General features: G+C 60.2%; 90 protein-coding genes and 2 riboswitches. Of the genes, 46 read left to right on the top strand and 44 right to left on the bottom strand.

What is annotated here, in order from left to right; translation table 11 throughout:
• Window positions 1-150 precede the first annotated feature (150 nt).
• Window positions 151-1,239: an LLM class flavin-dependent oxidoreductase gene (locus ACZRN6_RS29855; RefSeq protein WP_464009526.1), complete on the bottom strand. Its 1,089-nt coding sequence runs from the start codon at window positions 1,237-1,239 to the stop codon at window positions 151-153.
• 410 nt (window positions 1,240-1,649) lie between these two features.
• Between ACZRN6_RS29855 and ACZRN6_RS29850 the strand changes: the two genes are divergently transcribed.
• Complete coding sequence (locus tag ACZRN6_RS29850; protein WP_322145678.1) at window positions 1,650-2,273, top strand: hypothetical protein; 624 nt, start codon at window positions 1,650-1,652, stop codon at window positions 2,271-2,273.
• On the opposite strand, the gene ACZRN6_RS29845 is transcribed toward ACZRN6_RS29850, so the two are convergent.
• The 3 genes from ACZRN6_RS29845 to rfaH form a co-directional block, all read right to left on the bottom strand.
• Window positions 2,225-2,572, bottom strand: coding sequence for a hypothetical protein (locus ACZRN6_RS29845; RefSeq protein ID WP_464009525.1), 348 nt, complete (start codon window positions 2,570-2,572; stop codon window positions 2,225-2,227). The two genes, ACZRN6_RS29850 and ACZRN6_RS29845, sit on opposite strands and share 49 nt — an antisense overlap.
• The gene (locus ACZRN6_RS29840; RefSeq protein ID WP_322145676.1) at window positions 2,569-2,877 is read right to left on the bottom strand and encodes a phosphomannomutase; all 309 of its coding nucleotides are present in this window, start codon (window positions 2,875-2,877) and stop codon (window positions 2,569-2,571) included. Before ACZRN6_RS29840 ends, ACZRN6_RS29845 begins: the two co-directional genes overlap by 4 nt.
• Before the next feature lie 108 nt (window positions 2,878-2,985).
• Window positions 2,986-3,507, bottom strand: coding sequence for a transcription/translation regulatory transformer protein RfaH (rfaH, locus tag ACZRN6_RS29835; RefSeq protein ID WP_322145675.1), 522 nt, complete (start codon window positions 3,505-3,507; stop codon window positions 2,986-2,988).
• A 231-nt stretch (window positions 3,508-3,738) separates the two neighbouring features.
• Between rfaH and ACZRN6_RS29830 the strand changes: the two genes are divergently transcribed.
• The 17 genes from ACZRN6_RS29830 (at window position 3,739) to ACZRN6_RS29750 (ending at window position 21,872) form a co-directional block, all read left to right on the top strand.
• Window positions 3,739-4,179 carry a low molecular weight protein-tyrosine-phosphatase gene (locus ACZRN6_RS29830; RefSeq protein ID WP_322148707.1) on the top strand — a complete coding sequence of 147 codons (441 nt, stop codon included), beginning with the start codon at window positions 3,739-3,741 and terminating at the stop codon, window positions 4,177-4,179.
• A gap of 45 nt (window positions 4,180-4,224) precedes the next feature.
• Complete coding sequence (locus ACZRN6_RS29825) at window positions 4,225-6,453, top strand: polysaccharide biosynthesis tyrosine autokinase (protein WP_322145674.1); 2,229 nt, start codon at window positions 4,225-4,227, stop codon at window positions 6,451-6,453.
• 128 nt (window positions 6,454-6,581) lie between these two features.
• Window positions 6,582-7,853 carry a DUF6369 family protein gene (locus ACZRN6_RS29820; protein WP_464009524.1) on the top strand — a complete coding sequence of 424 codons (1,272 nt, stop codon included), beginning with the start codon at window positions 6,582-6,584 and terminating at the stop codon, window positions 7,851-7,853.
• A complete protein-coding gene (locus ACZRN6_RS29815) occupies window positions 7,850-9,310 on the top strand; it encodes an oligosaccharide flippase family protein (protein ID WP_464009523.1) in 1,461 nt (486 codons plus the stop codon). The genes ACZRN6_RS29820 and ACZRN6_RS29815 overlap by 4 nt, the downstream gene beginning before the upstream one ends.
• Entirely contained in the window at window positions 9,307-10,458 is a 1,152-nt protein-coding gene (locus ACZRN6_RS29810) for a polysaccharide pyruvyl transferase family protein (RefSeq protein WP_322145671.1), read from the top strand. Before ACZRN6_RS29815 ends, ACZRN6_RS29810 begins: the two co-directional genes overlap by 4 nt.
• Before the next feature lie 15 nt (window positions 10,459-10,473).
• A complete protein-coding gene (locus tag ACZRN6_RS29805) occupies window positions 10,474-11,319 on the top strand; it encodes a polysaccharide lyase (RefSeq protein WP_464009522.1) in 846 nt (281 codons plus the stop codon).
• Window positions 11,320-11,862, top strand: coding sequence for an acyltransferase (locus ACZRN6_RS29800; RefSeq protein WP_322145669.1), 543 nt, complete (start codon window positions 11,320-11,322; stop codon window positions 11,860-11,862).
• A 53-nt stretch (window positions 11,863-11,915) separates the two neighbouring features.
• The gene (locus ACZRN6_RS29795; protein ID WP_464009528.1) at window positions 11,916-12,878 is read left to right on the top strand and encodes a glycosyltransferase family protein; all 963 of its coding nucleotides are present in this window, start codon (window positions 11,916-11,918) and stop codon (window positions 12,876-12,878) included.
• Between the two features lie 35 nt (window positions 12,879-12,913).
• Window positions 12,914-13,369: a polysaccharide biosynthesis protein gene (locus ACZRN6_RS29790; RefSeq protein ID WP_323570987.1), complete on the top strand. Its 456-nt coding sequence runs from the start codon at window positions 12,914-12,916 to the stop codon at window positions 13,367-13,369.
• A complete protein-coding gene (locus ACZRN6_RS29785) occupies window positions 13,370-13,846 on the top strand; it encodes a glycosyltransferase (RefSeq protein ID WP_322145667.1) in 477 nt (158 codons plus the stop codon). It begins immediately after the preceding gene.
• 54 nt (window positions 13,847-13,900) lie between these two features.
• Window positions 13,901-15,328, top strand: coding sequence for a mannose-1-phosphate guanylyltransferase/mannose-6-phosphate isomerase (locus tag ACZRN6_RS29780; RefSeq protein WP_464009521.1), 1,428 nt, complete (start codon window positions 13,901-13,903; stop codon window positions 15,326-15,328).
• Between the two features lie 12 nt (window positions 15,329-15,340).
• Window positions 15,341-16,684: a UDP-glucose dehydrogenase family protein gene (locus ACZRN6_RS29775; protein ID WP_322145666.1), complete on the top strand. Its 1,344-nt coding sequence runs from the start codon at window positions 15,341-15,343 to the stop codon at window positions 16,682-16,684.
• A 178-nt stretch (window positions 16,685-16,862) separates the two neighbouring features.
• A complete protein-coding gene (locus ACZRN6_RS29770) occupies window positions 16,863-17,147 on the top strand; it encodes a hypothetical protein (protein ID WP_322145665.1) in 285 nt (94 codons plus the stop codon).
• Window positions 17,148-17,234: 87 nt separating this feature from the next.
• Complete coding sequence (locus ACZRN6_RS29765) at window positions 17,235-18,347, top strand: polysaccharide export protein (RefSeq protein ID WP_464009520.1); 1,113 nt, start codon at window positions 17,235-17,237, stop codon at window positions 18,345-18,347.
• A 14-nt stretch (window positions 18,348-18,361) separates the two neighbouring features.
• Window positions 18,362-19,021 carry a YjbF family lipoprotein gene (locus ACZRN6_RS29760; protein ID WP_464009519.1) on the top strand — a complete coding sequence of 220 codons (660 nt, stop codon included), beginning with the start codon at window positions 18,362-18,364 and terminating at the stop codon, window positions 19,019-19,021.
• Window positions 19,018-19,785, top strand: coding sequence for a capsule biosynthesis GfcC family protein (locus tag ACZRN6_RS29755; protein WP_464009518.1), 768 nt, complete (start codon window positions 19,018-19,020; stop codon window positions 19,783-19,785). Before ACZRN6_RS29760 ends, ACZRN6_RS29755 begins: the two co-directional genes overlap by 4 nt.
• Window positions 19,782-21,872, top strand: a complete 2,091-nt coding sequence (locus tag ACZRN6_RS29750; protein WP_464009517.1) for a YjbH domain-containing protein — start codon at window positions 19,782-19,784, stop codon at window positions 21,870-21,872. Before ACZRN6_RS29755 ends, ACZRN6_RS29750 begins: the two co-directional genes overlap by 4 nt.
• A 286-nt stretch (window positions 21,873-22,158) precedes the next feature.
• Here ACZRN6_RS29750 and ACZRN6_RS29745 read toward each other — a convergent pair whose 3' ends face one another.
• From ACZRN6_RS29745 to ACZRN6_RS29725, 5 genes are all read right to left on the bottom strand, one after another.
• Entirely contained in the window at window positions 22,159-23,553 is a 1,395-nt protein-coding gene (locus tag ACZRN6_RS29745) for an undecaprenyl-phosphate glucose phosphotransferase (RefSeq protein ID WP_322145660.1), read from the bottom strand.
• 224 nt (window positions 23,554-23,777) lie between these two features.
• Complete coding sequence (locus ACZRN6_RS29740) at window positions 23,778-24,464, bottom strand: winged helix-turn-helix domain-containing protein (RefSeq protein WP_464009516.1); 687 nt, start codon at window positions 24,462-24,464, stop codon at window positions 23,778-23,780.
• A 32-nt stretch (window positions 24,465-24,496) separates the two neighbouring features.
• The gene (locus ACZRN6_RS29735; protein WP_464009515.1) at window positions 24,497-25,252 is read right to left on the bottom strand and encodes a hypothetical protein; all 756 of its coding nucleotides are present in this window, start codon (window positions 25,250-25,252) and stop codon (window positions 24,497-24,499) included.
• The gene (locus tag ACZRN6_RS29730) at window positions 25,245-25,973 is read right to left on the bottom strand and encodes a winged helix-turn-helix domain-containing protein (RefSeq protein ID WP_322145657.1); all 729 of its coding nucleotides are present in this window, start codon (window positions 25,971-25,973) and stop codon (window positions 25,245-25,247) included. The genes ACZRN6_RS29735 and ACZRN6_RS29730 overlap by 8 nt, the downstream gene beginning before the upstream one ends.
• A gap of 289 nt (window positions 25,974-26,262) precedes the next feature.
• Entirely contained in the window at window positions 26,263-27,114 is an 852-nt protein-coding gene (locus ACZRN6_RS29725; protein WP_464009514.1) for an AraC family transcriptional regulator, read from the bottom strand.
• 108 nt (window positions 27,115-27,222) lie between these two features.
• On the opposite strand from ACZRN6_RS29725, the gene ACZRN6_RS29720 reads away from it, so the two are divergent.
• The gene (locus ACZRN6_RS29720) at window positions 27,223-27,633 is read left to right on the top strand and encodes a hypothetical protein (RefSeq protein WP_464009513.1); all 411 of its coding nucleotides are present in this window, start codon (window positions 27,223-27,225) and stop codon (window positions 27,631-27,633) included.
• Here ACZRN6_RS29720 and ACZRN6_RS29715 read toward each other — a convergent pair.
• Window positions 27,627-27,851, bottom strand: a complete 225-nt coding sequence (locus ACZRN6_RS29715; RefSeq protein ID WP_464009512.1) for a hypothetical protein — start codon at window positions 27,849-27,851, stop codon at window positions 27,627-27,629. The genes ACZRN6_RS29720 and ACZRN6_RS29715 overlap by 7 nt on opposite strands.
• Before the next feature lie 90 nt (window positions 27,852-27,941).
• Between ACZRN6_RS29715 and glsB the strand changes: the two genes are divergently transcribed.
• Complete coding sequence (glsB, locus tag ACZRN6_RS29710) at window positions 27,942-28,850, top strand: glutaminase B (RefSeq protein ID WP_464009511.1); 909 nt, start codon at window positions 27,942-27,944, stop codon at window positions 28,848-28,850.
• A 43-nt stretch (window positions 28,851-28,893) separates the two neighbouring features.
• Here glsB and ACZRN6_RS29705 read toward each other — a convergent pair whose 3' ends face one another.
• The gene (locus ACZRN6_RS29705; protein ID WP_322145653.1) at window positions 28,894-29,241 is read right to left on the bottom strand and encodes a DUF6124 family protein; all 348 of its coding nucleotides are present in this window, start codon (window positions 29,239-29,241) and stop codon (window positions 28,894-28,896) included.
• A 367-nt stretch (window positions 29,242-29,608) separates the two neighbouring features.
• On the opposite strand from ACZRN6_RS29705, the gene ACZRN6_RS29700 reads away from it, so the two are divergent.
• Window positions 29,609-30,295, top strand: a complete 687-nt coding sequence (locus tag ACZRN6_RS29700; RefSeq protein ID WP_464009510.1) for a M24 family metallopeptidase — start codon at window positions 29,609-29,611, stop codon at window positions 30,293-30,295.
• A 62-nt stretch (window positions 30,296-30,357) separates the two neighbouring features.
• On the opposite strand, the gene ACZRN6_RS29695 is transcribed toward ACZRN6_RS29700, so the two are convergent.
• From ACZRN6_RS29695 to ACZRN6_RS29680, 4 genes are read right to left on the bottom strand one after another with little or no spacing between them, the layout of a single operon-like run.
• Entirely contained in the window at window positions 30,358-31,623 is a 1,266-nt protein-coding gene (locus ACZRN6_RS29695; protein WP_464009509.1) for an NAD(P)/FAD-dependent oxidoreductase, read from the bottom strand.
• Window positions 31,620-32,372, bottom strand: a complete 753-nt coding sequence (locus ACZRN6_RS29690; RefSeq protein ID WP_464009508.1) for an amino acid ABC transporter ATP-binding protein — start codon at window positions 32,370-32,372, stop codon at window positions 31,620-31,622. Before ACZRN6_RS29690 ends, ACZRN6_RS29695 begins: the two co-directional genes overlap by 4 nt.
• The gene (gene ehuD / locus ACZRN6_RS29685) at window positions 32,369-33,037 is read right to left on the bottom strand and encodes an ectoine/hydroxyectoine ABC transporter permease subunit EhuD (RefSeq protein ID WP_017475082.1); all 669 of its coding nucleotides are present in this window, start codon (window positions 33,035-33,037) and stop codon (window positions 32,369-32,371) included. The genes ACZRN6_RS29690 and ehuD overlap by 4 nt, the downstream gene beginning before the upstream one ends.
• Window positions 33,034-33,816, bottom strand: coding sequence for an ABC transporter substrate-binding protein (locus ACZRN6_RS29680; protein ID WP_464009507.1), 783 nt, complete (start codon window positions 33,814-33,816; stop codon window positions 33,034-33,036). The genes ehuD and ACZRN6_RS29680 overlap by 4 nt, the downstream gene beginning before the upstream one ends.
• Window positions 33,817-34,031: 215 nt before the next feature.
• Between ACZRN6_RS29680 and ACZRN6_RS29675 the strand changes: the two genes are divergently transcribed.
• Window positions 34,032-34,811 (top strand): IclR family transcriptional regulator, encoded by a 780-nt coding sequence (locus tag ACZRN6_RS29675; protein ID WP_322145648.1) that lies wholly within the window; start codon window positions 34,032-34,034, stop codon window positions 34,809-34,811.
• 145 nt (window positions 34,812-34,956) lie between these two features.
• Here ACZRN6_RS29675 and ACZRN6_RS29670 read toward each other — a convergent pair whose 3' ends face one another.
• Both ACZRN6_RS29670 and ACZRN6_RS29665 read right to left on the bottom strand, forming a co-directional pair.
• Window positions 34,957-36,201, bottom strand: coding sequence for a saccharopine dehydrogenase family protein (locus tag ACZRN6_RS29670; RefSeq protein ID WP_088422458.1), 1,245 nt, complete (start codon window positions 36,199-36,201; stop codon window positions 34,957-34,959).
• Window positions 36,202-36,230: 29 nt separating this feature from the next.
• Window positions 36,231-37,328, bottom strand: a complete 1,098-nt coding sequence (locus ACZRN6_RS29665; RefSeq protein ID WP_322145647.1) for a carboxynorspermidine decarboxylase — start codon at window positions 37,326-37,328, stop codon at window positions 36,231-36,233.
• Window positions 37,329-37,717: 389 nt separating this feature from the next.
• On the opposite strand from ACZRN6_RS29665, the gene ACZRN6_RS29660 reads away from it, so the two are divergent.
• Entirely contained in the window at window positions 37,718-38,350 is a 633-nt protein-coding gene (locus ACZRN6_RS29660; RefSeq protein ID WP_464009506.1) for a LysE family translocator, read from the top strand.
• A gap of 100 nt (window positions 38,351-38,450) precedes the next feature.
• On the opposite strand, the gene ACZRN6_RS29655 is transcribed toward ACZRN6_RS29660, so the two are convergent.
• Window positions 38,451-40,295, bottom strand: a complete 1,845-nt coding sequence (locus ACZRN6_RS29655) for a sigma-54-dependent Fis family transcriptional regulator (RefSeq protein ID WP_464009505.1) — start codon at window positions 40,293-40,295, stop codon at window positions 38,451-38,453.
• A gap of 332 nt (window positions 40,296-40,627) precedes the next feature.
• On the opposite strand from ACZRN6_RS29655, the gene ACZRN6_RS29650 reads away from it, so the two are divergent.
• Genes ACZRN6_RS29650 through ACZRN6_RS29625 form a run of 6 tightly spaced genes read left to right on the top strand, consistent with a single transcriptional unit; the run spans window position 40,628 to window position 46,554 of the window.
• Window positions 40,628-41,722 (top strand): ABC transporter ATP-binding protein, encoded by a 1,095-nt coding sequence (locus tag ACZRN6_RS29650; protein WP_464009504.1) that lies wholly within the window; start codon window positions 40,628-40,630, stop codon window positions 41,720-41,722.
• Window positions 41,722-42,819: an ABC transporter ATP-binding protein gene (locus tag ACZRN6_RS29645; protein ID WP_464009503.1), complete on the top strand. Its 1,098-nt coding sequence runs from the start codon at window positions 41,722-41,724 to the stop codon at window positions 42,817-42,819. The genes ACZRN6_RS29650 and ACZRN6_RS29645 overlap by 1 nt, the downstream gene beginning before the upstream one ends.
• Entirely contained in the window at window positions 42,816-43,682 is an 867-nt protein-coding gene (locus tag ACZRN6_RS29640; RefSeq protein ID WP_010173085.1) for a carbohydrate ABC transporter permease, read from the top strand. The genes ACZRN6_RS29645 and ACZRN6_RS29640 overlap by 4 nt, the downstream gene beginning before the upstream one ends.
• 10 nt (window positions 43,683-43,692) lie before the next feature.
• Window positions 43,693-44,493 (top strand): carbohydrate ABC transporter permease, encoded by an 801-nt coding sequence (locus ACZRN6_RS29635; RefSeq protein WP_008433050.1) that lies wholly within the window; start codon window positions 43,693-43,695, stop codon window positions 44,491-44,493.
• A gap of 10 nt (window positions 44,494-44,503) precedes the next feature.
• Entirely contained in the window at window positions 44,504-44,776 is a 273-nt protein-coding gene (locus ACZRN6_RS29630; RefSeq protein ID WP_010173082.1) for a DUF2160 domain-containing protein, read from the top strand.
• A 35-nt stretch (window positions 44,777-44,811) separates the two neighbouring features.
• A complete protein-coding gene (locus tag ACZRN6_RS29625; protein ID WP_464009502.1) occupies window positions 44,812-46,554 on the top strand; it encodes an ABC transporter substrate-binding protein in 1,743 nt (580 codons plus the stop codon).
• A gap of 172 nt (window positions 46,555-46,726) precedes the next feature.
• Here the strand turns inward: ACZRN6_RS29625 and ACZRN6_RS29620 are convergent, their stop codons facing one another.
• The 7 genes from ACZRN6_RS29620 to ACZRN6_RS29590 all read right to left on the bottom strand — a co-directional run bounded on the left by ACZRN6_RS29620 (window position 46,727) and on the right by ACZRN6_RS29590 (window position 54,248).
• Window positions 46,727-48,367, bottom strand: a complete 1,641-nt coding sequence (locus ACZRN6_RS29620) for a BatD family protein (protein ID WP_464009501.1) — start codon at window positions 48,365-48,367, stop codon at window positions 46,727-46,729.
• Entirely contained in the window at window positions 48,364-50,106 is a 1,743-nt protein-coding gene (locus tag ACZRN6_RS29615; protein ID WP_464009500.1) for a tetratricopeptide repeat protein, read from the bottom strand. The genes ACZRN6_RS29620 and ACZRN6_RS29615 overlap by 4 nt, the downstream gene beginning before the upstream one ends.
• Window positions 50,103-51,191: a vWA domain-containing protein gene (locus ACZRN6_RS29610; RefSeq protein WP_322145639.1), complete on the bottom strand. Its 1,089-nt coding sequence runs from the start codon at window positions 51,189-51,191 to the stop codon at window positions 50,103-50,105. Before ACZRN6_RS29610 ends, ACZRN6_RS29615 begins: the two co-directional genes overlap by 4 nt.
• Window positions 51,184-51,678, bottom strand: coding sequence for a DUF4381 domain-containing protein (locus ACZRN6_RS29605; protein WP_464009499.1), 495 nt, complete (start codon window positions 51,676-51,678; stop codon window positions 51,184-51,186). Before ACZRN6_RS29605 ends, ACZRN6_RS29610 begins: the two co-directional genes overlap by 8 nt.
• Complete coding sequence (locus tag ACZRN6_RS29600; RefSeq protein WP_322145637.1) at window positions 51,675-52,607, bottom strand: DUF58 domain-containing protein; 933 nt, start codon at window positions 52,605-52,607, stop codon at window positions 51,675-51,677. The genes ACZRN6_RS29605 and ACZRN6_RS29600 overlap by 4 nt, the downstream gene beginning before the upstream one ends.
• A gap of 5 nt (window positions 52,608-52,612) precedes the next feature.
• On the bottom strand, window positions 52,613-53,572 hold the full coding sequence (locus ACZRN6_RS29595) for an AAA family ATPase (protein WP_003218556.1): 960 nt from the start codon (window positions 53,570-53,572) through the stop codon (window positions 52,613-52,615).
• A gap of 319 nt (window positions 53,573-53,891) precedes the next feature.
• Window positions 53,892-54,248, bottom strand: coding sequence for a hypothetical protein (locus tag ACZRN6_RS29590; RefSeq protein ID WP_322145636.1), 357 nt, complete (start codon window positions 54,246-54,248; stop codon window positions 53,892-53,894).
• Window positions 54,249-54,717: 469 nt separating this feature from the next.
• Here ACZRN6_RS29590 and ACZRN6_RS29585 point away from each other — a divergent pair, with 469 nt between their 5' ends.
• Window positions 54,718-59,577, top strand: a complete 4,860-nt coding sequence (locus ACZRN6_RS29585; RefSeq protein WP_464009498.1) for an NAD-glutamate dehydrogenase — start codon at window positions 54,718-54,720, stop codon at window positions 59,575-59,577.
• 171 nt (window positions 59,578-59,748) lie between these two features.
• Here the strand turns inward: ACZRN6_RS29585 and ACZRN6_RS29580 are convergent, their stop codons facing one another.
• The 3 genes from ACZRN6_RS29580 to ACZRN6_RS29570 all read right to left on the bottom strand — a co-directional run bounded on the left by ACZRN6_RS29580 (window position 59,749) and on the right by ACZRN6_RS29570 (window position 62,604).
• Complete coding sequence (locus ACZRN6_RS29580; protein ID WP_322145634.1) at window positions 59,749-60,432, bottom strand: GntR family transcriptional regulator; 684 nt, start codon at window positions 60,430-60,432, stop codon at window positions 59,749-59,751.
• A 17-nt stretch (window positions 60,433-60,449) separates the two neighbouring features.
• Window positions 60,450-61,154: a FadR/GntR family transcriptional regulator gene (locus ACZRN6_RS29575; RefSeq protein ID WP_322145633.1), complete on the bottom strand. Its 705-nt coding sequence runs from the start codon at window positions 61,152-61,154 to the stop codon at window positions 60,450-60,452.
• 139 nt (window positions 61,155-61,293) lie between these two features.
• Window positions 61,294-62,604 carry a C4-dicarboxylate transporter DctA gene (locus tag ACZRN6_RS29570; protein WP_322145632.1) on the bottom strand — a complete coding sequence of 437 codons (1,311 nt, stop codon included), beginning with the start codon at window positions 62,602-62,604 and terminating at the stop codon, window positions 61,294-61,296.
• A 232-nt stretch (window positions 62,605-62,836) separates the two neighbouring features.
• On the opposite strand from ACZRN6_RS29570, the gene ACZRN6_RS29565 reads away from it, so the two are divergent.
• Window positions 62,837-63,466, top strand: coding sequence for a DNA-3-methyladenine glycosylase I (locus ACZRN6_RS29565; RefSeq protein WP_322145631.1), 630 nt, complete (start codon window positions 62,837-62,839; stop codon window positions 63,464-63,466).
• A 134-nt stretch (window positions 63,467-63,600) separates the two neighbouring features.
• Here the strand turns inward: ACZRN6_RS29565 and ACZRN6_RS29560 are convergent, their stop codons facing one another.
• Both ACZRN6_RS29560 and pdxR read right to left on the bottom strand, forming a co-directional pair.
• Window positions 63,601-64,002, bottom strand: a complete 402-nt coding sequence (locus ACZRN6_RS29560) for a cupin domain-containing protein (RefSeq protein WP_322145630.1) — start codon at window positions 64,000-64,002, stop codon at window positions 63,601-63,603.
• 84 nt (window positions 64,003-64,086) lie between these two features.
• Window positions 64,087-65,520, bottom strand: a complete 1,434-nt coding sequence (gene pdxR / locus ACZRN6_RS29555) for a MocR-like pyridoxine biosynthesis transcription factor PdxR (protein WP_322145629.1) — start codon at window positions 65,518-65,520, stop codon at window positions 64,087-64,089.
• 162 nt (window positions 65,521-65,682) lie between these two features.
• Between pdxR and ACZRN6_RS29550 the strand changes: the two genes are divergently transcribed.
• Window positions 65,683-66,126, top strand: a complete 444-nt coding sequence (locus tag ACZRN6_RS29550) for a carboxymuconolactone decarboxylase family protein (protein ID WP_322145628.1) — start codon at window positions 65,683-65,685, stop codon at window positions 66,124-66,126.
• Here ACZRN6_RS29550 and ACZRN6_RS29545 read toward each other — a convergent pair whose 3' ends face one another.
• The 3 genes from ACZRN6_RS29545 to ACZRN6_RS29535 all read right to left on the bottom strand — a co-directional run bounded on the left by ACZRN6_RS29545 (window position 66,127) and on the right by ACZRN6_RS29535 (window position 69,103).
• Window positions 66,127-66,894 (bottom strand): SDR family oxidoreductase, encoded by a 768-nt coding sequence (locus ACZRN6_RS29545; RefSeq protein WP_322145627.1) that lies wholly within the window; start codon window positions 66,892-66,894, stop codon window positions 66,127-66,129.
• 19 nt (window positions 66,895-66,913) lie between these two features.
• A complete protein-coding gene (locus ACZRN6_RS29540) occupies window positions 66,914-67,981 on the bottom strand; it encodes a phosphotransferase family protein (RefSeq protein WP_464009497.1) in 1,068 nt (355 codons plus the stop codon).
• A 171-nt stretch (window positions 67,982-68,152) separates the two neighbouring features.
• The gene (locus ACZRN6_RS29535; RefSeq protein WP_464009496.1) at window positions 68,153-69,103 is read right to left on the bottom strand and encodes a 2-hydroxyacid dehydrogenase; all 951 of its coding nucleotides are present in this window, start codon (window positions 69,101-69,103) and stop codon (window positions 68,153-68,155) included.
• A 384-nt stretch (window positions 69,104-69,487) separates the two neighbouring features.
• On the opposite strand from ACZRN6_RS29535, the gene ACZRN6_RS29530 reads away from it, so the two are divergent.
• The gene (locus ACZRN6_RS29530) at window positions 69,488-69,745 is read left to right on the top strand and encodes a hypothetical protein (protein ID WP_464009495.1); all 258 of its coding nucleotides are present in this window, start codon (window positions 69,488-69,490) and stop codon (window positions 69,743-69,745) included.
• A 15-nt stretch (window positions 69,746-69,760) separates the two neighbouring features.
• Here the strand turns inward: ACZRN6_RS29530 and ACZRN6_RS29525 are convergent, their stop codons facing one another.
• Both ACZRN6_RS29525 and ACZRN6_RS29520 read right to left on the bottom strand, forming a co-directional pair.
• Entirely contained in the window at window positions 69,761-70,297 is a 537-nt protein-coding gene (locus ACZRN6_RS29525; RefSeq protein ID WP_322145623.1) for a cysteine hydrolase family protein, read from the bottom strand.
• A 216-nt stretch (window positions 70,298-70,513) separates the two neighbouring features.
• On the bottom strand, window positions 70,514-71,110 hold the full coding sequence (locus ACZRN6_RS29520; RefSeq protein ID WP_322145622.1) for a TetR/AcrR family transcriptional regulator: 597 nt from the start codon (window positions 71,108-71,110) through the stop codon (window positions 70,514-70,516).
• Window positions 71,111-71,443: 333 nt separating this feature from the next.
• Here ACZRN6_RS29520 and ACZRN6_RS29515 point away from each other — a divergent pair, with 333 nt between their 5' ends.
• The 3 genes from ACZRN6_RS29515 (at window position 71,444) to ACZRN6_RS29505 (ending at window position 75,689) form a co-directional block, all read left to right on the top strand.
• Entirely contained in the window at window positions 71,444-72,721 is a 1,278-nt protein-coding gene (locus tag ACZRN6_RS29515; protein ID WP_322145621.1) for a serine/threonine transporter, read from the top strand.
• An 80-nt stretch (window positions 72,722-72,801) separates the two neighbouring features.
• A complete protein-coding gene (locus ACZRN6_RS29510; protein WP_322145620.1) occupies window positions 72,802-74,448 on the top strand; it encodes a SulP family inorganic anion transporter in 1,647 nt (548 codons plus the stop codon).
• Between the two features lie 188 nt (window positions 74,449-74,636).
• Window positions 74,637-75,689 carry an MBL fold metallo-hydrolase gene (locus ACZRN6_RS29505; RefSeq protein WP_464009494.1) on the top strand — a complete coding sequence of 351 codons (1,053 nt, stop codon included), beginning with the start codon at window positions 74,637-74,639 and terminating at the stop codon, window positions 75,687-75,689.
• A 78-nt stretch (window positions 75,690-75,767) separates the two neighbouring features.
• Here the strand turns inward: ACZRN6_RS29505 and ACZRN6_RS29500 are convergent, their stop codons facing one another.
• Window positions 75,768-76,262, bottom strand: coding sequence for a DUF934 domain-containing protein (locus ACZRN6_RS29500; protein WP_003210798.1), 495 nt, complete (start codon window positions 76,260-76,262; stop codon window positions 75,768-75,770).
• Window positions 76,246-77,904, bottom strand: coding sequence for a nitrite/sulfite reductase (locus ACZRN6_RS29495; protein WP_322145618.1), 1,659 nt, complete (start codon window positions 77,902-77,904; stop codon window positions 76,246-76,248). The genes ACZRN6_RS29500 and ACZRN6_RS29495 overlap by 17 nt, the downstream gene beginning before the upstream one ends.
• Before the next feature lie 421 nt (window positions 77,905-78,325).
• Here ACZRN6_RS29495 and ACZRN6_RS29490 point away from each other — a divergent pair, with 421 nt between their 5' ends.
• Window positions 78,326-79,405, top strand: coding sequence for an ABC transporter substrate-binding protein (locus ACZRN6_RS29490; protein WP_464009493.1), 1,080 nt, complete (start codon window positions 78,326-78,328; stop codon window positions 79,403-79,405).
• On the opposite strand, the gene ACZRN6_RS29485 is transcribed toward ACZRN6_RS29490, so the two are convergent.
• Both ACZRN6_RS29485 and metH read right to left on the bottom strand, forming a co-directional pair.
• Window positions 79,402-79,620, bottom strand: coding sequence for a DUF2970 domain-containing protein (locus ACZRN6_RS29485; protein WP_076014869.1), 219 nt, complete (start codon window positions 79,618-79,620; stop codon window positions 79,402-79,404). The genes ACZRN6_RS29490 and ACZRN6_RS29485 overlap by 4 nt on opposite strands.
• A gap of 47 nt (window positions 79,621-79,667) precedes the next feature.
• Window positions 79,668-83,378: a methionine synthase gene (metH, locus tag ACZRN6_RS29480; RefSeq protein WP_464009492.1), complete on the bottom strand. Its 3,711-nt coding sequence runs from the start codon at window positions 83,376-83,378 to the stop codon at window positions 79,668-79,670.
• A gap of 164 nt (window positions 83,379-83,542) precedes the next feature.
• On the opposite strand from metH, the gene ACZRN6_RS29475 reads away from it, so the two are divergent.
• From ACZRN6_RS29475 to nfuA, 3 genes are all read left to right on the top strand, one after another.
• Window positions 83,543-85,834, top strand: a complete 2,292-nt coding sequence (locus ACZRN6_RS29475) for a fatty acid cis/trans isomerase (protein ID WP_464009491.1) — start codon at window positions 83,543-83,545, stop codon at window positions 85,832-85,834.
• An 81-nt stretch (window positions 85,835-85,915) separates the two neighbouring features.
• Window positions 85,916-86,938 carry an acyltransferase family protein gene (locus ACZRN6_RS29470; protein WP_464009490.1) on the top strand — a complete coding sequence of 341 codons (1,023 nt, stop codon included), beginning with the start codon at window positions 85,916-85,918 and terminating at the stop codon, window positions 86,936-86,938.
• 59 nt (window positions 86,939-86,997) lie between these two features.
• Window positions 86,998-87,582 carry a Fe-S biogenesis protein NfuA gene (gene nfuA / locus ACZRN6_RS29465; protein ID WP_003210817.1) on the top strand — a complete coding sequence of 195 codons (585 nt, stop codon included), beginning with the start codon at window positions 86,998-87,000 and terminating at the stop codon, window positions 87,580-87,582.
• A 422-nt stretch (window positions 87,583-88,004) separates the two neighbouring features.
• On the opposite strand, the gene cobM is transcribed toward nfuA, so the two are convergent.
• The 5 genes from cobM to fabF form a co-directional block, all read right to left on the bottom strand.
• Window positions 88,005-88,751 carry a precorrin-4 C(11)-methyltransferase gene (cobM, locus tag ACZRN6_RS29460; RefSeq protein ID WP_464009489.1) on the bottom strand — a complete coding sequence of 249 codons (747 nt, stop codon included), beginning with the start codon at window positions 88,749-88,751 and terminating at the stop codon, window positions 88,005-88,007.
• Window positions 88,752-88,832: 81 nt separating this feature from the next.
• Window positions 88,833-89,225, bottom strand: coding sequence for a cobalamin biosynthesis protein (locus ACZRN6_RS29455; RefSeq protein WP_464009488.1), 393 nt, complete (start codon window positions 89,223-89,225; stop codon window positions 88,833-88,835).
• A complete protein-coding gene (locus tag ACZRN6_RS29450; RefSeq protein WP_322145611.1) occupies window positions 89,222-89,920 on the bottom strand; it encodes a CbtA family protein in 699 nt (232 codons plus the stop codon). The genes ACZRN6_RS29455 and ACZRN6_RS29450 overlap by 4 nt, the downstream gene beginning before the upstream one ends.
• An 11-nt stretch (window positions 89,921-89,931) precedes the next feature.
• Entirely contained in the window at window positions 89,932-90,120 is a 189-nt protein-coding gene (locus ACZRN6_RS29445) for a CbtB domain-containing protein (RefSeq protein WP_003217883.1), read from the bottom strand.
• 96 nt (window positions 90,121-90,216) lie between these two features.
• Window positions 90,217-90,433, bottom strand: a riboswitch (cobalamin riboswitch).
• 36 nt (window positions 90,434-90,469) lie between these two features.
• Complete coding sequence (gene fabF / locus ACZRN6_RS29440; protein ID WP_464009487.1) at window positions 90,470-91,738, bottom strand: beta-ketoacyl-ACP synthase II; 1,269 nt, start codon at window positions 91,736-91,738, stop codon at window positions 90,470-90,472.
• A 112-nt stretch (window positions 91,739-91,850) separates the two neighbouring features.
• On the opposite strand from fabF, the gene ACZRN6_RS29435 reads away from it, so the two are divergent.
• The 6 genes from ACZRN6_RS29435 to ACZRN6_RS29410 form a co-directional block, all read left to right on the top strand.
• Window positions 91,851-92,369, top strand: coding sequence for a winged helix-turn-helix transcriptional regulator (locus ACZRN6_RS29435; protein WP_322145609.1), 519 nt, complete (start codon window positions 91,851-91,853; stop codon window positions 92,367-92,369).
• Window positions 92,366-92,567: riboswitch (cobalamin riboswitch) on the top strand. (Overlaps the previous gene by 4 nt.)
• A 93-nt stretch (window positions 92,568-92,660) precedes the next feature.
• Complete coding sequence (cobW, locus tag ACZRN6_RS29430; protein ID WP_464009486.1) at window positions 92,661-93,722, top strand: cobalamin biosynthesis protein CobW; 1,062 nt, start codon at window positions 92,661-92,663, stop codon at window positions 93,720-93,722.
• Between the two features lie 3 nt (window positions 93,723-93,725).
• Entirely contained in the window at window positions 93,726-97,499 is a 3,774-nt protein-coding gene (gene cobN / locus ACZRN6_RS29425) for a cobaltochelatase subunit CobN (RefSeq protein ID WP_464009485.1), read from the top strand.
• Window positions 97,499-98,497, top strand: a complete 999-nt coding sequence (locus tag ACZRN6_RS29420; protein ID WP_322145606.1) for an ATP-binding protein — start codon at window positions 97,499-97,501, stop codon at window positions 98,495-98,497. The genes cobN and ACZRN6_RS29420 overlap by 1 nt, the downstream gene beginning before the upstream one ends.
• Window positions 98,498-98,550: 53 nt before the next feature.
• Window positions 98,551-99,153 carry a vWA domain-containing protein gene (locus tag ACZRN6_RS29415; protein WP_464009527.1) on the top strand — a complete coding sequence of 201 codons (603 nt, stop codon included), beginning with the start codon at window positions 98,551-98,553 and terminating at the stop codon, window positions 99,151-99,153.
• A gap of 112 nt (window positions 99,154-99,265) precedes the next feature.
• Window positions 99,266-100,093, top strand: an 828-nt coding sequence (locus tag ACZRN6_RS29410) for a type VI secretion system Vgr family protein (protein WP_464009484.1), incomplete at its 3' end; no start/stop codon positions are given.

The raw sequence follows: 100,093 nt of genomic DNA, 5'->3' as shown, positions 1-100,093 counted from the left end.
AAACCTTTTCCCACATAGTCTCGTCGTCCTGACTGAATCGGTTGGGGGATTTTAAACCAAGACCTTGAAAGGGGTGGCTGTAAGAGCGGAACCCTAAGCGGCCGTTACCTAAATAACGGATATACACACCATCCACCCCCAACCCCTCAATCAGGCCACTTTTTCAGCCGCCTGACCGTCCCGCTCCGCCACCAATCGCCGAGTCAGCGGAATCAGCCGCCTGCCATAGTCGATCGCATCATTCAGCGGATCAAACCCACGAATCAAAAAGGTCGTAATACCCAAGTCGTAATAGTCGAGCAATGCCTCAGCCACCTGATCAGCAGTGCCTACCAACGCCGTGGAGTTACCCTGAGCGCCCAGCAGCCCGGCAATCCCGGTCCACAGCCGCTTATCCAAACGCGAACCCTGAGCCGCCGCCGCCAATAGCCGACGCGACCCTTCATTCGGCGGTTCACGCCGCACAAACCCATTCTTCTCAGCCAGCGCCGTAGCCTGCTCCAGAATGCTGTCAGCACGCGCCCACGCCAGCTCCTCGGTCTCAGCCAGAATCGGCCGCAACGACAAACTGAAGCGAACCGTACGCCCATGCTTGGCCGCTTCAGCCCGCACCTGCGTGACCACTTCCTTCACCTGCTCGTAGGTCTCACCCCACAGCGCATACACATCCGCATGCTTGCCGGCCACCGCAATGGCCGCCGCCGAAGACCCACCAAAGTACAGCGGAATATGTGGCTGCTGCGGCGACTTCACCGTCGAAAACGCGCCCTCGTACCGGTAGTAGGTGCCGTGATGGTCGAAGGGCTTTTCACTGGTCCATTCCTGGCGCACCACGCTGAGGTATTCGTCGGTGCGCGCATAACGTTCGTCCTTGTCGATATGGCTGCCGTCAGCCCGCAGTTCACGGTCGTCGCCGCCGGTGATGATGTGCACGGCCGTGCGCCCGCCGTTGAACACATCCAGCGTGGCGAATTGCCGGGCGGCGAGGGTGGGTTGGACAAACCCGGGCCGATGGGCAATCAGGAACTGCAGCTTTTTCGTCACGCTGGCCGCATGAGCGGCGATCAGCGTGCTGTCCGGGCTGTTGGAGTGGAAGGCCACCAGGGCGCGGTCAAAGCCTGACTCTTCGTGGGCGCGGGCCACGGTTTCCACGTATTCGGGCTGCAAGGTCGGGCCGCTGCGAGGGTGGATCTCCGAAGCGTGGTGGCCGCCGATATAGCCGATAAATTCGATGCTCATGGTCAGTCCTTGTTGAGGGCAGGAATAAAGCCTCCACCGGGCAGGGGGTCGGTCTGTGGTCTTAAAAATAGGGCCGGCGCCCGGGCCTGTAAAATGCCGATTGGTTCTATCCTAATTATAAAAATACAGAATCATAATTTTAAGTAGTTATCAGAAATACGCATTTTAAAACGCATTAGGTTATTCCCAGATAGAATTTCACTGAGGTTTTTTATGTGAATAGCATGAAACCGCAGCGGCGCACTTGGCGGTGTTCTTGATGAGGAAGGAAGCCCGACCGATGGCCTGGACCAGGACATCGCCCCCGGCGAGTTTGTTACGCTGCTGGGCGCCCGCGGTTCGTCGTTGTGTTTTGCCCGGGTCTGAGGTCTCATTGGGGCCTGGAAAACTTGCGGGTAAGGAACAGCACTTTGATACGCGAAGAACTGGCGCAATATGGCGGCATCACCGTGATGATTCCGGCCGCAGTGGTGATCGCCGTCTGGCTCTGGTATTCCCGGCCCGAGGCGGTCAAATGGTGGCTGATGACCATCGCTTGCACCTATTCCATCGTGGCGTTCAGCAAGTTGCTCTTCAAGGGTTGGGGCGTGTCGCTTCAGCACTTTGATATCGCCGTGCTCAGTGGTCACGCCATGAACACCTCGCTGATGGTGCCGGTGGCAATGAGCCTGGTGGCGCGTCGGGTCAACCCCGATTGGCGCTGGCCAGCGGCTATCGGCGGGATGTTGCTCACGGGTTTGTTCAGCGCCTATTGCGTCGCCCCCTATATTCACCCGCTCAACGAGGCGTTGGCCGGGGGCTTCCTGGGTGGCATGGCGGCGCTGGCGTTTCTGTGGCGGCTTGAAGTGGTTGACGTGCAGGTTTCCCCATCCTTGATCGGTGGGGGGATGGTGATTCTGTTGTTGAGTGCGATGGTGCCCAAGTACAACGCCGAAAAACTGCTCAACCATGTGGCCGTGGCCGTTTCAGGCGCCGAGCAGGCCCATCAGGAGCCTTCCTGGCGAGCCTCTTCCATGCCGTTGAACGCCGAGTAAGTCGCCAGGTCCAGGGCCAGGTTACTCTCCACCAGCAGCTCCAGCAGTACGGTTTGGCAATTAAAGCGTCGGGCATGGCCGCGGCGCTGGGAGCGCTTCATTTGCTTGAACAGCGTATCGGTGATGTCCAATGGCGCGTTGCCGCGCAAATGATCCAGCCAGTGCGCCAGGGTTCGCGTGTTGCGCGCAAAGTGCTCTGCGGGTAACTGTTCGTCGGGCGCCAGGCCCACGAAACCTTCAAACGCGGTGGTGAGCCTTTTCAAGGCGTAGGCACGTTTCAGGTCCTCATAAATGCTCATGGCCGCTCCTCGGTGCAGGAGATGTTGGCAAGTAACTCGGCGGTCTTAATTTGCATGAAATGGCTGTCGCCGCGGCTTTCCACACACAGGCAAACGGACAGCGGGTTGCTCACCTGCAACTTGAAGCGCCAGTCGGCAAAGACCATTGACAGCCCGGTACAGGATTCGTCGCTGTCCAGAGAGTTGCTGGCATACAACACCTGCATGCGTTCAACGACCGTGGTTGAACTGTTCACCTTGACGTGGATATTTCCCGAAGAGGGAAACAGGCCGATACGCTCTACCAATAGCTTTGAACTTTTCATGGCCGTCCCTCGCTGTTTATTCCCGTATTACTTTATTCTGAAGCTGTGAAAAAGTATCCGGATGTTAGTTTTAGTCTGTTAAATAGCTGGGTGTTATTTTTTGTCTGTTTAAGTTTTATGCCAGGCGTTCGCTCGAACTCGGCTGATTTCTGCCAGTGGCAGGTTGATTCGTTGTTCGCGTTGCAGGAAGTTCATCAGCAATACCACACGTTCCTCACCGTCCATGGCCAAAAACACCGCCTCCAGTTCCGCAAACGGCCCTTGGTTGATGCGTACGCTCTCGCCCGGTTGCAGCAGCGAAGTCACGACCGCGTGGTGCTCCCGTACCTGCAGTTCGCCCACCAGGGCGTCGCTGATCGCCAGCGGGTGCGGGCCAAAGCCCACGATCCGTGCCACGCCGCGGGTCGAGCGCAGGGCGCTCCAGCTGTCCTGCAGGCTCATTTGAACAAACAGATAGCCGGGGAACAGCGATTCTTGCGTGGTCTTTCGCTGGCCCTTCATCAGCCGTTCGCGTTTGTAGGTAGACCGGAAACAGGTATAGCCCTGGCGCTGAAGATGCTCCTCGGCGCGCGCGTCCTGTCGGGATTTACAGTGGACCAAGTACCAGGCTGTGTGGGCACGTGCGCTCATGGAACTTCCTCGGTTTACATAAAGCGATCTCGGCGGTTATGTAATTTAAAGCCGGTAAAGGCTGCGCAGTCATGAATGTTATAAAAGGTCTGGTTAAACGTCGGCGTGTTATTTTTTGTCCGGCGATAATTTTGGGGGAAGTTAAAGTTCCATGGTAATAAATACTGCCGTGAAGTAATGAGCTTGAAGTTATTACTTTGTGGGGTAATGGATGACCCGGGGAAGAGTGCCTTGTTTAAAAGCGTGTTGATTGTCTGTATTGGCAATATTTGCCGCAGTCCCACCGCAGAAAGCCTTTTGCGTGGCGCGCTCAGTCGCTGCGAGATCAAGGTGAGTTCTGCGGGTATTGCCGCGTTGGTCGGCAAGCCGATTGAAGCCACTGCGCGTGCGGTACTTGAAGCCCATGGTCATCCGGCCGATGAGCACCAGGCCACCCAACTGGCGCCACAGGCGATCAGTGCAGCCGACCTCATCCTGGTGATGGAGCGGCAGCACATCAGTGCCGTCCTGCGCATGGCTCCCGAGGCACGAGGCAAGGTCTTGCTGCTGGGGAAATGGCAAGGCGAGCGAGAGATCAGCGACCCTTATCGCCAAGGGAAAGCTGCTTTTGTGCACGCTTATGCGTTGATCGAAGAAGCCGTAAACGCGTGGGCGCAGCGTCTCGTACGCTGATCGTCATTACTTTTTGAATCGATATAAAGGCTAAGAATCCGACTTATGCAGCAAGCGCCAGCAATCACCGCACAGGAAGACGAAAACGAGGAGATTGATCTCCTTGGTCTGTTTGGAACACTGATCGACCACAAGTGGTTGATCGCGGCGATTACCGGCGCCTTTATGGTTACGGGCGCCGCGTATGCGGTGTTGGCGACCCCGGTCTACCAGGCGAATGCCCTGTTGCAGGTTGAAGCGAAAAAGAACGACTTGCTGGGCTTTTCGGACATCGGCGGCATGCTGGGCAAGGAGTCGCCGTCGGCCACCGAGATTGAGCTGATCCAGTCCCGCTACGTGATTGGCAAAACCGTCGACAACCTGAAACTCGATGTTGTTGTACAGCCGATGTACTTCCCGGTGGTGGGTGAATTCCTGGCGCGCCGCTTCCAGAAGGCCAACCCCGGTGCAGTCGCCGAGCCCCTGCTGGGCCTGGACAGTTTCGCCTGGGGTGGCGAGTCGCTGAAAATATTCAAGCTGGACTTACCCGACGGGCAACTGGGCAAGAAGCTGACCCTGACCGTGGGTGAACACGCGCAGTTCACCTTGGTGGATGAAGATGACCAGGTGTTGGCGGCCGGCGAGGCGGGGCAACTGTTCGAGAAAAATGGCCTTGCGTTTCAGATTGAAGAACTGCACGCCAGGCCTGGCACGCGTTTTCGGGTGATGCGCAATGCGCGCCTGACCAGCATCCTCGACTACCAGGAGAACCTGGACGTGGTCGAGCGAGGTAAAGAGTCGGGCATGATCGGGCTCGCGCTGGAAAGCACCGACCCGGACCAGGCGATCAACATCCTCAATCAGATCGCGGCCATCTACGTGCGCCAAAACGTGGAGCGTACCTCGGCTGAGGCGGCGCAAAGCCTGGCGTTTCTCAAGGAACAATTGCCGCAGGTCAAAAAGGACCTGGAAAAAGCCGGCAAGGCCTTGAATGAATACCAGACCCGTAGCAAGTCAGTGGACATCACCCTCGAAACCAAAGCGATTCTCGACCAGATCGTGGGGCTCGATACCAGCATCTCCGAGTTGAAGCTGCAGCAGGCCGAGATGGACCGCAAGTTCACCCGCCAGCACCCCGCGTATCGCGCGTTGCTCACCCAGATCGGCGAGCTGACCAGCAAGCAACATAGCCTGGCGAGCCGGGTAGAGAGCCTGCCCTCCACTCAGCAGGAACTGTTGAGCCTCACCCGGGATGTCGAGGTGGGTACGGCCATTTATACCCAGTTGCTCAACAAGTCCCAGGAGCTGGATGTGATGCGCGCGGGCACCGTGGGCAACGTGCGCCTGATCGACACCGCAGACGTCAATTACCTCAAGCCGATCAAGCCGAAAAAGATCTTGATCGTGTTGATCGCCACGCTGCTGGGCGGTTTCCTGGCCGTGGCGCTGGTGCTGCTGCGCAAGGCGCTGAACCGGGGCCTGGAAAGCCCCGAGGCCATCGAGCAATTGGGGTTGCCGGTGTATGCATCGATTCCCTACAGCACGCTGCAAAAGGGTGAAGAAGACAAAATTTCCCGCGCCCGTGGGCGTACCGATGCCGGTTCTTCATTGCTGGCTATCAGTCACCCCACAGACCTGGCAGTGGAGGCCTTGCGCAGTTTGCGCACCAGCCTGCACTTCGCGATGCTCGAGGCGCCGAATAACCGGATCATGATCTCGGGCCCCAGCCCCGAGGTGGGTAAAACCTTCGTCTCGGTCAACCTGGCCGCGGTGATCGCGCAAACCGGGCAGCGCGTATTGTTGATCGACGTGGATATGCGCCGGGGCTACCTGCACAAGGTGTTGGGCGTGCCTGCCCAGGATGGGCTCTCGGACGTCCTCTCCAATCAGTGCACCCTCGAAACTGCCATTCACAAAACCGGCGTTGAAAACCTCGACTTCATCAGCCGTGGGCAGATACCGCCCAACCCCTCTGAGTTGTTGATGCACCGCAACCTGACCCAGCTGTTGTCGCAAGTCAGCGCACGTTATGACCTGGTGATTCTGGATACACCGCCGCTGTTGGCCGTAACCGACGCGGCGATCGTAGGAAGGCAGTCGGGCACCAACCTGATCGTGACGCGCTACGGCCTGAACCCGGCCAAAGAGATCGAACACACCCTGCGCCGGTTCGCCCAAAACGGCATCACGCTCAGGGGCGCGATCTTCAACGGCGTCGAAAAGAAAGCCTCCGCCCGCTATGGCTACGGCAACTATGGGTATTACCAGTACGAGTACCAGGCCGATCGAAGCTGATCCAAATCGTTGCGCCCCAGCGTCCTGCGCAGTAACCGCAGGCTAGACGCCACGTTTTCAGGAAATGAACGAAAAATCCTGGGGCGGTAGCGTGCCAAATTCAACATACGCATGAAGAATACCCAGCCATGTTTTACCTGTTATCCCTAATCGCGCTGTCGGCGGGTTTGCTGGCGGTCAAAAGTGCGAAGTACTCCATTGTGCTGTTCGGGGTGATGCTGTCGGTGATTCCTACCGGCAACTCCTACAGCGAAATAATTTCCCTCAAGGGAATCTACTTCTTTGACTTCTACATCGTGGGCGGGCTGGGTGCGTTGCTGATCCGCCAGGTGCTCACGCAGAAGAGCCAACTGACGGCGCCGGGCGGGCTGCTCTTCGGGTGCGGGCTGTATGTGGTGCTGCTCGCCTGCGGCCTGCTGGAGTCCTCGAACAAGTACCTGCTGAAGGATGTTCGGCCTTTTATCATGATCCTGTCGTTTATCGTGCTGACGAATATCGCGACCCTCGCCGCAAAAACCCTGAAGTTGCAAACGGTGCTGAAGCTGTTGATCGCGATGACGGCGTTCAACGTGCTGGACATCGCCTGGTTACGCTTGGGGCTGTACAAGTTTCAGGACGTCTACTACGAAGAAAACGCCTATCGGTATCTTGATGGGGGCACTTACGCAGCGGTGGCCTACCTGATCTATTACTTCATCGAACCACGCCTGTTTGAACAGCGAAAAAAGCTCGCACGCCTCTGTCTGGCGACCTCGCTCATCTGTTTGTTTATCGCCAACTCACGGTTCATCTTCGTGGCGGTGTTTGCGGCGATCATCATTCACCAATATCAAAAGCCTGCGCGCATGTTCGGGGCCGCCCTGGCAGGCGCCGTGGTGCTGATGGCGTTTATCGGCATCAGCAACATGATCGGTGCCGATCGAATCAATGACGGTTTGTCGTCTGAAGGCATGGCCGCGCAACTGGCAACGCGCTTCAGCCCCGCGCTGGAGCTGATCCGGGGCATGAACCCGGTGCATTACGTTGTGGGTCTGGGCGCGGGAACGCCGTTCGAAATTCCCTGGTTTGAATACCGCGGCCTGGATGACAAGAACTCAAATATCGACAGTGCTTACTTAACCTACTTCGTTAAATACGGGCTGATCGGGTTGTACCTGTTGTACGTATTCATCACCTCGATCACCCAGCACATGCACAGCCGGGTGGCGGTCTCTATCGGCGTGTTTTTGGGCGTGATGTTCGTTGTTTCGGCCACGCCTTATCAGCCGTATGCCATCGGCATCGCGTATGGCGCCATCGTCCTGCGGGTGTGTGCCGAACACGCCGCCCGGCAACGCAAAAAGATCCTCAGCACGCGCCAGCCGCTGATAACCACGCCCCTGCAGGTGAATGCCGGATGAACAGCACACTGTTGAAAAAATTCGTGTCGAGCACGGCATGGAGCTTCATCTCCGCCGTCGCCACGAAAGTGTCGGTGGTGATTACCGGGATATTGGTTGCGCGTGTATTGGGCGCGCAATCGTTTGGTGAGTACGGCCTGATCCAGAGCGCGATTGTGATGCTGGCCAACGTCGCCGCCCAGGCCACCACCACGGCGACGGCCAAACATATCGGGCAGTTCAAGGACCTGAGCGCCGAGAAAACCGGCAAGGGCATCGCCCTGACGCTGATTTTTTCGGTGTTGTTCAGTGCGCTGATCATCGGGACAGCGCTGTTTTTCCCGCATTTCTTCTCCAGCGTCATCCTGGGGACCGACAGCCTGAACGCAGCGTCGCTGATTGTGTTGAGCACCATCACGCTGATTATTTTGTCGGGCTGGACTCAAGGCTGCCTGACTGGCTGGGGACAGTACCGCTCGATTGCGACGATCAATGGAATCATCGCGATTGTCGCGATCCCGGCGACTTATTTCCTCACCGTTCAGTTCCGCTTGAACGGCGCGCTGTTGGGGTTGGCCGGTTCTCAATTGTTGATCGTATTTTTCAGCGCGCTGGCGTGCTGGAAAATACTCAAGGCCCGGGACACCAGGCTGAGTTTTAAGGGCGCAATCAGTGAAAAGCACGCGGTGCTGTCGGTGGGCCTGCCGGTGTTGTTGACGGGTTTGATGGTGGCCCCGATGAACTGGTTTGCGAACAAGCTGCTGGCCCAAACTGCCAACGGGCTTGCGGCGCTGGGCATGTACGCCGCGGCCATGCAATGGAACGCGATTTTCTCCCATGTTTCCGTGGTATTGGGCTCGGTGCTGGTGCCGATGCTGGCGGCGGCGCTGGGCGGCAGGAATCGCAAGTTGGACGCCTTGAACTTCTTGTCGGGCTGGTTAGTGGTGTTGGTGATTATCCAGCCGGTGATCATGTTTCCCGAGTTATTGGCGAAGCTCTACGGAAGTAGTTTCCTGGGGCGGGATTTTGAAGTCACGTTGACACTGGTGATTCTTGGATCACTGCTCAGTGCATTCAAGTCAGGCATTTCAAGAAAGATGATCGTGATGAACCTGGCCTGGTTCAGCGTGATGAGTAACGTGCTGTGGGGCCTGTTATTCATAGCGGGTGCTCTATGGCTCAGGGAGGAGGGCGCTGTCGGGATTGCCAAGGCATTTATCGGCTCCCAGTTCATCCATTTCCTGCTCGGCCTGCCGTACTTCGTCTACAAGAAAATACTCCCTCTGGAGTTGCTGGTTTCTCCCAGGATATTGGTCTTGTGGGCATCGCCTTTTGTCAGTTTTATCTCAAGTGCCTACGTTGAAAGTATGGTCTATCGATTGATGATACTGGCGTTGATATTTATCTACATTCTTGCAACGACGTTTGCCTTGAATGCCGTGTTTAACGACCCCGTGGAAAATGGAAGCCCAGCATGAATGTCAGCAAAGTATATATCCGGGGGGCATACGGTCCTGGTAATTTGGGTGATGACGTATTAATGCTATGCGTCATTAATATTCTGAAAAAACGCTTTAAAGAATCGGATATTGCGGTGGGGGTCGATCACCCGCAGATCGCCAGGAACTTCAACCCGCGCATCAAGTGGCTGCACATCAAAGAGCCGGTCAAGGCCGACCTGGTGGTGTTGGGCGGCGGAGGCCAGTTCTTCTCATTTATCCCGCCGGTTAAAGCGGCCACCGCCCGCCAGGGCATCGTGGCCAGGCTGTACAAGAGCATCAAGGCCCAGACGGACCTGACGTCCACGCTGCTGCGGTTGTATGTCGGCATGCGTGGTGGTGTCGACAAGATCTACTTCCACCGTCGTCTCGCGGCGTTCTGTATCGGCCTGGGCCCATTTGACGGCGGCGGCAAGCTGCTGGACCGCGCCGTCAGCGTGATCAATCGCTGTGACTATATTTCCGTGCGCGACGGTACCAGCCAGCAGCATTGCAACACGTTTGGAAAGGCCGACGTTGAGGTGTACACCGACCCCAGCCTGCTTTCCAATCTGTGGATCTCCAGCAAAGACCTGGAAGTCGGTAGCCTCAAAAAAGCCAAGTACCTGTCCTTCATCCTGCGCGACTGGCCTCACGACGCGAAGGGGCAGCAGTTCATCAAGGCGATGGTGCAGGCGGCTGACGAACTGGCCAAACGCGGCGAGCAGGTGCGCCTGGTGTCGCTCTACAAAGAACGTGACCAGCACCTGATCGACAAGTACGACCAGTTCCAATGGTTGTGCTGGGATGCGGCGGGCGACACGCCAGAAAGCTTCATGGCGAAACTGATCGTCGAGTCCGATGTGATTATCAGCGCCCGTGCACACGGGGTCCTCCTGCCGGCGTCCCTGGGGTTTCCGACCATCGCCATTGAAATCGAAAACAAGCTGAAAAAAGTCCATGAAATGCTGCCCCGCGGCACGCGGTTGGTCAGCACCCCGAACCCTGAGGTGATCATGAGCACCATCAGCGAATTCAGGCAATCCAAGGCGCAAATGGCCGAGCACCTCAAGCAAGAGATCTCGCAGCGAGCGTCCATTGCCCAACAAGCAGTCGACGACTTTTTGAAATGGGTCGATGAAAAATAAAGGCGGGCTATCGACGTGAAAAATTCAGCCTCGACACTGCTTGCTGTGGCGTTCTCAGTGCAGATGGCCGCGAGCGGCGCATCCGAGACAATTGACCGCTGCGAGCAACCGATCAAAAACATCTACCCGTCACTGCCGGATACTTCCCACAGGCTTAACGGTCCCCAGGCGCAGGACAGCATAAAGGGCAGCGCCAACCTGACCAACAAGGCCTACAGCCAGAAGATCAAGGACATCGCCGTGCGTTTTCCCGCCGGTTCCTACGACCCGGGTTCTATGGTGCGCCTGGGTTTGCCCTACGGCGGTATTGAATTCAAGTCGCCGCTTGCGCAACCGGGGCGCGATTGCCTGGTGCTGACGTATGAATTGAAATTCGACAAGAACTTCAACTTTGTAAAAGGCGGGAAACTGCCGGGCCTCTACGGGGGCACCGGCAATACGGGCGGGAAGATACCTAACGGCCATGACGGTTTTTCCACGCGCTATATCTGGAAAGAAAAGGGCGCGGGCGCGATTTATGCCTACCTGCCCACCAGTAAAACCTGGGGGACAGCAATAGGCCTGGGGGCCTGGAACTTTACCGTCGGGCAGTGGCACACCTTGGAACAACTCGTGAAGTTGAATACCCCGGGCATGGCCGATGGAGTGATTTCCATCTGGTACGACAAACAGTTGGTACACGCCGAAACCGGGCTGACGTTCAGGGACACCCCGGACATCACCATCGATGGTTTGCTGTTTTCGACATTCTTCGGGGGCAACAACCCGTCGTTCGCCACGCCGGTCAGTACCCATATCCGTTTTCGGAATTTTGTGATGAGTTCCCAGCGCGTGACAAATGCATCAGGGCAGGGCGACTAGATGAAACACCTGAAACTGAATATCAAGAAGGCCGCCTTGGCCCTGTTCAACACGCTGCTCTGCCTGGCGTTGTTTTTCAACCTGAGGCGTTTTCTGCTGCGGGCAACCGGCTGCCGGGTGGGCGCCAATACCACGGTTCACCGCAAGGTGGTGTTGTTCTCGTTTGGCAACTGCTCGATAGGCAAAAACTGCACGATCAATTACGACTGCTACCTGGATAACCGTGCGGGCATCCGCATCGGCGACAACGTCAATATTTCCCATAACACCCGGATTTATACCCTGGGCCACGATATTGATGACCCGATGAGTTGCCTGGTCGGCAAGCCCGTGGTGATTGAAGACAACGCCTGGATCTTCCCCAACGTGATGGTGATGCCCGGCGTCACTATCGGTGAAGGTGCGGTGGTTTATCCAGGCAGTGTGGTGACGCGCAACGTTGAAGCCTATTCGATCGTGGGCGGCAACCCGGCCAAACCTATTCGCTCTCGAAATAAAAACATTCTGTACCGCGCTGACTTTCCTGTCTGGTTTGCCTTGTAAAGCATCCCGTGTGCCCACCCTTATTTATGCAGGACTTTTAAGTGAAATCATTAATGATTGCATGGATTGGCTATCAACGACGCGCCGATACCATGAAGCAGTATTGGGCGTATGACATTCTGCATCTGCCCAACCAGTTCAAGAAGAAAGCGGCCCGGCCACTGGACTATTTGGTCAAGTCGTTCAAAACCCTCAAGACGCTGTTGGTCGGCGCGCCTGAAGTGCTGTGGGTGCAATTGCCGCCGAGCCCGGTCTTGCATATAGCGCTGGCCTACAAGTGTGTATTCAACCGGCGCCTGAAGATTATTGCCGATGCCCACAACAGCCTGTTGCGCAACCAATGGATAGGGTTTCCGGGCACCGTGTCCCTGTTGAATCGGATTGATGCGGTGGTCGTGCATAACTTCAAGGTCAAGGAAGAGTTGACGGGCCTGGGGGTCAAGGAGGCGAATATTTTTATCCTGGAAGACCTGCCGTGCGACTTTGCGGCGGCGCCCGCCAGTGAGCGCGAGAGGCCCTATGTGCTGTTTCCTTGTTCGTTTGATATCGATGAACCGATCGAGATCGTGATCAACGCCGCCCGGGAAATGCCGGGGGTCGACTTTCTGATCACCGGCAAGCATCAAGGCAAGCTCTGCGAGGACCTCGTAGCCTCACTGCCCGGGAACATCAAGCTCACCGGCTTTCTCAGCAAAGCGACGTTCGAGCAGTTGTTGTGCAACGCGAATGTGGTGCTCGGCCTCACCACCCGCGACAACGTGCAGTTGAGCGTGGCCAACGAAGCGGTCAGCGCCGGCCGGCCCATGGCCCTTTCGAACACCACGGTACTGCGCTCGTTGTTTTCCGAGGCGGCGGTGTTTGTGGAGACGCTGGACCCGCTGTCCATCAAGGCCGGCGTTTCGCAACTCATCGCCAATCAAGACACCTATAAAGAAAAGTCAGCCTTGCTCAAAGCCAAGCGAATTACCCGCTGGGAAGGGCAGGCGCAATTGTTAAGAACTGCCGCCGCTATTTAATGATGCCTATTCATTCTGACAGGAAGGGAACCGTCATGAGTCAATCAAGTGATGTTTTATTGATTTGTTCTGGAGGTGGACACTGGGTGCAAATGAGCAAGTTGCTGCCGGCCTTCGAGGGTCAAAAAGTTACCATCGCCACCGTCGATATCAGCATTGGCTCGCAGTACCCATTGCATAAGTTTGCGCCAGTCCCGGACTTTAACCGCAGTGAACCCTTGAAGATCATCAAGGGCTTTTGCCAGATCTTTGCGATCGTCTACCGCAGCAAGGCCAAATACGTGATTTCCACGGGCGCCGCTCCGGGCTTGCTGGGGTTGGTCGCGGGCAAACTCATGGGGAAAAAGACCCTGTGGATCGACAGCATCGCTAACCCCAAGAAGCTGTCTTTGTCTGGAAGAATCGCGGTTTATTTTGTCGATGAATTGCTCACCCAGTGGCCCACGCTGTCACAAAACAGCCGGGCCCAATACCAAGGGAGGATCGTATAAATGATATTTTGCAGCGTAGGCACTCAAGCACCGTTTGAAAGAATGCTCGGCTACTTGAATGAATGGAGCCACGCAAATCCTCAGGTTCCGATTGTGGCGCAGGTGGGCAATAACGAAAATGACCTGGGCCGTATTACCGCCTACAAGACCATTGCCGAGCCGCTGTTTTCCAAGAATTTCAATGCCTCAAAGGTGATTGTTTCCCATGCGGGCATGGGCAATATCATTCGCTCCCTTGAACTGGGCAAACCCATCGTTATCGTTCCGCGCGATAGCCGACGGGGCGAACATATCAATAATCACCAGTTCGATACCGCCGAGAACTTTTCAGACCTTCCGTCTGTATTTATCGCCCATGATAAAGACGGGTTTTTTTCGGCGATTGATTCGGCGCTCAACTACAGCAGTGCAGAAAGCCCGTTGGACTTTACCGAAAGAGATCGGTTGATCAGTTATGTAAAGTCATTTACCTCTTAAGCCCTGATTGCTTGTCAATAAGCTCTTATTGCCTTTAATCATCGAGTAATCGCTATGATCCCAGTTATATTGTCTGGCGGCTCAGGCACGCGCCTGTGGCCGCTTTCCAGAGCACTTAAACCAAAACAGTTTATTGCCCTGCACGGTGACTTGAGTTTGTTTCAGGCCACGTTGGAGCGAATCAAGAACTTGTATATCGAGGGCGAGAACGTCAGCCCTCCGATCATTGTGTGTAACGAAGAACACCGGTTCATCGTGGCCGAGCAAAGCCGATCGCTGGACCTGATCCCGCAGAAGATCCTCCTGGAGCCTACGGCCCGCAATACCGCCCCGGCGATTGCGGCCGCGACGCTGTCGGCGCTGGCGGATGGCGACGACCCGATCCTGCTGGTGCTGGCGGCAGACCATGTCATTGGTGATAGCGGCGCCTTCAATGCGGCGCTGACGGCGGCCAAGGTGCAGGTCAACCAAGGCAAGATCGTCACCTTCGGGGTGGTGCCCACCAAGCCGGAAACCGGCTACGGCTATATCCGTACCTCACTGGCGGCGGTCGACGGCGCCGCGCCCGTCGAGGCCTTTGTAGAGAAGCCAGACCTGGCAACGGCGCAAAGCTATTTGGCCCAGGGTAACTACTTCTGGAACAGCGGCATGTTCATGTTTCGCGCCTCGGTGATGAAGGCCGAGCTGGAACGCTTGAGCCCCGAGACCGTGGTGGCCGCCGAACTGTCGCTCTCCAACGCGGCGCATGACCAGGACTTCACCCGGCTCAGTCAGGTGGATTTTGTGAACGCACCCAACGTGTCGATTGATTACGCGGTGATGGAAAAAACCGCTATCGCCTCGGTGGTCATCCTCAATTCCCCATGGAGCGACCTGGGCGCCTGGGATTCGGTGTGGGAAGCGGGCGCCAAGGATGCCCACCAGAACTGCACCCGGGGCGACGTATTGCTGCAAGACGTCACCCACAGTTACGTGCACGCCAGCCATCGCCTGGTCACCGTGGCGGGCATCAGTGACGTGGTGGTGGTCGAGACCGCCGATGCGGTTTTGGTGACCACCAAGGACCATGCCCAAGACGTCAAGAAGATCGTCACCGAGCTGACTAAAAACCACCGGGTCGAAAGCGCCAGCCACCGCGAAGTCTATCGACCGTGGGGCAAATATGACTCGGTGGACCAGGGCTATCGGTACCAGGTGAAGCGGATCACGGTGAAGCCTGGGCACAAACTGTCGGTGCAGCTTCACCATCATCGGGCCGAGCACTGGATCGTGGTGTCCGGCACCGCAAATGTGCAAATCGCGGACAAGCAGGTGCTGCTGACCGAGAACCAGTCCACCTACATCCCGATTGGCGTGGTGCACTCCCTCGAAAACCCGGGACGCATCCCGCTGGAGCTGATTGAAGTCCAGTCGGGCTCCTACCTCGGCGAAGACGACATCATCCGCTTTGAAGACCGCTATGGCCGCCTTGAGCTTGTTTAAAGGAATAATGAAATGAATGTAACTGTATTTGGAATCGGCTATGTGGGCCTGGTGCAAGCGGCGGTGCTGGCTGACGCGGGGCATGAAGTCTGTTGCGTGGACATCGATGCGATCAAAGTCGAGAACCTCAAGAGCGGGATTATTCCGATCTATGAGCCGGGCTTGAGTGCACTGGTACAGAAGAACCATGATGCCGGGCGCTTGCATTTCACCACCGATGCCGCGCAAGGCGTGCGCCACGGTGAGGTGCAGTTTATCGCCGTGGGCACGCCGCCCGATGACGATGGCAGCGCTGACATCAAGTATGTGCTGTCCGTTGCCGCCACCATCGCGCTCAACATGACCGAGCCGAAGATCATCGTTAACAAGTCCACGGTTCCGGTGGGTACGGCGGACAAGGTCCGGGCGAAGGTGTGCGAAGTATTGGAATCGCGGGGGCTTGAGGTGGAGTTTCACGTTATCTCCAACCCCGAGTTCCTGAAGGAAGGTTCGGCGGTGGCAGACTGCACTCGCCCCGACCGAATCGTCATCGGCAGTGACAGCAGCTATGCCGTGGACCGTATGCGCGAACTGTATGAGCCCTTCAACCGCAACCACGAAAAAATCATCACGATGGACATCAGGAGTGCCGAGCTGACCAAGTACGCGGCCAACTGCCTGCTGGCCACCAAGATTTCCTTTATGAATGAAATGGCCAATTTCGCCGAACGACTGGGCGCAGACATTGAAGCGGTGCGTAAAGGCATCGGCTCTGACCCGCGCATCGGCTACGACTTTATTTACCCCGGTTGCGGCTACGGCGGCTCGTGTTTTCCCAAAGATGTGCAAGCCCTGGAGCGCACCGCCGCGTCGATCGGCTATCAGGCCACGTTGTTGTCAGCGGTTGAAGAAGTGAACAAGCGCCAGAAGCAGCATTTGTTCGGGCACATACACCATCACTTCGGCGGGCAGCTGGAGGGCAAGACCTTCGCCATCTGGGGCCTGGCCTTCAAGCCCAATACCGATGACATGCGGGAAGCGTCCAGCCGCGTATTGATCGAACAATTGCGCAGCGTGGGCGCCAGGGTTCAAGCCTTCGACCCGGAAGCGATGGCCGAAACCCAGCGTATCTACGGCATGAACGAAGACTTGCTGCTCATGGGCACCAAGGAAGCCGCGCTGCAGGGCGCCGATGCCTTGGTGATAGTGACCGAATGGCGCGAATTCAAAGCCCCGGACCTGGACTTGATAAAAGAAAAACTGAGTACGCCGGTTATCTTTGACGGCCGCAATATATTTGATCCACCCCGCATGAAAGCCCATGGCTTCGACTATTACGGTATCGGTCGCGGGTTGTCGGTGCGGCCCGTTGTTTAACCCTGACGATTATTAACATTGGTAGTTTGAAGTATCTACAAGTGAGATGATTTCGAGCAGGCTAAGTGCGTGATCCAGCAGGGTCTTGTGCAGTTTTCATTGCCTGTTTATCTGCGTTCCATCATTACTCCCTTATTTAGAAGTTCTATAAGGGGTAACTATCGAGAAGGAGTCTGATATGAGGAAACTACTGTTGGCCGGCGTGCTGGCTTTCACAAGTACCGCAGCATTGGCGGCGGCTGAAGTCGTCGGTGCGGCGGCGAGCGAGGCAACCGGCGCAGGCGAGTCCCTGTCGTTGGACACCCCGCTCGTGGGCGGTGTGACGCTGGGTGAAGGGGTGGGTGTAGGCACCGCTGTTGTCGGCGCTGCAGCCGCCGCGTCCAACTCGGGCGGCAGTTCCAACGGCGGTACTTCCGGCACCGGCGGTACCACGGGTACAGGTGGTACCACCGGTACCAACTAATCCCTCGTAGCGTTTGTTGTTCCTAGATCACTCAGTACTTTCTGGGTGATCTTTTTTAGACTCGCCCTCGACTAGCGTAGTGCCATTATGATTCGTAGGTTACCTGTTCTTCTGCTGGCAAGTATCAGCTTGCACGGCTGCATGTTTTCGCCTGGTCAACACATGGACACCGGTCAAATGTCCAGTGAGGGCTCGCTTGAAAGTACCCGGGTGGAGTTGATTCCCATCACCCCCAAATTGATTGCCATGGATGCTGCCACGCACGTTCGCGAGTCGGTGCCTCCGGCATTGCTGGCCTATGTGCCCGGTGGTTATCGCGTCGGTGCCAATGACCTGTTGTTTATCACGGTGTGGGATCACCCCGAGTTGACGGCGCCGTCCGGGCCGCAACAGCAGATTGACGCGAACGGGCGTCTGGTTCGCCCCGACGGCACGCTGTTTTATCCGTATATCGGTAATGTCCCGGTGGCCGGTAAAACCATCGAAGAGTTGCGTGCCTCTATCGCCGGGCGCTTGTCGCAATTTATTGAAAGCCCTCAGGTTGACGTCAGCGTCTTGCGCTTTGCCAGCCAGACGGTGGTAGTGACCGGTGCGGTGGTCAAGGCCGGCCAACAGCCGATTACCACCACGCCGTTGAGCGCAGTGGAGGCCATTGGCGCCGCCGGCATCGACCCGACCAATGCAGACCTGTCGGGCCTGACGCTGACACGCGACGGCCAGGAGTACCGGCTGGACCTTGACAGCCTCAACCGCCAGGGCTCGCAACTGCAGGGCATCTACCTCAAGGGCGGCGACCGGTTGTACTTGCCGTATAACGACCAGAAGCGCGTCTACCTCATGGGTGAAGTCAACCAGCCCCGGGCGCTGAGTTTCAAGGGCAAATCGATCAACCTGACGGATGCCCTGGGCACGGTGGGTGGCTTGAACCAGACCACCTCCAACGGCAATGCGGTCTACGTGATTCGCGGTGCGGACAACCTGGAAACCGAGCCGGCCAAGGTGTTCCAACTCGATGCCCAGTCGCCTTCCGCGCTGGTGCTGGCTACCCGCTTCGACTTGCAGCCCCAGGACATCGTGTACGTCGGGCCGGCCGGCGTGACGCGCTGGAACCGCCTGATCAGCCAGTTGCTGCCTACCGCCAGTGCCATTGGGATTGGTGCCCGATCGGCCAATGACCTCAGTGAAGTCAACAGCAGATAAGGCGCTATCTTGTCGTGAAAATTTTGCCTACCTGCGCCTGCCTATCGATGGCGCTCTTGTTGTGCGGGTGTAACCCGTTGATGAGGGCGTCCTGGTACACGCTCGAAACTTCCGTCTCCGGCCCCGCTTCCCTCAACGTGACGCGCGCCCAGGTCGATGCGGTGCCGTACCCGCAGATCCTGGTGACCACCGCCTCCAGTGAAGGGGTGATGGCCATGGCCCGCCGCCGGGGTGACCTGGAATTCTGGGTCGCTTCCGGTAAACAGGTGGTGATGATGCGCGATGGCTTGGTGGTGCGTACCGTCGGGCTGGGGGTTGCCCTCGATGGCACCCGCTTCAGTGGCGAGTCGCCGTTCAAGCGCGGCCTGCAACATCTACCCGCCGGCTATACCAGCACGCGCTGGATCGACGTCTACGCCGGCAACCGAATCGGTATCGCCGTGCACAGCCGTTTCAGCCCCCAGGGCACCGAGACCCTGCGCATTCTGGACAAGGATTACGCCTTGCTGCGTATCGACGAACAGGTGGATGTGCCCACCCTGGATTTTGGTGCCACCAACCATTATTGGGTCGACCCGCAGGACGGTTTTATCCTGCGCAGCGAGCAGTATCTGACGCCCCGGTTGTCCCTGAAAATCGTGCAGTTGCGCCCTGATCGGGGGGCTGTACGGTGAAGTATTCGAAGCTTTTATGCCTGGGCCTGCTGTTGATCGGCGCCGGTGCAGCCCAGGCGGCCGTCACGGTCAGTGGCGATGTACGCAGCCCTGGCGCTTTCGAGGTCAAGCCGGGTGCGCGTTTGCTGGACGCTATCCGGGTGTCCCAACCCAATGCCGAAAGTTACTGGCTGGGCGCCGCGTGGCTGCACCAGTCGTTGGTGGGTAAGCAGGCGCGCCTGAAGGCGGGCGTGTTGTTCGACCTCAAACTGCTGCAGCGGGGCGCCTTGCTGGATGACAAGCAAGCGCGCGCAGACTTGAGTGCGCGCCTGTATCAGCAGGTTGAGCGGTTGCCCGTCACCGGCCGCCAAGTGGCGGTGCTGGACCCGATCGCCGTGGAAGCGGGGTTCGCCCGCAACGCGTTGCTCGATGAGGGCGACCACCTTGTGTACCCCGCAAGGCCCACCACGGTGGACGTGCTCGGGGCGGTCGCGATGCCCTGCCAGGTGCCTTATCGCGCCCTGCGCGAAGTTCGGGATTACGTGCGCGACTGCACCCTGCTGGGCGACGCCGAGCGTGATGAGTTGTGGTTGATCCAGCCCGACGGCCAGGTGCGGCGAGTGGGCGTGGCGGCATGGAATCGGGAGGACGGCATCGTGGCCGCCCCCGGCAGCCGGATCCTGGTGCCGGTGCGCAGCGATGACCTTGAGACGCCCACCCCTGAGCTCAACCAACAACTGGCCGAATTTTTCGCCACTCAACCGTTGGCTGAGGTGAACCCTTGAATTTACGTTTTGCTGCTGTATTGCTCCTGCCCTGCGGACTGGTTCACGGTGAACCCCGCTACACCCAAAATGATTTTGGCGGCGTGGGCCTGCTACAGACGCCCACTGCACGCATGGCCCCTGCGGGCGAGTTAAGCGCCAATGCCAACCGCACCGATCCCTACTCGCGCTATAGCTTTTCCTTGCAGCCCTTCGATTGGCTGGAGGGTTCGTTTCGCTACACCGCCATCAGCAACCGCCGTTACGGCGCCGAGGCGTTGAGCGGCAGCCAGAGCTTCAAGGACAAGGCCATCGATTTCAAGGCACGGCTCTGGGAAGAAAGCCACTGGGCGCCGCAAGTGGCCTTTGGCGCCCGGGATATCGGCGGTACCGGGTTGTTTTCCAGCGAATATTTCGTGGCCAACAAGCGCTATGCCAACCTGGATTTCAGCCTCGGTATCGCGTGGGGTTACCTGGGTAATCGCGGCGACTTCGGTAACCCATTGTCGGTGTTTGGCAGCAAGTTCAACGACCGGCCCAAGAGCACTGCGGTGGTCGCCAGGGCAGGGGACGTGAACTCCAATGCCTACTTCAGGGGGCGGCCTTCGTTGTTTGGCGGGATTGCCTACCAAACGCCCTGGGAACCCCTGAGCCTGAAACTCGAATATGAGGGTAACGACTACAAGCACGAGCCGTTGGACAACCCGATCAAGCAGGATTCGCCGGTCAATATCGGTGTGGTCTACAAGCTGGCCGACAGCGTGGACTTAAGTGCCGCCTGGGAACGCGGCAATACCGCGATGTTCGGCATCACCCTGCACACCAACTTTGTCAGCCGCAAGGCACCGGTCAAGACCTACGACCCTCCCGCCGAACCCTTGCCGGCGCGCATCCCCACCACCCCGGCCGACCAGGTCAACTGGGCCAGTGTCTCCGATCGCTTGCAGCAGAATGCCGGCTACAAGGTGGAGCGCATTGCCCAGCGCGGTTCGGAGCTGATGGTGTATGGCGAGCAGCAACGCTACTTCTATTCAGCCAAGGCCGTGGGGCGCGCCAGCCGGATTCTCGACAACAGCGCCAATCAAGACATCGATTGGTTCACCCTGGTGAACAAGCGTTATGACATGCCCATCGAAGAAACCAGCGTGCCCCGTGAGACCTTCCGCGCGGTGGTGAACAACGACCAGCCGTTGACGGACCTGCACCGTGCCACCGAAGTCAACCCGGCGATTGCCCACCGGGAAACCACGCTCTACAGCGCCCCACTTGAACCGTTCAGCTATGGCCTCGGCCTGGGTTACAAACAGAACATCGGCGGCCCCGACGGCTTGCTGTATCAGTTCACCGCCGACGCCGACGCGCAATACCGTTTCACCCGCAATACCTGGTGGAGCGGATTGCTCAGCGCCAACCTGCTGAACAACTACGACAAATTCACCTACGACGCGCCAAGCGGGTTGCCGCGGGTGCGTACCGACCTGCGCCAATACATGACGACGTCTGATGTGACGATGCCAAACTTCCAGGTCAACCATGCGCAGCGCCTGGATCGCGACCTGTATGGCATGGTCTACGGCGGTTATTTGGAGTCGATGTATGCCGGGGTGGGGGGCGAGGTGTTGTTTCGTCCTGCAGGCAAACACTGGTCGGTGGGCGCGGACCTGAACTTCGTGCGCCAGCGGGATTTCAACCAGGGTTTGGGCCTGCGCGATTACCAGACCATCACCGGGCATGTCACCAGCTATACGCAATTGCCCTATGACACCCTGGCGGCGGTCAGCGTGGGGCGTTACCTGGCGCGGGACTGGGGCACCACCGTGGACATCTCGCGGCAGTTCAAGAACGGCGTCAAATTTGGTGGCTGGGTCACGCTGACCACCGCCTCCAAGGAAGAATATGGCGAGGGCAGCTTCGACAAGGGTATCTATATTTCGGTACCGTTCGACGAGCTGATGAGTACCTCGACAATGCGCCGGGCCAACGTCGTGTGGGCCCCACTGACCCGTGACGGCGGCGCCCGCCTGAACCGCGCCTACTCGCTGCAGACCATGACCGACGGGCGTGACAGCGAACTGTTCTACAACAACTTCGAGAAGATCACCGAGTGATGCTGCGGCACTCGCCAACACACTGACTGACTGCCCGGTGCGAAATGCGCCGGGCAGTGCGTGGGCCACAACAGTCACGCGCCAGGTGCAATGCCGGCGCGCATCACGGCCCTCACTTCTCACTTTCTAACCTCTACTCCCTATGGTGTGGGCCTGGATGCCCAGGCGCTGCTGTGGGCGCTGTTGTTGCGTGTGGCGAGGGGATGCTGGCGGGGAGGGAGTGCAGCGCCCCGCAGGGCGGCTGGTGCCCCGCGCCGCCGGTGTGGCGGCACGGGGAAGGGCGGGGTCAATAGATGTCTTTGGACAGCAGGGTAAATGGCGTCTTGAACAGGATCTTGATGTCCAGCCACAGCGACCAGTTGTTGATATAGCGCAGATCGATATCGACGCGTTGCTGCATCTTTTCCAGGGTTTCGGTTTCGCCACGGCAGCCGTTGACCTGCGCCAGGCCCGTGATGCCGGGCTTGATGCGATGCCGCGCCATGTACGCGCGAATCTTGCCCGAGTAATAGTCATTGTGCGCAACGGCATGCGGGCGTGGGCCAACCAGTGCCATATGCCCTTGCAGCACGTTGAACAGCTGTGGCAATTCATCAATGGAGGTACGGCGGATAAAGCGCCCCACGCGGGTTATGCGTGAGTCATTGCGGCTGGCCTGGCGTACCTCATGGTCGTCGTGCACGCGCATTGAGCGAAACTTCCAGACCTTGATCACCTCGCCATTCCAGCCGTGCCGGTCCTGCTTGAAAATCACCGGGCCGGGGGAGGTGAGCTTGATCAGCAGGGCGAACAGCAACAACAACGGACTGAGCAGCATGATCGCCAACAGCGCCAGGCTCTTGTCCAGCAAAGACTTGCTCAGTGCCGCGGTTGGGCGACTGGTCAGTGGGCTTTCGTTGAGGAAGATCGCGGGCAGGCCATCCACCTCGGCAACGCTGTGATTGAGCAGCAGCATGTTATTGAGGTCGGGCACCCAAATCACGTCCACGCTGATCTCAAGCAGGTTGAGGTACAGCGCCTCGATGTGCGTCGCTTCCTGCAGGGTGTGAGTGATATACAGCCGACGAATACCGTGCTGTTTGATCAGCGTCGGAAGATCGGGCAAGTCCCCGATAACCTGCGGTTGTGTGCTGTTTTGCGGCAAAGCAGTGCCGGGCCCTACAAGGCCAACCAGAGGGGAGCGTTTTTGCCTGGCAAGCGTGTTGGCCAAGTCGGTTGCAAGTTTTCCCGTACCAATAATCAGCGATTTCTGGCGCGCGTGAAGTTGCCGGTGGTAATACCTGGATAGACTGTGGATCGGAATGTAGCAAAGTGCTAGTAGTGGATAGCTGACGGCGGCCCAGAGTAGCAGGATCTCCAAGGGAAACAGCGAGCCGGCATTGCAGGCAACGCCAACCGCCGACAATATGCCCATGGTCAATAACCAGCCGCTGAATAACCGTCCCAGCCCAACAAAAAAATCATCTTTTTTGCTATAGACGTCACATAACATATAGGCCGGGATAGAGGCCAGTATTGTAATGGCTGCCAATATCCGGTAGTGAGATTCCAGTTGCCCGGTCTTGAACAGGACCAGTGAAAACAAAAGTACAACGACCAAACTCAAGGCGATAGCCCACTGCCCCCAAAAGGTGAGGCCCTTGGGTGTAAGGTGACGGTGCATTCTTCTGTTGTTAAGCATACTTCTGCTCCCTGTGGTATCCACTCACGTGCCGGCAGGTTAAAGCGAGGCGTGGTTTTAATGACTATCAAATGGCAGGCGCACGCGCAGGCGTGCGTAGTGATAGTAATGAATGGCAGGGAGCAACGGCTGACGACTTATAACGCGGGCATGTTGTTATAAAATGGCAGTTTGAAAAGGAATTTTAATAGGCAGGGTGATGTGTAATATTTATGAAATTATTATTATTCGACTGCGTTGCCGCGGTGGCTCAAGGGGCTTTTTATTTTTTGAGTCAGGCAATAGCCACGGTTGCGTACCGCCCTGAACAACCGCTCGCCATCGTTCACGCGTTTGAACTTGTCCTGTAACCGGCTGAGGCACATTTCGAGGCCGCGATAAAGTTCGGGCTCACGTCCGATATTGCGAATAAGTTCTTCCTTGCTGACGACGCGTTCTTCATGGTGCAGCATTTTTTTAATCAGTGCCGACTCTATGGTGGTCAACGAAATACGCAGCCCACCTTTTACCAGCGCTCGGTCCTGTTGGGTAAGTAGCCACACATCCGGGGTGCGCAAGGCCGGTACGGAAGTGGCGTTTTCGGCGGCGGGGCCAGTTAACTCGTGGGGCGCAGGATCGGACTTCAGTGCGGTGAGTTTAGGGATTTTGGCGGCGTCGTAAAGTTGCCGGGTTAAACGGTTATTAGCCTCGTAGAGTCTTTTTGCGGCGACATAGTTACTGAGCCACCGGTTGAAATTTTGCTCGTTGGTAACCGCGTAGGAACTGGTTGAGGCGTCTGACGGCTTCTCTGTGGTTTCGACCAGTGGCCCGCTATCAATGTCGTAATGTAAAAAGGCCAGGCTTGGCGTGAAATCATGTAGCGCAATGGACGGGTGCGTCGATGTAAATGTGTGTTTCTTCAGAGAACTCATGGCATTCACCGATTCCAGGAAAGTACGGGGGTTCACAAACTATCAGCAGGGGAGAAGTAGGCGCCCTGAAAGTAGTCAAAAGGCAAGCGTCGGGCGAGAAGCGCGCTGTCGGCATGCTCGACGTTGTCGGCGATAAACGAGACCCGGGTGGTGCTCATCAGCCCCAGCATCTGGTCGTAAAGCCGGTCGAACAGGCCCGAGCGCGTGTTCAGACTGAGCCTTATGGCGGAGTCTGGAAAGGGCATTTTTATATAGTCATAAAGACTCAAGTCAGTCAGCAGGTCGGTGTTTTTTGTATTCAGTGTGTAATTGTTATAAGCAAGTTTCAGGTTGCTTTGGTCTTTCAGGCTATAGAGCTGGCGAATCATGCTGCGGCGCGCTGCCGGGCCGGGCAGCGTATCCAGTGTATTGTCAATGCTGACAATAAGTTGATGTTTGCGTTTTTCCAGGGTGTTTGAAGTACTGATGATTTCTTGCAGCAAGGCGTCGTTCATCAATAAGGCTTGTTCTATACGCAAAAACGTGTGAAGCCTTGGGCTTTGTTCCACACGCAAACGTTGTCTTTCGCGGGCAAAGGCGTTCGGCTGGGTGTAGTGCAGCGCGCCCCTGTAGGCGTCTTTAAGTTGTTCGCAGTAAAGAGGGCACGCGTCGTCAGTCAGCCCTTCAAGAACATGCTCGGCGTGCACCCGAATCTCACTGCCCCATAACGCACAATTTCGTCCCAGTATCGCTTGCCGCGAAAACGTGAAATCGACTGGCGCTGCAAGCAACCGGGTCGCATTATTCACGGGTTGGCCGCTCCTTGACGGGTTGCACATGGTTAACCGAGGCAAGTCCCCTGCTTAGTTTGTAGCCATAACCTCGAATGCTTTGGATTATATTGCTTCCATAATGCGATTTGATTTTGCCACGCAGGCGGCTAATGGACTTTTCGAGTGCCCTGGAGTCATAGAACCGTGTATTGAGGCCCATCACGGCAGCAATTTCATCATGGCTCAGTAAACGATTATAAATAAGCGCTTCGAGTACTTTCATTTCGACAAAGGACACTTCCAGCTTTTTGCCGCCCCCGTAGATGCACATGCGGTCCTGGTCCAGTAGCAAATCAGTATTACTTAGCCAGTACGTCTCGCTGAGGAACGCGGTGAACAGCGCGAGTTTTTTCTCGGGCGAGCTTTCAACGACCTTTATGCAGTAATCGGCACCGGCGAGATAGTATTTGGTTTTACTCAATGTAGTGGCAAAGGTAACGACCAGGAAAATGGTGCTGCCAGGGTTTTCGGATCTGGTTTTTTTTATAATGTCCAGCGTTTGGGTGCTGGCAGAGGGGGTATCGATCTCTATGATGATGGCACGGTAATGCCCATGGCTTTCATAGGGGCCGATTAGTTGGCCGTAGGAGCGTGTATCGACTTTTAGATTTTTCGGTACAGTACGAACTATAAGCTCGCTGAAGTCCTCGGATTTCGATGGGGTCCGAGCAATAGCGAGGACGTTGGAAAAATGCATCACGTTGCTCCCTTTTCCGGCATGCGAGGCCGTCAATTCAATCGCTGCAGGCGTTTAGATGTTAATCGAATTGAATACGTCAAAACGTGACAAATTTTAACATTCGGCACTTTATTCGCGGGGGGTAAGGCGGTTTCTGGCGGGTGTTGAAAGCGGGTTTTTGCACGGGAGTACTCATATGCTAGTGCAATTTTTTAGTGCGTGATAAGTATTTTAGGCCGGGTTGATTTTTTTGGCTGGAATGATTTAACCCTTCTAGTCATTAAGCTCTAAAAATGCTTATACGCCGCTATTTATAATAATCCAGCAAGGCGATAGCGGGGGTTGTGTGCTCGGCTGTGCCCGTGCGATCGGCCAGGTAGCGTGCCGGAGGTTTGCCGATGGCCTTGCGGAACATCGTGATAAAGCCGCTGGCGTTCTCATAGCCCAGGTCCAGCGCTACCGTCTGCACACTTTGGCCTTTGGCCAGGCGTTGCAGGGACAGGATCACATGCAACTGCCGGCGCCAACGGCCAAAACTCAGGCCGATTTCCTCCAGCAACAACCGCGTCATGCTGCGCTCGCTCATGCCGATGCGGGCTGCCCATTCGCCCAGAGTGGCCTTGTCGCTGGGGTTGGCCAGCAAACTGTCGGCCAGGCGCCTGAGCCGAATGTCCCGCGGCATGGGCAGGTGCAGGGCCTCGATCGGCGCCAGCGCCAGTTCGTCCAGCAGGGTGGCCACCAACCGGCCCTGGGCGCCTTCGGTGTCATACAGCGCCGGGAAGCTAACGGCCTTGCTGATCAACTCGTGTAACAACGGCGATACACCCAGCGTGCAACATTGCCGGGGCAGGGCACCGGCGGCGTCGGGGTCGACCAGCAAGCAGTACACATCCGCTGCGCCGCAGCCGCGTGCAGCATGGGAAAGGCCGCCGGGAATCCACAGCGCGCACTGGGGCGGCACGATCCAGATGCCCTCTTCGATGACGCAGTGAATCACGCCGCGCAAGGTGTACATCAACTGGCCTTTGCGGTGTTGGTGCGGCGCATGCTCCCAACTGGCGCAGGTGCTTGAGGCGCTCACCGCGACCACGGCACGGGGAATCGCATCGGCCAGGGCCGGGCGCAACGAGTCGCGGGTTTCGAGGCGATGGTTGTACATGGCGGCGGGTGCCTTGGCTGGAATGCGAAATATTCTGGCCATTTTGCGCAATGGCGTCCAGCGATTGCGTGGCTATTATGAGAACTATTCTCGTTAAAGGAGCTTCCCATGCAACTCGACAGTTCAACATTCCCCGTGGTGAAAATCGTGTTTGATGCCCCCAGCGACACGCCACCGCTAGATACCTTTGCCGCGTTCGAGGCGTTGTTGCTGGGTGAGAAACCCTTCATCCTGCTGCACGAAAAAGCCGTGGATGAAAGCACTCACCAGCACTCCCACGAAGAACGTAAACAGGCTTCGATCTGGATGAAGAAGCACAAGGTGGCCTTGCGTGCGTTCGTCAAAGGCATGATTCAAGTGGAGCCCAGCGCGGCCAAGCGCCTGGCACTCAAACCGTTTGCGGTGATGTTCGCCAAGGCGTGGGGCTACCCGCTGCTGGTGGTGGAATCCACGGATCAGGCCTGGGCATTGGCGCGGGACGTGCTGGATACCCAGGTGTCGGATGTGGCGCACTATTGAGTCGAGGGCGCGGCTTTATTCAGCTCCACACTGGGTTTTCTTGCGTGTTGCAACTCCTGCACGCCTTTGTTGGCGGATGCGATAAACGCAATGCCCATCAGCACCGCAAAGCTTCGTCCTCTCAAAGCGTCCCGCATCTTCAACGTTCCACTCTTTCGTGTTTTTTCGCCTGCGCCGACGGCGGCCCGAAGATATAGCACGGTCTGAGCAGCGTCCATCTTTGCACCAGCAGCCTGCCTGGCCCCGGTGTTTCAGGTATCCTGCGCGCCCCGCTCAACAACTATTCCCAAACCATGCCAGAACACAACATGCAGGCCCTGCTGGAGTCGATCCTCGACGAAGTTCGCCCACTGATCGGCCTCGGCAAGGTCGCCGACTACATCCCCGCACTGGCCGATGTACCGGCGCAGCAACTGGGCATTGCCGTGTATGGCAATGACGGCTCGTTCTACTGCGCGGGCGATGCTCACACGCTGTTCTCCGTGCAGAGCATCTCCAAGGTGTTCAGCCTGGTGCAGGCCATCGACCATGGTGGCGAAAGTATCTGGGACCGGCTGGGCCATGAACCGTCGGGGCAGCCGTTCAACTCCATGGTGCAGCTGGAATTTGAACGGGGGCGGCCACGCAACCCGTTTATCAATGCCGGTGCGCTGGTGATCTGCGACATCAACCAATCGCGCTTTGCCGTGCCGATCTTGTCCATGCGCGACTTCGTGCGGAGGCTGTCGGGTAACCCGCAGATCCTGGTCAACAGCGTCGTGGCTGAATCCGAAGCCCAGCACGGTGCGCGCAATGCGGCCATGGCGTACCTGATGAAGTCGTTCGGCAACTTCCACAACGACGTGGACGCGGTGCTGCACAGCTACTTCAACTACTGCGCGTTGCAGATGAGCTGCCTGGACCTGGCCAAGGCGTTTTGCTTCCTGGCGAATGAAGGGGTGTGCACCCACAGCGGCGAGCAGATTTTGACGCCGCGCCAGACCAAGCAAGTGAACTCGATCATGGCCACCAGTGGGCTGTACGACGAGGCGGGTAATTTTGCGTATCGCGTTGTCTTGCCGGGCAAGAGCGGGGTAGGCGGCGGGATTCTCGCGGTGGTGCCGGGGCAATTTACGGTGTGCGTCTGGTCGCCGGAGTTGAATGCGGCGGGCAATTCGTTGGCGGGGATGAAGGCGTTGGAGTTGTTGAGTGAGCGGATTGGGTGGTCGGTGTTCTAGGGCTTGATCGCTCCCACGCGTGTGGGAGCAATCATTACGATCATTAGCGCGGGCAGGTTTCCGTGCATCTATCCAGCGCTTTGTCGACCAGCATCTGCACACCTTCCAGCATCCGGCAAATGCCCAGCGCCACATTGCGTTGGGTGCCGTCGACTTCGAAGGCCAGGTGAGCGGCGATGACATTGATCGACGCCAGGTCCTGCGAGGCATTGGCCAGCAAGGTTTCTGTGTCCAGGTCCTTACGCACGGTAAATAATCCATCGAACGGTAGCTCGGTGGGTTCAGGCGGTTGGGGTTGGGCGTCAGGTTTCAGATAGTGGTGGATGGCGCGGTAAGCGGCTTCTTGAAGCCGGTCGGCATGATTTGGGGGATTTGGACTGTCTTTAATCATGGTGAAGCTCCTTTGTGAATGGAGCTGCCACTATTCGCGGTCAAACGATTAGGGTGGCAGCTATACGCGGGTTGACCGACCGGCCCAAAGAACAAAACCGGCATACCCGAAGGTATCCCGCGTACAGCTGCCGCGACACAATACATCAGGCGTAAAAAAAACGCCCAAGCTCGGTTTTGGCGCAGTTGTTCTATGGTTGCGGACGGTCAAATCCGGTCGCTGAATTGGCAGCGACTGCGGGAGGTTAGTCAGCCCGAGTCCGACCGACAACCTGAAAAAGTTGCCGGAAAAATCCGAGCACGCCTCCCTGTCATTGAGCAGGGTGCTGATACTATCGACGCAATCACCCATCAGTCAGAGACGGTCCATGTTGCCCAATCGTGTCGTCCAGGCCGCCGCCAAGTCGGTGTTGCAGCAGCTCGTGACGCATATCACGCCCGCTTCGACCGAGGCGTCCATCGCCCAAATGGCGGCGCAGATGCTCGCGAAATCCGGCTACCCGGAGACCTGGTATTACGACTGCCCCGCCTTCGTATTACTGGGTTCACGCAGTGCGCTTTCGGTGTCGGGCCGCGACTATCGGCCCAGTCACGAAGCAGTTGGCGAGCACAATCTGATCACCCTGGATTTGAGCCCACGCTCCGGCAATGCGTGGGGCGATTGCGCCCGCTCTTTCTATGTGGAGGAGGGTGTGTGCCGGGCGGTGCCGATGGGGGCGGAGTTCAGCAAGGGCTATAAAGTGGAGCACCGGTTACACGCGATGATGCGCACATTCGCCCGGCCCGGGACCACGTTCAATGATTTGCATGCGTTCGCCAATGACCTGATCGCCTCCGAGGGTTTCGAGAACCTCGATTTCGCGGGCAACGTCGGCCACAGCATCTGCGAACAGCGGGACCAGAGGCTCTATATCGAGGCAGGCAATCACCGGCGCCTTGAAGAGGTGACGTGCTTCACCTTCGAGCCGCATGTTCGCGAGCGAGGCGGTCGCTGGGGCTACAAGCATGAAAATATCTATTTCTTCAGTGAAGGGGGAGAGGTCTGCGAGCTTTGACGAAGGCGCCGGTCTCCTGAGGAAACGCGGCGCCTTCGGGTATTTCGCGAGCAGGCTCGCTCCTACAGGGATAGGCGGTCCAGCAGGCTGTACCACGCCACACCCGCACCGATGTAGAAGCGTTGCAAACCATGCAGTGGCAACCGCTGCAAAGGCGTTACCGGGTAAGCGAAGTCGGAGCGGCTGTCACACAGGCGTCCGGCCAGTTGCTGGCCGAGGCTGGTGCACAAGGCAATCCCGCGTCCGTTACAGCCCAATGCCAGGGTCAACCCGGGTGCAGGCTCGTGGACGTGGGGCATAAAGTCCCGGGTGATCGCGATCCGGCCCGCCCAGCGGTACTCGAATTCCAGCTTGCCCAACTGCGGAAACAACAACGCCAGCGAGCGTTCCAGGTGCGCAAAGTCCGCCGGCCCGGTGGGGTCGTTGAACAGCCCGCGCCCACCCATCAGCAGGCGACCGTGGGCGTCCTTGCGAAAGTACAGCAGCAGGCGTTGGGCGGTTGAGACGGTTTCTTGCCCCGGCAAAATGCTCTCGGCCGCAGGTCCGCTCAAGGGCCGGGTGGCGACGATAAAACTGTTGGCCGCCAGCACGCTCTGGGCCATGCCGGGCCACAAGTCGCCGCTGTAGCCGTTGGTGGCCAATACCACTTGGCCGGCCGACACCTGTGCACCGCTGGCGGTCTGCAATTTCCAGCCGGCGCCTGCCTGCTGCATCGCGGTCACTGCGCTTTTCCCGTAAATACGCACGCCCGCCGCCTGCGCGGCGCGCACCAGCCCGCGTGCATAGGCCAGCGGTTGAATGGCGCCCGCGCGGCCGTCCAGCCAGCCACCGGCAAACGCCTGGCTGCCCATGCGAGTGGACACCGCGCTGGCATCCAGGCGCTGCACCGCCACCCCACGGCGCTCCCACTGTTCGGCCCGGGCATGCAGGCCCGCCACGCCTTTTTCGCAATAGGAAACCTGCATCCAGCCCTTGCGGGTGGGCGCACAGTCGATGCCATGGCGCTCGATCAGGTTGAACACCAGGTCGGCAGAGTTGGACACGCTGTGGATCAGCGGCTCGGCGCGTTCGGCACCGTACCTCTGCACCAGTTGGTCCGGGTCGTATTTGAGGGTCGGGTTGACCTGCCCACCATTGCGCCCGGACGCGCCCCAGCCGGGCTCGTGGGCTTCCAGCACGCACACGCTCACGCCACGCTCGGCCAGGTGCAGGGCCGTGGACAACCCGGTATACCCGGCGCCGACGATGGCCACGTCCACCTTCAATGATTCAGCCAGCGCGGGTGTCGTCGGTGCAGCCGGCGCGGTCGCCGCCCAGAGTGATTTCATGACAGGCTCCGGGTGTTGGCCGACGGGTGCAGCACACGGCGCAGAAAGTCCTGGGTACGCGGCTGTTGCGGGTTGCCCAGCACTTGTTCGGCGGGCCCGCTTTCCACGATGTAGCCGCCGTGCAGGAAGCACACACGGTCGGCCACTTCGCGGGCAAAACCCATTTCGTGGGTTACCACAATCATGGTCATGCCCTCATCGGCCAGGGTGCGCATCACCTCCAGCACATCGCCCACCAGTTCCGGGTCAAGGGCCGAGGTGGGTTCGTCGAACAGCATGGCGTCGGGCTTCATGGCGAGGGCGCGGGCGATGGCCATCCGTTGCTGCTGGCCGCCGGAGAGTTGTTCCGGGTAGGCATCGGCCTTGGCTGACAGGCCGACTTTGTCCAGCAGCACCAGGGCTTCTTCGCGGGCTTGTTTCAGCGGTTCGCGTTTGACGTACACCGGGCCTTCCATCACGTTTTCCAGCACGGTGCGGTGGGGGAACAGGTTGAAGCGCTGGAACACCATGCCCATGCGGCTGCGCAGTGCATGCACGGTCTTGCTGCTGCGTTGCACGGTTTCACCGAACACGCTGATGGTGCCGCCGTCGTAGGCTTCCAAGGCGTTGATGCAGCGCAGCAAGGTGGATTTGCCCGAGCCGGAGGGGCCGATCAGGCATACCACCTCACCTTTGGCCACGTCCAGGTCGACGCCGTGCAGCACGCGATGGGTGCCGTAGTGTTTTTGCAGCTGGCGAATCTTGATCATGCTTTTTTCCTCCGGCCCAGGTGCTGTTCCATGCGGCGCAGGCCATACACCAGCGGCAGGCTCATCAGCAGGTAGAGCAGGGCGACCAGGGTGTAGACGGTCATGTTCTGGAAGGTCGACGAGGCGATCAGTTGGCCCTGGCGCGTCATCTCGGCCACGGTGATGGTCGACACCAAGGATGAGTCCTTGAGCATCATCACCAGAGTGTTGCCGTAGGGCGGCAGGGCGATGCGAAAGGCCTGGGGCAGGATCACCCGGCGCATCATCAGCACCGAGCGCATCCCCAGGGCTTCGGCGGCTTCGCGCTGGCCTTGTTCGACGGCGATGATGCCGGTACGAAAGTTCTCCGCCTGGTACGCCGAGTAGGCGATGCCCATGCCGATCACACCCGCCTGGAAGGCGCTGAGGTGCACGCCCATGTCCGGCAACACGAAGTAGATGTAGAACAGCTGCACGATGATCGGCAGGCCGCGAATCACGTTGATCACCGTGCTCGCTGCCCACGACAGCGCACGGATCGGCGACAGCTTGAGCAGAGCCAGCACCAGGCCGATGGCGCTGCTGAGCAGGAATGACAGCACGGTAATCTGGATTGTCACCCACGCGCCCTGAAGCAGGATCGGCAGGAAATCCCGGGCGTTTTGCAGGAACTCAGCCGGGTTCATGGCTGCACCTGGGCATCAAGCCCCCACTTCTTGAGGATCGCCTCCAGGGTACCGTCAGCCTTGATGCTGGCGATGGCCTGGTTCAGGCGTGCGAGGGTTTCGCTGTCGCCCTTGCGCACCACCAGGCACACCTCGCCGACGTTGACCGGCTTGTAGTCGGCGGCGAGTTTCACGCCTTTGAACAGTTTCTGGCGGATCTGATACGCGACCACGGGTTGGTCGCCCACCGCAGCCTTGATGCGGCCCAGGCTCAGGTCGCGGACCATTTCGCCGATGGAGTCGTAGGTGCGGATTTCCTTGAAGATGCCCAGCTTGTTGAGCATGTCGTAGAAGATCGTGCCGGCTTGCACGCCCACCACCTGGTCCTTCAAGGAACTGAGGTCGGGATAGGCTGCGTTGTCGTCTTCGCTAATGATCAGCCCTTCACCGTACGCATACACGGGCGCGCTGAAGTCCACCACCTGGGCACGTTCCGGGGTCTTGAGCATGCCGGCGGCGATGAAGTCGAGTTTGCCGGAGGTCAGGGACGGGATCAGCGCGGCAAAGTTGGTCTGCTCGATTTCGCTGGTAAAGCCACCGGCCTTGCCCACGGCATTGGCGACGTCGACCATCACGCCCTGGATGCTGTTGCTCTTGATGTCGAGGAAGGTAAACGGCGAACCGCTGGCCGTTGCACCGACTTTGTACGAGGCCGCACCGGCAGCGTGCACGGTGGCCACGCAAAAGGTGGCGCAAAGACCGAAGGCGAGGCGGCGAAACAAGGGCGAAAGACTGTTCATCGGGTTACTCCAGAAGGAAAACGGATCGTCAGTAGCGCAAGCGGCTGGAGTCGAAACCGCAAGCTCTGTGCCATTTCGATTCAATAAAATCGTTTGGTGGCACAGAAAATCCACAAAATGAACCTTTCGTATCGGTATGCGATTTTAAGTGGTCGAATTTCGCAGTTTGGTGTAGAAATATCGCCACGCTTGATCGACCTGACCACGAGTCCGCCATGCCTGAAGAACGCAACAGCTTGCACAATCAATCCCTGGAAAAAGGCCTGTCGGTGCTCAAGGCATTCAGCGCCCAGCGCCGCAGCATGAGCCTTGCAGAGGTGGCCGAGGCCGCTGGCATGACCAAAAGCTCGGCCCAGCGCATGGTGTTTACCCTGGAGAGCCTGGGTTACCTTCGGAAACACTCGCGCACCCGCCATTACCAACTCACACCGCGGGTGCTGGAGTTGGGCTTCAGTTATCTGGATGCGCATTCGCTGATTGAGGTGGCCAACCCGTTCCTCTCGGAGTTGACCCGGCTGACGGGAGAAACCTCCTGCCTGACGGAGCCTGCGGGTTACGACATGACCTATATTGCGCGGTTTGTCAGCTCAGGCTTTGTGCCGGTGCACATGCCAATTGGCTCGCGGGTGCCGATGTACTGCACGGCGTCGGGCCGGGCGTATTTGAGTGCGTTGCCGCAGGATGAGGCGCTGGCGTTGATCGAGCACAGCCAGCGGGTGGCGCATACCAGTCAGACGTTGACTGAGGTCGACAGGATCATGGAGTCGTTGCAGCAGGTGCGCGAGCAGGGCTATGCGGTGAATGGCCAGGAGCTGTTCCTGGGCGACATGACCATTGGCGCGCCGGTGCTGGGGGCAAATGGCCGGCCGGTGGCGGCGGTGCACGTGGTGGCGCCGACCAGTCGCTGGAGCCGGGCGGATGCCGAGAAGCAGTTGGCGCCGGCGTTGTTGCAGTGTTCAAGGGCGTTGAGCAATTCGGCGCGCAATCTTGAATAGATAAACTAACGAACAAACAACACGATCAGTGTGGGAGCAGGCAAGCCAGCTCCCACATTTGATTTTCATTGTTGAGGTTTGGGTTGGCCCCAACAAAAAATGCGCCCCTGAGGGCGCATTTTTTTGTTCGGTCAACTATCGCCTATCAGGCAATCGCATCCCAGGCACGATCACCATTCTCGTCTTTAATCCGAGTCGGCAAGCCCATCACGTCCAGCGCTTTGAGGAACGGTTCCGCCGGCAGTTCCTCGACGTTGGCCATGTGCTTCACATCCCACTCGCCACGGGCAACCAGCAGCGCCGCGGCTACCGGCGGAACCCCTGCGGTGTAGGAAATGCCCTGGCTGTCGGTTTCGGCAAAGGCTTCTTCGTGGCAGGCCACGTTGTAGATGAACAGCTCGCGCGGCTGGCCATCCTTGGTGCCCTTGACCAGGTCGCCGATGCAGGTCTTGCCGGTGTAGCCCGGCGCCAGCGACGACGGGTCGGGCAGCACGGCCTTGACCAGTTTCAGCGGTACGACTTCCAGGCCTTCGGCGGTGGTGACCGGTTTTTCGGAGAGCAGGCCGAGGTTTTTCAGTACGGTGAACACGTTGATGTAGTGTTCGCCGAAGCTCATCCAGAAACGCACGTTGGGCACGTCGAGGTTTTTCGACAGCGAGTGCACTTCATCGTGGCCGGTCAGGTACAGGTTCTGCGAACCGACCACAGGCAGGTCGTCGGTGCGTTTGACTTCGAACATGGTGTTGCTGGTCCACTGGCTGTTCTGCCAGCTCCACACCTGCCCGGTGAATTCGCGGAAGTTGATTTCCGGGTCGAAATTGGTGGCGAAATACTTGCCGTGGGAGCCGGCATTGACGTCGAGAATGTCGATCGAATCAATGCGGTCAAAATGCTTTTGTTGCGCCAGCGCTGCATAAGCGTTGACCACACCCGGGTCGAAGCCCACGCCGAGGATGGCCGTGATGTTCTTCTGTTTGCACTCTTCCAGGTGGTTCCACTCGTAGTTGCCGTACCACGGCGGGGTCTCGCAGACCTTGCCCGGCTCTTCGTGGATGGCGGTGTCGAGGTACGCAACGCCGGTGTCGATGCAGGCACGCAGCACCGACATGTTGAGGAACGCGGAACCGACGTTAATGACGATCTGCGATTCGGTTTCGCGGATCAGTGCCTTGGTCGCTTCCACGTCCAAAGCGTTCAGCGCGAAGGCTTGAATCTCGGCGGGTACCTTGAGGCTACCCTTGGCCTTGACGCTTGCGATGATGGCCTGGCATTTGGAGATGTTGCGCGACGCGATAGCAATACGACCGAGTTCGTCGTTGTGCTGCGCGCACTTGTGGGCCACCACCTTGGCGACACCTCCTGCACCAATGATAAGAACGTTCTTTTTCAATTGCTTTATCTCTCCTTTATCTGTCCGCTTTACGAAAGGCTGGACAGGTAGTCGTCGTAACCAAATTCACGAACCACTTCGACTGTACCGTCGAGTTGTTTCACTACGATGGACGGCATTTTCAGGCCGTTGAACCAGTTTTTCTTGACCATGGTGTAGCCTGCGGTGTCGATGAACGACAGTCGATCGCCGATGGCCAGCGGCTGATCAAATTGGTATTCGCCAAAGATGTCCCCGGCCAGGCACGACTTGCCGCACACCATATAGGTGTGTTCACCCTCGCTTGGTGCCAGCTTGGCGTTCAGACGATAGATCAGCAGGTCCAGCAGGTGGGCTTCGATGGAGCTGTCTACCACGGCGAGGTTCTTGCCGTTGTAGAGGGTGTCGAGCACAGTCACTTCCAGGGAGGCGCTGTTGGTGATCGCCGCTTCGCCGGGTTCCAGGTACACCTGCACGTCGTACTTCTGCGAGAACGCCTTGAGGCGCTGGCAGAAAGCGTCGATGGCATAGCCTTCGCCGGTAAAGTGGATGCCGCCGCCCAGGCTCACCCAGTTGACCTTGTGCAGCAGCGCGCCGAAGCGTTCTTCGATGGTGTTGAGCATCTGGTCGAACAGGTTGAAGTCACCGTTCTCGCAGTTGTTGTGGAACATGAAGCCCGAGATCTGCTCGATCACGCCTTCGATCTTCACCGGGTCCCATTCGCCCAGGCGGCTGAACGGGCGCGCCGGGTCGGCCAGCAGGTAGTCGGAGCTGCTCACCTGCGGGTTGACGCGCAGGCCGCGGGTCTTGCCTTCGCTGCGTTCGGCAAAGCGCTGCAGCTGGCTGATGGAGTTGAAGATGATCTTGTCGCAGTTATCCAGCATCTCTTCGATTTCATCGTCGGCCCAGGCCACGCTGTAGGCGTGGGCTTCACCTTCGAACTTCTGGCGACCCAGCTTGAGCTCGTACAACGACGACGAAGTGGTGCCGTCCATGTATTCCTGCATCAGGTCAAACACCGACCAGGTGGCGAAGCACTTAAGGGCCAGCAGGGCCTTGGCGCCCGACTGCTCGCGCACGTAGGCGATCTTCTGCATGTTGACCAGAAGCTTCTGTTTGTCGATGAGGTAGTACGGCGTTTTGATCATTTTCAGAGCCTGCGGCGGTGCCTGCCAAAAAAGGACACGCATTGTGCCCGCACTTGGGACAGATCGAAAGGTTAGTCAGCGCAATTTGCTGCGCCGGTTATAGGCTGCCCTTTGAATATGACAGCCTGTGGCGCCCCCCAGTGGGAGCCGTCGGGCCCTGACGAGGCCGCGATAGCTGCGCCACACAGGCCGCTATCCTGGTAAGTCCTTCCAGGCTGTTTCAATCCCAAGTTCCACGCAGCGACTATAACGCCCTCTGATGGGCCGTGAGCAGATCCGGCTCTCCGGCCAGGCCAGCCGTAAGCAAAACCGCATGAACACAATCGTTCAAGCCTGCTCCGCAATGCCCTGCGTAGACTCCCGCCATTGGTCTACGACAGAGGTAACGGATGGATATTTTTCTCTACGCGTTCAGTGTGATGTACAGCCCCGGCCCGGTGAATTTCATGGCGCTCAATGCCGGGCTGACCGGAAAATTTCGCCGCTCACTGGGCTTTTTCATCGGCGTGGGCTGCGCGCTGCTGGTGTTGTTTTTGCTGTTTGGCTACACCGGCGAAGCGATCATCTCCCAGGGCGTGCTGCCGTACATATCGTTGGTGGGTGGCGTGTATACGCTGTACCTCGCGTATCAGGTCTACACCGCCAGAACCGTCATGCCCCAGGAAGGAGACGCGGATGCACCTTCAAAAAACCTCACGTTCTGGAACGGCTTCCTGATCCAGTTGCTCAACCCCAAGGGCATCATGGTGGTGCTGCCGATCACCAGTGTCATGATGCCGGCGGCGCATATTTACGCAAGCTCGATTGCGCTCGTCTCGGGGTTGCTGGGGTTTGCCGGCTTCGGTGCGCCGGGGATTTATGCGCTGCTGGGCGCGGTGCTGGGGCGGCGGATTACCCGCGAGTCTTACTTCACCGTGTTCAACCGATTGATGGGCGTGGCGCTGGTGATGTGTGCGTATTTCATGTTTGAGGCGTTCTATCTGCACATCCATCCATCCATCCATCATGAGTGGATCTGGTGATCATCTGGAATAAAATGAGTTTTTCTCACTATCGCTGAAAAAAGCGCAGGAAGCGTTTTGGAACGGCGAACTCGACCAAGCCGGCCTGCGGCCACCTGTTTTAACTGTGCTGCTGATCACAATCCCCGTTTTGCCGCAGGCGTTTGTAGAGGGTATTGCGGCTAACCCCCAACTCCCGGGCCAAGTGCGAGATATTGCCGCCCGCTGCTTCCAGGCGTTGGGCAAGGCTCATGCACTCATCCGGGCTATCGGCCGGTGGCACTGGCACCTTCTGCTCCAAATCCACAAAAAAATCATCCGGCAAATGCTCCACCCGAATCGGCTGCTCTTGCGCCATCGCCAACGCCACCTGCAACACACTGCTCACCTGACGCAGATTTCCCGGCCACGGATGCTGCTCGAACAGGGCCAGCACCTCGTTACTCAACCCGGCCCATTGCGTCGGCTCCCGGTGCTGTTGCCACAGCTGCTTGAACAGCGCCTGTTTATCTGTGCGCTGGCGAAGCGGCGGCAGTTCCAGGGTCAGGCCGCCGATGCGGTAATACAGGTCTTCCCGAAAACGCCCGAGCTGTACTTGCTCGCGCAACGAGCGGTTGGTGGCGGAGATGATCCGCAAGTCCACCGCGAATAACTCGCTGCTGCCTACAGGCTGCACACAGCGTTCCTGCAACACCCGCAGCAGCCGGGCCTGGGTGGGCAGTGGCATGTCGCCGATCTCGTCGAGGAACAGCGTGCCTTTATCCGCCTTGCGGATCAGCCCGATACTGCCTTTTTGGTTGGCGCCGGTGAACGCGCCTTTTTCGTAGCCGAACAGTTCCGACTCCACCAGTTCGGCGGGAATCGCTGCGCAGTTGACGGCGATAAATGCTTGTTGGCTACGGGAACTCGCCTGGTGCAGGGCTTTGACGAACACTTCCTTGCCCACGCCGGTTTCGCCATGAATCAGCAACGGTATGTCTTTTTCCAGCAGGCGCTCGGCCTGGCGCACCGCCTTTTCTACCCGGGCATCGCCAAAGTGCAGGGTCTGGAGGTTGATGGCTGTGGGCGCGGGCTGGCTGGGTTGGCGGGGTTCGACAAATACGCGCGCCTGCACCGGTGCCTGTTTCGGACGCTTCAGCAGGCATTGGAAACGGTTGCGCCCAGCCGCCTGCAGCGAGAAGGGCGGGCCTTCGGGCTGGTTGAGCAGCTCCAGCAGCGAGACCTTGAACAGGCTGTCGATCAATACCCGCGACAGGCTGATACCCAGCAGATTATCCGCGCGGCGGTTGGCCGACAGCACCTGGCCGCTCTCATCGAAGATCAGCAAACCCGCCCATTGGCTATCCAGGTTGTTCAAGCCGGTGTTGAACGTGAGCTGGAAATGCTCACCGCGAAACAGGTTGAGGATCAGCCGGTTCTCCACGGTCTGGCTCATCATCTTGACCATGCCCAGGGTGTGGGAGGGCGGCAGGTAGCTGTCGCTGGACACATCCAGCACCGCGATGATCTCCCGCTGCGCATCGAAGATCGGTGCCGCCGAGCCGGTCATGAAGCGGTTGGCCTTGAGAAAGTGTTCGTCGTGTTCGATATGTACCGCCTGGGCACAGGCCAGCGCGGTGCCGATGGCGTTGGTCCCGCTGGAACGCTCCATCCAGCTGGCGCCAGCGCTGAAGCCACGGGCCAGCTTGGGTTCGATAAAGCGCTGGGTGCCCCACGAGGTCAGCACCTGGCCCTGGTTGTCGGCGAGCATGATCAGGCAGTTGGAGTTGCTGAGGATGTTTTCGTAATACGGCAGCACTTCCTGGTGGGTGGTTTGCACGAGGGAGTGCTGGCTTTCGAGCAACTGGCTGACGCCTTCTGCGGGCAGTTGGTCGAAGCTCGGCGTGCTCTGGTGGTCCAGGCCATAGGCGCGGCAGCGGCGCCAGGAGTCCTGGATGATGGCATCGTGCGCCAGTGGTGTGCTCATGGCGGTGACCCTTGTTTTATTGTTGTTCTGGGCTCTATCTCTATGTAGGAGCGAGCTTGCTCGCGAAAAACGTCAACGATAACGCGCTCATCCAGGATGAACGCGGCGCCCTGAAGTTCTTCGCGAGCAAGCTCGCGCCTACAAAGTGTTGTTCAGAACTGTTCATTGTCAACCCGCCGGTTGTTCAGTTGTTCAGCCTGAACTGTTCATTTCTGTTCACAGGTGAACGGCCTTTTTGCCTAACCCATTGACCGACCTGGTTTTTGGCTTTTTGGCACGGAACTCGCTCTGTGCTTTGGCCAGAACCATTCCAATAATAAAAAGGTCGTGTCATGTCATTGACCCTGGAGCACGTTACTCGCGGCGTCGAAGGCCAGACCTGGATCGACGACGCCAACCTGCGTTTCGAAGCCGGTTCGTTCAATGTATTGCTGGGCCGCACCCTGTCCGGCAAGACCAGCCTGATGCGCTTGATGGCCGGCCTGGACAAACCCGACAGCGGGCGCATCCTGATGAACGGCGTCGACGTCACCCAAAAGCCCGTGCGTTTGCGCAACGTGTCGATGGTCTATCAGCAGTTCATCAACTACCCGACCATGACCGTGTTCGAGAACATCGCCTCGCCGCTGCGCCAGGCCGGTGTGTCTGCCGAGCAGATTCAGAGCAAGGTTCTCGAAACCGCAAAAATGCTGCGCATCGAGAAGTTCCTCCAGCGCCACCCGCTGGAACTGTCCGGCGGCCAGCAGCAACGCACCGCCATGGCCCGGGCGCTGGTCAAGGACGCCGAACTGATTCTGTTCGATGAGCCCCTGGTGAACCTGGACTACAAGTTGCGCGAAGAGCTGCGCCAGGAAATGCGCGAGCTGTTCAAGGCGCGCCATACCATCGCCATCTATGCCACCACCGAACCCAACGAAGCGCTGGCCCTGGGCGGCACCACCACGATTTTGCATGAGGGCCGGGTGATCCAGAGCGGCAAGGCCGCCGAGGTGTATCACCAGCCGCAAACCGTGTTGGCCGCCGAGCTGTTTTCCGAACCGCCGATCAACTTGATGCCCGGGCGCATCAGCGGTAATGAAGTGAGCTTCGCCAACGTTGTGCACTTCCCGCTGAATGTGGACCTGCGGCCCATCGGCGAGGGCGAGTTCCGCTTTGGCGTGCGCCCCAGCCATATCAGCCTGGTGCCGAGCAACGACGACGACCTGGAGATCGCGGTGACGGTTGAAGTCGCCGAGATCAGCGGCTCGGAAACCTTCCTGCACGTGCGCAGCGAACACTTCCTGCTGGTGCTGCATTTGCCCGGCGTGCACGAATACGACGTGGACGCGCCGATCCGCATCTATATCCCCACCCATAAATTGTTTGTGTTCGATGGCCAGGGACGTCTGGTCCAGGCCCCCGGCCGACGTGTCGCGAGGGTTGCCTGATGGCCGAAATCCATTTGCAAAACCTGGCCCACAGCTACAGCCCCAAGCCGGCCGGCCCTGAGGACTACGCGATTCGCGAAATGAACCACGTCTGGGAACAGGGCGGCGCCTACGCCTTGCTCGGGCCTTCGGGCTGCGGCAAGTCGACCTTGCTCAATATTATCTCCGGCCTGCTCAGTCCGTCCGAAGGTCAGGTGTTGTTCGACGCCAAGGTGGTCAACGAGCTGACCCCGGAAAAACGCAACATCGCCCAGGTGTTTCAGTTCCCGGTGGTGTACGACACCATGACGGTGTTCGACAACCTGGCCTTTCCCCTGCGAAACCAGGGCATGGCCGAGGCGAAGGTGCACAGTAAGGTGCAGGAAATTGCCGAGGTGCTCGACCTGCAAAACCTGCTGGGCAAAAAAGCCCGCAACCTCACCGCCGACGAAAAACAGAAAGTCTCCATGGGCCGCGGCCTGGTGCGCGATGACGTGTCGGCAATCCTGTTCGATGAACCGCTGACGGTGATCGACCCGCACCTGAAGTGGAAGCTGCGGCGCAAGCTCAAGCAGATCCACGAACAGTTCAACATCACCATGGTCTACGTCACCCACGATCAACTGGAAGCCTCGACCTTCGCCGACAAGATCGCGGTGATGTACGGCGGGCAAATCGTGCAGTTCGGCACGCCACGGGAATTGTTCGAGCGGCCAAGCCACACCTTTGTCGGCTACTTCATCGGCAGCCCGGGAATGAATCTGATCGAGGTGCAGGCCGAGGCGGGCGGTGTGCGCTTTGCCGGCACGCACCTGGCGCTGCCCGAGGCATTGCAGCAGCGCATTCGCGAAGCGCCCTACAAGAAGCTGCAGGTGGGTATTCGCCCGGAATTTATCCATGTGTGGGATGAGCACAATCCTGACGCGCTACAGGCGCAAGTCACTCATGTGGAAGACCTCGGCACCTACAAGATCATGACGCTCAACCTCGACGGCGCACCGCTGAAAGTGCGCCTGGCCGAAGACAAACCGGTGCCCGAGGGGCAAGCGTCCATCAGCTTTCCTGGGCAATGGCTGATGGTGTATGCCGATGACTACTTGCTGGAGGCGCAGCCATGAACAAGGTGCAGAACAACAAGGCCTGGTGGCTGGTATTGCCGGTGTTCCTGCTGGTGGCTTTCAGTGCGGTGATCCCGATGATGACCGTGGTCAACTACTCGGTGCAGGACATCTTCGACCAATCCAGCCGCTACTTCGTCGGCGCCGACTGGTACAAACAGGTGCTGCTGGACCCGCGCCTGCATGACTCACTGCTGCGCCAGTTCATCTATTCGGCGTGTGTGCTGTTGATCGAAATTCCGCTGGGGATTGCCATCGCGCTAACCATGCCCACCAAGGGCCGCTGGTCCTCGTTGGTGTTGATCGTAATGGCTATTCCGCTGCTGATCCCGTGGAACGTGGTGGGCACCATCTGGCAGATTTTCGGCCGCGCCGACATCGGCCTGCTCGGTTCAACGCTCAACGCAATGGGCATCAGCTACAACTACGCGGCCAACACCATGGACGCGTGGGTCACGGTGCTGGTGATGGACGTGTGGCACTGGACGTCGCTGGTGGCGCTCCTGTGTTTCTCGGGGCTGCGGGCGATCCCGGATGTGTACTACCAGGCGGCGCGGATTGATCGTGCATCCAGTTGGGCGGTGTTCCGACATATCCAGTTGCCGAAGCTCAAGAGCGTGCTGCTGATCGCGGTGATGCTGCGCTTCATGGACAGTTTCATGATCTACACCGAACCGTTTGTGCTGACGGGCGGCGGGCCGGGGAATGCGACTACCTTTCTCAGCCAGACCCTTACCCAGATGGCCGTAGGCCAATTCGACCTGGGCCCGGCGGCGGCGTTTTCGCTGGTGTATTTCCTGATCATCCTGCTGGTGTCCTGGCTGTTTTACACCGCCATGACCCACTCCGACGCCAACCGCTGAGGCCGCCCAGATGAGCAAGCGCAAGGTTATTCCACTGTTGGTCTACATCCTGTTCCTGCTGGTGCCTATCTACTGGCTGCTGAACATGTCCTTCAAGAGCAACACCGAAATCCTCGGTGGCCTGACGCTGTTTCCCCAGGATTTTACCTTTGCCAACTACAAGGTGATCTTTACCGACCCAAGCTGGTACACCGGCTACCTCAACTCGCTGTACTACGTCAGCCTCAATACGGTGATTTCCCTGAGTGTGGCACTGCCGGCCGCCTATGCTTTTTCGCGCTACCGCTTCCTGGGCGACAAGCACCTGTTCTTCTGGTTGCTGACCAACCGCATGGCGCCACCGGCAGTGTTTTTGCTGCCGTTCTTCCAGCTGTATTCCTCCATCGGCCTGTTCGATACGCATATCGCCGTGGCCCTGGCCCATTGCCTGTTCAACGTGCCGCTGGCGGTGTGGATTCTCGAAGGCTTCATGTCTGGCGTGCCCAAGGAAATCGACGAAACGGCCTACATCGACGGGTACAGCTTCCCCAAGTTTTTCGTGAAGATCTTTATCCCGCTGATTGGCTCGGGGATCGGCGTGACGGCGTTTTTCTGCTTTATGTTTTCCTGGGTCGAACTGCTGCTGGCCCGCACGCTGACCTCGGTGAACGCCAAGCCGATTGCGGCGGTGATGACTCGTACCGTCTCGGCCTCCGGCATCGACTGGGGCGTGCTCGCAGCGGCGGGGGTGTTGACCATCTTGCCGGGCATGCTGGTGATCTGGTTTGTTCGCAACCACGTGGCCAAGGGCTTTGCCCTGGGCCGGGTCTGAGGAGTCGATGATGGAATGGATGGCCTGGACCACCCCGACTGCACTGTTCTTCGCCGCAATCGGCCTGCTGCTGGTGGGCATGACGACGTGGGAATTACGCTCGCCGAGTATCCCCCGGCGCGGTTTGTTACCGATCAGCACCACCCGTGGTGATCGCTTGTTTATCGGTCTTCTCGGCAGCGCCTACCTGCATTTGTTGGTGATCGGCGTAACCGGCTGGAGCATCTGGGTGGCGTCCGCGCTGTCTCTGGTGTGGCTGTTGTCTGTGATGCGCTGGGGCTAGTTGCCCCTTTTGAACCCCAAAACCAGGAGGTCTCTATGTTCGATAAAAACAATAAGCTGCGACATAGCATTTCATTGGCGGCCGTGCTGGCGCTCTGCGGGCTCAGTGCTGCGGCCTGGGCGGATGCTTATGAAGACGCTGCGAAAAAATGGATCGGCAGTGAGTTCAAGCCGTCTACCCTCACCGAAGCCCAGCAGCTCGAAGAGCTGAAGTGGTTTATCAAGGCCGCGGAGCCGTTTCGTGGGATGAAGATCAACGTGGTGTCGGAAACCCTCACCACCCACGAGTACGAGTCCAAAGTTCTGGCCAAGGCCTTCAGCGAAATCACCGGGATCAAACTGACCCACGACCTGCTGCAGGAAGGCGACGTGGTGGAAAAACTGCAAACCCAAATGCAGTCCGACAAGAACATCTATGACGGTTGGGTCAACGATTCCGACTTGATTGGTACGCACTTTCGCTATGGCAAGACAGAATCCATCACCGACCTGATGGCCAACGAAGGCAAGAACTTCACCTCGCCCACCCTGGACATCAAGGACTTCATCGGTATTTCGTTTACCACCGCGCCGGACGGCAAGATCTACCAGTTGCCCGACCAGCAGTTCGCCAACCTTTACTGGTTTCGCGCCGACTGGTTTGAACGGGCGGACCTGAAAGCCAAGTTCAAGGAAAAGTACGGCTATGAATTGGGCGTGCCGGTGAACTGGTCGGCCTACGAAGACATCGCAAAATTCTTCAGCGAAGACGTCAAGCAGATCGACGGCAAACGCGTCTACGGGCACATGGACTACGGCAAGAAAGACCCGTCCCTGGGCTGGCGCTTTACCGATGCCTGGTTCTCCATGGCCGGCGGCGGCGACAAGGGCCTGCCCAACGGCTTGCCGGTGGACGAGTGGGGCATTCGCGTGGAGGACTGCCACCCGGTGGGCTCCAGCGTTACCCGTGGTGGCGACACCAACGGCCCGGCGGCGGTGTATGCCACGCAGAAATACGTGGACTGGATGAAAGCCTACGCGCCACCGGAAGCGGCGGGCATGACCTTCTCCGAATCCGGGCCGGTGCCGTCCCAGGGCAACATCGCCCAGCAGATCTTCTGGTACACCGCGTTTACCGCCGACATGACCAAACCGGGCCTGCCGGTGGTGAACGCCGACGGCACGCCGAAATGGCGCATGGCGCCATCGCCCGTCGGGCCTTACTGGGAAAAGGGCATGAAGAAGGGCTATCAGGACGTAGGTTCCTGGACGTTCCTCAAGTCGACGCCCGAGAAGCAGAAACTTGCGGCCTGGCTATACGCGCAGTTTGTGACCTCCAAAACCGTGTCGTTGAAGAAAACCATCGTGGGTCTGACGCCGATTCGTGAGTCCGACATCAACTCCCAGGCCATGACCGACCTGGCACCGAAACTCGGTGGCCTGGTGGAGTTCTACCGCAGCCCGGCCAGGGTGGAATGGACCCCGACCGGCACCAACGTGCCGGACTATCCACGGTTGGCGCAGTTGTGGTGGAGCCATATTTCGGAAGCAGCCAGCGGCGAGAAAACACCGCAGCAGGCGCTCGATGGTTTGGCCAAGGACCAGGACGCGATCATGACGCGCCTGGAACGCTCCAAGGTGCAGCCGATTTGCGGGCCGAAGATGAACGAGGAACGGGACGCGCAATACTGGTTTGACCAGCCGGGTGCGCCGAAGCCGAAGTTGGCGAATGAGAAGCCGCAGGGTGAGACGGTCAGCTATAACGAGTTGCTGAAGTCGTGGGAGGCGGCGCGCAAGTAATCCAGACGCAGTAGATCAAACTGTGGGAACCCGATTTGTGTGGGAGCCGGGCTTGCCCGCGATGCAGGCACCTCGGTCTGTCAGTCAGACCGCGGTGATGCCATCGCAGGCAAGCCAGCTCCCACATAAGCCCGGTTCCCACTTTGGTTTTATGGGGTTTGTAAAAGTGGCGCTACTTGGGATACAGCGGCGGCAAGCTGGTGCTATCCCCCGCAGGGTCCTGCTCGCGCTCCGCCGTCGGAATCGCTTTCACCGCCCGCCACAGTTCTTCACCCTGCCAATACTGCCCAGTCTCGCTGTAGAGCGCGCCGTTCAACCCGTCCAACGCATCCGATAACGGCACAAACCGCGCCGCCATGTCCGCCAGCGTCTCCGGCTGTTGCCGTGCCCACGCATCCAGCGCCTGGCGCGTGGCTTGCGGGTCATTGGCCTGGCTCGCGCGCTTGAGGTCGTCCAGCAACGTCCGCGGGCTTGGGCCGGTTTGCGCGGCACGCAGGACTGCCGGCTGCCAGCGCGCACGCCACCATAAACCGAAGCCCAGCAGGGTGGTGCAGGCCAGGATCAGGCTGGTCAGTTGCCAGAGCCACAGGCTGTCGTTGTCCGGCGCGGTGACCACGGTCGGGCTGGCGGGAGTGTCTACGATCAGGCTCGGGTTGGTCGCTACCTGCAGGGTGCGGGCCGGCAGGCTGGTGCGTTCCAGATGGTCTTCGTGGGTGTTCCACCACACCACTTCCACCGCCGGCAATTCAAGCGCACCGACGCGGTTGGGCACCAGCGCTTCGCGGTCTTCACGGCTGCCAATCAGGCCGCGGTCGTTGTTCTGGTTGCTCAATACCGGCTGGTCCGGGTAGCGGCGCAGGCCGGGAATGTCGCTCAGTGCCAACGGCGGAAGCTGGGCGCCGGCCAGGCCTTCGGCCTTGAGGGTCAGGCTGCGGGTCAGGGAGTCGCCGACCTGCACGTGATCCGGCTCGGGGTTCCAGCTTTCAGTCAGGGTCAGGCTGCGTGCCGGCAGCCAGGGCGCGTCTGCCGGGTACAGCGCAGGCTTGGCCTTGACGGCCAGAGCCAGTTCCGGTGAGCTGACGTGGATCAGCTTGCCGGGTTTGGAGCCTTGTGGGTTGTTGTCCTGGGCGGGCCGTGGCTCTACCAGCGTGGCGCTGAAAACCTGCGCCGGGATCGTCAACGTACCGCTGTGCTGCGGGTAGATCGCATAGCGGGTTTCGATCACGCCATGGCGAATGCCATTGATGACTTTCTCGTAGGTGCGCGACTCGCCCAGTTGTTCGATGCGTGTATCGGCGAGCTGCAACGGCGTGAGGCTGCTGTCGTCGTACAGCGACACGGAATGGTAGACGCGTACGGTCAGCAGTGCCTGGGCCTGGACGTAGACGCTGTCTTGATCGAGGGTGGTTTCGATAAACACCGGGGCCAATTGGGTCTCGGTGTCCTGGCTGGTGGTTTCTACCACTTGCAGGGTGATGGGCTGGGTCTTGAGTTCACCGATCTGCAACGGCGGAATTACTACAGTGCCGTTCTCCTTGGGCAGCAGGGTGATGATCCAGCGGGTGGTGGCGTGGTTGTCGCCACCCAGGGTGGTGAGCTGGTTGATCTGGCGGGTGCCGCTCACCTCAAACAGCGGGTCCAGGGGCGCCAGGTCCGGTTTGCCGAACAGCGTGACGTCGTTGGACTCGACCGTCAGTTCCACCGTCTCCCCGGAGTTGATGCGGCTGCGGTCGACACTGGCCACCAGGCCGGCCGCCTGGGCCTGGCTGGCCCACAACACGAGGGTGAGAAGAAGGGCGGTGCAGCGGTTCATCGAGTCTTGTCCTGATGTTGTTGCTGTTCGTACCAGAATTTACGTCGCAGCAGTTCGCCGGGGTTGTCCGGGATCTGCCGCAGCCATTGTTCCAGGGCCTGGCGCTGTTCGCCTTCGATCGTGCTGCTGGCGGGGCGCAGGGGCGGCGTCGTGGTTTGCTCATCCCCCAACTCGCTGCCGGGCACCTCGTTGCTGCCGGCGTGTGGCGTGGCGCCGGTTTGGGTGTCGGTGGCGCCGGGCTCGCCCTGGCCTTGGGACGTCTGCTCACCACCGGTGCCGGTCTGGCTGCTGGCGCCCGGTTGCGCAGTCTGGCCGGGTTGCGTGGTTTCGTCATCCTCGTTTTTTGCAGGTTTGTCCGGGTCGGTTTTGTTCGGCGCCTGCTGCATCAGGCGTTCCACCAGGGCTTTGTTCTTCAGCGCCGGTTGCAGGTCTGGCTGGGCCTCCAGGGCCTGTTCGTAGGCGTCTATCGCAGCTTCCAGTTCGCCGCTCCTGGCCAGGGCATTGCCTCGATTGTAGTGGGAATAGGCATCGCTGCCTTCAGCAAAGCGCTTGGCGGCTTCGGCGTAGTTGCCAGCCTCATACAGCGCGACGCCTTGCCATTGCGGGTCTTCGAAACGTTCGGCAGCCTCGGCCGGGCGTTTTTGCTTCAGCAGCAACTGGCCCTGTTGGTCGGGGCGCAGCCACAGGTCCTGAAGCTCGAAGGCGTAGCTGGGCTGCGGCGCGCCCAACAACAGCAACGGCAGGCAGAACAGCCAGCCACGGCGCCCGGCGCAGGCGGCGAGCAACAACAGCGGCAAGAGTAGCCAGTAACCCTGGTCGGCCCAGGTGTCGAGGTGCAGCAGTTGCCCGTCGTTGCGCAGCTTTTGCGGGCCGTCCAGCAGGCCGAGGTGGCGCAGGTCCTTGTCGTCCAGGCGCGCCTGACGATAGAGTCCGCCCATTTCGCTGGCGAAGGCCTTGAGGGTCGGGCTGTCCAGGCGCGGTACAAGGATCGCACCCTGGGCGTCTTTGAGGAATTCGCCGCTTTCCTGGGTCACCGGGGTGCCTTCACGGCTGCCGATGCCGAGGATCGACAAGCTCGGCGCCTGATTGCCTTGCAACAACAGCCGGATGCCCTGGCGTTCCTGCTTGGACAGCGACGAGCCGATCAGCAGCAGCCGCCCCTGGCCGAGGCCGCCGTGCTTGAGCAGGTCCAGGGCTTTTTCCACGGCGAGGTCGGCGCGGTGGCCGGGCTCGGGCATGATCGAGGGGCGCAGGGCTTCCAGCAGGTTATGGCTGGTGGCCAGGTCGTCGGAAAGCGGCACCAGCGTGTGGGCGCTGCCGGCGTAGACCACGATGGCGGTCTGCGCATCGCTGCGGGCCTGGAGCAGGTCGAACAGCTTGCGCCGTGCCTGTTCGAGGCGGCTGGGCGGGGTGTCGGTGGCGAGCATTTCCGGGGTCAGTTCCAGCAACACCACCAGCGGGTCAGCGGGTTTCTGGCTGGGCTGCTCGACGCGCTCCCAGCTTGGGCCGAGCAATGCCAGCACGGCCAGCAACCAGGCGCTGCCGAGCACCACCCACGGCGATTTGCTTTCGCGGCCACTGCCGCCGCTGAGCAGCGCGGCGTGGAAGGCCGGCGGCAGAATCATCTGCCAGCGCCCGGCCCGTTTCTGGCGGTGCCACAGTTGCCACAGCAACCAGCCGAGCAGCGGCAGCAGCAACAGCCACCACGGGCGGAACCAGTGCGGCCACAGGGCGATCATCGACGCCTCCGTAAGCGCAGGCGTTTCAGGCGTTCGCGCCATTCAGGATTGGGTTGCAGGAAACGGCCCTTGCTGGAAAGTTTGTTGAGCAGGCGTTGCAGGGCGTTATCCGGCCAGCGTTCCTGGATCACCAGCAGCATGCTGAGGATCAGCGCCAGCGCCAGTGGCGCACTGTACAGCGCCTGGGCGGGGCGGGCCTGGGTGGGTTGCTGGGCCACGGGTTCCAACTGGTCGAGGGTTTCCTTGATCTTCAGCAGTTCGTTACCGTCGCGGGCTCGGAAGTAGCGGCCCCCGGTGGCCTCGGCAATGGCTTTGAGGGCTGGTTCGTCGAGGTCCAGGCTCGGGTTGACGCCGAGGATGCCCAGGGATCCGGTTTGCTCAGGGTCGGCACCGATGCCGATCGGGTAGATTTTTACGCCTTCTTCCGCGGCCAGGCGCGCGGCGGTCAGCGGGTCGATTTCGCCGGCGTTGTTGGCGCCGTCGGTGACCAGGATCAGCACCCGGCTTTGCGCAGGCCGCTGGCGCAGGCGCTTAAGGGCCAGGCCGATGGCGTCGCCAATCGCGGTATTTTTACCGGCGATACCAATCCGTGCTTCATCCAGCCAGGTGCGCACGGTGCGTCGGTCGAAGGTCAGTGGCGCTTGCAGATAAGCCTGGCTGCCGAACAGGATCAATCCCACGCGGTCGCCCTCGCGGCTCTCCAGGAAATCCCCCAGCAGGTGCTTGACCAGGCTCAGGCGGCTGACGTCTTCGTCTTGCCACTGCATGTCGGGGAAGTCCATCGAGCCGGAGACGTCCACCGCTACCAGCAAGTCGCGGCCGCTGGCAGCAATCGGCAGGGGTTCGCCCAGCCATTCCGGGCGGGCGGCGGCGGTCAACAGCAACAGCCACAGGAACACGAACGGCGCTTGCTGGCGCCAGCCCGGCAGGTTGACCCTCGCGCGACGGCGGGCCAGCCCTTCGAGGTCAGTGAGGAAGCTGACTTTCAGCGCCGGTTCGCCGCTGTCGGCCACCGGCAGGATGAGCCGCAGCAACCATGGCAATGGCAACAGGGCAAAGATCCACGGCCAGGCGAACTCAAACATGTTTGCGAATCCAGGTGTCGACGGCTTGGGTCAGGCCGGCGATGGCCTTGTCGTCGAGTTTGCATTCGGGCTTGTAGGCACCTTCCACCAGCACCATCCAGCGGGTCAGGCCGGCGGCGGGGCAACGGTTGTCGAGGAACGCCAACCATTTGCGGCCATTGAGTGTATGGCTCTGGCTGTAGGGGTAGTCGTTGCGGCACAGGCGTTTGAGCAGGCCGTTGAGTTGTTGCAGCCAGGCACCGGCCGGGGCGCCGTCGTACGGTTTGGGCATCAGCGCCAGCTCCGCAAGGGCGGCGATGCGCAGCGGGTCCAGGGGTTGTTCGGCACGCGTCAACGGGCGCTTGGCCGGCAGGAAGCGGCGCAACCACCACAGGCCCCAGCCCGCCAACGGAATGATCAGCAGCAACAACCACCAGCCCGGTGCGGGCGGCCAGAAGCCGACCACCGGCGGGGCGATCAGGGGTTGCAGTTGGTCGAGGCCGCTCATTGCTTTTTAACCGGGCGTTGCGGGTTCAGGTATTCGCGCAGTTGCTCAACCATTTCACCCTGGGTACTCAAGGGCATCAACAGCACGCGCAGCTTTTGCGCGAGCAATTCCCAGCGCGCGCTGCGGGCCTCGGCCTGGGCCTTGTAGGCTTGGCGCAGGTCGAAGTTCAGGGTGTCCAACTCAAGCTGTGCGCCGCGTTCTGTGAAGCGCAGCAGCCCGGCGGCGGGCAGGGCATGGTCCAGCGGGTCGGACACGGGCAATAGCAGCAGGTCGCAATGCCGCGACAGCAGGCTCAACTGTTGCTCGGCGCCTTCGGTCAGGGCGCGTTCATCGCAGATCACAATCACCAGGCTACCCGGGCGCAGTACTTCCCGGGCGCGGCGCAAGGCCATGCCGAGGGCGTCGGCTTCGGGGCGGCGTTCGGTGTTGAGGCTCTGGTTGACCCGCACCAGCCGGTTGAGCAATTGCAGCAGGCTTTGCTTGCTGCGCCGGGGTTTGATTTCGTAGTGCTCGCTGTCGCCGAACACCAGGCCGCCAACCCGGTCATTGTGGCCGAGCGCCGCCCAACCGATCAGGCTTGCCGCCTGGGCCGCCAGTACCGACTTGAACATCTGCCCCGAGCCGAAAAACAACCGGCAGCTTTGTTCCACCATGATGAAGATCGGCCGTTCGCGCTCTTCATGGAACAGCTTGGTGTGCGGCTCCTGGGTGCGCGCGGTGACGCGCCAGTCGATGGTGCGTACATCGTCGCCGGCCTGATACACCCGCACCTGGTCGAAGTCGACCCCGCGCCCGCGCAGTTTGGAGTGGTGCAGGCCGATCAGCGGGCTGCGCTGGCTCGGCGTGGAAAACAGCTGCACTTCCCGCACGCGATGGCGCATCTCGATCAATTCGCTCAGGGTGATACGGGTTCCATCGCCAGCGTTCATGGGCGTCAAGCGACGGCAACGACGTCGAGAATGCGTTGCACCACGCGGTCCTGGTCGATGCCGGCCGCTTCGGCCTCGAACGACAGAATGATGCGGTGGCGCAGCACGTCGAACAGCACCGCCTGGATGTCTTCCGGGCTGACGAAGTCGCGACCGGCCAGCCAGGCGTGGGCCCGGGCGCAGCGGTCCAGCGCAATCGAGCCACGGGGGCTGGCGCCGTAGGCAATCCACTCGGCCATTTCCGGGTCGAACTTGGCCGGGGTGCGGGTGGCCATGACCAGTTGCACCAGGTATTCCTCTACCGCGTCGGCCATGTACAGGCCGAGGATTTCCTTGCGCGCGGCAAAGATCGCCTGCTGGCTGACCCGGCGCTCGGGCTTGGTCTCGCCGTTGAGCGCCTCGCCACGGGCTTGCTGCAGAATGCGGCGCTCGACGGCGGCATCGGGGAAGCCGATTTTTACGTGCATCAGGAAGCGGTCGAGTTGGGCTTCGGGCAGCGGGTAGGTGCCTTCCTGCTCGATTGGGTTTTGCGTGGCCATCACCAGAAACAGTGGCGACAGCTCGTAAGTGCTGCGCCCTACACTGACTTGGCGTTCGGCCATGGCTTCGAGCAATGCGGATTGCACCTTGGCCGGGGCGCGGTTGATTTCGTCCGCCAGCACCAGGTTGTGGAAGATCGGGCCTTGCTGGAACACGAAGCTGCCGGTTTCCGGGCGATAGATCTCGGTGCCGGTGATGTCGGCAGGCAGCAGGTCGGGGGTGAACTGGATGCGATGGAACTGTGCTTCGATCCCTTCGGCAAGCTCCTTGATGGCCTTGGTCTTGGCCAGGCCGGGAGCGCCTTCAACCAGCATGTGGCCATCGGCAAGCAGGGCAATGAGCAAGCGCTCGATGAGTTTTTCCTGGCCGAGAATCTGCGTTGAAAGAAAGGTTCGCAGCGCAAGCAGCGCTTCACGATGTTCCATCGGTGACGGTTCCTGGAGAGGTGAGACTGGGCGTTGTGAAAAATGCCAAGCCTGGGGGCGTTACTTTAATGCATCGCAGGGGCTGACGACTAACGGCGCGGGGGGTATTTTTTGGGAAATGTGGGAAATATCCGAGGTTTTTGCCGGCTGGCACTTACCTTTGTGGTCTTTGTGGCGAGGGAGCTTGCTCCCGCTCGGCTGCGCAGCAGCCCCAACAAGGCTGCCAAGTTTTTCCAGGCAGAGCGCAGTCGGCTGGTTTGGGGCCGCTTCGCAGCCCAGCGGGAGCAAGCTCCCTCACCACATTGATAGATTTTGGCGGCTAGATCCGGATATAGGTTCCGGTGCCCTTGAGAATGTTCTGCAGGGTTTCTTCCACTTCGGCCAGGTCCGACTCGGCGGTGCCGTGGGTGATTTCCAGATGGTCGTTGCCACCCAGCGCATCGGCGTCCGCCGCACCAATCTCCACGAGCAAAGTCGTGGCGCCCAGAGTGATCTTGAGCCCGTCCAGGGTCGACGGCTCGTAATCCCAGGTGATTTCCACCTCGTCCTCATCCGGATAACGGCTGACCATGAACATCTCGCCCTTGTCACCGTGGCAGCAGAGCATGGCCATGTTGTCTTCTTCGTCATCGCACGGGTTGACGATCAGGTGGGCGGTGGTGAGTTGCAATGGCATGGTTAATCCTGTCTGGGGGAGGGCGAAGCAGGGCAATTGTGCCATCGCGGCGAATTTTGTGCTGCATCGTGTGTCAGACCTTATGGCATGACCTGGCGGGCTGTATCGGTCATTTCTGGTACTCGGCGCCCCGGGATTTGTCTGAAAACACCCGGTTGCCCAAGTCGCAACCCGCCAGCAGCGTGCCGATGACCGAATATGTCGCAGCGTCGCAAGCAGCCTGCTTCCTACACTCGTTAAGCTGCGCAACGGATGCGCCTCTGCCGGGAGTCTGACCTGCCCGTCGTACCGTCACCTGGCAAGGTGCGCGTCTTATGGAAGTTGAATGTGACCTCATTGTCTTGTCCAGCTTCACCCACCTGTCGCTCTGAATTCGTTACTGTAGACCGCGAACAGAGCTGACGGTCTCCCCGTAAGGGGATAACACGCGACGCTTCCATCAATAACAAGCCCAAGCGGAGTACCACAGATGGCGTTCTTCACCGCAGCCAGCAAAGCCGACTTCCAGCACCAACTGCAAGCGGCACTGGCGCAGCACATCAGTGAACAGGCACTGCCACAAGTGGCGCTGTTCGCTGAACAATTTTTCGGCATTATTTCCCTGGATGAACTGACCCAGCGTCGCTTGTCCGACCTGGCCGGTTGCACCCTGTCTGCCTGGCGCCTGCTTGAGCGCTTTGATCACACCCAACCGCAAGTGCGGGTCTACAACCCCGATTACGAACGTCACGGCTGGCAATCGACCCACACCGCGGTCGAAGTGCTGCACCATGACCTGCCATTTCTGGTGGACTCGGTGCGTACCGAGCTGAACCGCCGTGGCTACAGCATCCACACCCTGCAAACCACCGTCCTCAGCGTGCGTCGCGGCAAGAAGGGCGAGTTGCTGGAAATCCTGACCAAAGGCACCCAGGGCGACGATGTTCAGCAAGAATCGCTGATGTACCTGGAAATCGACCGCTGCGCCAACGCCGCCGAGCTGAATGTCCTGAGCAAGGAACTTGAGCAGGTGCTGGGCGAAGTGCGCGTTGCTGTCGCCGATTTCGAACCGATGAAGGCCAAGGTCCAGGAACTGCTGGCCGGTATCGACACCAGCTCGTACGTGATCGACGGCGAAGAAAAAGCCGAGATCAAGAGCTTCCTGGAATGGCTGGTGGGCAACCACTTCACCTTCCTCGGCTATGAAGAGTTTGTGGTACGTGACGAGGCGGACGGCGGCCATATTGAATATGACGCCAACTCGTTCCTCGGTCTGACCAAGCTGCTGCGCCCCGGCCTCACCGCCGATGACCTGCGCATCGAAGACTACGCAGTGAACTACCTGCGTGAACCGGCTGTGCTGTCGTTCGCCAAGGCCGCTCACCCAAGCCGCGTGCACCGCCCGGCCTACCCGGACTACGTGTCGATCCGCCAGATCGATGCCAACGGCAAGGTCGTCAAGGAATGCCGCTTCATGGGCCTCTACACCTCTTCGGTGTACGGCGAAAGCGTGCGGGTGATCCCGTATATCCGTCGCAAGGTTGCGGAAATCGAGCGTCGCTCGGGCTTCCAGGCCAAGGCGCACTTGGGCAAGGAACTGGCCCAGGTGGTCGAGGTGCTGCCCCGTGATGATCTGTTCCAGACCCCGGTGGACGAACTGTTCAGCACCGTGATGTCGATCGTGCAGATCCAGGAACGCAACAAGATCCGCGTGTTCCTGCGCAAAGACCCGTACGGCCGCTTCTGCTACTGCCTGGCCTATGTGCCGCGCGACATCTATTCCACCGAAGTGCGCCAGAAAATCCAGCAAGTATTGATGGATCGCCTTAAAGCCTCGGACTGCGAATTCTGGACGTTCTTCTCCGAATCCGTATTGGCGCGTGTCCAGTTGATCCTGCGGGTAGACCCGAAGAACCGCCTGGACATCGACCCGCTGCAACTGGAAAAAGAAGTGGTGCAGGCTTGCCGCAGCTGGCAGGACGATTATTCCAGCCTGGTGGTGGAAAGCTTCGGCGAAGCCCATGGCACCAACGTGCTGGCGGATTTCCCGAAAGGCTTCCCGGCCGGCTACCGCGAGCGTTTCGCGGCGCATTCGGCCGTGGTCGACATGCAGCACTTGCTCAGCCTCACCGAAGCCAACCCGCTGGTGATGAGCTTCTACCAGCCGCTGGGCCAGGTCTCCGGCCAGCGCGAGCTGCATTGCAAGCTGTATCACGCCGACACCCCGCTGGCGTTGTCCGATGTATTGCCGATCCTGGAAAACCTCGGCCTGCGCGTACTGGGTGAATTCCCGTACCGCCTGCGTCATGCCAACGGTCGCGAGTTCTGGATTCACGATTTCGCGTTCACCGCCGCCGAAGGCCTGAACCTCGACATCCAGCAGCTCAACGACACCCTGCAGGACGCGTTCGTGCACATCGTCAATGGCGATGCCGAGAACGATGCGTTCAACCGCCTGGTGCTGACTGCCGGCCTGCCATGGCGCGATGTTGCGCTGCTGCGTGCCTACGCCCGTTACCTGAAGCAGATTCGCCTGGGCTTTGACCTGGGTTACATCGCCAGCACCCTGAACAACCACACCGACATCGCTCGCGAGTTGACCCGGTTGTTCAAGACCCGTTTCTACCTGGCGCGCAAGCTCACCGCCGAAGACCTCGAAGACAAGCAGCAACGTCTGGAGCAAGCGATTCTCACGGCCCTGGACGACGTTCAGGTGCTCAACGAAGACCGCATCCTGCGTCGCTACCTGGACCTGATCAAGGCCACCTTGCGGACCAACTTCTACCAGGCAGACGCCAACGGTCAGAACAAGTCGTACTTCAGCTTCAAGTTCAACCCGCATGCAATTCCTGAATTGCCCAAGCCAGTGCCGAAGTTTGAAATCTTCGTCTACTCGCCACGGGTTGAAGGCGTGCACCTGCGCTTTGGCAACGTCGCTCGCGGCGGCCTGCGCTGGTCTGACCGTGAAGAAGACTTCCGTACCGAAGTGCTCGGCCTGGTAAAAGCCCAGCAAGTGAAGAACTCGGTGATCGTGCCGGTGGGCGCCAAGGGCGGCTTCCTGCCGCGTCGCCTGCCATTGGGCGGCGGTCGGGACGAGATCGCGGCCGAAGGCATCGCCTGCTACCGCATCTTCATTTCGGGCCTGTTGGACATCACCGACAACCTGAAAGACGGCGCCCTGGTGCCACCGTTGAACGTGGTGCGCCACGACAACGACGACCCGTACCTGGTTGTTGCGGCGGACAAGGGCACTGCGACCTTCTCCGACATCGCCAACGGTATTGCCATCGACTACGGCTTTTGGCTGGGTGATGCGTTCGCCTCCGGTGGTTCTGCCGGTTACGACCACAAGAAAATGGGCATCACCGCCAAGGGCGCGTGGGTGGGCGTGCAGCGCCACTTCCGTGAGCGCGGCATCAACGTCCAGCAAGACAGCATCACTGTAGTGGGCGTGGGCGACATGGCCGGCGACGTGTTCGGTAACGGCCTGTTGATGTCCGACACGCTGCAACTGGTCGCGGCCTTCAACCACCTGCACATCTTCATCGATCCAAACCCGACCCCGGCCAACAGCTTCGCTGAACGCCAGCGCCTGTTCGACCTGCCGCGTTCGTCCTGGACCGACTACGACACCAGCATCATGTCCGAAGGCGGCGGTATCTTCTCGCGCAGCGCGAAGAGCATTGCCATCTCGCCACAGATGAAAGAACGCTTCGACATCCAGGCCGACAAGCTGACCCCGACCGAACTGCTGAACGCCTTGCTCAAGGCACCGGTAGACCTGTTGTGGAACGGCGGCATCGGTACCTACGTCAAGGCCAGCACCGAAAGCCACGCCGATGTGGGCGACAAGGCCAACGACGCCCTGCGCGTCAACGGCAACGAGCTGCGCTGCAAGGTGGTGGGCGAGGGCGGTAACCTCGGCATGACCCAGTTGGGCCGTGTGGAGTTCGGCCTCAATGGCGGCGGTTCCAACACCGACTTCATCGACAACGCCGGTGGTGTGGATTGCTCCGACCACGAAGTGAACATCAAGATCCTGCTCAACGAAGTGGTGCAGGCTGGCGACATGACCGACAAGCAACGCAACCAGTTGCTGGCGAGCATGACCGACGAAGTCGGCAGCCTGGTGTTGGGCAACAACTACAAGCAAACCCAGGCCCTGTCCCTGGCTGCCCGCAAAGCGTTTGAGCGTGTTGCCGAGTACAAGCGCCTGATGAGCGACCTGGAAGGCCGTGGCAAGTTGGACCGCGCCATCGAGTACCTGCCGACCGAGGAGCAGCTCAACGAGCGCGCCGCCGCAGGCAAGGGCCTGACCCGTCCGGAGCTGTCGGTACTGATCTCCTACAGCAAGATCGACCTCAAGGAAGCGCTGCTCAAATCCCTGGTGCCGGATGACGACTACCTGACCCGTGACATGGAGACCGCTTTCCCGCCGAGCCTGGTGGCCAAGTTCTCCGAAGCCATGCGTCGCCACCGTCTGAAGCGCGAGATCGTCAGCACCCAGATCGCCAACGACCTGGTCAACCACATGGGCATCACCTTCGTTCAGCGGCTCAAAGAGTCCACCGGCATGAGCCCGGCGAACGTGGCGGGCGCCTACGTGATCGTGCGTGACATCTTCCACCTCCCGCACTGGTTCCGTCAGATCGAAGCCCTGGACCACCAGGTGTCGGCCGACGTGCAACTGGAGCTGATGGATGAGCTGATGCGCCTGGGCCGTCGTGCCACGCGCTGGTTCCTGCGTAGCCGTCGCAACGAGCAGGACGCCGGGCGCGATGTTGCGCATTTCGGTCCGCACCTTGCCGCGCTGGGCCTCAAGCTCGACGAACTGCTGGAAGGTCCGACCCGCGAAGGCTGGCAGAACCGTTACCAGGCTTACGTCGAAGCCGGTGTGCCAGAGTTGTTGGCGCGCATGGTTGCAGGCACGACCCACCTGTACACCCTGCTGCCGATCATCGAAGCCGCCGACGTGACCGGCCAAAGTGCGGCAGACGTTGCGAAGGCTTACTTCGCTGTCGGCAGCGCCCTGGACTTGCCGTGGTACCTGCAGCAAATCAGCAGCCTGCCCGTGGGCAACAACTGGCAGGCCCAGGCCCGCGAAGCCTTCCGCGACGATGTGGACTGGCAGCAACGGGCGATCACCATTTCTGTACTGCAAATGGCCGACGCGCCAGAAGACATGGAAGCCCGCGTGGCCCTGTGGCTTGAGCAGCACCAGGACATGGCTGATCGCTGGCGCGCCATGATGGTTGAGATTCGTGCAGCGGTCGGCACGGACTACGCCATGTACGCGGTGGCCAACCGTGAGCTGCTGGACCTGGCGTTGAGCGGTCAATCGGTGCTGTAACCGGCTTGATTGAGCGGTAAAACCCAAAGCCCGGTATCGAAAGATACCGGGCTTTTTTGTGTGCGCCATTACAGGGTTGGCTCTGCGTAGCAGCTGTCGAGCCTTGGCGAGGCTGCGTTTGCGGTGTATCAGACACACCGCCGACGCAGCCTCGCCAAGGCTCGACAGCTGCTACGTGATCAGTAGCCTGGCTTCCAGATGGTCCAGATGTTGAGTCATCAAGGCTACGGCTTTGCCGGCATCGCCTTGCTCCACCGCATCCACAATCGCCATGTGCTCCTGCCATGCGCAATACGTGCAGGCCTTGGCCTCAAACTGCGCAATCGCCAATGAGGTGAGCGGCACCAGGCTGTTGAGGAACTGCGCCAGCGGCGCGTTACCCGCAATCGCTGCCAGTTGCAGGTGAAACTCGCCGCAGAGCCGAATCGCCGGCCCGCGCTCGTCACGCTCGATGCAATCGCGCTCTCGTGCGATCAACTCCCGCAGTTGGCGGATCTGCGCCGGTTTCGCCTGGGCACACGCCAACTGCACCACGGTGATTTCCGTCAGGCGCCGCGCCTCGAGAATCTGCTGGGTCTGTTGTGCATCCGGTGCCGCAACCTGGGCGCGGTGGTTGGGCCGCAGGATGATCACTTGCTGGTGCGACAGCCGCGCCAGCACCCGGCGAATCACGCTGCGGCTGACACCAAAACTTTGCCCGAGGCTCTCCTCGGTAAAACGGCTGGCGGGGGCGATGCGTTGCTCGAGAATGGCGTCGAACAGTGCCGGGTAGATGTCGTCCACCGAGAGTTTCGGCTTGCCCACCAGGCGCAACGGCGTAATGGGGAACGGGGTGTGCAGGGCGTGAGCGGTCATGCGCGGTCTCCTGGAAGTCAGCTACCCAGATGGTCATCCGGGATGTTCAGGCGAATGCCCATGCGCAAACCTTCCTGCAGGATGTGCCGGCGCATTTCGGCGCTGGCCAGGGCGCTGTTCTTGTTGCGGATGGCGCGCACCACGGCGTCGTTTTCCTGCAAGCGTTCCGCCAGGTGTTCGGGGGAGTTGCGCAACACCTGGGCACTTTGCTTGAGGGCGTTGCTGGTTTGTTGCACCACGTTCTGGAAGATCGGGTTGGACGTCAGGGCGAACAGCTCTTCGTGGAACGCGATGTAGGCGTTCATGCCGGCTTCGCTGTCGCCGGCGTCGAGGGCTTCGCGCATGTCCATCAAGGTCAGGCGCAGTTGCCCGACTTCCTTGCTACTGATGGATTGGGCCACCAGGCCGACGATAAACGGCTCAAGGGTGTAGCGCAGTTGCAGGATGTCTTCGAGGCTGGCGTCGGCCACGCCGCTGTCCTGGGCATGGGGTTCGCTGAGGGTGGTTTCCAGCACCACCACGCCCTTGCCAGGCATGGCGCGCACCAGGCCGAGGGTTTCGAGCACGATCACCGCTTCACGCAGGCTTGGGCGGCTGATGCCCATTTGCTCGGCCAGTTCACGCTGGCCGGGCAGCATCTCGCCGCGCCGCCACTGGCCCCGCGCCAGGGCGGCGCGCAGTTTTTCTACGACTGAATTGACGACGGTTGAGGTGCTGATCACGTCGATGCCTCCTTGATGATCTAGTGTGGGAGCTGGCTTGCCTGCGATAGCGGTTATCAGTCAAAAATTCATTTGCTGACCCGGCGCCATCGCAGGCAAGCCAGCTCCCACATTGGAGTGGTGTGTTGTCGGGAAAGAGTTAGAACTCCTGGTGCGCCGGCAAGACCGGTTTCTTCGCCTGGAAGGCATACCCTTGTTGCCCGTCCAGCACCTTGTTGGCGCGTTGGATATCGATGTCTTTCTCCCAGCGGGCGATGGCCACGGTGGCGACACAGTTGCCGATCAGGTTGGTCAGCGCCCGGCCAATGCCCATGAACCAGTCCACCGCCAACACCAGCACCAGGCCCACCACTGGAATCGCCGGGATCGCGGTGAGGGTCGCCGCCAGAATCACCAATGCCGACCCCGGAATCCCGTGGGCGCCCTTGGAGGTGATCAGCGACACCAGCAGGATGGTCAGCAGGTCGGTCATCGACAGCGGCGTGCCGGTGGCGTTGGCGATAAACACGATGGCCAGGGTCAGGTAGATCGAAAAACCGTCGAGGTTGAACGAGTACCCGGTCGGAATCACCAGGCCGACGGTCGAGCTGCCAATGCCCAGATGCTCCAGTTTACGCATGATCTGCGGCAACACTGCATCGGAGGACGCGGTGCCCATCACGATCAACAGTTCTTCGCGCAGGTACTTGAGCAGCGGCAGCATCCGCAGGCCCGAAAGGCGCATCACCAGGCCCAGAATCACCGCGACGAACAGGAAACAGGTGAGGTAGAACAGGCCCACCAGGCTGCCCAGGTGTTGCAGGGAGTCCAGGCCGTAGGTGCTGGTGGTGAAGGCGATGGCACCGAATACGCCGATGGGCGCCAGGCGCACGATCATGCCCATGATGCGGAAAATCACGTGGCTCAGTTCGTTGATCAGCCGCGAAATGCCGGAGGCGGCTTCGCCCACCAGGTTCAGCGCGCTGCCGAACAACACCGAGAACAGCAGCACTTGCAGCACGTTGTTGTCGGCAAAGGCGCCGATCACCGAGTTGGGAATCAGCTCCATCAGAAACTGGCTGGTGCCCTTGATGTGCTGGCCGCGGTCTGCCAGTTCATTCAGGCCGGCGGACGACAATTGTTCCAGGTGGATATTGGCACCGGTGCCGATCCCGCTGCTGAAGGCCATGATCAGGCCGATCACCAGCGCCACGGTGGTCAGCGCTTCAAAGTAGATCACCGATTTGAGGCCGATGCGTCCGACTTTCTTCAAGTCGCCAGCGCCGGAAATACCGCTGACCACCACGCAGAATACGATCAGGCCAATCAGCATTTTGATCAGCTTGATAAAGCCATCACCCAGGGGTTTGAGTTGCGAGGAGAATTCGGGAAGGGCGAGGCCGCAGATTATGCCGATGACCAGGCCAATCACGACTTGCAGGAAAATCGAACGCGAGCACCATCTGAGCATGGGAAGGATCTCTATTCGGTGCCCTGGTGGGTCCAGGGCTTAATTGTTGTGGTATGACCGGTTTGTCCAGTGCGGGGCCAGTCTACGCTCGGGTTTTTTCAAGTCGCAAGTAAATATTACGGGGATGGCAGGTCCCGGTCAGACCAGTTGGTTCGCAAGCCAGGTACTTGAGCGGTTGGCGGCACGGAATTTTTTTCGCTTATCATCCAGGGCTTGGTTAACAAGGTGAGTTATGGATATCCCAGGATTGATCACGGACGCGGCGGGCGTCACGAGCTGTACGTGGCGCACGGCGGCGGCGCAATACCCGCATTACCACGACCACGAATGGGGTGTGCCCGTCAGCGATGACATCGCGCTGTACGAGAAGATTTGCCTTGAAGGCTTTCAGGCGGGCATGGCGTGGATCACCATCCTGCGCAAGCGCGAGGCGTTTCGACGGGCGTTCGAGGGTTTTGATTTTCGCCGGGTGGCGCAGTACACCGAGCAGGACATCGAGCGATTGATGGCCGACCCGGGCATCGTACGCAATCGCGCCAAGATCATGTCCACCATCAACAACGCTCGGCGTGCGTGTGAGCTGGTGGATGAAACCGGCTCGCTGGCGGCGTGGCTGTGGTCGTTTGAACCTGCCGCCGATGAACGTCCGGCGGTGGTGGACATGGCGTACTGGGCGGCCAACCCGACTTCAGCCGCTTCAACGCGCTTGTCCAAGGCCCTGAAAAAACGCGGCTGGAGCTACGTGGGGCCGACCACGATGTATGCGTTCATGCAGGCGATGGGCATGGTCAACGACCACCTGGAAGGGTGCGTCTGCCGGCCTCGAATCGAACACCTGCGCCGCCACTTCAAACGACCCTGAGCCACTGACTGTGCGCGGTTAAAACTGTGGGAGCTGGCTTGCCTGCGATAGCGGTGGGTCAACAAACACAACTGTGTTTGATACACCGCTATCGCAGGCAAGCCAGCTCCCACAGGAGGGTGCGGTGGCGCGGGTTAGTGGGGCAGCGGCGTGAGCACGTCGGCCTTGTCATCCATCACCATCACCACCAGCAGTTTCGCCGGTTGGGTCTGGCTGGCATTGCTGGATTCAAAGTGCCGCGAGCCGGCAGGTTCATAGAACGACTGGCCGACTGTGTAGGTGATCGCCTTTTCATCGTTGACCCGCGAGGTGATTGCACCTTCCAGCACATAGGCCACGGCCGTGCCGGTGTGGCTATGGGGCACGGTGGCCTGGCCCGGGGCGTAGTCCACGGTGAGCATGACGGTTTTCTTGCCCGGAACGTTGGTCAGGGCGTGTTCTTGCAATACGTTGATTTTCTCCTGGTTGTACACCGGGTCGTGGGCAAAGGCGCTTAACGAGACCAGCAGCAGGGTGGTGCCGAGCAGTATTTTCATGGCGATGCTTCCCAGAGATTTTAGACCTCTTCACCCTACGCGCTGGTAATGGAGCGACCAATAACCAATCTGCCGGAAAATCCCTCAGCCAATCTCTTGCAGGATGTCGCGCACCTTGTCCAGTGCCGGGTCGATGTCCAGGGTTTCGATGGCGCCGAAACCAATGATCAAACCGTCGCGTATCGGCGCGTCATGGAAGAACACGCTCAACGGATACAGGCCGACCTCGACCTTGCGGGCCAGCTCCATCAGCAGCGGGATATTCACCGCCACTTTGCACAGCGCCGCCATATGGAACCCGGCCACGGTGGGCACGGCTTCGAACCACGGTGACAGGTCGCCGGCCAGGCGCTTGAGAATGCGCTCCCGGCGCCCGGCGTACACGGTGTGGCAGCGACGAATATGCTTGAGCAGATAGCCTTCGCTGATGAACTTGGCCAGCGCCCATTGCGGCAGGGTGGAGCTGTGCTGGTCGGTCAGTTGCTTGGCCTTGAGCACCGCGCCAAAAATCGCCGGTGGCAGCACGGCGTAGCCCAGGCGCAGTTCCGGCAGCAGGGTTTTCGAGAAGGTCCCCACATAGGTGACGACACCTCGGGTGTCCATGCTTTGCAGCGAGTCGGTGGGGCGGCCTTCGTAGCGGAACTCGCTGTCGTAATCGTCTTCGATGATGATCGCGCCCAGCTCGAAAGCCCGGGCCAGCAAGGCCTCGCGACGTGCCAGGCTCATCGGCATGCCGAGGGGGAACTGATGGGAAGGCGTCACATAGATCAGCCGGGTGCCATCGGGAATCAATTCAACCTGAATGCCCTGTTCGTCTACCGGCACGCCCACGACCGTCGCGCCCACCGCGTTGAACATCAGGCGTGCGGGGGTGTAGCCCGGGTCTTCCATGGCCACGATGCTTCCCGGTTCCAGCACCACGCGGGCGATCAAGTCCAGTGCCTGCTGGGCGCCGTTGGTGACCACGATGTCGTCATCGCGGCATTTGACCCCGCGGGAAAACGCAATGTGCCCCGCGATTGCACTGCGCAAGGCCGGCAAGCCTTCAGGCTGGCTGTAGTAACCGCTGTTCTGGGCGATGCGGCGTAAGGCGTCCTGGGTACAGCGGCGCCATTCTTCCTGGGGGAACTGGCTGCGGGTGGTGGCGCCGCCGATAAATTCACAACGCAGGGTGCTGTCCCGGGTCGGGTGGCGCATGGGCGAGGGCAGCGATTGCCACTTGGCGAGGTTGGCGGCGCAGGCCAGGTCGGTGGCGGTTTGCAAGCGCTCGGAACGCGGCGCCCGGGCGTTGACGAACGTACCACGGCCGATCTTGCCCACCAGCAGGCCTTCGTAGGTCAGCGTGGCGTAGGTGTCGGACACCGTCTTGCGCGACACGCCCAGTTGCTCGGCCAGCAGCCGGCTGGGCGGCAGTTGTGCGCCGGCCGCCAGTTGCCCCGACTCAATGGCCGCTCGCAGTTGTTGGTAAAGTTGTTCGGCCAGGTCCTTGCGGCCGTTGATGATGACGTGCAGTTCCATGGTTCATCCAGAGGCGATCGATCCCTGGCAAGGTTACTCGCAACCGCTGCGGCTCGGTACCGCCAAAGTGGTCCCTGCATAAACCGGCATTTTGGCTATAGGGCTTATGCCGCGCGGCCTTTAGGCTGGCCAGTCATTGCATTGACCACTGGGGCCACACCGATGGAAGCTCGCCTGGATTACTACACGGCTTCGCCACAAGCGCTCAAGGGCATGCTGATGCTGGAAGCGGCGACCTTCGGCTTGTCCATCGAAAAACCTTTGCTGGAGCTGATCAGGATCCGCGTTTCGCAACTCAATCAGTGCGGGTTCTGCACCGATATGCATTCGATGGCGGCGCGCCAGCGCGGGGAGAGCGAGCGGCGCTTGTTTGCCCTGTGCGTGTGGCGCGACTCGCCGTTTTTTACCGCAAGGGAGAAGGCTGCCCTGGCCTGGAGCGAGTCATTGGCCACGCTGCCGACCTCCGGTGTGCCGGACGAACTGTTTACGGCCATACGCGTGGAGTTCAGTGAGCAGGAGCTGGTGGACCTGACCATGGCGGTATCCAGTATCAGTGCCTGGAACCGCCTGGCGGTCGGGTTTCGCCAGCAACCGCCCAACGAATGATCAGGACAGGAAACCACCGTCCACATTCAGTGAAACACCGGTGGTGTAGCTCGACGCATCGCTGGCCAGGTACAGCACCGCGCCGGCCATTTCGCTCGGGTCGGCCACACGCTTGAGCGGGATTTGCGCCAGGGCCATTTTCAGGATCGAGTCGTTCTTGACCAGGGCCGAGGCGAACTTGGTGTCGGTCAGGCCCGGCAGCAGCGCGTTGCAACGAATGCCGAACGGCGCGCACTCCTTGGCAAAGACCTTGGTCATGTTGATCACGGCCGCCTTGGTCACCGAATAGATGCCCTGGAACACGCCCGGCGAAATACCGTTGATCGATGCCACGTTGATGATGCTGCCCCCGCCGTTATCGCGCATCAGCTTGCCGGCTTCCACCGACATGAAGAAATAGCCGCGAATGTTCACGTCGACGGTCTTCTGGAACGCGCCCAGGTCGGTGTCCAGCACGTTGCAGAACTGCGGGTTGGTGGCGGCGTTGTTGACCAGGATATCCAGGCGGCCGAACTGTTCGCGGATCGCGGCGAAGACGCTGGTGATCTGTTCCATTTCGCCAATATGGCAGGCAATCGCCGTGGCCTTGCCGCCGTCGGCGATGATCGCATCGGCCACCTGCTGGCAGCCGTCGATCTTGCGGCTCGACACAATCACGTGGGCGCCTTGCTGGGCCAGTAACTTGGCGATGGCCTCGCCGATACCACGGCTGGCACCGGAAACAAACGCGATCTTGCCGTCGAGGTCGAACAGTTGAGTCTTGGACATGGTTTTTCCTTGAAGAGGGTCAGAGGGAAGACTGTTTGATGACGTTCAGGCTCATCTGCTCCAGCAGCTTGTTCATATGGATGAACTGCGCAAAGCGTTTGTCCTGGGTCTGGCCGTGGAAGAAGCGGTAGTAGATCTGCTGCACGATGCCGGCCAGGCGGAACAGGCCGTAGGTGTAATAGAAGTCGAAATTGTCGATCTGGACTCCGCAGCGTTCGGCGTAGTAGTCGACGAACTGGCGGCGGGTGAGCATGCCGGGGGCGTTGCTCGGCTGGCGGCGCATCAGTTGCACCGGCGCCGGGTCGGCCGCTTCGATCCAGTAGGCGAGGGTGTTGCCCAGGTCCATCAGCGGGTCGCCCAGGGTGGTCAGTTCCCAATCGAGCACGCCGATGATCTGCATCGGGTTATGCGGGTCGAGGATCACATTGTCGAAGCGGTAATCGTTGTGCACGATGCTTGAGGTGGGGTGGTCGGCCGGCATCTTGTCGTTGAGCCACGCACGTACTGCTTCCCAGCTGGGAGCGTCGGGCGTCAGGGCTTTTTCGTAGCGCTCGCTCCAGCCGCGAATCTGCCGCTGTACGTAGCCTTCGGGCTTGCCCAGGTCGGCCAGGCCGCAGGCGGCGTAGTCCACCTGATGCAACTCGACGAACTTGTCGATAAAGCTTTTGCACAGGGCTTCGGTTTTCGCCGCATCCAGGCCCAGTTCCGGTGGCAGGTCCGAACGCAGGATGATCCCGTTGACCCGCTCCATTACGTAGAACTCGGCGCCGATCACTGACTCGTCAGTGCAGTGCACGTACGCCTTGGGGCAATACGGGAAACCGTCCTTGAGCTGGTTGAGAATCCGGAATTCGCGGCCCATGTCGTGGGCAGACTTGGCCTTGTGGCCAAAGGGCGGGCGGCGCAGCACGAATTCCTGGTCGGGATATTCCAGCAGGTACGTCAGGTTGGAGGCACCACCGGGGAACTGGCTGATTTTGACACTGCCGCTCAAGCCCGGGATATGGGCCTTGAGGTAGGGATCGATGAGGCTGGCATCAAGTTCTTCGCCGGGGCGAATCTGGGTCGATTGGTCATTAAGCGCCATGCTTATCCCTTCTGCTTATTCTTAAGGCCTTGGACTATTGGCTAATCTAATGCGCGCAGCCATCCAGCCACAAGGTTGGGGCCGCTTAATAGGTTAGCGTGTTGGCCGATGATCAGCGGGCATGATGTGCCTGGATCGCCGGCCGCGTTTTTCGCGGGGCCGGGATCTGAGTCAGTTGCGTGGCGGCAGCGTTACAGGCGTCAGCACGGGGCGACCGGCGAAGTATTCCAGCAGGTTGTCCGCCACACGCTGCACGGTGTCATGGGCCGCTTCCGGAGACAGGCCGGCGACATGGGGCGTGAGCACGGTATTGCTGAGGTGCTTGAGGGCGTCCGGCACCTTGGGCTCGTCGTCGAATACATCCAGTGCCGCGCCGCCGATGCGGCGTTGTTCGAGGGCGGTAATCAGGTCGGCCGTAACCACCACGCTGCCGCGGCCGATGTTCACCAAAAAACCGTTTGGCCCCAGCGCGTCGAGGGCTTGGCGGTCGATCAGATGCCGCGTGCTGGCGCCGCCTGGTGTGGCGAGGATAAGAAAATCCGAGGCCCGCGCCAGTTCAACGGCGGTGGCGCAGTAGGTGTAGTCCACGTCGTCGCGGGGCTGGCGGTTGTGATAACTCACCTCCATGCCAAAACCCAGGGCTGCGCGCCTGGCGATCTCCAGGCCTACGGCGCCCAGGCCAAGAATGCCCAGCTGTTTGCCGGCCAGGGAAGGGCGCATGACTTTGGGCCATTCGTTGCGCCGTACCGCCGCGTCGGCCCGGGGAATGTCGCGCACCAGCGAGAGCAACAGGGCCATGGCGTGGTCTGCTACCGATGGCGCATTCACGCCGGCGCCGTTGGTGACTACGATGCCCCGGTTGCTGGCGGCTTGCAGGTCGACGTGCTCATACCCGGCGCCGATCACACAGATAATCTCCAGCGACGTCAGCGCGGCGATTTCCTCGGCGTAAAGGCCAAGTGGGCCGCGGGTCAGCACTGCCTGGATCTGCCCGCCGTGTGTCTTGATCGCCTTCGCACGTTCGGCCGGGGTTGGCGCAAGGATCACGTGAAAGCCGTTGCCTTCGATGATCGGCAGGTAGTCGTTGATGGTTTCAACCAGGACCAGAACGGTAACGGGCATCGGAAGGCTCTTCCTGAAGGATTAGAGGCTTGGATTATGCGGGATTTGTAGTCCCGATCGTTTCTTTACCGCAGAAAAATTTCATTTCTCACCAGCCTAATCTGATTTTCCAGACCGCTCGTCCCAGCCCTTTATACTGCCGCAGACTTTGACGACTTTCCTTAGCAGAGACGTCCAAAACCCTGAAAACTCAGGGAGTACCCGCAAGTCATAGGTGCCAGTGATGGCAAGCCCAGTTACTGGGGTCGAATTGAGTTCAGCGCGGGCGTCATCCATGGTCATCCGATTTCCGAGCAGGAATTCAGGAGGTTAACAAGTTGATCATTAGGCTTTATTGACGGAAACGTCACCCATGATGATCTCTCAATATTGCAGGATGGGGCGATGGAGAGTCAGGCCCACCTGCTGAAAGAGGACATGCTTCAGGTTGAATACGCCGGTGGGCTTATATTGGATGTAGGCTGGTATCCCTCCTTCGATACCCATGGTGGGTTCCGCATCAATGTAATAAGAAATTACGACTGGGACCGCCCAGTGATTGCGTTAACGGCACAAGCGCCCGGTGATTTGGTCGAGCAACTGGTTGTTGCGCAGGGCGCGATTAATGGCGAACTGCGCAACGTCTTGAGAACCACGGCTTAGTTAAAGCTCCGGGCTTTAGAAGCCGATATCGTCAGCTTTCACACGCTTCACAAACGCCCCGGCCAAGGTTTTATTGTGATGCTCGATAATTGCCTCGGCCGATAGCGCCGGAGTGTCCATGCAGGTATGGCCATCTTCCGGCAGCACTACCGAGAACCCCAGCTCGACGGCCACTCGGCACGTCGTGTCGATGCAGTACTGGGTTTTCATCCCGACGATCACCAGTTCATTCACCTGTGCGGCCGCCAGTTGCTGCGCCAGCTCGGTGCCGAGAAAACAGCTGGGCCGGGTTTTATTGAAAACCGTGTCGCGGGCTGCATCGACCTCCAGCGCTGGCCAGAGCTGCCATAACGGGCTGCCCGCCTCGATGGGCGAACCCGCCGGGCCGGTGTGGCGCGCTGCAAAAACCGGCACGCCAGCGTGTCGCGCTCGTTGAATCAACTGGTTGATGTTGTCGAGTACGCGCTGGCGTTCGTAGGGTTTTTCCGGACCATCGTACAGACCGGTCTGCATGTCGATGACCAGCAGGGCGGGGCGCTTGTTGTCAGGCATGGTACTGCTCCTTGTAGTTGCCAGATGGCGGAGCAATAAAAAGGCCCCGTCCATTGCTGGCGGGGCCTTGGGTAAATCCGGGTGGCTTAGTTTGCGCGCCACTCACAGCTACCACACGACCCGCCAAAAGCGGTCGTGGTGGTGGTGCGGGTGAGGGCCTGCTGAATAAGGTTCATGGGCCGATCATGCTGGCGCTGGCGTTTGGATGTCAACGCATCAACCGAGGTTTTTTTCCGGGATCAGGAGATTCCTGGCGGCGGCGAGGAACTCATCAGACAGGCCGTTGCCTTTGGTCGCACGAGCCAGGGTAATTGCGCCGACCATCGTCGCGTACTGGGCAATGGCGGCCTGGCGGTCACCCTCAGGTGTACCGGTCTCTTGGGTAGCGCTCAGGATCCCCATGGATGCCTCAAAGCCTTGGATAAAGCTCTGCTGCAGCGGACTGTCGGCCGCTTCATGGCACATTTCCCCGGCAAAGGCCGCTACCGGGCAACTGTCTCCGGGGTTGTCACGATTGGCTGCCGTGAGGTACGGATCAATCAACGCCAGGCGTGCGGTCTGGGGGTCAGGGCTTTGCTCGACCCGGGCTTGCCAGCGCAGGCTCGATTGTTCGAACGCCCGGTTGCAGGCTTCCGTGGCCAGCGCCTCGCGGGACTCGAAGTGCCCATAGAACCCGCCATGGGTCAGGCCCGCAGCCGCCATCACATCAGACACGCTGATGCCATGGATGCCCCGTTCACGAAACAGCCGCGTGGCGGCCTCGACGATGATTTCGCGGTTGAGTTCGGCTTGTTTGCGGGACACGCGTGGCATTGGGGGCTCTCTGAGTCAGGTTGTGGCAGGAGTAACCGTGCCCGTGGCATTGCAGATCAACCCGCCTAAGCGCCTGGCGTCGGGGATGTTGGGTTTTTCCGCAGCGTTTAAAAATACATGACGATATGAATTTATAAAATAGATTTTTATACAAATGTAAAAAATATCCCGTCTTTGATCGCTTCCAACGCCCTGCACTGCACAACCATTCCTCAGCTAAGTCTTTGCTTATTCAAGCGAATCCCGGACAATCGCGCCCCTGTTTCGGTCGGGGCGCTGCCTGTCAGGTTTTTCTGACTCGTTCCGACTGAGTGAATGCGGAGATCCGAACGGATGAATGATCAGGCCAATAGCGTCGACGAACGCTACGCAACGACACCTGCAACCCTCACGCGCTGGAGCCGCCAGGACACCACCTGGATGCTCGGCCTGTTCGGTACGGCCATCGGCGCCGGCACCCTGTTTCTGCCGATCAACGCGGGGCTTGGCGGTTTCTGGCCGCTGGTGATTCTCGCGCTGCTGGCGTTCCCGATGACGTTTTTTGCGCACCGTGGCCTGACCCGCTTTGTGCTCTCGGGCCGGGAAGGTTCGGACATCACCGACGTGGTCGAGGAACACTTCGGCCTCAAGGCCGGTGCGGCAATCACCTTGCTGTATTTCTTCGCGATTTTCCCGATCCTGCTGATCTACAGCGTGGCGTTGACCAACACCGTCGGCAGCTTCATGGAGCACCAACTGCACATTGCGCCGCCACCGCGGGCGATCCTGTCGCTGGTACTGATCCTCGGCCTGCTGGCTGTGGTGCGTTGCGGCGAGCAGGTGATCGTCAAGGCCATGAGCCTGATGGTGTATCCGTTTATCGTCGCGTTGCTGTTCCTCGCCGTGTACCTGGTGCCGCACTGGAACGGTGGCATCCTCAGCACCGCCAGCAGCGTGCCGGCCCCTTCGGCGCTGCTGCACACGTTGTGGCTGGCGATTCCGGTGATGGTGTTCTCGTTCAACCACTCGCCGATCATCTCGGCCTTTGCGGTCGACCAGAAGCGCCAGTACGGCGAACACGCCGAAGAGCGCAGCTCGCAGATCCTGTCCCGGGCGCACATCCTGATGGTGGTGATGGTGCTGTTCTTCGTGTTCAGTTGCGTACTCACCCTGTCGCCTGCCCAACTGGCCGAAGCCAAGGCGCAGAACCTGTCGATCCTCTCGTACCTGGCCAACCACTTCAGCAACCCGACCATCGCGTTCGCCGCGCCGCTGATCGCCTTTGTCGCGATTGCCAAGTCGTTCCTGGGCCACTACATCGGCGCCAGTGAAGGCCTCAAGGGCCTGGTGCTCAAAAGCGGCCGTCGCCCGGCAGCCAAGACCCTGGACCGCATGACCGCTGCGTTCATGCTGGTGGTGTGCTGGATTGTTGCGACGCTTAATCCGAGCATCCTCGGCATGATCGAGACACTGGGCGGGCCGATCATTGCGTCGATCCTGTTCCTGATGCCGATGTACGCGATCCGCAAGGTACCGGCGATGGCCAAGTACCGCGGCCAGGCGTCCAACGTGTTTGTCACGGCCGTTGGCCTGGTGGCAATTACCGCGCTGGTTTACTCGCTGATGTCCTGACAGCACGGCGTTTCAGTGCAATGATCACGGCCAATTCGCAAACGGCGGATTGGCCGTTTTTTTTGCCAGGGAATCAGGGATTGAACAGCAAGCCTGTGAGCGAGACCCCACCGAAGCGTACACAAGACGTGTTGGCCGGCCTGGCTATTGCCGGCCTGTTGTTGCCTGAGGCCGTGGCCTATTCCAGCATAGCGGCGCTGCCGCCCCAGGCGGGCGTCATCGCGTTATTCGCCGGGCTGTTGTGTTATGGCGTGTTCGGCACCAGCCGCTTCGCGATTGTCTCCGCCACGTCGTCGTCTGCTGCTGTGCTGGCGGCGGCTACGGCGACACTGGCGGGGGACGATCCCGCGTTGCGGCTGACCCTGGCGATGGGCCTGGTATTGGTGACCGGGGCGTTTTTCCTGTTGGCCGGGTTACTCAAGCTGGGCGGCTTGACCTCGTTTATCGCCAAGCCGGTGTTGCGCGGCTTTGCCTTTGGCCTGGCGCTGACCATCATCCTCAAGCAACTGGCCAGCGTGGTAGGTGTACACCTCACGGACAACAACCTGATTCGCTTCCTGCCCCAGCTACTGGAGCAATTACCGCGCTGGAACTGGCCCGCCGCCTCTGTCGCGGGCGTCGCTTTGCTGCTGTTATGGCTGTGCGCCCGGTTCAGGCGCCTGCCGGGCGGATTGCTGGTGGTCATCCTCGGAATCGCCGCCGGCCAGTGCCTGGATTTGCAGGCGCACGGGGTGGCATTGATCGGCGTGATCGACCTGCGCCTGGAACTGGCACACCTGCCGGTGCTGCCGTTTGCCGACTGGTTGCGCCTGGGAGAGTTGGCGTTTGCCATGGTGATGATTCTTTACGCTGAGTCCTACGGTTCCATCAGCTCATTCGCCCTCAAGCATGGCGATCGCGTGTCATCCAACCGCGACCTGCTGGCGCTGGGCGCCGCCAACCTGTTGTCCGGGCTGTTTCAAGGAATGCCCACCGGCGCCGGGTATTCGGCGACGTCGGCAAATGAGGCGGCGGGTGCCAATTCCCGCCTGGCGGGTGCCGTGGCAGCGCTAGTGGTGTTGGCGATTGTGCTGACGGTACTGCCGTGGGTGGCGCTGACGCCGGAGCCAGTACTTGCTGCCATCGTCATCTACGCCCTGGGCCGTGGCTTGAGCCTGCAGCCCCTGGGCCGCTATTTTTCCTGGCGGCGTGATCGGTTGCTGGTGATCTGCGCGGTAGCCGCGGTATTGGTACTCGGTGTGCTGGATGGGTTGCTGGTGGCGGTGGGGATCAGCGTGGTGTTGATGCTGCGGCAGATGTCTTCGGCGGATGTTCGTGAGCTGGGGCGCATCGATGGCGGGCATGATTTTGTCGACTTGCAACATCACCCCGGGGCCGAACAGATTCCAGGCGTACTGATCGTGCGGCCCAGCGAAGCACTGTTCTTCGCGAACGCCGAACGCGTGCTGGGCGCCGTGTTGCACTTGATGCGAGGCGCGTCGTCGCCTGTGCACAGTGTGGTACTGAGCCTGGAGGAGTCACCCGACCTGGACGGCACCAGCATAGAAGCGTTGCAGGCTTTTTTCGTGCAGGTGCAGGGGGAGGGCAAGTGCCTGGTGCTGGCCCGCGTGCGGCATGAGGCACAGGAGGTGTTGCAGACGTTGCCCGAGGCGTGTGCGCCGCAAGTGTTGATCAGCGGGTTGAGCGTCGACGGGGCGGTTCAGCTCGCCTTACAGACTACCGCCTGAATATATGTCGTTTGCCTTATTACTTCTGGTAATACATCTGCGTGCCTGGTTTTTGTGAATGCATAACTAATAACGTAGTGTTTCCGTTGTTATGAAAGTGTAAGTATTTTGTGATAGTTACTCGCGCGCAATTATCACCTGTCTGTAGGACTAGTCTGGTTTAATGTAGGCTATATGAGGAGTGGTGAATGCTCAGGAATATGTGCATTGCTGTTGTAACGATATTATGGGTCACTGCCTGCTCATCGCGAACGGCAGAAGTGCCTACTGTGCCCGGGACGGTCTATGTGCCGGCCTCCAAATTCATCGCTATAGAGCCAGGCCAAAAAATCGAGGGCTTGTTCCGGCGCTATGGCGAGACGGATTACACCCTGCAAAAAGTCGGCGGCGGACTGTATGTAATGTTCAGCCGATTTTATAACGTACCGTTCTATGTGGGGAGCGCCGGGGTATTAGTGTTTGACCCTGCCGCAGGCTCCACTGAATCGCTGCTGCAGGCGGTGAAGAGCGTGACGGATCTACCCGTCACCAGCCTGGTGTATAGCCATCACCACCAGGACCATATCGACGGTTCCAGAGCGTTGGTCGAGGCGATGAAAACCAAGGGTGTGCCGGTGGAGGTGGTAGCTACCCTTAAAACCGCAGAAATTCTAAGCCATACGGGCGCCGATGGGCATGCCCCTGTCACGCGAGTGCTTGATGTGGACGCTGGGCAGGCGGATCTTCAATTTGAAGATTTGCACGTAAAAGTGGTGGGGTTCAAATACCCAACCCATAGCCTGGATCAAAGTGTATTTGTTATTGATGCGTATAAAGTGGTTATCGCCCCCGACTTCGTCTCTCCGGACCAGTTTCCGTTTTTCAGGTTTTCCTATAACGCTGGAAATACCGCTTCGTATATCGATAATCTGCACGTTTTAAACGGCCTTGCCTGGAACAAGTTGATCGGTGGGCATGGAAACTTTGGAAGTAAGGAGGATGTTAAGTTCCTGATAGGATTTGTCGCGGACCTTGAAGCAGCCGTTAGAATGGCCGTAGCCAGTGCGCCCGATGTAGACCCCATGAAGTACGGGTCGGATTCTGCCATCCCTTATCTGCAAGAGCCCTACATTATCAAGTCCGCGAGAAGCCAGTTGGACGGCAAGTATGCTCGGTATTCCGGCTACGCATATGTTATCGACTCGTTTATCCAGGAGGCCATTGTCTACACCGCGACGGGTGTTCAAACAAAGAGAGAGTAGGAGGGCGCCTGCAGTTGAGACGAAAAAGCCCCGAAGGCCGAGTGTCGGGCTTCAGGGCTTTTTCAATGACACCGATGTTTAGCGGCGGCGGAACAACGGCAATGGCTCATCCGTGGCAGCCTGGTACGTCACCGAGAAATCCTTGAGGCTTTCCAGTGCTTCGTATGGGTCTTTGTCGGCGCGCAAGGCGAAGGCATCGAACCCGCAGCGGCGCAGGTAGAACAACTGGTCGCGCAACACATCGCCAATCGCCCGCAGCTCGCCCTTGTACCCATAACGGTCACGCAGCAGGCGGGCGTTGGAGTAGTTGCGCCCGTCGGTGAACGCCGGGAAGTTCAGGGCGATGACCTGGAAGTGTTCCACGTCGTCACCGATCTCTTCAGCTTCTTCATCGGCGTCCAGCCACACACCCAGGCCGCCGTCGCGGGCCTTGAGGGCGTGAGCGTGCTCGCGCCACAGGGCCAACGGTACAATCAGGTCGTCGCAGTTGGAGATGCCATCGAAGCTCGCGTCCTTGGGCAGCAGGTGCCAGGTTTCGTCGAGGACTTCGTTGTTCTTAATGATTCGCTGCATAGACGCGCTCCTTGAACAGGTCAATGCCAATGCGCTGGTAGGTGTCGATGAAACGCTCATCTTCGGTGCGCTGTTCAACGTACACGTCGATCAGCTTGCCGATCACCTCAGGCATGGCTTCCTGGGCGAAGGACGGGCCGAGGATCTTGCCCAGGCTCGCGTCGCGGCTGGCGCTGCCGCCCAGGGACACTTGGTAGAATTCTTCGCCTTTCTTGTCCACGCCCAGGATGCCGATGTGGCCGACGTGGTGGTGACCACAGGCGTTCATGCAACCGGAAATGTTCAGGTCCAGCTCGCCGATGTCGAACAGGTAGTCCAGGTCGTCGAAACGGCGCTGGATCGATTCGGCAATCGGGATCGACTTGGCGTTGGCCAGCGAGCAGAAGTCGCCGCCCGGGCAGCAGATGATATCGGTCAGCAAGCCGATGTTCGGCGTGGCAAAACCCTGCTCGCGCAACTCGCCCCACAGGGTGAACAGTTGAGACTGTTCGACGTCGGCGAGGATGATGTTCTGCTCGTGGGAGGTGCGCAGTTGGCCGAAGCTGTAGCGCTCGGCCAGGTCGGCGACGCCATCCAGTTGCTTGTCGGTGATGTCGCCCGGTGCAACACCGGTCGGTTTGAGCGACAGGGTCACCGCCACATAGCCCGGCTTTTTGTGGGCCAGGGTGTTGCGGGTGCGCCAGCGGGCGAACCCTGGGTGTTGCGCATCGAGTTCGGCCAACTCGGCGTCCTGATTGCTCAGGGCCTTGTAGTCCGGGTCGACGAAGTGTTTGGCAACGCGGTGCACTTCGGCTTCGGTCAGGGTGGTCTGGCCGCCCCGCAGGTGTTCCATCTCGGCGTCGACTTTCTGGGCGAACACCTCAGGGGTCAGCGCTTTTACCAGGATCTTGATCCGGGCCTTGTACTTGTTGTCACGGCGGCCATAGCGGTTGTACACCCGCAGGATGGCGTCGAGGTAGCTCAACAGGTCCGGCCACGGCAGGAATTCGTTGATGAAGGCACCCACTACCGGCGTACGGCCAAGGCCGCCGCCGACCAGCACACGGAAGCCCAACTCGCCGGCCGCGTTGTGCACGGGCTCAAGGCCTATATCGTGCACCTCGATAGCTGCGCGGTCCGAGGTCGAGCCATTGATGGCGATCTTGAACTTGCGCGGCAGGTAGGCGAACTCGGGGTGGAAGGTGGTCCATTGACGGACGATTTCACACCACGGGCGCGGGTCGATCAGCTCGTCGGCGGCAACGCCGGCAAATTGGTCGGTGGTCACGTTGCGCAGGCAGTTACCGCTGGTCTGAATGGCGTGCATCTGCACGGTGGCCAATTCAGCCAGGATGTCCGGCACGTCTTCCAGGGCCGGCCAGTTGAACTGCACGTTCTGGCGGGTACTGATGTGGGCGTAGCCCTTGTCGAAGTCGCGGGCAATCTTGGCCATCATGCGCGTCTGACGGGAAGTCAGTTGCCCATAAGGCACGGCAACCCGCAGCATCGGCGCAAAGCGCTGAACATAAAGGCCATTTTGCAGGCGCAGAGGGCGGAACTCTTCTTCGCTCAGTTCGCCTGCCAGATAGCGTCGGGTCTGATCACGGAACTGCTTGACGCGGTCCTCGATGATGCGCTGATCGTATTCGTCGTATACGTACATATAGGTCCTGTTCTCGGCAAATCTGCGCGCACGGCCGCGCACTCCCAACGGAGCCGGCGCACGATACCAGTTTGCGTTTATGCGCAAAAGTGATGTTTGAGTATATGCAAATAACCAAATCGCCTAATGAGAACTGTTATCGCGATACCCACATTTGTCATGCGGGCAATCATGATCTTTACTGTGCTCGTGTCTTTATGCAATCACCTATAAAACCGACAAGAGGCGATGCTATGAGCAATCCGACCAAGGCCCGCAAAAGTGACAGCAGTGTCGACGCGTGGGCCATTCTGTTCTTGATTATCCTGGTGGTTTCCACTGCCGTGTTCTGGGTCAGCCATCAATAAAAAGAGCATTACCTGAGTAATTGGCCGCTTGCAGGCGTTATCATGGCCGGCCATTGCGAAGGGCTCAGGCAACGATGTTGAAGGTTCTCTGCAAGTGCTTGCTGGTGCTGAGTATGCCGTTCTGGGCCGTTGCCCAGGCGACGTCGGTGGTGTTTCTCAACCCTGGCAATTCGACCGAGACCTTCTGGGTCAGCTATGCGCAATTCATGCAGGCCGCCGCCAGGGACCTCGGCCTGGATTTGCGTGTGCGCTATTCCGAGCGCAACCCCCAGACCACGCTTTTGCAGGCCCGCGAGGCGTTGCAAGGTGCCGAACGCCCGGACTACCTGGTGCTAGTCAACGAGCAGTACATCGCGCCACAGATCCTGCGGCTGTCCCAAGGCAGCGGGGTTAAGCTGCTGATCGTCAATAACGCCCTCACACCAGACCAGGTGCAATTGCTCGATGCACGCCAATACCCGAACTGGGTCGGTAGCCTGGTGGCCAATGACGAGGAGGCTGGCTACCTGATGCTCAGGGAGTTGTTGCGGGTACACACGCCGGTGGCACCCGGCCAGACGATCGACCTGCTGGCGTTCTCAGGGGCCAAGAACACCCCGGCTGCGCAACTGCGCGAACAAGGGCTGAGACGCGCCCTGGAGGAGTTTCCCCAGGTGCGGTTGCGCCAATTGGTCTACGGCGAATGGAACCGCCAGCGTGCCTTCGAACAGGCCACACAGTTGTTCAAACGCTACCCGCAGACCGGGTTGGTGTGGGCCGCCAACGATGAAATGGCCTTGGGCGCCATGGCAGCGCTTGAGCAACGGGGCGGTGTGCCGGGCAAAACGGTTCTATTCAGCGCGGTAAACAGCTCGCCGCAAATTCTTAAGGCGCGCCTTGATGGACGCCTGAGTGCGTTGGTGGCGGGCCACTTTACCCAGGGCGGCTGGGCCATGGTGTTGTTGCATGACGATGCCCTGGGCGTGGACATGAGCCAGCATGGCGGCCGCGAACGGAGTGAGGCGCTGTTCCAGTTGATCGACCCGGCGCAGGCCCGGCGCTTGCAACGGTTCAACGCCGGCGAGGATCATCCACTGGATTTTCGTGCGTTATCGGCTGTGGGCAAGCCGGCCGCCTACCGGTATCCCTTCAGCCTGCAATTGCTGCTGCACTAAACCCCGGCCAAGTGCAGCACCAGCTTGACGATGCCAAACAGCGTCAGGGCAAACACTGCCGTAAACAGAATGCCCAGCACCACAAAATGGCTGGGCTTGCCGTGGGTAAAGTCGCGCGCGCGATTCTTGCCGCTTTGCACGCCAAAGGCGGCGGCCATGACGCTGTGGAGCATTTGCCAGAACGTCGGCGGCTTGTGGTTGGCTGGGTCGTCCATACATCCCCCGGTAAAGGTGTGTATGGACAGCATAGTCAATCCTGCGGTCAGTTGTCGTAACCCAGGTTTGGCGCCAGCCAGCGCTCGGTCACGCTCAGGTCCTGGTTTTTGCGGGCGGTGTAGCTCGCGACCTGGTCCTTGTCGATCTTGCCCACTGCAAAGTACTGCGCCTGCGGGTGGGCGAAGTACCAGCCGCTGACCGCCGCCGCCGGGAACATCGCGTAGTGCTCGGTGAGGAACACACCGCTGCGGCCCGCATGCATCTCGCGGGCTTGTGGGTCCAGCAGTTGGAACAGCTGGGCTTTCTCGGTGTGATCCGGGCAGGCCGGGTAGCCCGGGGCAGGGCGGATACCGCTGTACTGCTCCTTGATCAGCGCTTCGTTGTCCAGCACTTCATCCTTGGCATAACCCCAGTGTTCCTTGCGCACCTGCTGGTGCAGCCACTCGGCGCAGGCTTCGGCCAGGCGGTCGGCCAATGCTTTGACCATGATCGAGTTGTAGTCGTCGCCCGCGTCCTGATACGCCTTGGCGACCTCTTCGGCACCGATGCCGGCGGTGGTGATGAAACCACCGATGTAGTCGGTCACGCCGCTGTCTTTTGGTGCGACGAAGTCGGCCAGGGAGAAGTTCGGCTTGCCATCGGTTTTGATGATCTGCTGGCGCAGGTGGTGCAGTTTGGCAATCGGCTGGCCGTCGTCGCCGTACACTTCCAGGTCGTCGTCCTGTACCTGGTTGGTCGGCCAGAAGCCGAACACGGCACGGGCGCTGATGAGTTTTTCATCGATCAGCTTCTTCAGCATTTCCTGGGCGTCGGCGTACAGCGAGGTGGCGGCTTCACCCACCACTTCATCGGTAAGGATGCGCGGGAATTTGCCGGCCAGGTCCCAGGAGATAAAGAACGGCGTCCAGTCGATGTACTCGGCCAACACCTTGAGGTCGATATTGTCCAGCACGCGGGAGCCGGTAAACGTCGGCTTGACCGGGGTGTAGGTGCTCCAGTCGAACTGCGGCTTCTTGGCGATGGCGACCGGGTAGCTCAGACGCTCGGTGCGTGCGCTGCGGTTGGCGGTGCGTTCGCGTACGTCGATGTATTCCAGGCGGGTTTTTTCAACGAACGCAGGCTTCAGTTCCTTGGACAGTAACTGCGTGGCCACACCCACGGCGCGGGAGGCGTCGGTGACGTAGATCACCGCGTCATTGCTGTACTTGGGCTCGATCTTCACCGCCGTGTGCGCCTTGGACGTAGTAGCGCCACCGATCATCAGCGGCAGGTGGAAGTCCTGGCGCTGCATCTCGCGGGCCACATGCACCATCTCGTCCAGGGACGGGGTGATCAGCCCGGACAGGCCAATGATGTCGCACTTCTGTTCCTTGGCCACCTGGAGGATTTTTTCCGCGGGCACCATCACGCCCAAATCGACAATGTCATAGCCGTTGCAACCCAGCACCACGCCAACGATGTTCTTGCCGATGTCGTGCACGTCGCCCTTCACCGTGGCCATCAGGATCTTGCCCTTGGCCTCCGGTTTGTCGCCTTTTTCCAGCTCGATAAACGGAATCAAATGGGCCACGGCCTGCTTCATCACCCGGGCGGATTTCACCACCTGGGGCAGGAACATTTTGCCGGCGCCGAACAGGTCGCCGACGATGTTCATGCCGGACATCAACGGGCCTTCAATCACCTCGATCGGGCGTTTGAACGACTGCCGGGATTCCTCGGTGTCTTCGACTATGTGGGTGGTGATGCCCTTGACCAGTGCGTGTTCCAGGCGCTTGTTCACCGGCCAGCCACGCCATTCTTCGGTCTCGGCCTCCTTGACGCTGCCGTCGCCCTTGTACTTGTCGGCGATGGCGAGGAGGGCGTCGGTGCCTTCCGGGGTGCGGTTGAGCACCACATCTTCCACGGCGTCGCGCAGCTCGGCCGGGATCTGGTCGTAGATCTCCAGCTGGCCGGCGTTGACGATACCCATGGTCAGGCCGTTGCGGATCGCATACAGCAAAAACACCGAGTGAATCGCCTCACGCACCGGGTTGTTGCCCCGGAACGAGAACGACACGTTGGACACACCGCCCGAAGTCAGCGCATACGGCAGCTCGTCGCGGATGTAGGCGCAGGCGTTGATGAAGTCGACGGCGTAGTTGTTGTGCTCCTCGATGCCGGTGGCGACCGCGAAGATGTTCGGGTCGAAGATGATGTCTTCCGGCGGGAAGCCGACTTCGTTCACCAGAATGTCGTAGGAGCGTTTGCAGATTTCCTTCTTGCGCGCTTCGGTGTCGGCCTGGCCGGCTTCGTCGAACGCCATCACCACCACCGCCGCGCCGTAACGCTTGCACAACTTGGCGTGGTGAATGAACTGCTCCACGCCTTCCTTCATGCTGATGGAGTTGACGATGCCCTTGCCCTGGATGCATTTGAGGCCGGCCTCGATCACTTCCCATTTGGAGGAGTCGATCATGATCGGTACGCGGGAGATGTCCGGCTCGCCGGCAATCAGGTTGAGGAAGGTCACCATGGCCTTCTTCGAGTCCAGCATGCCTTCGTCCATGTTGATGTCGATCACCTGGGCGCCGGCTTCCACCTGCTGCAGGGCGACTTCCAGGGCTTCGGTGTAGTTGTCTTCACGGATCAGGCGGGCGAAGCGTGCGGAACCGGTGATGTTGGTGCGCTCGCCGACGTTGACGAACAACGAGCTGCGATCAATCGTGAACGGCTCCAGGCCCGACAGGCGGCACGCCTTGGGAATGTCCGGGATCGGGCGCGGTGCATAACCGGCCACGGCCTTGGCGATGGCTTCGATGTGGCCCGGCGTGGTGCCGCAGCAGCCGCCGACAATGTTCAGGAAGCCGCTCTGGGCGAACTCTTCGATGACCTTGGCCGTTTGCGACGGCAGCTCGTCGTATTCGCCAAACTCGTTGGGCAGGCCGGCGTTCGGGTGCGCCGACACATGGGTGTTGGCTTTGTTCGACAGCTCTTCCAGGTACGGGCGCAGCTCGCTCGCGCCCAGGGCGCAGTTCAAGCCTACGGAAATCGGCTTGGCGTGGCTGACCGAGTTCCAGAACGCTTCGGTGGTCTGGCCCGACAGGGTGCGGCCGGAGGCGTCGGTGATGGTGCCGGAAATCATGATCGGCAGTTCGACATTCAGTTCTTCGAACACACCTTGCACGGCAAAGATCGCGGCCTTGGCGTTGAGGGTGTCGAAGATGGTTTCGATCAGGATCAGGTCGGCGCCGCCCTCGATCAGGCCTTTGGTGGCTTCGGTGTAGTTTTCCACCAGCTCATCGAAGGTCACGTTGCGGTAGCCGGGGTTGTTCACATCCGGCGACAGCGAGCAGGTACGGCTGGTGGGGCCGAGCACACCGGCGACGAAGCGCGGCTTGGCCGGGTTCTCCAGGGTTTTGGCGTCGGCGATCTTGCGCGCCAGTCGCGCGCCTTCTACGTTTAGTTCGTAGGCAAGCTCTTCCATGCCGTAGTCAGCCATGGAAATACGCGTGGCGTTAAAGGTGTTGGTTTCCAGGATGTCGGCGCCGGCATCCAGGTAGGCTTTTTCGATGCCGCCGATCACGTCCGGACGGGTGATCACCAGCAGGTCGTTATTGCCCTTGACGTCGCTCGGCCAGTCGGCGAAGCGTTTGCCCCGGTAGTCTTGCTCTTCCAGCTTATAGCTCTGGATCATCGTGCCCATGCCGCCGTCGAGGATCAGGATACGTTCCTTGAGGGCTTGGTGGAGGGCTTGCAGACGAGCGCTACGATCGGGCATGGGACTACTCTGGTCAGGTCTTACGGAGGGCGAAGATCATACCAAACCTGTGCGCTTTTAGAGCATGCGCAAGGTTTGCATGAATATCGCTCATGTTGCCGGCGGCGCTACCTCGGTAGAATTGACGGGTTTTTCACCGCACGTATTGAATCGGGACCGGGTACATGTCACTTCGCCTTATCGTCAGCGCCGCGTTTGCGCTGTTCGCCATCACCGCACAGGCAGAAGGTCCCGCCTCGGCGATCTCTTACACCCGTGATATTCAGCCGATCTTCACCGAAAAATGCGTGGCCTGCCACGCCTGCTATGACTCGGCATGCCAGCTCAACCTGGGCAGCGCCGAAGGCGCCGCACGCGGCGCAACCAAAGTGCCGGTGTACGACGGCGAGCGCAGCCAGGCCAGCCAGCCCACGCGCTTGTTCTATGACGCGTTTGGCAAGGCCGCCTGGCGGCAGAAGGACTTTTACTCGGTACTCGACGCCCAGGGCAGCCAGGCCGCGCTGATGGCACGCATGCTGGAACTGGGGCATAACGCGCCGTTGCAGCCTAACGCCAAGCTGCCCGACGACATCATGCTGGGCCTGAACCGCGCAAACACCTGCCCGATGCCGGGCGAGTTCAATGCCTACGCAGGTAGCCACCCCAAGGAAGGCATGCCCCTGGCGGTCACCGGCCTGACCGACCAGCAATACCAGACCCTGCAACGCTGGTTGGCTTCTGGTGCTCCGATCGATGAGCAGGGCCTGGCACCGAGTGCCCAGGAAGCCTTGCAAGTGCAGCAATGGGAAAACCTGTTCAACCAGCCTGGCGCCCGGGAAAGCCTGGTGGCCCGTTGGTTGTTCGAGCACCTGTTCCTCGCCCACATTTACTTTGAAGGCGGCGAGCCGGGGCATTTTTTCCAGTGGGTACGCTCGCGCACCCCCAGCGGCCAGCCGATCGACCTGATCAACACCCGCCGCCCCAACGATGACCCGGGCACCCAGGTGTACTACCGCCTGTGGCCGGTGCAGGGGGTGATCGTGCACAAGACCCATATCACCTATCCGTTCAGCGCCGCAAAAATGGCCCGGATCAAGTCGCTGTTCTATGCCGATGACTGGCAGGTGCACGCGTTGCCGGGCTATGGGCCGGGCCGGCGGGCCAACCCGTTCGAGACCTTCGAGGCGATTCCGGTCAAGGCGCGTTACCAGTTTATGCTCGATAACGCCGAATACTTCGTACGCACCTTCATTCGCGGGCCCGTGTGCCGGGGGCAAATCGCCACCGACGTAATCCGCGACAACTTCTGGACCCTGTTCCAGGACCCTGACCATGACCTTTACATCACCGATGCCCGTTACCGCGGCCAGGCCACGCCGCTGCTGGCGATGCCGGGGCAGATTGACGATGTAGGCAGCGTGTTCAGCCTTTGGCTCAAATACCGCGATAAACGCAACGAGTACGAAGCGCTGCGCCGGGACAGTTATGCCGATTTGCCGCCGCCGGGCTGGGCTTCGCTGTGGGCGGGTAACGACAACGCCTTGTTGAGCATTTTCCGCCACTTTGACAGTGCGTCGGTGACCAAGGGCTTGATCGGCGAAGTGCCTCAGACAATGTGGCTGTTCGACTATCCGCTGCTGGAGCGCACCTATTACCAGTTGGCGGTGAATTTCGATGTGTTCGGCAACGTGTCCCATCAGGCGCAGACGCGCCTGTATTTCGACCTGATCCGCAACGGCGCCGAGCAGAACTTCCTGCGCTTGATGCCGGCGGATTCGCGCGATGACTTCCTCGACGACTGGTACCAGAACAGCGGCAAGGTAAAGCTGTGGCTGGATTACGAAGCCATCGACGACGACAAGCCCACGGGCCTTACGCTCGATGAAAAAGACCCCAAGCGCGACTTTACCAACCAACTGCTGGCCCGTTACGGCGACTTGAACGCCAGCCCGGACCCGATCAACCGGTGTGTCAGCGCCTACTGCTCGCGCGCCGGCATCGACCCGGCGCTGCAGGACGCCGAGCAAGCCCTGAGCCGCCTGACAAATCGCCCGGCAGCAGGGCTGAAGGTAATCGACCAGTTGCCGGAAGCGACCATGCTGCGTATTGAAACCCGCAGCGGGAAACGCGAGATCTACAGCCTGTTGCGCAACCGCGCCCACAGCAACGTGGCCTTCTTGCTGGGCGAGGCTTACCGCTATCAGCCGGGCCTGGACACCGTGACCCTCTATCCCGGTGTGTTGAGCAGCTACCCGAACTTCATGTTCAACATCCCGGCCGAGCAAGTGCCGGAGTTTGTCGCCGCCATGGAGAACGCCAAGGACGCCAATCGTTTCGAAAAAATCGTCGACCGCTGGGGCATTCGCCGCAGCCATCCGCAGTTCTGGCAGTACTTCCACGACCTGTCGCAGTACATCCGCGAAACCACGCCGGTGGAAGAGGGCGTGCTGGACATGAACCGCTACGAGAATCTTTGATCGACCTTTGACCGTCGGTGACTGTCCCAAACCATAGGCACCTGAAGAGCAGGTGCCGGTGGAGGGGAGAGCGGGTCGACGATGTTGATTTCAGTACAGGCATTGCGTGCCCTGGCGGCCTGGACCGTGGTGGGTCATCACTTCATGCAGATTTTCTTCGGTTTTCAGGCTGACTCGGCGCTGGGCCATCTGTTTGTAGACAAAGGCGCGGCGGGCGTGGACGTGTTTTTTGTCATCAGTGGCCTGGTGATCTTCCTCTCAACCGAGAACAAACAGCTGCCACCGTGGCGATTCCTGCTGTATCGACTGCTGCGAATCGTCCCGGCCTACTGGTTCTACACGGTATTGATGGCGTTGCTGGTGGTGTTTGCCCGGCCGGTGCTGCCCGACCAGAGCGTCGATGCGAGTCATGTGTTGATGTCTTTGCTGTTCATACCCGCCGAAAATCCCGGTGGTTATGGGGTGTACCCGACCTTGAACGTCGGTTGGACCCTGAACTACGAAATGCTTTTCTACGTGTTGTTTGCCTGGGCGCTGCTGTTTCGTCGGCAGTGGCGAGTGCTGGTGGTCGGCGCGTTGCTGTTCGCGGTGTGCCAGGCCTGGACCGCGTTTGGCTGGATCAGCGACTTCTATCGTTCGGACATCGTGTATGAGTTTTTGCTGGGGATCGGCATCGGCATGCTCTACCGAAAGGGCTGGATCCGCCCCGGTCTGTGGCTGCCGCTGGCGGGAATTGCCGGGGCGCTGCTGGCGATTTATCACTGGCCCGCCTCGCCGCGAGCCCTGGCCTGGGGTTTGCCGAGTGCGGTGCTGGTGTTGGCGTGTATTGCCATGGAGCGCTATTTCGAGCGTAGCCGGCTGCTCAAGGTGATGGGGGATTGTTCCTACTCGGTCTACCTGATGCACGTGCTGGTGCTGTCGGCGGGTGGTTTTGTCGCCCAGCGCTATGGAATCAATGCCTACGTGATGCTTGGCGTGTGTGTGGTGCTGATCGCCCTTGGATCGCTGGCCAGCTACCACTGGTTGGAAAAGGGCAGCTATCGCCGGCTCAAGGGCTGGTTCGATGGCGACCAACGGATGATTCTTTCCCGACAAAAATACTAGGACTTTGTACCTCTGCAATGATTTGGCGTAAACTGCCGGCAAGCCTGCGAGGAGTTTCCATGACCGCCATAACCATTACCGACGCCGCCCACGATTACCTGGCTGATCTGCTGTCGAAGCAGAACACCCCCGGTATCGGCATCCGCGTCTTTATCACCCAGCCCGGCACCCAGTACGCTGAGACGTGCATTGCCTACTGCAAGCCGGGGGAAGAAAAACCTGAAGATACGGCGCTGGGGCTGAAGAGCTTCACGGCGTATATCGATGCGTTCAGCGAAGCGTTCCTTGACGATGCGGTGGTTGATTACGCCACGGATCGTATGGGCGGCCAGCTGACCATCAAGGCACCGAACGCCAAGGTGCCGAACGTTAATGCGGACAGTCCGATTAACGAGCGTATCAATTATTACCTGCAGACCGAGATCAATCCCGGGCTGGCGAGCCACGGTGGTCAGGTGAGCCTGATTGATGTGGTGGATGATGGTATTGCTGTTTTGAAGTTTGGTGGCGGTTGCCAAGGCTGCGGCCAGGCGGACGTGACCTTGCGTGAAGGGATTGAGCGTACGCTGCTTGAGCGGGTTCCGGAGCTTAAGGGTGTGCGGGATGTGACTGACCATACGCAGAAAGAAAACGCCTACTACTAAGGGTGTTCGCTGCGGATGTGGAAAAACGGCGCCCCGTGAGCGCCGTTTTTTTATGGTTTGGATTCAGTGGGTTACGTTAGGTTTGTGAGGTTTTGGGTTAGGTATGTTGTGTACATATGCGTTGCTGCGGTAACGGCCGCTTATGGTTCCGCGCTTACCCGCTCCACCGTGCCTGCTTGCGGCCATCGTGGTTAACGGGGCCCGCAGATCAAGATCAAAAGCAGATCAAAAGCACGCAGCCTCGCTGGCGCTCGACAGCTGCTACGGGTGGGGTGGCTCTGCTTTTCTGTGGGAGCTGGCTTGCCTGCGATGCAGGCACCTCGGTGCATCAGGTACACCCTCAGCCAGCTCCCACATTTGAACCGCGGAACCCATCGAAGCCATCACCTAAATAACGGATATGTACACCACCACCACCACCCTCAGGGCCGATACAAATGCGCATGCCCCGCGCGATACAACGACGACTCACCAAAACTGTCACTGGCCAAAACCCGACCCACCACAATCAACGCCGTACGCCGAAACCCCTTGGCCGCCACCTTCCCAGCAATGTCCGCCAGTGTACCAATGGCCCAATCCTGATCCGGCCAGGTCGCCCGATGCACCACCGCAATCGGACAATCCTCCCCATAGTGAGGCACCAACTCAGCCACGATTCTCTCCAAATGATTCACCCCCAAGTGAATCGCCATGGTCGTCCCATGCTGCGCCAGGCTACTGAACGCCTCACCGGCAGGCATCGCCGTCTTATCCGCATACCGCGTCAAAATCACGCTCTGGGCGATGTCCGGCAACGTCAGTTCAGCTTCCAGCAACGCCGCACAGGCCGCCACCGCTGTCACCCCGGGAATGATCTGAAAGGCAATCCCCAGCGCCCGCAAATGCCGAATCTGTTCACCGATCGCCCCATACAAACTCGGATCCCCAGAATGCACCCGCGCCACATCCTGGCCTTTTTCATGGGCCGTCTGGATCAGCTCGATGATCTGTTCCAGATGCAACTCGGCACTGTTGACCACCAATTCAGCCTGATGCCCCTCAAGCACCGCCGCCGGCACCAGAGAACCGGCATAGATAATCACCGGGCAACTGCGAATCAGCCGCTGCCCTTTGACAGTGATCAGTTCCGGGTCGCCTGGGCCTGCGCCGATGAAGAAGACAGTCATGGATACATTCCTGTGAAAAAGCACGCGAGCAACCCCCCAGATGAAGATTGCTCATGATCGAAGCTGACGATTATCGGGACTTCAGCCGGCGCAAGCCAATGCAAAGGTAGCCATCGCGGTTTTTTTGCGGGTGACCAACAACGTGGCAGGGCGTTGGGATAGGTGTTCTGCCAGGGCCAAGGCGGCACTTTCAGCGATGCCATAGCAGCCAGTGTGCACAAAGACGGTGTCGGACTTATGGCTTAATTGGCCTTCATACGGCGCCAGTTGCGCCGCACTGAAAAACCTCAGCGGCAGCTTCAAAACCTGCGCCAGCGCCAGCAACCCCGGCTCATCCTGCTTGCGGTCAAGACTGGCCAGCGCTGTAATGCGCTGGCGCTCAACGCCGCCCTCGGCGAGGGCAGCGTTGAACAGGTCAAGCAGGGCGTCGACAGAACAACCCCGCTGGCAACCCAGGCCAACCGCCAGGATCATGCCGAATACTGGCCGTCACGGTTGCGGCGAAACAACCAGGCACTGATCAAGCCCAGCGCCAACCAGAACGCGACGTTGGTCAACTGCGAGGCAATCTTGAACTGTGCTTCCAGCGCCTCGGGCGCCAGCATCGAGTGGACTTCAGGCTGTGGCGCACCAATCACATGAGGCACTGCCAGAATCGCCACGCCCAGCACTTTCAACAGCCAGTTGCGACCGAACACGATCAGCGCGATACCGGCAGCGGTAGAACCCGCCGTGCCGATCCACCAGATCTGCCGTTGTGCCAGATCCGCAGCAGCAGTCCCCGGCAACTCAGGCGGCAAACCAAGGGTCGGCGCCAGAACGAAGGTGGCGTAACCGGCCAGGCCCCAGAGCAGGCCTTGAGCCGTGCGGGTCGGCGCACGCAGTGTGTACAGGCCGGCGAGCATCAGGGCAAAACCCACTGCGACCACCAGGTTGCCGCCAGTGGTCGACAGCACACGCTGCCAGCCATCTTCCGGCTCCCAGGCTTCGGCGTCGTGGGTGTGGGCCGTGGCGTTGGCATGCTCATGCACTTCGGTGGCGGCCGGGGCGTTTTCAAAGGTTTCCGCCTGCAGAATCAGCGGTGCGACCCAAAAGCTTTGCAGCAAGGTCAGCAACAGGGCGGCCAAAAGACCCGTGAAACCTGCGGTTTGGGCAATACGCTTGATCATCTCGGCAGGCCTCAGTGGCACGGGAACGCGGCGCTGTGGCGGGTATCGTGAGCGGCGTTGTGCACCGCTTCGATGTGCGAGAACCCGGCAAAATACACCAGGCACGCGCCAAGGATCGATGCGCCAATGGCGGCAGTCAGGCGTTGGCTCAGGGTGGCGGTGGTGCTGGCGGTAGAGGCGGTGCTGCTGATGATCGACATGGCGCGTCCCTTCAAGGTTTCAGGGTGCACGAGCGCATGAAAACCCCGCGAGCCAGGCACGCAGGGTTTCGAACAGCGCCCGCCCACCGCGGGTTTGTTATCTGATTTTTTCGGGCCGGTCTCCGGGCTTGCGAGGGGCTTTTGGCCTTCAAAGCATCACCTTCCCATGCCGTAGAGACACAGTGGATTTGATGCTTCACTCGCTTACCGTTGCGGGGGCAGCACCGGACTCGTCACGGCCTTGAATTAAGGCACATGACTCACCGGTTTCCCGTTTCACCCTGTGAAGGGCACCCGAAACAAGATGTGTAGGAGAGCATGGGCGGGCGATGGGCGTCAAATCGCCGGCTTACGCCCAGCGCTTGAACAGCACGCTGGCGTTCACGCCACCAAACCCGAACCCATTGGAGATCGCGTATTCAATCGGCAACGGTCGGGCTTGGCCACGGACCATATCCAGCCCGCTGGCGGCGGGGTCCGGGTTGTCCAGGTTGAGGGTGGCCGGGGCGATCTGGTCGCGCAGGGCGAGCACGGTGAATATCGCCTCAATCCCGCCCGCTGCGCCCAACAAGTGGCCGGTGGCGGACTTGGTGGCGCTGATCGCGACACTGGAATTGGCTCCGAACAGCGAATTGATCGCCGCCAACTCGCCATTGTCGCCCACGGGTGTCGACGTGGCATGCGCGTTCAAATGCTGGATCTGTGCCGCGCTGATCCCCGCCTGTGCAATCGCCAGTTCCATCGCCCGACGGGCTCCCGAGCCATCTTCCGGCCCCGAAGTCATGTGATAGGCGTCGGCACTGGTGCCGTAGCCCACCAACTCTGCAATAGGCGTCGCGCCCCGAGCCAGTGCATGCTCCAGTTCCTCGATCACCAACAACCCGGCCCCTTCGCCCATTACAAAGCCGTCGCGGCCCTGGTCAAACGGGCGCGAGGCGAGTGCCGGCGTGTCGTTGTAGCCGTGCGACAGCGCACGCGCTGCAGCAAACCCGCCAAGGCTCACCCGGTGAATACACGCTTCGGCGCCGCCACACACGGCGATGTCTATCTCGCCTGCGCGGATCATGCGTGCGGCATCACCAATCGCCTGTACGCCGGCGGCGCACGCGGTGACGGGGGAGCCGAGCGGGCCTTTCAACTGATGCTGGATCGACACGTGCCCGGCGGCCATGTTGCCGAGGAATGACGGAATCGTGAACGGCGACAGGCGGCGCGGGCCTTTGCTGTCAGCGGTCCGAACGGCCTCGGCAATCGCCGGGAAACCGCCCACTCCGGAAGCAATAATGGTTGCGGTACGTTCCTGTTGCGCTGGCGTTTGCGGGCTCCAGCCAGCCTGCGCCAGGGCTTCCTGGGCGGCGGCCAGGGCAAACACGATGAATCGATCCATCTTGCGCTGTTCTTTCGCCGGGATGACAGTGTCCGGGTCAAACCCGGCTTCTGGGTCCTGGGTACGGTTCAGAACTTGGCCGCCAATGCTGATTGCCAGGTCGCCGACCAATTCTTCGGGTAGCCTGCGGATCCCGGACTCACCTGCCAGCAGGCGTTTCCAGGTCTGTTCCACGCCGGTTCCCAGCGGGGTCACTGCACCCATGCCGGTCACAACAATTCGCTTACTCATGATCGCTTAGCTCCGCAAATTTCAGGTTGGTAGCAATGCATGGACGAAGCTATCATCATGAAAGTAACATCGGATAGCTTAAATTTTCGGGCTCGCCCACAGAGGAACTGCAATGCAACGTACGTCGCTGGTTAACGCCGAATGCCCGGTAGCGCGCGCAGTGGAAAGGGTCGGCGAGTGGTGGAGCATTTTGATCATGCGCGATGCGCTGCAAGGCTTGCGGCGCTTTGACGAGTTTTCCCAGAGCCTGGGGATCGCCCCCAATATGCTCACGCGCCGGCTCAACAGCCTGGTGGAAGCGGGGCTGCTTGCGCGCCAGCAATACAGCGAGCGGCCGCCGCGTTTCGAGTACGTGCCGACGCCGGCTGGCGAGGATTTTCGCGTGGTAATCATGGCATTCATCGGCTGGGGCAACCGCCATTTCGCCACCGAAGGTGAAAGCCTGCAGTTGGTCGACCGCGAAACCCGGCGCCCGGTGGAGGTGGCCGTGGTAGATGCCGACGGTGCGCGCGTGTCCGTCGAGCAATGCAGCGTTCAAGCCGGGCCAGCAGCGAGCGAGGGCATGCTGGAGCGCCTGGCGCTGATTCGCTCCAAACGTTCGGACGTTGACCCGTCCCCGCGCACTGCGTAGCCTTGCACCTTCGAGGTTCTTCGGCCCAGGCCGAAGCTAAGAAGGGAACGCGGTCGATGCCGCGGCTGCCCCCGCAACTGTAAAGGGTTCATCTGACTGCCACGCCACTGCCTGAACCAGGCGGGAAGGCGCAGCCAGCGCCGGCCTCACCGCCGGCAAGCCCCAAGCCAGGAGACCTGCCTCGCAACCGATTTTCTACTTCAACCGGGCGGGGTGATCCGGTGGCGAATTCTGCTTCTGCGCACCCGCGCAGGGCCACTCGTCCCGTATGCCCGCCCCAAAGGGCATCCGATGAAAACACTGGCCAAACTCCCCGTCACCATCGTCACCGGCTTCCTTGGCTCGGGCAAGACCACCTTGCTGCGCCACATGCTGGACAACGCCCAGGGGCGCCGCATCGCGGTGATCGTCAACGAGTTCGGTGAGTTGGGCATTGACGGTGAAATCCTCAAGCAATGCTCCATCGGCTGCACTGAAGAAGAAGCCAACGGCCGCGTCTACGAATTGGCCAATGGCTGCCTGTGCTGCACGGTCCAGGAAGAGTTCTTCCCGGTGATGCGCGAACTGGTGGCCCGTCGCGGCGACCTCGACCATATCCTCATCGAAACCTCGGGCCTGGCCCTGCCAAAGCCTTTGGTTCAAGCGTTCCAGTGGCCGGAAATCCGCAGCGCCTGCACCGTTGACGCGGTGATCACCGTGGTCGACAGCCCGGCCGTGGCCGCCGGCACCTTCGCCGCCTTCCCGGACCAGGTCGATGCCCAGCGCAAACTCGACCCGAACCTGGACCACGAATCGCCGCTGCACGAGCTGTTCGCCGACCAACTGGCCAGCGCCGATCTGGTGATCCTCAACAAGTGCGACCTGATCAGCCCTGAAGACCTGGCCCGTGTGCGCCTGGAGGTGGCTGAAGAGCTGCCGCCAGCGGTAAAAGTCATCGAAGCCAGCAGCGGTCGCCTGCCACTGGACGTGTTGATCGGCCTGGGCGCGGGCTCGGAAGAACACATCGACGGCCGCCACAGCCATCACGATCATCATCACGAAGGTGAGGACGACCACGACCACGATGCCTTCGACTCCATCTCCATCGAACTGCCCCAGGCCGACGAAAGCCTGCTGCTGGACGCCCTGACCCAACTGGTGGTGCAGCACGGCATCCTGCGGGTCAAAGGCTTCGCGGCGATCCCGAACAAGCCGATGCGCCTGCTGATCCAGGGCGTGGGCACCCGTTTCGACAAGCACTTCGACCGCGCCTGGCGCGCCGATGAGCCACGTGCCACGCACTTGGTGCTGATCGGCCAGGAACTGGACGCCACCTTGCTCGAAGCGCAATTGCGCGCTGCCCTCAGCGTCTGACCCATGCACCTGCTCAGGACCCAGCCCGGCGGTTTCGTTTCGGATGACAACATTGCCGACCTTGGCCAAACCCCCGCCGAGCTGGTGATCCTGTGCAGCGGCGATTCCAGCCTGGCGCTGCTGGCCGAAGCGGCCCAGCAGTTGCCCGAGGATTACCCGAGCCTGCGCCTGGCCAACCCGATGCAGGTGCAAAACCATGCGTCGGTCGACTTGTACGTGGACGAGGTGCTGCGCCACGCCAAGGTCATCCTGATTTCGCTGCACGGTGGTATCGGTTATTGGCGTTATGGTATCGAGCGCCTGGTGGAGTTGGCCGAACGCGGTGTGCAGTTGATCCTGGTGCCGGGGGATGATCGGCCAGACCCTGAACTCAGCGGCCTCAGCACCGTGGATGCCGAGGCGCGCGACCGGCTTTGGCAGTTCCTGCGCCAGGGCGGCCTGGGTAACGCGCTGGATTTCTATCGTTGCCTGGCGGCTGGCTACCTCGGCCGCGATTACGCCTGGAGCGAGCCGCAAACCTTGCCGCGCACGGCGATTTATCACCCGCACAAAGCCAATGCCCGTCTCAACGATTGGCAGGCCGATTGGCAGCCTGATTTTCCGGTGGCGGCGGTGCTGTTCTACCGCTCGCACTTGCAGGCAGCCAACACCGGTTTTATCGATGTTTTTTGCCAACGCTTGCAGGCGGCGGGGTTGAACCCATTGCCGATGGCAGTGGCCAGTTTGAAAGAGCCCGGCTGCCTGACGGTGGTTGAAGACCTGCTGGACGAAGTGCACGCCGCGGTGATTCTGAACACCACAGGCTTCGCTCAATCCAGCCCCGAAGCACCGCACCTGCGGCCGTTTCGGCGCAATATCCCGGTGATCCAGGCGATTTGCGCCCAAGACAACGAACCCGGCTGGCAAGCCAGCGAGCAAGGCCTCGGCCCGCGCGACCTGGCGATGCACATTGCCTTGCCGGAACTGGACGGGCGCATCATCAGCCGGCCCATCAGCTTCAAGGACCTGGCCTGGCGCAGCGAGCGCAGCCAATCCGATGTGGTGTGCTACCGCGCGCAGCCGGAGCGTATGGATTTTGTCGCCGAACTGGCGCGGCGCTGGGTCGAACTGGCGCGGGTGCCGAACGCCGAAAAGCGCATCGCGCTGATCCTCGCCAACTACCCGACGCGGGACGGGCGTATCGGCAACGGCGTGGGCCTGGATACGCCAGCCGCCGCACTGAATATCCTGCGGGCATTAAAGATTGAAGGTTATCCGCTGCCGGACGTATTGCCGGACAGCGGCACGGCGTTGATCCAGGCGTTGTTGGGTGGTATCAGCAACGACCTGGACAGCCTGGACCTGCGTCCGTGCCACCAAAGCCTGGCGCTGGACGACTACGAGGCGATGTTCAACCGCTTGCCCGAATCCAATCGCCAGGCGGTGTTGGCACGTTGGGGTACGCCACACACCGATCCGATGTTTCGCGATGGGCGCATGATGATCGCCGGCCTGCGCTTTGGCCTGACCTTCGTCGGCATCCAGCCAGCCCGGGGCTACCAGGTGGATGCCAGCGCGGTCTACCACGATCCGGACCTGGTGCCGCCACACGGCTACCTCGCGTTTTACTTCTGGTTGCGCCAGACCTACGGCGCCCATGGCGTGATCCACGTCGGCAAACACGGCAACCTGGAGTGGCTGCCGGGCAAGGGCGTCGGGCTTTCGGAACATTGCTGGCCAGACGCATTGCTGGGGCCGCTGCCGAATATCTACCCGTTTATCGTCAACGACCCGGGCGAGGGCGCCCAGGCCAAGCGCCGCACCCAGGCGGTGATCATCGACCACCTGATGCCGCCGCTCACCCGCGCCGAAACCTATGGCCCGCTGCGTGACCTGGAGCTGTTGGCCGACGAGTATTACGAAGCGCAATTGCTTGACCCACGGCGTGCCCGCGAGCTGCAAAAAGACATCCTCAAGCTGGTGCGGGAAACCCGGATCGACCAGGAGCTGGCGCTGGACGAAAACCTCGACAGCGACGCCGATGCCGCGATCTGGCTGCCGCGCCTGGACACTTACCTGTGTGACTTGAAGGAATCGCAGATTCGCGATGGCCTGCACGTCTTCGGTGAATCGCCTGAAGGCCGCTTGCGCATCGACACCTTACTGGCGTTGTTGCGCATCCCGCGTGGCGACGGGCGCGGGCCGCAATCGAGCCTGCTGCGGGTGCTGGCCAAGGCTTTTGAACTGGTCTTCGACCCGCTGGATTGCGCCCTGGCCGAACCGTGGACCGGGCGCCGCCCGCTGGTGTTGCAGAAGATCGACACGCAATTATGGCGCACCGCCGGTGACACCCGTGAGCGCCTGGAATTGTACGCCGCGCGGCTGATCGAGCAGGCACTGGAAGGCCCGGTGGAACAGCTTGAAGAGCCGGGCTGGGAGGACGTAAAAGCGCTGATCGAGAACCTACGCATCGTCGTCGCACCGCGCCTGGATGCCTGCGGCCCGGCGGAAATGCGTGGCTTGCTGGATGCCCTGGGCGGGCGTTTTGTGCCAGCAGGGCCGAGCGGCGCGCCGAGCCGGGGCCGCCTGGACGTGTTGCCCACCGGTCGCAATTTTTTCTCGGTGGATGTGCGCAACCTGCCCACCACCACCGCCTGGCGCATTGGCTTCCAGTCGGCGAACCTGATTCTTGAGCGCCACCTGCAAGACCACGGCGACCACCTGCGCCAGCTTGGCCTGTCGGTGTGGGGCACCGCCACCATGCGCACCGGCGGCGATGACATCGCCCAGGCCATGGCGCTGATGGGCGTGCGCCCGGTGTGGGCCACGGGCAGCCAGCGGGTGGATGACTTTGAAATCCTGCCGATCAGCCTGCTGGACCGCCCGCGTGTGGACGTGACCTTGCGCGTGTCAGGGTTCTTCCGCGACGCGTTTGCCAACCTGATCCGCCTGTTCGACGCGGCAGTGCAAGCCGTGGCGGCGCTGGACGAACCCGACGACATGAACCCGCTGGCGGCCAAGGTGCGCAGCGAGCGCGAAGCGTTGCGCCTGTCGGGCCTGGACGAAGAAGCGGCGGCGAAGCAGGCCGGCTGGCGGATCTTCGGCGCCAAGCCCGGTGCCTACGGTGCCGGCGTGCAGGGCGCGATTGATGGGCGCTTGTGGCAGAGCCGCGAAGACCTGGCCGAGGTTTACCTGAACTGGGGCGGCTACGCGTATGGCGGCGCCGACGAAGGTACCGCCGCCCGCGAACAGTTTGCCCAGCGTTTGAGCCAGGTGCAGGCGGTGTTGCAGAACCAGGACAACCGCGAGCACGACCTGCTCGACTCCAATGATTACTACCAGTTCCAGGGCGGCATGCTCGCCGCCGTGGAAACCCTGAGCGGCGACAAGGCCGCCAGTTATCATGGCGACCACAGCCAGCCGGACCTGCCGAAGGTGCGCACGCTGAAGGAAGAGTTGAACCGGGTGATTCGTGCCCGGGCGGCCAACCCGAAGTGGATCGAAGGGGTCAAGCGCCACGGCTACAAAGGTGCGTTCGAGATGGCGGCCACCGTGGATAATCTGTTCGCGTTCGACGCCACGACGGCGCTGATCGACGATCATCAATACGCGTTGCTGGCCGATGCCTACTTGCTCGACCCGCACACCCGCGCCTTTGTGCAGCAGCACAACCCGGATGCCCTGCGGGACATGACCGAGCGCATGCTCGAAGCCCAGCAGCGCGGCATGTGGCAGGAGCCCGGGGCGTACCGCGAGGCGTTGGAAAACCTGTTGTTGGATATAGAAGAAGGCAGTTGATGACCGACCTCCCGCATTTCCCGCTGTCTGCCGTTGTCGGCGCCGAGGACCTGAAACTGGCCCTGTGCCTGACCGCCATCGACCCGAAGATCGGCGGTGTGCTGATCGAAGGCCCACGTGGCATGGCCAAGTCTACCCTGGCCCGTGGCCTGGCCGACCTGCTCGCCAGCGGCCAGTTCGTCACGCTGCCGTTGGGCGCCACCGAGGAACGGTTGGTCGGCACCCTTGATCTGGACGCCGCGCTGGGCGAAGGCCGCGCACAGTTCTCCCCCGGTGTGCTGGCCAAGGCTGACGGCGGCGTGCTCTATGTCGATGAAGTCAACTTGCTGCCTGATCACCTGGTAGACCTGCTGCTGGATGTGGCCGCCAGCGGCACCAACCTGATCGAGCGCGACGGCATTTCCCACCGGCATTCGGCGCGCTTTGTGCTGATCGGCACCATGAACCCGGAAGAGGGCGAGTTGCGCCCGCAACTGCTCGACCGGTTTGGCTTCAACGTGGCGTTGAGCGGGCACACCCAGCCGGCCGAGCGCGGGCAGATCATCCGTCGCCGGCTGGACTTCGACAGCGACCCTCAAGGTTTTTGCACGCAATGGGCCGATCAGCAAGCCGCGTTGCGTGAGCGTTGCACCCAGGCGCGGGCGTTGTTGGACAGTATCCCACTGGATGACCAGGCGCTGGCGCAGATTACCGAGCGCTGCTTCGCCGCAGGCGTCGATGGCTTGCGCGCCGACCTGGTCTGGCTGCGCGGCGCCCGTGCCCATGCTGCCTGGCGCGGCGCGGCAGCTATCAGCGAAGAAGATATCGAAGCCGTTGCGGAGTTCGCCCTGCGCCATCGTCGCCAGGCGCAGTCACCGCCTTCGACACCGCCCGATGGCGGTCAATCACCCAAGCCCAACGATTCGCCGGAAGGCCAGGGCCAATGGGGCGACATGCCCGCGCCCGCTTTGCCAATAGGCGCTCGCCGAGAGGTGCCCACCTGGCCAAAAAAGCCCTAGGCATTCGCCCCAAATCTGACGCGGGGGCGGATGCACGGCCCAAGGCGGGTCGGCTGAACAAGGGCAGGCGAGGGCAGGCACGCAGCGCGACCGGAGGTTCGATCAACTGGCCGGGCAGCCTGCTCGGCGGGCGGCCGCAACGCCGTGAAGACCTGCTGTATCAACTGCGTAGCCGTACGCCCCATGAACTATGGCTGGTGATTGTCGATGCGTCTGCCTCCACCCGGCGGCATCAGGCGCTGAGTGATGCCAAGGGGCTGCTGGCCCAGTTGTTTGACGATGCCTACCGGCAGCGGGCGCGTATGGCGTTGCTTACGGTGAGCGGGCAATCGCCAAAGTGGCAGGTGCAGGGATTGAAGGCGGCCAAAGGGCTCAATCACTGGCTTGACGGGCTCGGTGCGGGCGGCGGCACGCCATTGCTCGCGGCGCTGAACGAAGCGGGGCATTGGTTGGCAGCACGGCGCAAGCGTTATCCGGCAGAGCAGCAGCGTGTGCTGGTGGTCACCGATGGGCGGCTGAAGGATGTGGCGGGGTTGCCGCCGCTGGACTGCCCGGGCTTGCTGGTGGATATCGAGCGGGGCGCCATTCGGCTGGGGCGCGCCAAGCAGTTGGCTGGCGGGTTACAGATTGATTATCGGCATATCGATAGTTTGTAGACGGAAAAACTCAATTGGGAAGCACCCTGCTTGTAAAGAGGAACCTTCTGACATTAATCGCTGATAGCTACTCTTTACTCTCTGGTCTCTCGTAGAACCAGAGATTCAAGGAATGACCTCCAGCGTATTACCCAGTTTTTTCTTCGACCACAGCCGCCACAAACTCACCGTTCGCGACGTGAATGCTGTGCTCGACGTTCTTGCCTTCGAGGGCACCGAAGGCCTGAGCGAACTGTTCAGCTACCGTATCGAGTTCACCTGCATCGACGGTGACATCGCCGCTGAAACAATGCTCGGTCAAAACGCCACGTTCAGCTTGTACGGCGTACCGCAAAAACCGCCGATGCGCCGCTACATCCCGCCGGTTACCGGCCCATTGCGCACGCTGCATGGCGTGGTCACCGGCTTCAAGCGCCTGTCGGGCTCTGCTGATGAAGCCCGCTACGAAATCACCCTTGAACCGCACTTTGCCCTGCTGCGTCACGGCCGACAGTTTCGCATCTACCAACACCAGACAGTCCCGCAAATTGTCGAAAGCATCCTGCGCAGCCGCCACGACTTTGAAGGCCAGGACTTTTTCTTCAACCTCGTACGCGAATACCCCAAACGCCAACAGGTCATGCAATACGGCGAAAGCGACCTGGCCTTCATCAGCCGCCTGCTGGCCGATGTGGGCATCTGGTACCGCTTCACCCGCGACGAACGCCTGAATATCGACGTGGTGGAATTCCACGACGACCAACGTCATTACCAGTTCAATGTCGAGCTTGCCTACCGCCCGCCCTCCGGCCTGAGCAGCACCGGCCAAGACGGTGTGTGGAATTTGCAGTCCAGCCATCAAGTGGTGGAGCAGCGCGTCAATATCCGCACCTACCATCACCGCGTGGCCACCGCCCACTTGAACGGCGAGATCGACCAAACCCGTGGCGCCCGCGGCACC

This window comes from Pseudomonas sp. A125, from assembly GCF_055409485.1.
Note: the sequence above shows the minus strand (reverse complement) of the source record. Positions and strands in the feature narration are given on the sequence as shown.

What these genes read in the sequence shown, in the direction of transcription:
- ACZRN6_RS29855 (WP_464009526.1), bottom strand. Translation starts at nt 1,239, where the DNA reads ATGAGCATCGAATTTATCGGCTATATCGGCGGCCACCACGCTTCGGAG.
- ACZRN6_RS29845 (WP_464009525.1), bottom strand. Translation starts at nt 2,572, where the DNA reads ATGAGCATTTATGAGGACCTGAAACGTGCCTACGCCTTGAAAAGGCTC.
- ACZRN6_RS29840 (WP_322145676.1), bottom strand. Translation starts at nt 2,877, where the DNA reads ATGAAAAGTTCAAAGCTATTGGTAGAGCGTATCGGCCTGTTTCCCTCT.
- rfaH (WP_322145675.1), bottom strand. Translation starts at nt 3,507, where the DNA reads ATGAGCGCACGTGCCCACACAGCCTGGTACTTGGTCCACTGTAAATCC.
- ACZRN6_RS29825 (WP_322145674.1), top strand. Translation starts at nt 4,225, where the DNA reads ATGCAGCAAGCGCCAGCAATCACCGCACAGGAAGACGAAAACGAGGAG.
- ACZRN6_RS29820 (WP_464009524.1), top strand. Translation starts at nt 6,582, where the DNA reads ATGTTTTACCTGTTATCCCTAATCGCGCTGTCGGCGGGTTTGCTGGCG.
- ACZRN6_RS29815 (WP_464009523.1), top strand. Translation starts at nt 7,850, where the DNA reads ATGAACAGCACACTGTTGAAAAAATTCGTGTCGAGCACGGCATGGAGC.
- ACZRN6_RS29810 (WP_322145671.1), top strand. Translation starts at nt 9,307, where the DNA reads ATGAATGTCAGCAAAGTATATATCCGGGGGGCATACGGTCCTGGTAAT.
- ACZRN6_RS29800 (WP_322145669.1), top strand. Translation starts at nt 11,320, where the DNA reads ATGAAACACCTGAAACTGAATATCAAGAAGGCCGCCTTGGCCCTGTTC.
- ACZRN6_RS29795 (WP_464009528.1), top strand. Translation starts at nt 11,916, where the DNA reads ATGATTGCATGGATTGGCTATCAACGACGCGCCGATACCATGAAGCAG.
- ACZRN6_RS29790 (WP_323570987.1), top strand. Translation starts at nt 12,914, where the DNA reads ATGAGTCAATCAAGTGATGTTTTATTGATTTGTTCTGGAGGTGGACAC.
- ACZRN6_RS29785 (WP_322145667.1), top strand. Translation starts at nt 13,370, where the DNA reads ATGATATTTTGCAGCGTAGGCACTCAAGCACCGTTTGAAAGAATGCTC.
- ACZRN6_RS29780 (WP_464009521.1), top strand. Translation starts at nt 13,901, where the DNA reads ATGATCCCAGTTATATTGTCTGGCGGCTCAGGCACGCGCCTGTGGCCG.
- ACZRN6_RS29775 (WP_322145666.1), top strand. Translation starts at nt 15,341, where the DNA reads ATGAATGTAACTGTATTTGGAATCGGCTATGTGGGCCTGGTGCAAGCG.
- ACZRN6_RS29770 (WP_322145665.1), top strand. Translation starts at nt 16,863, where the DNA reads ATGAGGAAACTACTGTTGGCCGGCGTGCTGGCTTTCACAAGTACCGCA.
- ACZRN6_RS29765 (WP_464009520.1), top strand. Translation starts at nt 17,235, where the DNA reads ATGATTCGTAGGTTACCTGTTCTTCTGCTGGCAAGTATCAGCTTGCAC.
- ACZRN6_RS29745 (WP_322145660.1), bottom strand. Translation starts at nt 23,553, where the DNA reads ATGCTTAACAACAGAAGAATGCACCGTCACCTTACACCCAAGGGCCTC.
- ACZRN6_RS29740 (WP_464009516.1), bottom strand. Translation starts at nt 24,464, where the DNA reads ATGAGTTCTCTGAAGAAACACACATTTACATCGACGCACCCGTCCATT.
- ACZRN6_RS29730 (WP_322145657.1), bottom strand. Translation starts at nt 25,973, where the DNA reads ATGCATTTTTCCAACGTCCTCGCTATTGCTCGGACCCCATCGAAATCC.
- ACZRN6_RS29725 (WP_464009514.1), bottom strand. Translation starts at nt 27,114, where the DNA reads ATGTACAACCATCGCCTCGAAACCCGCGACTCGTTGCGCCCGGCCCTG.
- ACZRN6_RS29720 (WP_464009513.1), top strand. Translation starts at nt 27,223, where the DNA reads ATGCAACTCGACAGTTCAACATTCCCCGTGGTGAAAATCGTGTTTGAT.
- ACZRN6_RS29715 (WP_464009512.1), bottom strand. Translation starts at nt 27,851, where the DNA reads ATGGACGCTGCTCAGACCGTGCTATATCTTCGGGCCGCCGTCGGCGCA.
- glsB (WP_464009511.1), top strand. Translation starts at nt 27,942, where the DNA reads ATGCAGGCCCTGCTGGAGTCGATCCTCGACGAAGTTCGCCCACTGATC.
- ACZRN6_RS29705 (WP_322145653.1), bottom strand. Translation starts at nt 29,241, where the DNA reads ATGATTAAAGACAGTCCAAATCCCCCAAATCATGCCGACCGGCTTCAA.
- ACZRN6_RS29700 (WP_464009510.1), top strand. Translation starts at nt 29,609, where the DNA reads ATGTTGCCCAATCGTGTCGTCCAGGCCGCCGCCAAGTCGGTGTTGCAG.
- ACZRN6_RS29695 (WP_464009509.1), bottom strand. Translation starts at nt 31,623, where the DNA reads ATGAAATCACTCTGGGCGGCGACCGCGCCGGCTGCACCGACGACACCC.
- ACZRN6_RS29690 (WP_464009508.1), bottom strand. Translation starts at nt 32,372, where the DNA reads ATGATCAAGATTCGCCAGCTGCAAAAACACTACGGCACCCATCGCGTG.
- ehuD (WP_017475082.1), bottom strand. Translation starts at nt 33,037, where the DNA reads ATGAACCCGGCTGAGTTCCTGCAAAACGCCCGGGATTTCCTGCCGATC.
- ACZRN6_RS29680 (WP_464009507.1), bottom strand. Translation starts at nt 33,816, where the DNA reads ATGAACAGTCTTTCGCCCTTGTTTCGCCGCCTCGCCTTCGGTCTTTGC.
- ACZRN6_RS29675 (WP_322145648.1), top strand. Translation starts at nt 34,032, where the DNA reads ATGCCTGAAGAACGCAACAGCTTGCACAATCAATCCCTGGAAAAAGGC.
- ACZRN6_RS29665 (WP_322145647.1), bottom strand. Translation starts at nt 37,328, where the DNA reads ATGATCAAAACGCCGTACTACCTCATCGACAAACAGAAGCTTCTGGTC.
- ACZRN6_RS29660 (WP_464009506.1), top strand. Translation starts at nt 37,718, where the DNA reads ATGGATATTTTTCTCTACGCGTTCAGTGTGATGTACAGCCCCGGCCCG.
- ACZRN6_RS29655 (WP_464009505.1), bottom strand. Translation starts at nt 40,295, where the DNA reads ATGAGCACACCACTGGCGCACGATGCCATCATCCAGGACTCCTGGCGC.
- ACZRN6_RS29650 (WP_464009504.1), top strand. Translation starts at nt 40,628, where the DNA reads ATGTCATTGACCCTGGAGCACGTTACTCGCGGCGTCGAAGGCCAGACC.
- ACZRN6_RS29645 (WP_464009503.1), top strand. Translation starts at nt 41,722, where the DNA reads ATGGCCGAAATCCATTTGCAAAACCTGGCCCACAGCTACAGCCCCAAG.
- ACZRN6_RS29640 (WP_010173085.1), top strand. Translation starts at nt 42,816, where the DNA reads ATGAACAAGGTGCAGAACAACAAGGCCTGGTGGCTGGTATTGCCGGTG.
- ACZRN6_RS29635 (WP_008433050.1), top strand. Translation starts at nt 43,693, where the DNA reads ATGAGCAAGCGCAAGGTTATTCCACTGTTGGTCTACATCCTGTTCCTG.
- ACZRN6_RS29630 (WP_010173082.1), top strand. Translation starts at nt 44,504, where the DNA reads ATGGAATGGATGGCCTGGACCACCCCGACTGCACTGTTCTTCGCCGCA.
- ACZRN6_RS29625 (WP_464009502.1), top strand. Translation starts at nt 44,812, where the DNA reads ATGTTCGATAAAAACAATAAGCTGCGACATAGCATTTCATTGGCGGCC.
- ACZRN6_RS29620 (WP_464009501.1), bottom strand. Translation starts at nt 48,367, where the DNA reads ATGAACCGCTGCACCGCCCTTCTTCTCACCCTCGTGTTGTGGGCCAGC.
- ACZRN6_RS29615 (WP_464009500.1), bottom strand. Translation starts at nt 50,106, where the DNA reads ATGATCGCCCTGTGGCCGCACTGGTTCCGCCCGTGGTGGCTGTTGCTG.
- ACZRN6_RS29610 (WP_322145639.1), bottom strand. Translation starts at nt 51,191, where the DNA reads ATGTTTGAGTTCGCCTGGCCGTGGATCTTTGCCCTGTTGCCATTGCCA.
- ACZRN6_RS29605 (WP_464009499.1), bottom strand. Translation starts at nt 51,678, where the DNA reads ATGAGCGGCCTCGACCAACTGCAACCCCTGATCGCCCCGCCGGTGGTC.
- ACZRN6_RS29600 (WP_322145637.1), bottom strand. Translation starts at nt 52,607, where the DNA reads ATGAACGCTGGCGATGGAACCCGTATCACCCTGAGCGAATTGATCGAG.
- ACZRN6_RS29595 (WP_003218556.1), bottom strand. Translation starts at nt 53,572, where the DNA reads ATGGAACATCGTGAAGCGCTGCTTGCGCTGCGAACCTTTCTTTCAACG.
- ACZRN6_RS29590 (WP_322145636.1), bottom strand. Translation starts at nt 54,248, where the DNA reads ATGCCATTGCAACTCACCACCGCCCACCTGATCGTCAACCCGTGCGAT.
- ACZRN6_RS29585 (WP_464009498.1), top strand. Translation starts at nt 54,718, where the DNA reads ATGGCGTTCTTCACCGCAGCCAGCAAAGCCGACTTCCAGCACCAACTG.
- ACZRN6_RS29580 (WP_322145634.1), bottom strand. Translation starts at nt 60,432, where the DNA reads ATGACCGCTCACGCCCTGCACACCCCGTTCCCCATTACGCCGTTGCGC.
- ACZRN6_RS29570 (WP_322145632.1), bottom strand. Translation starts at nt 62,604, where the DNA reads ATGCTCAGATGGTGCTCGCGTTCGATTTTCCTGCAAGTCGTGATTGGC.
- ACZRN6_RS29565 (WP_322145631.1), top strand. Translation starts at nt 62,837, where the DNA reads ATGGATATCCCAGGATTGATCACGGACGCGGCGGGCGTCACGAGCTGT.
- ACZRN6_RS29560 (WP_322145630.1), bottom strand. Translation starts at nt 64,002, where the DNA reads ATGAAAATACTGCTCGGCACCACCCTGCTGCTGGTCTCGTTAAGCGCC.
- pdxR (WP_322145629.1), bottom strand. Translation starts at nt 65,520, where the DNA reads ATGGAACTGCACGTCATCATCAACGGCCGCAAGGACCTGGCCGAACAA.
- ACZRN6_RS29550 (WP_322145628.1), top strand. Translation starts at nt 65,683, where the DNA reads ATGGAAGCTCGCCTGGATTACTACACGGCTTCGCCACAAGCGCTCAAG.
- ACZRN6_RS29545 (WP_322145627.1), bottom strand. Translation starts at nt 66,894, where the DNA reads ATGTCCAAGACTCAACTGTTCGACCTCGACGGCAAGATCGCGTTTGTT.
- ACZRN6_RS29540 (WP_464009497.1), bottom strand. Translation starts at nt 67,981, where the DNA reads ATGGCGCTTAATGACCAATCGACCCAGATTCGCCCCGGCGAAGAACTT.
- ACZRN6_RS29535 (WP_464009496.1), bottom strand. Translation starts at nt 69,103, where the DNA reads ATGCCCGTTACCGTTCTGGTCCTGGTTGAAACCATCAACGACTACCTG.
- ACZRN6_RS29530 (WP_464009495.1), top strand. Translation starts at nt 69,488, where the DNA reads ATGGAGAGTCAGGCCCACCTGCTGAAAGAGGACATGCTTCAGGTTGAA.
- ACZRN6_RS29525 (WP_322145623.1), bottom strand. Translation starts at nt 70,297, where the DNA reads ATGCCTGACAACAAGCGCCCCGCCCTGCTGGTCATCGACATGCAGACC.
- ACZRN6_RS29520 (WP_322145622.1), bottom strand. Translation starts at nt 71,110, where the DNA reads ATGCCACGCGTGTCCCGCAAACAAGCCGAACTCAACCGCGAAATCATC.
- ACZRN6_RS29515 (WP_322145621.1), top strand. Translation starts at nt 71,444, where the DNA reads ATGAATGATCAGGCCAATAGCGTCGACGAACGCTACGCAACGACACCT.
- ACZRN6_RS29505 (WP_464009494.1), top strand. Translation starts at nt 74,637, where the DNA reads ATGCTCAGGAATATGTGCATTGCTGTTGTAACGATATTATGGGTCACT.
- ACZRN6_RS29500 (WP_003210798.1), bottom strand. Translation starts at nt 76,262, where the DNA reads ATGCAGCGAATCATTAAGAACAACGAAGTCCTCGACGAAACCTGGCAC.
- ACZRN6_RS29495 (WP_322145618.1), bottom strand. Translation starts at nt 77,904, where the DNA reads ATGTACGTATACGACGAATACGATCAGCGCATCATCGAGGACCGCGTC.
- ACZRN6_RS29490 (WP_464009493.1), top strand. Translation starts at nt 78,326, where the DNA reads ATGTTGAAGGTTCTCTGCAAGTGCTTGCTGGTGCTGAGTATGCCGTTC.
- ACZRN6_RS29485 (WP_076014869.1), bottom strand. Translation starts at nt 79,620, where the DNA reads ATGGACGACCCAGCCAACCACAAGCCGCCGACGTTCTGGCAAATGCTC.
- metH (WP_464009492.1), bottom strand. Translation starts at nt 83,378, where the DNA reads ATGCCCGATCGTAGCGCTCGTCTGCAAGCCCTCCACCAAGCCCTCAAG.
- ACZRN6_RS29475 (WP_464009491.1), top strand. Translation starts at nt 83,543, where the DNA reads ATGTCACTTCGCCTTATCGTCAGCGCCGCGTTTGCGCTGTTCGCCATC.
- ACZRN6_RS29470 (WP_464009490.1), top strand. Translation starts at nt 85,916, where the DNA reads ATGTTGATTTCAGTACAGGCATTGCGTGCCCTGGCGGCCTGGACCGTG.
- nfuA (WP_003210817.1), top strand. Translation starts at nt 86,998, where the DNA reads ATGACCGCCATAACCATTACCGACGCCGCCCACGATTACCTGGCTGAT.
- cobM (WP_464009489.1), bottom strand. Translation starts at nt 88,751, where the DNA reads ATGACTGTCTTCTTCATCGGCGCAGGCCCAGGCGACCCGGAACTGATC.
- ACZRN6_RS29455 (WP_464009488.1), bottom strand. Translation starts at nt 89,225, where the DNA reads ATGATCCTGGCGGTTGGCCTGGGTTGCCAGCGGGGTTGTTCTGTCGAC.
- ACZRN6_RS29450 (WP_322145611.1), bottom strand. Translation starts at nt 89,920, where the DNA reads ATGATCAAGCGTATTGCCCAAACCGCAGGTTTCACGGGTCTTTTGGCC.
- ACZRN6_RS29445 (WP_003217883.1), bottom strand. Translation starts at nt 90,120, where the DNA reads ATGTCGATCATCAGCAGCACCGCCTCTACCGCCAGCACCACCGCCACC.
- fabF (WP_464009487.1), bottom strand. Translation starts at nt 91,738, where the DNA reads ATGAGTAAGCGAATTGTTGTGACCGGCATGGGTGCAGTGACCCCGCTG.
- ACZRN6_RS29435 (WP_322145609.1), top strand. Translation starts at nt 91,851, where the DNA reads ATGCAACGTACGTCGCTGGTTAACGCCGAATGCCCGGTAGCGCGCGCA.
- cobW (WP_464009486.1), top strand. Translation starts at nt 92,661, where the DNA reads ATGAAAACACTGGCCAAACTCCCCGTCACCATCGTCACCGGCTTCCTT.
- cobN (WP_464009485.1), top strand. Translation starts at nt 93,726, where the DNA reads ATGCACCTGCTCAGGACCCAGCCCGGCGGTTTCGTTTCGGATGACAAC.
- ACZRN6_RS29420 (WP_322145606.1), top strand. Translation starts at nt 97,499, where the DNA reads ATGACCGACCTCCCGCATTTCCCGCTGTCTGCCGTTGTCGGCGCCGAG.